Below are 115,343 nucleotides of genomic sequence, written 5' to 3' on the forward strand. Positions count from 1 at the left end.
TAACAGTATAAGTTAATATATCCCCTACGGTAGCGAACGCTCGGTCCACTGTTTTGGCTGAAATGACATTTGCATCGTTTACTTGAGTAAATGTAGTAGTTGAAGTAGTATTCTTACTTACAGGTGAAGCGTTTGGATCAACGATAAAGTTATAGGAGATGGAAGCGCTATTTGAAATAGGGTTTGGATTTGGAATGCTAGTTATTACTACTTGGAATGAAGCTGTAATTGTAGTATTAGCATTGATGCTACCAATATTGATGCTAGCTGGTGTAACGCCTGGCTGAGTAACACTGTTAACTATAACGCTGTTTGGGACAAAGGCGGTTCCATTCGCAATTGAATCAGATAGTAATACATTGTTCGCTGCAACATTCCCATCGTTAGTAAGAGCAAAGGTGTAAGTTAATACATCGCCAACTTCCGCAAACGTTTTATCTACAGATTTATTAGCACGGAGATTTGCTAGTCTAATTGTTGATGTAACAGAATTAGAATTTGCTGTTTTTGAAGTCGGTGGCAAACTTGGATTTACAGTATATAGATAAGAAGCGAAGGCGTTATTAATGATAGGATTTTGGGTCGTAATATTGATGACTGTTACTTGGAAAGAAAGGGTAACAGTAGCCCCACCAGGAATTGTGCCGATAGGTAAAGCAACAAGAGAATCTACATTCTGCAAAACTCCGTTTAGTGTTACAGTACCAAGAGTCAATATCGTTCCGTTTGGAAGTGGATCTGTTAGTTGAACGTTATTAGCGGTTGCATTTCCACTGTTTGTAATAAGGATTGTATAACTTATCGTTTCGCCAATTGTGGCAAATTGTTTGTTAGTTGATTTTGTTAATGTTAAATTCGCATTGTTAATTTGAGTGGAAACGAGATTAGAAGAAATGTTTTTTGTAACGGGAGATTGGCTAGGGTTGACGGTATATTGATAAGAAGCGCTTGATCCGTTAGATACGACATTTGACGCGGGTATTGTGTTTACTACTACTTGAAATGCAACAGTTTTTATTGTGCCGCTTGGGATGGATCCAATGTTCACACCGCTAGCGGGATTTGCGCCCACTTGTGTCGTGCCATCTATTGTTAAACTGTTTAGAACGAAAGTTGTTCCAGTAGGAATGACATCCGTAAAAATAACATTGTTCGCATTTGTATTACCTGTACCTGTAAAGGAAACGGTGTACGTTAGTGTATCACCAATATCTGCAAAATTTTTATCTACTGCTTTTGCCATTGTTACAGTAGCGTTATTCACTTGAGTAGATACGATATTGGTCGTATCAGTCCCGCTTACTGCCGGTTGATTTGGTACAGGAGTGTATTGATAAATTGTTGTACCACTATTTAATATTGGATTTGTTTGCGGAATAGAAGGAACGAATACTTGAAATGAAATAGTAGTAGTAGAATTTGCGGCAATGGATCCAATTGATATACCATTAGCGGGATTTGCGCCAGCTTGAGTAACTCCGTTCACAGTTACACTCCCTGGAATGAAAGTAGTCCCGCTAGGAATCGGGTCCGTATATATAACATTTGTTGCAGCGATATTTCCTATATTAGCTAAGGCAATACTGTAAGTTAATGTTTCACCAATATCGGTAAAAAGTTTGTTAACTGATTTTGTTCCATTAATATCTGCCAGGTTAATTTGTGTTCCAGCAGAGTTGCTTGTTGCAAGACCGTTAAAAGTTGTTCCTCCGGCAATTGGTGTATATTGAAATGTAATATTAGCAGTGTTAGAGATAGGATTTTGACTTGGAAGAGAAACGACAGTTGCTTGGAAAGTTACTGTACGAGAAGCACCATTATTAATTGTTCCAAGAGATATACCAGCAGCTGGGTTTGCATTTGTTTGTGGTACGTTATCTACCGTTACAGTGCCAGGTATAAAGGAAGTGCCGTTAGGAAGACTGTCCATAAAAATAACGTTATTGGCGGGAAGCAGCCCGGTATTAGGGATCGTAACGGTGTAAGTGAGAACATCTCCAATTGCCGCGACGCTTTTATTCACGCTTTTCGTTGCTTGTATATTTGGTGAGTTTATATTAATTTGTAACCCGACTGTATTTAACATATATGCATCTCCGTTAGTTGTTAAACGGATTGCAGCTGAGACTTGGGAATTTGTTAAATAAGGAGAAATATCAATAGAAGTAATGTCCCAGCCTTGTCTTCCTGCGGAGATGTTTGTACCTGTAGAAGCACTTTGATTTCGGGTTCCAAATGTCCCAGTTGTATCTAAGTTTCCAGCGGCATTATTAATTTGAGAACCGAAGAAATTATTTACAGCATTATTTGGCCCAGATAAAGCATTTAATGAACTGAAATTTGGTCCGAATAGAGCCTGATCCCCAATTAAATCAGCATCTCCTTCAGTAGAACTTAAAAATAATCTCCCGCTTACAGGCCCTCCTGAAGGTGTTAAAAATCCTGAAACAGCTACATCTGCACTACCAGTATCAGCAGAAACACGATTACCAGCTACATAAATGGTTAAGTTTCTTGCAGGTAATGTCCCGTTTTGATAAGCGACGATAAGCGTCCATCCAGAAGAATTGATAGCTCCGTTAGAAGCATCTAAAGGATCAACGAGTCCAGGGACAGAACCGGTTGTATAAGAGCCTGATCCTCCAGCTTGAACGAGGGAAGTTACATCTGCGGATCGTGTATAGAATCCAAATGTGACAGAACCAGAAACGAATGTTTGATTAGAAGCTGTAACTGCTGAAGGGGTAATTGAGTATGTTGACACAGGTGTTGTAAAAGAAACAGGGTTGCCTAATACACTCGTAATATTTTGATCACGAGATAAGTAGTTTCCGCCCCAAACGAGTTCTGCGTAAAGAATCGTACTACCAGCAGGGATATTTAAAATAGCAGTAGAACTATTTTGTGTATAGTTTAACGTTGTACCAGCAGGAAAAGTAGGTACTTGTAAAGCAGTATTCGTAGTTACGAATGCACCAATTGCCCCGATAGTACCAGCACGGTTTTGGTTACTAATTTTACTTAAACCTAGTGTGTTCCCTGTAATCGCAAGTGCCCCGTTAGTGGTGGTAGAAAATCTATTTGTAATGGGCATTTTTTCACCTCATTTGCATATAGTTTTGGTCAAAATACGATATGCATATAAACAATCAAAAGGAACATGTATAATTGAACTATAAATTCCTTCCTTAATCATTGGAAGGAATTTATAGTAACAAGGGGCTATTTTAAACCGGTTAATATTAACATTAAAGGAAATCCCAGGGACACAAGCGTTGATTTATAAAACTGCATTTGTTTCTCTACTTTGTTTATTTTGACTTTTGGATAGCACCACATGCCCATCAACTTAAGAATTTAGAATTACCCCAAAATGAAAAAATAAGATTTTTGTTGCTTGATAGCGGTGTGTCTGTAGCCCTAAAAGGGGTATTTAATTCTTAGAATATAATTATTACATTATCGCATATAGTAAAACATATATTTAATAATGAGGAACAGGACTAATACCTTAGCTAAATTTAAATGATTCGTACTATATCTATCAAGAAAAACTTATTCAAGATTAATTAAAATTCAATTATCTGAGCTTTTTTCAAATTAGCAAACCATTCACCTATTATATCGTTATGATGCTTAATAATTTGGGATGCCGATAATAATGTAGTGTCATATGTACTATGCCCATCTTCAACAAGAGTAACATTATACCCTAAGCTATATGCACGTCGACACGTCGCGTCTATACATATTTCAGACTGAACGCCTGTAATCACAATGTGTTCGATGTCCCTTTTATTCAATTCTTGTTGAAGACTTGTTTCATGAATTGCCCATTCGGGATTTCCACGCTCTAATAAAGAGCCTGTTTTCCCATTAAACTTCATGTAAAAAATAGGCGCTTGAACAGTACGAGCTTTATGGATTAACAATTGAATGTTTTTTAATAATTCAATTCCTTTATATAGCATTCTTTCTTCTTTAAATGAACCCACTTGTACATCTATAATAAGCAATGCTGCATAGCCTTTTATCATAAACGACCACCTCACATTTTGATTAAAATCATACAAGTAAAATATGTATAAAATAAGTATCCATTTTTAAAGTATCCAAAATGGATAGAGAATATAAATATGTGGAATCATGAATTTTTTTATCTTCAAGCTAGAAATGAATACATTAATAATGTTTGTATTGCTTAATGTAGCCTAGAGGTATTTGAATGTAGTGAAATTCGCACGTACAGTGTTAAGTGGGGCAAAAGATGGAGATAACTTCAAAGTCTTACCTATCGCAACGATGGGGATGAAGAATGACGATAAATAGAACCTGTTGTTTATAACAGGTTCTAATCAGAGTTATAGGCTCAATTACAGGAACTACAGATCTACTGGGGGGTAGTGTAATTCCTGGTTAAAATTAAGATATGTTAAAAAATTTTAAATATGATTAATCAAATGATAACTAAACAAAATCGTTATTTTAAAGTGACTCAAAAAAGAGCACACATATAAATGTGCTCTTAGAGAGGTAGGTTAAGTATCCTATTGGCCATTGTTCAAAGTTAATATATGTACGTTTAACTAAAAAGTGAAAAATAAAAAAAGGATAGTTAGAAAAAAGCTAACTGTTTCATTGCAACTTGAAAAAAAGAATGTGGGAGGTTCAAAAAAGAAACTATATATAATTATACAAGTAAAACAGAATTGTACAGCATGAAAAGGAGCACTACATAAGTGAGTGCTCATCGATAAGGAGGTAACTTTTTTAGCTAAACACCCTTCTTAAAAAATATGCTGGAAAAGCGGGAAATAAAACCAAAATATAGTAACTAATGATGTTATGAGTAAAAATTTATAGGGGGAGGTTTCATGTTGTTATTATTTAAATAATAAAACAGCTAGCTCAATGAACTAACTGCTTTATTGTCCAACAATAAAGATACCCACAATACGTTGTAACTTTAAGTTACAACTATAGTATAAACAGAATTAAAAATATTATGTAAAGTTAAAAATGAGCTAAATAAGGAAACTAAAAAGAGCACTAGGTACAAGTGCTCTTTAAAAGAAGACCCTATGAGTTAATAGCTACATATCCGTAATATATGCTTGCCCCTTTAAATGGTGACAAGCAAGTTAATATAAAAGATTACCCAGCAAAAAACTAACTGCTCAGTCCTAGAAGAAAAGGAAAAGGAAAAACAAAATTACAGAGGTCACTGTGAATTAAGCTGTATCAGGCCATCTATAGCATTAGACATAATGAATAGAAACAATAAGGTCATTAAAACTCACTTATAAAAACGTAAAGGAGGCACTGCTTAAATTGTAGTATCTCCTCTTAAAAAAGATTAAGTTCAGTTTTATTTCTGAAATCAAAACAGATAATAAAGGTGTTTATTTTCTTGTGGAACTAAAGCTACCATATAGTTGAATAAGATGAATTGATTTATTCAGTATTTGATTTTATCATTGTTTTTCCTTCCTTATACAATAACGGAGTAATTTCCCCTGCATATCCACTCAAACTAATTAAATGATGAATTCCTGTTTCTTTATCTACTATCGTTACTCGTGAACACATAATTTAGAATTTCATTCGGAAAAACTCAAAAAGGCAGTTAGCCCAGTCTAACTGCTCGATACAGAGGTAATAATCTAGATGCATAGATATTGTATGCCGAGTTATTGATTTTATTCAAGGAATAAAGAAATTGTATTTATTTGAAAAATATAGTTGAAGAATTTTATAGAGAAACTGCAGCAAATTCTATATTACAAGAGATACGAGGTGTAGCTCCAATAGAAGACAGAATGACATAAGTACGAAGCCTTACTAAACTTTCTGGACCAAAGTTTAGTAAGGCTTCAACTAATTTAACTGAATTTGAAACAAAACTAAATAGTAAAACCTAATTAAATGTGAAATCCAACTAAAATTTAATTTAATTCTACATAAGTAACAAAAGATATTCATGAAAATGGATACTTTCTCGTCTAAAAAGTATCCATTTTATGTCCTTGTACAAGTGTAGAAAGACAGAAAAGTCTAAACTAAAATTTCATAAATAATTGTTGATAAATAGCCGTTATCATAATTTTACATATAGCAATAGAATTTGTAAATAATGATCAAACCACATACACTGGTGGTTGAACGATGAACAGGCACCAGAATTTGCATACAATGTAGATATTCATAGAAAGCCTGGTTATGATCCGGTAGAGTTGTTTGTAAATCCAAAGACATTCCAAATACCACTAGAACCGGAGCGAATCAAAGGATCTCACGGTTTACCAGCAAAGGATAAAGGAGATTATGTGTCACTTGTAGTAACGGGGAAAGATTTTGAACTTCCAGATACATTAGAAGCGACCGAAGTCCATGACTTGTTGCTAAAGCTTGCGGGAAATGAGAAAGGGTGAAAAAATGAAATATCAGATGGGTGTGTTATTTGTCGGAGTGCTAGGTGCCGTTGCAACAACAACGATTTCTGGGCTTTTTGCAGTCAATCAAAATCTTGCTCCACTAAGGGGCGTTATTTCTACAGAGGGGTATCGCCACATCGCCATCAACCTAAGGTGGACAAAAGGGTATATGTGAATGTGTTTTTTGAAATTTCTACGACTACACTAAAGATGTGCATAACAAATAAACCTATTAACTAGGCATTTTAAAAAATATTATGCAGCCTTGAAACTTTTTGACAACATATAATCATACACAACACCTAAGATATCAAAGACGGTTTTCTTTTCGTACCGGTGAGATTTTCTTCCGTTTTTCTCTAAAAGGTAAAACAAACGCAGTAAAACTTTTAATAATTCATGGCTGCCCTTCTGTAGTCCCTCATAAAACAATAGATAATAATTCTTTATCATATAGATGGATTTGTATTCACTTAACTCTTTCTTTTTCTTATCCAAGAGTAACTGACGCATTTTAAACATCGTCGATGAACAGAGTAACATACTAATGAGTTGTCCATATAAATGGCATTCTAAGCGTTCTTTCTTGATTTCTTTACACTTGTCAATTTGAAAGAAAGATTTCCATGTTTTGAACAAAATTTCAATTTGCCAGCGTAATGAATACAAGTCATGGATATGTTCCGTTGGAACATTTTCTGCAGGAAGATTCGTAATATACACATTGATCCCACTCAACCGCTTACTTCGCTCTTTGTATGTAATACCTTTCTTCTTTTCTTTTTTGGCTTGTTCCTTCAACCTTTTCTCTGTTTGTTCCTTTGTTAATCGATGAATAATAACACGAGCTGGTAATTTTTGGTGCTGTCCAATGTATGCCTCTGAAACCTCTATTGTTTGACCAGGAGACAATTGATTCATGAGTTCTTCCATATCTAACTGAATATAGAGTGATCCTTTCTTTACAGTCCCATTTCGAAAATGCTCTGGCTTATCATTCTTACAATAGATTCGAGAATTTAATTTCAAACGTGAGATATAGTAAGCTCCTTTATCATGGATTTTCTGTAAGTCATGTAAGTCGAAATAGCCTAAATCTCTTATGTACAAGTCTTTTGGTCGAATAATTTGTAGGCTTGTTGAACCAAATATTTTATCATTTTCTCTTCCTTCCCCTACATAAACGTGCAGAAACTTTCCACTCAATAGGTCATACTCCAATTGAATTTTGACTCCTGCCGTATGGCTACTTCCACCTGAACCTTGATAATGTGAAGAAAATTTATCTGGAAGCTGAAATGTTGTAGAATCCAGAATCCGAATGTGCTTAAAGGTCGTGGTATATTGATGAATTATTTCTTTTGTTGAATGAATTCGTTGAGTTAGAAGATTAGCTAGAACTTGTTCTAGCAACTGTACTGCAGAAGCATTAAATCGTCGGTTAAGTCCTTCAGGGCTGATAAGAACACCTGTAGATACTTCAAGATAGCTGCATAATTGAGTGAGTGATGTACTTGCAACCTGTTGGCTAAGCCATACACATAAAGCAACTAATTCCTTTTCCTGATATTTACTCTTTCGCTGAACAAACCCTTTTTCTTTAGCTAGGTGTTCTAGAACACGAGGAGACATATGTCTTTGTAATTCTTCGGCAATCGGTTGAAGTTCGTCATGAATCGAAAACTCCATAAAATACGCCATCTTTTCCTATAATTCTACAGAAAGAATAACGTCTTTTTGGTTTTATGGATAGTGTAAAACCTTAGCCTGATAGTGATGGTGCCACTCTTTAATAGAATAATAAAATGATTAAAAAATAAATTCTCTCTGTTATTTAATATTTCACCCAAACTATTTTTGAGAAAACAAAGTCTAGAAAAGGGATAAAATACCTTTTTATGTTATATTTAGATAAAAAGGGGGAGAATACATGATTAAAGCAGTTATCTTCGACTTAGATGGAACTTTATTAGATAGGGATAGTTCTCTTAAACTCTTTATTAAAGAACAATATAAGAGGCATATCAATAAACTAAAACATATACCTGAAGAACAATATGTATCTCGATTTATTGAGTTAGATAATAAGGGATACGTTTGGAAGGACAAGGTATACCAACAATTACTCCAAGAGCATTCTATTTCCGATTTAACATGGGAGCAATTATTAGAGGATTACATAAACAACTTTCAACATCACTGTATTCCTTTTTCTAACATGGAGCATGTACTAAAAGAGTTGAAAGACAAAGGCATATTATTAGGCATGATTACAAATGGATTCACTGAATTTCAACTCCTAAATATCCAAGCCTTAGGAATTGAGAAATACATGGATACCATTTTAGTGTCTGAACAAGAGGGAATTAAAAAACCTCAAGCTGAAATCTTTATGAGAGCTTTAGAAAGATTAGGTGTTACCCCCGAAGAAAGCGTATACATAGGGGATCATCCAGAAAATGATGTAATAGGAGCTCGAAATGTGGGAATGAATGCAATATGGAAGAAAGATGCGTTTTGGGAAAATCCATTTACAGATGAATACATAATTGATGATTTAAAAGAATTACTGTTACTAATTGATACAATCAAAAAAAATAAGTACTTATCAATAAAATTGACTACTATAACCAAAAGGAGGAAGTTTTATGAGTTCAGTAGAAGAAAAGTTTCTATCTACAGTAATTTTTCAATTTGAGCACATAAAAAAACGTGCTGAGAAAGCTATAGATCAGTTAACAGAGCGAGATTTACATTGGCGTCCTAACAGTGAATCTAATAGTATTGCAATCATTATAAAACATCTGAGTGGAAATATGCATTCAAGGTGGACTAATTTCTTAACAACAGATGGCGAAAAAGAATATAGGGATCGTGATGGTGAATTTCTCGATACGGTCATTGAAAAAAAGAATTAATTGAAATTTGGGAAAATGGGCGGTTTCTTTTATTTAAAGCAATTAAAGAGTTACAAACAGAAGACTTAATAAAGACTATAACAATTAGAAATAATCCATTAACCGTCCTAGAAGCAATTCAAATTGAAATAGCGCATTGTAGCAATCATTTAGGTCAAATTTTATACATTGGTAAACAAATAAAAGGTTCAGGCTGGGAAATATTAAGTATTCCGAAAGAGAAATCTCAAACTTTTAGATAATATATTCAAAGTTCAAGTGACGTTAGCTAAATGGTGTAAAAATATTAGTTATTTATTTGTAATTTCGAATAGAGAATAAGAAAGCCTGAAAAATGAGTAAACTTTATTTCGAAACTACAGTAATAGTTATTATAGGGAAAAATGGACTGAAAAAGAATTATTGATTACTGTCTAAAGGAGTGAGTTGTATGAATGTAAAAATAGACGAAAAAACAATTACAACAGATCGGCTTTATTTGAGAAAAATAGGCTTAGAAGATATTGATGATATTTATAGTATCGTAAAAAAAGATATGGTCGGTACATGGCTTGCAGCATCTAGAGGAATGACAAAAGAAGAAACAAAAGTGTACGTCGAAAAGTTTATAGATCATTGGAATCAATATGGCTTTGGTGTATGGGCAGTATTAAATAAATGTACAGGGGAAATTATAGGACATTGCGGATTAAGATATGTAGATCAAAAAGAAGAGGAAGTTGAAATTATGTATCTTTTAGATCCTGAATTTTGGGGAAGGGGTTATGCAACAGAAGCTGCAAAAGCATCTATACAATATGCCACTAACTCGATGGAAATTAAAAAACTGATTGCGAGAATTAAAATTACAAATGATAAATCAAAAAAGGTATTGGAGACCTTAGAATTCCAATATACTTATGATAAAGACTATCAAGGTAAACAACTATCACATTATGAAATAAAATTGAAGTCATAAACACTTCTTAAGAACACAGGATTCACGTAAATGTAAGATAATTAATCAGCTCGCTTGTTTAACAACAGCGAGCCTTTTTACGTATGTAAACCTTGGTTAGTTAGTTTATGTTGGCTCCTGTTTTTGAATCTTTTATTATCAACGCTTATTATAGGATAACAAAATGTAGAAAAATAAAAATTTCGTTTAGGGGGTACTATAAAATATTAGCTTGATGGGTATGGGGTACCGCCAGCATTTCGGAAAAAAAACACGATAAGCAAAACGTAAAATAAGCTGCCCATATGGACAGCTTATTTACATAAATTTCGTTATTGGTAGTAAAACAACAACAAAAAAGATTAGCAAAGAGCTAAAAATTAAAATGACTGATTCGTTTAATGATATCTAAACCAAACAAACCATCCTTTTTCTTTACTTTTTGCTAAAAATATTTGACCTTGGGCTAGGTCAGCTCCAGGTGCTTTTGGGAAGTCTAAACGTACAAGCCATGATTTCTCAGCAATTTCTTTACCACAAAAGGTTTTTGCCATTCCAAAATAGTTTTTTTCTTCTTTATTACCAATAGTTTTAGGAAAAGGTTTTGCAGTTACAACATTCCATTTAGTATACATATCAGGAAAATCATCTATTCCAGTTCCATAAGTTTTGGGTATCAAAGTATTTAATGCTTCAATTACCTCTTTTCTATCTTTAATGGATGTTTTTTTTAATTCACTTAATACTGGGCATTTTTTGGGTTGTGCGTTAGCTTCAATTATCGGAAAAGAAAATAATAAAATCATTATTAAAAAGAATAACCGTTTTATATGAATCACCTCTCAACTATTATTCATCAGGGAGGATATTTTTATGATGATTTGATTGAATACTCCATACATATCAAGTCGACATAACGCATCATTATCGGTAGCAATAAAAAAGAGGAATCCTTACTCTCAGAAGGATTCCCCTTTTTTATTTTCTATAAAGCTATTCATCTTTTTATACATTCCTATTATGGCGCGATTTTAGGTTTCTCGTTTGTTACTGGATTAGCCGAAAAACTGTATAAAATCTTGTATACTCTTAGCGTGGTTTTTTTCCAAAATGCTGGCGGTACCCCTACAGAGAAAGAATTTGAGACATTACAGCTAACTCCACTCGATCAGATTGCTTTTGGTGGATGGGATATACAAAAGGATTCATTGATAGAAGTAGTAAAAAAATATGGTATCATTCAGGAATCTATTTTGAAGAAATTTGAAATGCAACTCAATGATGTTCCTATTTGGCAAGCACCACTGGCTAATGTAAATGATTTTGTTAAAGGGGTCTATAGTCTGACAGGAGAGCCTGAGAACTTAATGAGCGCAGTGAATCAAATTCAGGCAGACATTAAAGAATTTAGAAAAAAATATAATCTTGAAAGAATTGTTGTGGTAAATACGGCTTCAACAGAAGAAAAGACAAAAAGTCATTATTTATATCAGTCATTAAAAGCATTTGAGACTGGGTTAAGGGAAAATTCACCTGATATTCGACCAGGTATGCTGTATGCATATGCGGCAATGAAATCAAAATGTGCCTATGTAAATTTTACGCCGAGTGTGACGACTGAGATACCAGCATTACAGGAATTAGCAGAACTGCAGGCTGTTCCGACGGCAGGAAAAGATGGAAGAACAGGTCAGACTTTATATAAACACGTTTTAGGAAAAATGTTCAAACAACGTGGATTGAATATTGTCGGGTGGTATAGTACGAACATCTTAGGGAATCAAGATGGTGCAGTTTTGGAACACCCAACACATTCTTCAACAAAAATTGATTCGAAATCCATTGGGCTAGAACAAATATTAGGGTACAGTCATTTTGATCATAAAGTAAGAATTGATTACTTTCCTGTCCGAGGAGATAGGAAAGAAGCCTGGGATACCATTGACTTTGAAGGCTGGTTAGGAGAACGAATGACAATGAAAATTAATTGGTTAGGTATTGATTCGATTTTAGCTGCCCCTCTAATAATTGATCTGTCCCGTTTTATGGAGCATGCACTTAGAGAAGGGAAGGTAGGAATAATGGAACATCTTTCCCTTTTTTTTAAAGCTCCAATTGGAACAGATGAGTATGCCCTTGATAAGCAATACCAAACGTTATTAGATTATGTTAAACATTTCGAATAAAACGATTAATTCCTTTGGTTCCTTAAAGTTGAAAAGATATCGGAGGTTGAGATCTTTTTCTTGAAATCGAAAATAAAACAATAAGGTTTTTTAACTATTTAACAAATCCTATTTCTATAAGATTTACTAGAAGGAAATTATTTTATTAGATAAGAATATCTTAAGTTGAAAAATAAAAAACGTTATCTCTTTAAACATGATAGATTAACCAAGATAACGTTTTTTTATAATGGTAGTATTGTAAGTAAATATTTAGAATATGTATCCGAAAATATGTTGCAATCACTACTTATTGCTGTTACTTTCAACGAATTCAGAGAAATTATAAAGAAACTTTAGGATAAATTGCAATTCATTAACATTTTTTTGATGCAGTAGAGAAGTAATAATACTAAGAGATTCCTCTCTTTGAGGATTATCGATTAAATTAACATTACTAAAATTTAACACTTCATCAGGTGAAACCTCTAGGCCAACAGCAATTTTTTGCAGAGTAAGCATGGAAATATTCCTTTCTCCACGTTCAACACCACCAATGTAAGCTTGTTGCAGATTGATTTGTTCAGCCAATTCTTCTTGTGTCAATCCTCTTTTTTTTCGTAAAAAGCGGATGTTTTCTCCAACCAATTTTAAGAAATCAGACAAGTGTATCACCTCTCTATCAGATTAGAGAAGTGTACAAATGAATGTAAGAACACTATAGTGCTTAAAAAACGAAAAATATAACTTATAAGTATTTTTGTATATTTAATAGATTAGTCTATATGAGAAATAAAACTAATAATAAATGGTACTATGGTCTATTATTTTTAGTTAATAAGAGAATCTAATTGTATTCAATAGTGAATTTTACTAAAAATGGCTTATAAAATTATTAAATTACCGTATCAAGCCGTACTATACCAAACGCCACCGAACCGAACGCAGCCGGGATGTACCATACCAAGCCTAACCTAATTAAAACGACCTATCTCTTCAGCAATAGGGAGGTCATCTCCTATTGAACAGCTTTAACTGTTTCGACAAAATCATAATTTTCATTGAATATTCTTGTAATATAAAATTTTTAGTGGTTTTATTTGAATTTTTATTAGAATAAATTAATTTAATTTATATCCGTATCAAATCGTACCATATATCTAGTTTGGCATAATAAAATAAACTATGTTAATTAAACTATATTTAAATTCCTAAATTATTACTATTTCATTAGGGAATATAAAAGTATTCTGTTTATCTTTTCAATAGTGATTCTTCTTCCCAAACATATTGACGCCAATCTGCTGTTATAACTCCATCTTTTAAAGCTTTTGCAATCATACCGCGATGAAGGCGATCTGAACGTAGAACGTGACAACGTCTGCAAAGTGTACGTAAATTTTGAAGTCTATTGTCCCCATGCAGCCCACTAATTATATGGTCTATATGACATTCGCTTAATAAAACTGTCTTTTTGCAACGTATACATTGTTTATTATCTCTCTTCCATATAATTGGTCTTATGTTTTTCCTCCAAGTTTCATAAGGTGTTCTTTTTTTAGGCATGTGCTTTTTCCTGAATGATGTTAAAGTCAGTGACATGGAATCGACCAAATCCAACTTTTCTTGCGTCTCCTAAACCAGCATACGCACCAGCATCTTGGCAAATAGCTTTCATTTGTTCTCGGCTAATTAAGGTTCCCTCCCATATTATACTGAACTCTGTTTTCCAACCGGATGAAATAGCCAGACGATAACGTATATTTTTAACTCCTCTTCTTGAAACAGGGCGTACATCAATATACACATCTCTTTTATCATCCCTTGTTATTTCGCTAATAGGTGGAAGAAACCTGTTAATTAATATTTTATTATTTAATACTTGGAGAGTTGAAGATACGTCTGGTTCTAAAGTTCCTCTTCCTTTGGATATAAATTTTCCTCCTGCGCGTAAACAAGAGAAAATATAAATGGGATCCAAATAAAGTTGTCCTTGTGGTGTTGCTTGAAAAGTTTTTTTCCATTCTTGTGGATTATTTCCTGGAACTCCCCACTTTTCTTGTTTGGTTATGGGAATAGCCTCTTCGGTAAAGCGATTAAACAAGAGTGGTCTAGTTCCTGAAATTTTCACATTAGCACAAATTATTGACATTTAATTTACCTCCTAAAATAAAACCTATAAGTATTTATTGTCAAAATTTAATACTTTTAAACATAGGAGTTAATTTTATGGTTAAAAATATTAATAGTAAGAAAACAAATCTATTACTTAAATGCTCAAAAGAGCATTTTGTAAACTATTTTTATACATACTGAAAATACCCTACTATCTAATAAAGTGAAATTTTTGTTAAAAATAATGAGCTCTCAAAACTACTAAATTGTAAATATAAATACACTACAAAATACCTATAAGGGAGCGTATTTTTTATGGGAATTAAAGTTTTTAGGGGGGCTGAAAGATGTGGCAAAATGAACAAGGATATTTCAATGGTTATCCTAATTATCAACGTAATTGTTCCAATCCAGCTTGTTTAAATCCCTATTGTCGGTGTGGAGAAAGTTGTAGGTGTGATCATAATCATCAATGTCATGGAGGAGGAAATCTTGTTTATACCCAACAGAAAGTTAATTTAAGTAATTCTATGCGCTCAGTTTGGGAACAACATGTCTATTGGACTAGGATGACGATCATCAGCATAGCTTTTGGTTTACCAGATATAGACGTTGTTACCGCTCGTCTACTTCGCAATGCTGTAGATATGGGGGATTTATTAAAACCTTATTATGGAAGTGAAATAGCAACAATGTACAACAACTTAATAAGGGATCACCTAGTAATTGCTGCGGAGCTTGTTAAAGCTGCAAAAGCTGGTAATCAAGAGGCTGCAACGGCTGCTGAGAGAAAATGGTATGTAAATGGAGCAGAAGTTTCCCAATTTCTAAATAGAATAAATCCTTTTATTTCAAGAGAAGAATTTCAAAAAATGTTTTTCGAACATCTAGCACTCACTAAATTGGAGGCAGTACTTATGCTCCAAGGTGATTTTAAATCTAGTATTACTGTATTTGATAAAATTGAAGTAGAAGCTTTACAAATGGCGGACACAATAACGATTGCAATTGTAAAGCAATTCTCACAAATGTTTTACAGATATATTTAATAGGAGAGACAGGACCCCTAAGTAACACAAGATATTGCCCAAAATACCAAGAGAGAGGGGGAAATGTAATTGAGACATGAAATGAACCATATAAACACTATGGGTATATCGTGGCCCTTTGCTGTTGCTATCTTATTTATTTGTGTGCTTCTCATTTGTCATATTATTTATACACTTTGGAAGCAACGAAATCGTCTGTACAAATTCAATGAACAATCTAGTATAATCGTTCATTCACTTCCCATGACCTTAGGGATGATTTCTACAATGACAGTTTGTATAGTTTTTGGATCTATTATGAGCCACAACCTAAGTACGGTCTATGTTTTAGGACTTCTGATGGGTGTTTTTATTAGTGGTATTATCAGTTTTCCATTTCAAGATATGATCCTCATATTAAATGGCATTGTTGCAGGAGCTATGGGAGGATTAATGGGTATAATGATTGGTACCATGATACCTCAAACTGGATTATATATCATTATAATATTATTAATGATATTGTTTACAGTCACTTGGTTTACCATAAATCGGCGAATTCGTAGTCAATCTATAGAGTAGAGTATGTTCTCTTGTTTTGAATTATTTTCTTGTTAATCGCAGCATGGACTGTGAAACGCTCTAACAGAGACGATCAGTTTTATACAATGATATTAGAGATAAGAGTCCAATACATATTATTAAAATTAAGATGGTTCAAGTGAGAGAAAGGCAGGTGAAATATTGCTTGTCTTTTTTTCTGGCATTTAAAAGGATATAGAAGGGGTGCTTAACATACAAAATTTACTTTTTATTTTGGGATACAAGTTTCTCTTATATTAATGGTGATCTGGTTAGAGCTGATCATCATCAAGCTAGTATTTTGAAATATCCACAAAGCGACAATTTTATTATTTAACAGTTAAATGTGAGAATTTAGCTCGATTTTTTCGTTTTGGGTCATTTTCTTTTCTTAGCTTGATTGTGATGTGGAACTATCAATTTTATAAAGAACTGTCCAACTCAAACAGGAAGATTTTGTAACAAAAATAAAGTACATTACTTAATTTTAACCATGTTTCATTCACGGAAGTGTCCAATTCAATACCTTAGAGAAACTCAATGTTTTACTAGGTTTGCTCAGGTGGACATATTGTAAGGTAGTATAAGTTGCGGGTTATTAGTTCAGGTATTATTGGTTTTTCAATGGGGCTTATTCAAAAAAGAGTTGGCTTTAGTGTGAAAAACGGGTCGTTTAACAAGGGGGATATTTCTTATTTAGCAATTACTGGGCTAGTTGGTATTGTCATCGCTATTATATTTGCTGGGGCATTCGATATTATTGTGATGGGAGAACCATTTGACAAAATTGTTATCCAAGTATTAGGAGCAACAATTTCCGATGTCATCGTTTTCTTAGTACTTGGATTGCCACTTACAATTGGTTTGACGAAATCCAATAAGAAACATACACATTTAAAAATTGAAAAGTAGGGATGTTAACATGCAACCAATTATTTCGTTTGAACAATTCACCTTTCAATATGGGCATGCTGCGCAGCCTACTTTAAGTGATATTACCTTTCATATATACCCTGGGGAAAAAGTGCTAATTGCTGGACGAAGTGGTTCAGGAAAGTCGACATTAGCTCATTGTATAAATGGGCTAATCCCATTTTCTTACGAAGGGAATAGCACAGGTAACGTTTTAATTGCCGGTAAAGACCCAAGGGAAGGAAGTATTTTTGAACAAAGTAAACAGGTAGGAACAATTTTGCAAGATCAAGATGCTCAATTTATTGGTCTGACAGTAGAAGAAGATGTAGCTTTTTATTTAGAAAATGAATGTGTAAAGCAAGATAACATGAAAAAGATTGTTTCGGATTCATTAAGAAAGGTGAAGATGCATACGTTTCATAAACAAAGTCCACATGAATTATCAGGAGGTCAAAAGCAAACAGTTTCTCTTGCTGGTTTATTAACAACAAATGCGGATATATTATTGTTCGATGAACCATTAGCGAACTTAGATTCACTAAGCGCCATACATACGATAGAACTTATGAAAGATATACATGAGCAGTATAATAAAACGATTGTTATTATCGAACATAGGATAGAAGAAATTTTCAAACTGGATTTAGACAAAGTTATATTAATTGATGAAGGTAAAGTCATTGCGATGGGAACACCAAAAGAAATCTTAGCGTCAAATATATTACCACGTATTGGCTTAAGAGAGCCTATTTACATCGAAGCATTAAAGAGATTACATTTTGATAGTAATAATGACGTAATATATCCAATGGAAAACCTTCAAAAAGAAAAGGTAAGCAACGTTATAAAAGAGTGGATGGAGAAACAAGTCATATTAAAAAGGAATGCTAAAAACAAGGAATTACTTAAAGTGGAGAATTTATCATTTTCATACCCTAATAAACAAAAAGTATTAGAAAATGTAAACCTTTTAATATATGAAGGAGAAATTGTGGCACTGTTAGGACATAATGGAGCAGGGAAATCAACATTAGCTCATAGTCTTATAGGTATAAACAAAATGAAAAATGGGAAAATTTCGTTAAAAGGTGAAGATATTAGTTCTTGGTCTATTCGTAAACGTGGGGAAATCATATCTTACGTGATGCAAAATCCAAATCATATGATTACACAGCCTACTGTTTTTGAAGAAGTTTCATTTACATTAACATTACATAATTTTTCTAAGGAAGAAATTAAGAATAAAGTAGAAGGGATTTTAAAAATTTGTGGCTTATATCCATTTCGTAATTGGCCAATTCAAGCACTAAGCTATGGGCAAAAAAAGAGACTAACAATCGCATCTGTATTAACAACAAATCCTAAGCTTATCATATTAGATGAACCGACAGCGGGACAAGATTATTATCATTATAAACAATTTATGTCGTTTATTAAAAACCTAGCTAAAAAGGGAATTTCATTTGTTGTTATCACTCACGATATGAATCTCGCGCTAGAATATACAGACCGTGCAGTAGTTCTACATGAAGGGAAAATTATTGCGGATAATACAGTGTTTGATGTATTAGGCAATCAAGAAACGTTACAAAGAGCCAACTTAAGAGAGAGTTCTTTAACCAAGCTTATTAAATTTAGTGGGATTGCATGTCCAGAAAAATTTATGGAGCTTTATTTAGACAGTACTAGGAGGGAGGAAGGTGCATAGTACATATTTTCATCGTATGGATGGGGTAGTGAAATTGTTTTTATTTATTTTTTGTATGACGCTTACTTTTTTGTTTTTTGATTTTCGGGTGTTGCTAATATTATTTATTATTGGGTGTATCGGACTCAGCATTGCTAAAATTCCATTTCGTAAAATTTTAATTGTTTTTAGTGTCATATTTACATTTAGTTTATTAAACTCTGTCATGATTTTATTTATTACACCAACTCATGGATCTGAATTAACTGAATCATATACCGCGTTTTTACATGTTGGATATGCAACGATTACATATGAAACATTATTTTATGCAGCTACACTTTCATTAAAGTATTTTACGTTATTACCATTTACACTTCTTTTTATTTACACGACAGATCCAAGCGAATTTGTAAGTAGCTTAAGTAAACTTGGTATTCATTATAAGATTACATATGCAATAAATATTGCACTACGTTATATTCCTGACATCCAGTCTGAGTATAAAATTATTAAACACGCGCAAGAAGCGAGAGGAGTGGCTTTTGAAAAAGGAGAAGCAAGTTTATGGGTTCGTATGAAGAACCGTGTTTTAATTTTCTGGCCACTAATCATTCATTCTCTAGAAAGAATAGATACGGTTTCAAATGCAATGGATTTAAGAGGATTTGGAAAGAAGGATAAACGTACATGGTTTTATACAAGTAAGGCGAAACGTGAAGATTTTATCGCTTTATTTGCCGGTATTTTCATATTTATTGTTGCGGTATATTTAAAATTAAACGTATTTCAAAACTTTTGGTATCCATTTTAAAGCACTCTTTAAACGAGTGCTTTTACTTATTTTTATGTAGACATGCTCAAAAAAGGGATATATACATAATGTATAATACGAACCAGTTAAAATGATCAACTACCTATTAGTTTTCAAACCAAAAGGAGGAGAAAATATGAGTTACGGTGGTTCTTGTGGTTTTGGTGGAGGTTTCGCTTTACTAGTTGTGTTATTCATTCTATTAATAATTGTAGGATGCAGCTGCTGGGGCGGAGGATACTAATTTTTAATTAGTCTTCACAAATGTAAACTAAAAAAACATTGAAGATACTTATGTATCGAAACAAATAAAAAAGGAGCAACTATGCTCCTTTTTTATTTGTTTAAATGCGTATTCTCACTATATTTCGGGAACGTAATCGTTAAAGTCGTTCCTTTACTAACGATACTTCGGATTTTTAAACTTCCATGCATCGTCTCAATAATCTTAACAGCAACCATCGTACCTAAACCAGTTCCTTTTGTTTTTGTACTAAAATACGGTTCACCGAATCGATGTATTTGCTCCTGTGACATTCCAACTCCGCTATCTTCAATTCGTATTTCAACTTTACTATTATTGATAGATGAGGAAATATTTAAGGTACCACCATTAGACATTGCTTCAATACTGTTTTTTATTAAGTTTAAAAAACATTGTTGAAAGTGCTGTTTATTACCAACAATGGTTGCCTCAGAAAAATCCTGTGTAATATGTATCGTATTCATATTACACAATGGCAATATCATATTAATAACTCGATTTAACTCTTGCTTTACTGAAATTTGATCTAATTTTTCTGGAGCAGGTTTGGCAAACGTTAAGTAATCATCGATAATTTCTTGGGCACGATTTAACTCTTCAAGTATATGTTTAATATATTCGTCTCTTGATTCAGGAGTTAAATTTGGTGTTTTTAAAAGCTGTGTAAATCCTTTTACAACCGTTAAAGGATTCCTTACTTCGTGCGATATACTTGCAGCGAGTTGGCTAACAATCTCCATTTTTTCCATTTTAATTAATTTTGAGCGCATTAATACAGCATCTTTTATAACTTCATTTATATAAACAATAAATAACATTAAAGTAGTCGGTAATACCATGAAATAAATAATATACAAATTATTCACTTCAAAATCTGATAAAGTTAATACAATTACAGTTGTAAATATTGCTAGGAAAAAGGTTAAAAACATGGAAAAAGCTACTTTAAGCTTTCTATTATATGTATTAAATTTTGAAGATGCGAGTGCTGTAACGATGAACATTATTCCGTAAACAACGACTGTCAGCATATTAAAGCCATAAAATATAAATCTTGTAATTAATAAAATTGTAAACAATATGATACCGACAGGGAATCCACCATAAAGCGTACCTATTATGACCGGAATTTGTCTTAAATCATGAATACAACTTTCATCCATATAGATAGGGTATCGCATACATAAAATAAGCGGGATACTAGAACAAAGGGTAATCAGTAATATTTTGTATTTTTTCAAATAATGCCTGCTATCATATATGAAATAAAAAACAAATATACTACATAAAATGTATAGAAGATTATTTAATACGTTTTGATTAATATAAACAAAGTCCATAATATTTGCCTCGTTATTCTGAATTTCCTTTTCATATGTATTATACATGATAATAGTATAAACTCTATATTTCTTTTAATAATTTAGGGTTATATCCTTTCCGCATTAGCCGCTTTTAACCACGCTTCATAGAATTCTATAACTGATGCATACCGTTCTGCTCGATTGGCATTTACAGCACGATACGCTACCTCATATAATTCCTTACTTGCTTCCCATTTTATAAAAGAACGATCTTTTTCACCGCCTAAAAGTGAGAAAGCCATTGCTCCCATATTAAATACATTTGTTCTTTCATCAATTGTTGCGTTTAGTTCAAATTCCTCTGGTGACATAAAACGGGAGGAACCCCATAGCCGGCCCATTCTATTTATGTAAGGTTTCTTACTGTATAAATCTATATCACAAATTTTTGTCTCGTTTGTATTAAAATTATATAAAATACTACCGTCATAAAAATCTATTGCTACATAGTTTTTCTTTTCTACATAACTATGGAAAGAAAAAATGGAATGTAAGGAATGAATTCGTTCTATAGCAGATAAATGTCTAAATTTATAAAATGGTGAGTTTGGATTTTTATATTTTTCAGGAGGTGGGAAACTCCAATGCGAATGAAGACATTCACCATCAAACCAATCGAAAATTAATACATATCCAGATTGGACTGGGAAATGATCAATTAGTCTTATGAGCGATTCATGCTTTAAATCTTCATAGATAGTAACTGAATTTTTTAGCCTTTTAATAGCGTGACCCGTTGTTCCTTCAAATGCAATTGTTTGTGCTCCTGCGTATTTGATAAATTTCTTATGCCCATCTTTTTCTACACCAAAACTTATATTACCTGAGTCTTGCTGGTCAAAAACTGCAAATACGGTCCCTAATTTAATAAGCCAATCAAAATTATGATATTCTTTTAATTGGAATGTTACGTTATTTAACTGAATTTCCACGGAATTATCTTTCATAGATTACCTCACATTTAATATAATTAAGTTGTATATTCCACTATTCGACATATTTTATGGAAATCCTATGCTAATAATATAAAATTTTATAAATATAATGATAAACACTTATAAAGAGGTGAATACAATGGATCAACAAATTGTTATTAAAGCATATCAAAAAGACTGGGTTGAAGAGTATATAAAAGAAAAAGAGAAATTCTGTTCCTTGTTAGGACAAGAAATAATTGCTGTTGAACATATAGGAAGCACAGCAGTAGAAGGATTAGGAGCTAAACCTCTTATTGATATGATGATTGGCGTAACAGACTTACAAATTACTGAAAACTGGATTGAAGTTATATCGGAAATTGGATATGAGTATGTTCCAAAAGATACAACCAATTGGCGTTTTTTTAGAAAGGGAAAATGGAGAGCGGGTACTCATCATTTGCATATTTATATTTATAATAGTGATGAGTGGAGAAACAATATTTTATTTCGTGACTTTCTAATAAGCCATGAATGGGCACGTAAAGAATATAGAGAATTAAAAGAGAGGCTTGCTATTACATATGCTTTTGATCGTGTTTCATATACAAAGGCAAAAGCGCCATTTATTCGAAAAATATTAGAATTGGCTAGAATTCAATAAATTTATAGATTCTTATCTAACTAGTTTTGAAACCTCTTCCTATACTTTTTATAGGGAGAGGATTTTTTGTTTTTTCATGACAAAATATATAATTTCTAATTATTGGAGGCAAACTATTTTATTTATTTTGATATTTCTAGTACATTGGAAATATTAAGGGGGTATTAAGCAATGAAAGCTATTGTACATCAATATGAAAAAGGATTAGAGGGGTTAGAATATAAATTTTCACCTGAGATAAGTCCTAATGCAGGTAAAGTAAAAATAAAGTTAAAAGCTGCAGGGTTAAATCATAGGGATTTATTTATTATAAACAATAGAAAAGAAATGGATCTACCATTAGTAATAGGGTCAGATGGCTCAGGAATTGTTACAGAAATAGGAGAAGGAGTTTCAAATATTACACTACATACAGAAGTTATTATTAATCCTAGTATTGGATGGGAACATGCTACTGAAGTACCGGAGTTACCGGAAGTGCTAGGTGGACCGAAAGATGGAACGTTTGCTGAATATGTAATTGTACCGGCTGAAAATGTAGTAGAAAAGCCGGCATATCTTACTTGGGAAGAATCAGGTGTTTTATCTTTATCCGCATTAACAGCATATAGAGCACTTTTTACAAAGGGTAGATTGAAGTGCGGTGAACATGTTTTAATTCCGGGAATAGGAGGTGGTGTAGCTACATTTGCCATGTTATTCGCGAAAGCAATCGGCGCAAAAGTGAGTGTTACTTCAAGGGTAGAGAATAAAAGGGAACTTGCTGAAAAATATGGTGCAGATATTTCTTTTAATAGTACCGGAAATTGGGAAGAGAGCTTACAAGGTGAAAAAGTTGATTTAATAATAGATAGTATAGGCCCGGCAACTTTTTTGAAATATTTTGATGTCTTAAAACCAAACGGAAGAATCGTGAATTTTGGTGCAAGCTCAGGCGATAAAATTGAATTACCATTACGCGCGCTATTTTACAATCAAATTGATATTATGGGAACATCCATGGGTAGCCGTGAGGAATTTAATGAGATGATAAAGTTTATAGAAAAACATCAAATTAAACCAATTATTGATAAAGTTTACTCGTTAGAAAAAGCAATTCGAGCACTAAGCCGTATGGAACATGGAGAACAATTCGGAAATATTGTACTTCAAATGAATTAAAAAATATGATTTTGCAATTAGTATATTTAAATGAACATGTTATGTATTTCAAACATGAAAAAAATACGAACCGCTTTATTATAAAGGCTTATTGGCTTTATACATAAATAGCGTATAAAATTTGTTTTATAATTGTCATATGAGTAATAGTAAAATGAGAATTAGATGAAAAAAGTGTAAGTCCATTTTCATAATGGTGTTGTATACTGTGTAAATCAAGAACACTTGTATGTAAGGAGAGAGTTTAATGAATTACACAGTATTTCAGTGGTTTAATAATTTTGCTGATTCATCCAAACTATTAGATACGTTAATGATTGCTATTACAAATAGCGCTGCATACGTAGCCGTTCTATTTATGTTTATCTTATGGTTTAATAATGGAAAGAAAGAAAAGGCAATTAGAAAACAATATACAGTTTTATATACGACGCTTTCGGTTATTATTGCATTATTAGTAAATGTTCTTATACACGCGGTATATTACCATCCGCGTCCGTTCGTATCACATGATGTACACCAATTAGTACCACATGCAGCAGATTCATCATTCGTTAGTGATCATTCTGTACTTGTATTTTCAATCGCCTTCGTATTTATTCTTAGAGGAGAAAAACTGAAATATATCGCGCTATTATGGGCAGTACTAGTCGGTATATCACGTATGTACGTAGGTGTTCATTATCCTTTAGATATACTTGGCGCAGCATTCTTAACACTTATTACGAGTGCTTTAGTAATGCAAAGTACACGTATGTTTGAACCAATAGCGAAACTTGTATTCAAAATGTATGCATTAGTAGCGAGACGAATTCCTTTCTTAGCGAAATATAACCATATCGCATAATTTTCCTATAAAAAGTTCCCCTTTGGACATCCAGAGGGGAATTTTTTTATAGGAAATACGAAAAGAGTTTAGAGTGCTCTGTAATCAAGTTGTACTAATTAATATTCTGAAATTTCACGCACCGTATTTTAAATATATAAAATAATAACACAAAATAACAACAGTTAGTTTTGCATTGTTTTAAAGGAATTAAAAAGAAAACTTCGAAACATATAGTATCGTAAACAAAAACTACAAATTTTAAAACGGATCTTCGTACGAATCCATTCCAAAAGAGAGGAGATAAGTATGCAAAAACTCCAAACGAATAAAGGCGCTCGATATATGATGATTGCTTTTATTGTTTTGTTTCTTATTATGATTTTGCGTATATTCTATATTCAGGCAGTAGGAGTCGTGCATAATGTGAATGTAAAGGATCTCGCGAATGAACAACATAATAAAAAAGGTGTTTTAGAAGCGAATCGTGGCACTATCTATGATCAAACCGGAAAGGTGTTAGTACAAGATTCTACAACGTATCGAGTTGTTGTGAATTTAAAAGGAAAAGATAAAGTGAAAAATAAAGATGAAACCGCACAACAATTAGCCGATGCGCTTGAAATTGATAAAGAAGAAGTATTAAAAAACTTTCATGAAGGGCGTACGCAAGTTGAAATTGGGAAAATTGGTCGGAACTTATCTAGGGAAAAGAAGGAAAAAATTAATGATTTAAAAATACCAGGTGTATCTTTTATGTCGGAAAAAGCAAGAGTGTATCCGAATGAAGACTTTGCATCCTATATACTTGGTTTTGCTAGACCAGATGATAAAGGGAATACGGAAGGAAAGTTTGGGCTTGAAAAGAGTTTGGATAAATATTTGCGCTCTACAAACGGGAATATAGAATATGTGGGTACACGAAGAGGGATTCCGCTTACAAATGATATAGGTAAAGTAGAACCTGCTAAAAATGGAAATAACGTATATTTAACACTTGATAAACAAATTAATAGCTTTTTAGAAGAAGCGATGAACAAAGCACAAGAGCATTATGATCCGTCTATGTTAATTGGAATTATTGCTGATCCAAAAACAGGAAAGGTTTTAGCGATGTCTAGTAAACCTAGTTACAATCCTAATGTAGGTGATATCGAATATTTTTTAAATGATCCGATTGCAAATGCATATGAACCAGGTTCAACAATGAAAGTTTTTACGTTAGCAGCTGCCATTAATGAAGGTGTATATAACGGCAAAGAATATTTTCAATCTGGAAAATATTCCGTTGGTTCATCTGATATAAAAGATCATAATGGTGGATTTGGATGGGGATCAATTACATTTGATGAAGGTTTTGAAAGGTCATCAAACGTAGCTTTTTCTATTTTAGAAGATCAGTTACTGAAACCAAATAAATTTAAGCAATATATGAATAAATTTGGATTCAATCAAAAAACAGGAATAGATTTACCTGGAGAAAGTAAAAATACTTTATTATTAAATACGCAAATTCAACAGGTTACAACTTCTTTTGGTCAAGGTTCTACAGTAACTCCAATTCAATTAATCCAAGCGGCTACTGCTATAGCAAATGACGGGAAAATGATGCAACCATATATCGTTGATAAAGTTGTAAATCCAACAAACAAGGAAGTTATTATGGAAAATCAACCGAAAGAAATTGGGAATCCGATAAAAAAAGAAACAGCGGACAAAGTTAGAAGCTTAATGGAGCGTGTTATAACATCTTCAAAAGGAACTGGTACAATGTATAAAGTGGATGGTTATCCAATTGGAGGTAAGACAGGAACAGCACAAATACCGAATCCTGAAAACGGCCGATATATGGAAGGGAAAGAGAATTACATTTTCTCCTTTTTAGGAATGGCTCCAATTGATGATCCGGAGTTAATCGTATACTTAGCTATTAAGCAGCCAAAGTTAAAAGGAGATGAGTATGGAGCTCAGCCTCTTGCTGAAATATTTAAACCTGTTATAAAAAACAGCCTTGAATATTTAAAGGTGAAACCGTATACAGAAAAACAAATAGCTGATGCAACGAAACAATCTCAATTAAAAGTACAAAATTATGTAAATCAATCGATGGGTACAGTAGAGAAAAGTGTAGAAAAAGAGAAGCTACAGCCAGTAATTTTAGGAGAAGGAAAAATAATAAAACAATATCCACAGTCTGGCGAGGTAATGAGTGAAGGTGATCGTATATTTTTATTAGGGAATAACGCACAAATGCCAAATGTAAAAGGTTGGTCTATGCGTGATATTATGTATTTCTCCAAGCTTTTGAAATTAGATTTGAAAACTTCGGGTACGGGTTATGTAACGAGCCAAAGTATTGAAAAAGGACAAGATTTACGAGAAGGAGATACACTAGAACTAGAATTAGAACCGCCGTTACAACCGTTAGCTGAGGCAAATACGAATTAATTCGGGCATTTGGAAGGAGCTATATGCAAATAGCTCTTTCTTTAGAGTTGCGAGTAATTTCACGCACCGTATTTTTTAGAAAAAATAATAAATAAAAGAACTAACAGTGACATGTTGTTAAATATCTGATTATTGTTTATTTACAGTTAAATGTATATGTGATAATATGGAAAAAATAAATGCAGTGAAGAGAAGAGTAAATAAAATGAATTTTTCACAGAGAGCTCCATGTAGCTGAAAAGGAGTAAAAATTCTTTATTGAACCAAGCCTCTGAGCAGCTCATCGGAACCTATTATTAGGGGATGGTGTGACGGGAGCTCCCGTTATAGAGCTATGGTATAAGCATGAATTAGAATGCAGTACCTGATAAGGTTAGTATGGTGACATATTAACAAACTAGGGTGGCACCGCGATGATAAATCTCGTCCCTAAGATTAAAAGTCTTGGGGGTGGGATTTTTTTATTGTTGTAAAACAATTTTGAAAGCGGGGGCCAAAAATGAAAAATTTACTTAAAGATTGGAAATATCCTTTATTACTATTGTCCGGAGTTGGTATTGCGAATTTAGGGGCATGGATTTACTTAATAGCACTGAATGTACTTGTCTATAATATGGGTGGCTCAGCCTTAGCTGTTGCTACTTTATATGTAATAAAACCATTAGCCACTTTATTTACAAACGCTTGGTCTGGGAGTATGATTGATCGTTTAAATAAACGGAAATTAATGATTCACCTCGATATATATCGTGCGTTATTTATCGCTATTTTACCTTTACTTCCGTCACTTTGGATTGTTTATGTATTCGTATTCTTTATAAGTATGGCCAGTGCAATTTATGAGCCAACTGCTATGACATATATGACGAAATTAATTCCAGTAGAGCAAAGACAACGTTTCAACTCATTACGCAGTTTAATAGGATCTGGTGCATTTTTAATTGGTCCAGCGATAGCAGGGGTTTTATTAATTGCGAGTACACCAGAGTTTGCTATATATATGAATGCTATAGCATTTCTCTTATCAGGATTCATTACATTACTTTTACCGAATCTTGATAAGAAAGAAGATTTGGATACAACTAGTAATACATTATCACTTACAGTATTAAAAAAAGATTGGAACACTGTTATAAATTTTAGTAGAAAACATGTGTATGTCGTATGTGTGTATTTCTTATTTCAAAGTATGTTCGTATTAGCAACTGCTACTGATTCACTTGAACTATCGTTTGCGAAAGATGTATTACTACTAACAGATAGTGAATATGGTTTTCTAGTTAGTATAGCTGGTGCAGGATTTATTTTAGGTGCCATAACAAATACAATTTTGTCAAAAAAATTAGCACCTTCATTTCTAATTGGAATAGGATCATTATTCATCGCGATTGGTTATTTAATTTATGCTTTTTCAAATGTATTTTTAATAGCTGCTATTGGATTCTTTATTTTATCTTTCTCTATGGCATATGCAAATACAGGATTTTATACATTTTACCAAAATAATGTTCCCGTTCATATAATGGGACGGATCGGGAGTATATATGGACTTGTTATTGCGTTAGTAACAATCTTTATTACAATACTATCTGGTGTTGCGACTCAGTTCATTTCTATACAACTTGTAGTTATTGTAGGGTCATTAATAATGTTATTTATTACTATCGTCTTGTGTGTGTTTACTTTATTCCCATCACAATCTAAGTTGTATTCTACTGAGTCAATAAAGTGAAATTTTAATCAGGGGAGCATCCCCCACTGATTATCAGCCCTCACCAATCGGGCTTTTACGGGCAGCAGTGTCCCCACTTAACTTCTTTGCTTTCGCTGAATTTTGGGATGGGGGTCCTACTGCCCACAAATAGCGGAGTACATTCGAAATGAACTTTGTGTTCTCATTAACAATTTATCGTATTTAATAAAAGGGTTCTTTCCCCTTTATATGGAAAAATTAATAAGGGTAAAGAACAATACCGAAAGACAAGGGTGGTTGTCGTGATAAAAACAAAAGATGAAATTAATAGAATTGTAAAAGAAATACAAAAGAAAATAGATTTCTCTGGAGTAGTTTTAGTAAAAAAAGAAAAAGACTTAATCTATGAAAAAGCAATGGGTTACGCAAACAAAAGTGAATGTATAAACAATACGATACAAACAAGATTTGGCATTGCCTCAGGATGTAAAATCTTCACTGCAATTGGCATCTGTCAACTTGTTGAAAAAGGTGTTATTTCTTTTCATACAAAATTAAAGGATTGTCTAGAGATAAAACTTCCAAACTTCGATGAAGATATTACAATACATCAACTACTAACGCATAGCTCTGGTATACCAGATTATTTTGATGAAAGTATTATAGATAACTTCGAGGATCTTTGGAAACAAACACCTATGTATCTATTAAAGAGCTTAAAAGACTTTTTACCATTATTTCAAAACAATAATATGATGTTTGCACCTGGGAGTAAGTTTCACTACAACAACGCAGGTTTTATCATACTTGGATTAATAATAGAAGAACAGACGGGACTTAAATTTACGGAGTATATAGAAACAAACATTTTTAATTCGATTGGCATGAATGATTCTGGCTATTTTTCATTAGATAAATTACCAAGACATACAGCTCTAGGATATATAAAGGACGAAACCAACCAAAATTGGAGAACAAACGCTTACTCTATACCAATAAAAGGAGGGGCTGATGGAGGTGCATATGTTACTGCACCAGACATGTTGAAATTTTGGGCGGCACTATTTAATAATGAAATTTTAGGAAAGGAATATACAAAGTTACTTTTAACTCCCCACATTTATGTAAATGATAAACAGTCTTACGGATATGGAATATGGATTGAAACACGAGAAAACAAGGTATTCAAATATCATGTAATGGGATATGATCCAGGCGTCAGTTTTCGCTCGGCCATATATCCAGAATTAGGAATCACTTTAGTTATTCCATCGAATAAAGAGGCAGGACCTGAAAAATTAATGACAGAAATAGAAAGAGCTTTTTAATTATATGGATATAAAAGAAGAGATACGAAAATAATTTAAACGGGTTTATGATTGTTTCTGTTCTGAAAAATATTTTAGTTAACGAGGAACCCTTTATTTATTAAATAAGGGGTTTTTGTAATTCTGCACAATTACATATGTTTATATGGATTTTTAAATTAAAAAATATTACTATATAATTGTAAATTTAAATTATTACTTCATGTGAAAGGATGTGTTAACAATTTGTATATGATCAACGGTAGTTTGTTTATTATTTTAGGGGTTATTTGTTATTTAATTGTACGTGGAATATTAATTGGTACCAAAAATAAAAAACATGTGATTTGGTGGAAAGAAATAGTAAGTTTTTTATTCGTGGTTTACATTTGTATGGTTGTTGCAGTAACTTTATTCCCTTTACCAATCGGTTTTCCTTCTAATGTTGAAAATCTGAATCGCTCGGTCAATATAATACCATTTGCATCAATTATTAAAGACATCAATCAAATTGGTAGTGCTTATGATGGAGATGCCCTATTTATGATTGGGCTAATTGTAAGAAATGTAGGCGGGAATATTTTATTATTAATGCCTTTAGGATTTTTAGCACCTATCCTATGGGATAAATATAAGAAATTCAAAAATACAATTTTATTAGGATTTTCTATATCAGCTAGTATTGAATTGCTACAATTAATTGAGTCTTTATTTAGTGGAGTGGGACGTATTACTGATATTGATGATGTGATTTGTAATGTTCTAGGTTCTATTTTTGGATATTGTATTTATAATATCTTTTTAAAAGCCATTAATAAATTTAACATTCGAGTGTTGGGTAAAACTAATTCTAAAGGTGTGGAATTAGTTGATAAATAGGAGTTTAAACGAGTTATTAAAGGCGTACGAGTAAAAAGTACGTCTTTTTTATTTTTATAAATAATGCTTAAGGCTGATGAGAAATCACATTTTCCATCTTACACTTGAAAGTAGCTATCGTATTTCAAGTATGGAGTGAAAAGAGGAGAATATAATCTTTAAAGATAAGCAAGTTTATAGGAGGATTCTAAATGGATATTTTACTTGTTGTTCTTATTATTGTTTTGATGCAAAGTAAAGAACGAAAAGTGAAAATAAACCGTATTTGGCTCATTCCGGCTTTGTTGTGCTTTGTAACAATCCAGTCCATTATTCATATGGGACAAATAACATCCCTTGTTTAACATTGCTAAGAACGGTAATACTAATTAACATTGAACTTTTACAACAAGGGATGATAATATGATATACATTTACACAGATTTTGGTGGAACACATACTACCTCACTAGCTGCAGCGTATCATTTAAATAAACTACCAACGGATCGTAAGTTAACGAAAGAAGAAATTTTGAATGTAGATTACTTTAATAAATTGAAAACAGAAGATATGGGAAAAATTATTTTTCATGGAATCGATGAACATGGTCATCCTGTATATACGATTGGATGCGGCGCATCAAAAGTTGTTGTACCTGCGATGAAGCATTTAGGAGAAATCTTGCAAAAACATTATCAAAGCCATGAAAAGATTATATTTTCTAATACATCACCAACAGTGCCTTTACCGATGACTTTCGGTGGGCTGTTTTCTAGAAGGTTCCATATTGATTTTATTGGCGTACCGTTACTCGTATGGGGAGCAAAAATTTGCTGTGATAATATACAAAGGCTTGTTAGTTATACAAAAGAAGCTGGACGATTAACGAATGATTATGTAGTAATTTTAGATAATGAAACTTTTAAATAGTATATGATAAGAAGAAAATCGAGCAAATTCCTTGATTTTCTTTTTTATTTGTGAAATAGACAAGAAATAGTCACAATTAATATGCATCTACTATAGCCAAAACAATAAAGTCCTGTTACTATTACAGGGATATTCTCTTTTCGTAACATAAATATATAGAAAAGTCAGAAAAGAGGAATTGAATTAAGGGAGGAACAACATGAAGCGTGTTGCTTGGATTACTGATAGTACAACTGCGAGTTTTAAAACAGAAGGAGATAACTTTGTTATCCCAATTGAAGTTATTATTGATGGTGTGTCGTACAAAGATTGTGAAGAAGGTGTGCGTGAGCGCGTTTATAATGCTTTGAATGAAGGTAAAACTGTCACTACATCACAGCCTAACATAGGGGAAATGGTAGATTTATTTTCGAAATGCAAAGAAGAATATGAAGAAGGATTTGCAGTTGCTATTAGCGGAAAAGTAAGTGGAACCTATCAAAATATGAAGCTAGCTGCAGAAATGGCAGGTTTTCCATTAACGGTATTAGACAGTGAAACAACAAGTTATCCAATGGATGAACTAATTAGAAAAGCGAAATCGTTATACAATGATGGTATGACTTTACAAGATATACACAAAACATTAGTAGATGAAAAAAGAAGACCTTTCCACGTATTCCCGAAAAGTTTAAAAGGCCTTTATGCAAGTGGTCGTGTAAAGGGCATTCAATTTTTACTTGGAAGTTTATTAAGTGTTAACTTAATATTAGAAGTAAAAGGTGGAGAGCTTTTACTTGAAAAGAAAGTTCGTAAAATCCAAAAATGTCGAGAATATATTAAAAATGAACTTGAAAAAGAATTACCAAAAGTACTTCACATGTTCCATGCTAATGATAAAGATGGAGCCGAGGAATGGATTGCAGATATTAGACAAGCATTCCCTGAAATGGATTTCAAATTATATCCATTACCAATTTCATTTGCGGTTCATGCAGGTGAAGGTACAATAGCAATTAGTTATTAAAGTAAAACCCGTGAATTATTCACGGGTTTTTTATTTAATTAAAATGAAATGTGATCTCGACATATCTCCATCGAGGTTAGAAATCGATGGTCGAGCTACCTTCTCATAGATAACTGTGGAATGCCTTTTTTATGACTTATCCAATTATTTCTTACAAGATTTAAGGAGGATTGAGTTGAAAATGAATTGATTAAAGTGTAAAATTACACTAAATAACACATTAGTTACTTTTTGAGGGGGAGGTAAAGTGAATAAGGAGCATGCAATTGAACTTATTTCAACGAAAATAAAGTTAATACGCACTGAAAAAAGATATACACAAGATAAAATGGCTGAAGTTCTCGGCATATCAAAAAAAACGCTTGTTCAAATTGAGAAAGGGAGAACGAATGCAGGTTGGACCAACACTGTTGCTATTTGTGCATTGTTTAGAGATAGTGAAGTTTTACAGAATACTCTTGGGGATGATCCATTAGTAGTAATCGAAACAATGGCCCACAATAGCACTAACAACTTCAAAGAAAAAACATTGGGAGGAAAAGTCTGGTGGAAACAGATTCAAGAAAAAGGGAATTTTCGCTTACAACAAAATCTAATTAGTCAGCATTATCGTATTCTAGACAGACAGGATTATCGTTGGTTTAATTCGTTTGATTTAGAAGAAACGCTAAATCAACTTAATAAATTAGCAACGAATTCAGAACATCAAATAACCAGAACTACAATGAGCGAAAATAAATAGGAGGAAATTACATATGATCATCTTGCATTTTCTTTGGATTTACTTTATGCCAATTTACTGGTTATGTGGATTTATAGGTGGAATCTATTTAATTATTGCAGGTATCAAATATCTTAAATTACTTGTAAGTGTAATGGGATTACTTTGTCTTACCCTTGTCGTGTTACCTATTGTTTGTTGGGGGACAGGGATTAATGCGGAATTTCTTCTTACACCCGTTTCCAACTTTTCACTATTCTCTTTAAGTGGGTTAATAACAGGATTTATTGGATTTTGGTCAAAAATTAAAGGCATAAGAAATATGGGAGTTACTATTTTTACTTGTGGAGTAATAGGTGCCCTATTCTATTATTTAATGTCTATACCCGATTCATACTATTACGTAGTAGGTAACATATCAATAGCTAGCTATAATTTCTACATTCTCTGACTTTAAATGATAAAGGAGATGTTATCACAGTTGTTCCTGCAAAGAAAAAATGAATAGTTGTAGTAAAAACATTCTAGAATACAGAAGCTTAGGAATATTGGATATAAAATATGATAAATACGAGGCGTAAGCCAGTTTACAATTTTTATGTCAACACTACAAACTTGACATGTATGTATTTCGTTTTGCACTGTAAATCATTCATATTGAGTAATAGAATTGTAGAAATATATAATAGAATATTCGCACTAATATTTATAAAACTACAATCTATTTACATATAAGGTTATTAGGATTATATTGAAAATGAAAGAGAAAACAATAGATGGAAGGGGATGTTTTTTATGTTTAAAAAAGCAGCACTAGGGATTTCATCGTTAGCAATCACAGCGTTCGTCGGATTAGGAATGGCAACAGAAGCTTTAGCTGGACCAGCAGCACCACTTACTTCACTAAACGTCGTACAAGTAGAGTCTGAGCTAGGCGGGGTAGAAACAATTAATCAGAACAGCTTCAGTACATCGCGTAACCACGGGGGAAAATACTTATATATTACAACGAAAGAAATGGGCTATGGCCAAAACCCATTTGCTAAAATGAATGGTTCTAATGTAAAAAGTATTGATTCCACTATAATTGGCGGAAGACCAATCGTTGGCTGGTATTATAAATGGGATGCGTCTGGACACCAACAAGGAACTTTTGAGTACCAAAAGACATCTATAAATGCCCCATTTAATACAATGCGTACATCAATTTATATCCAATAATTTTGAAAGCGTTCGCACATGTAGAATAGTAAAAAAGGTACTTCTAGGAGTACCTTTTTTTGATTTGAATCACGTTCATCTATATTTATAATCCTGATTTCACAGCAAGAATACTTACCATAAAACAAAATCCTTAAACGTCTATAAAATTAATATGAACGCGTAGTACAAGTCCGCTACAGTTAAAGTACGTAACTTTACATATTTCAACTCAATGAAAAAGGAAGAAACTGCAGTACTTACGCCGCAGTTTTAAATTCATCCATGAACTCACAGTTTTTAGATATATAGACATAAACGTAATACCTGCGCCTCTTTTTTAAATTCAAGATTAAAAAAGAGGAGCTAAACTTATATAAGCTTAGCTTAATGGGGATGTGGCGGAACTTTAAAATTAATTACATCTTTTTCATAGCATAAATAATTTTGTATAGGGAGATGAAAGGATTTTTTAAAGTAATAAAGAAGTATGTATAAACAAATATATAAATGGTAGTGATTAGGATGAAAATCAGTAAGTTTGCAGAAGTAAATAATGTAAGTGTAGATACGATTAGACATTATATGGATCTCGGACTCGTTATTCCTGAGAAAAAAGGAAGTCACTATTTTTTTGACGAGTATTGTCAAAAGGATATAGAACTTATATTAGAGTACAAATGGATAGGGTTTAGCTTGAATGAAATTAAAGAACTGTTTCTTTATAAAAATTTAGGGAAATCCTTAGACTATGAAAAGGATATTTTTTATCAATCTTTATTTAAAGTAAAATATGAAAAGATTGAGCAAGAGATAAAAACCTTAAAGGAACGAAAAGATAAATTAAAGAAAACGTTAAATAATTTATCTATAGAAACTGAAATTTCGAGTTCAATTTTAGGGGTAGATTTAAAAGTACTTCATTTATTTAAATGTGTTAAGTGTAACGGGAATTTAATTCTTGAAGATGGCATTATTAATAAAAATCAAATTGTTGAGGGGAAATTAATTTGTAATTGTGGTGAAGAATACGCGATTACTTCCGGAGTTTTAACAGCTGGAAAATTATTTGAGGTGTATAAGAGGAAATCACTTGAAGATTCTATTTCAGATTATATCCATGAAACGGATACTGCTTTTTTGGAAAATGTTCAAAGAGGAGGAGAATGGGCGAAAAAGAAACTAATGCAATTAGATTTAAATGAAAAAATACTACTTGATTTAGGGTCTGGTATTGGGTTCTTTTTACGAAATATTTATGAAGAACTACCGGAAGAGTGTTTATATATTGCTGTTGATCGAGATTTGAATAAACTTTTACTTTTAAAAGATGTAATTGAGAGAAGAAATGTGAAAAGAAATATTGTATTTATTTGTGCCGACTTTCTAAACATACCTATTCAGAGTAGTTCTATTGATATTGTAATCGATCAATCAGGTACAAGTAATTATAGTTTTGAACATGAGGAGTTCTTATTGCGCGAATTAAATTCCCTTTTTAAACACAATTGTTATTTATTAAGTTCATTTATTTTATTTAATAAATTTAGCATAAATAGCCAAATTGTACCTAGACTCCGAGGGAATTTTACATCTGCAAAAGTAACGAAAGAAATCCAAAATTTACAGTTTCAATCGATTGATGAAAGCACTTCAAATTATTTAAAAAGAGGCGGAAAGTACGAAGATTTCTTTGTTCAAGGAGAAGAAATTTATACATATTCATTTTTCGGAAAAAGATGGGGTTAACTCCATCTTTTATTTATTTTCCCTTAAAACTTTTCAAATCGTACATATTGCTATTGGGCTGACCCAAGAACTTACAATGTACGTAATACAAAGTTATGCAGGGGGGAAAATGATGGGAAGTTTACGATTACATATAGAAAATAAAAATAGAAACCAAGAACTAAGAAATATTTGTTTATATTCAATTGCAAAAACAGTATCACTATTTGGTAGCTCTATTTATAGTTTCGCATTAGGATTGTATGTATTACAAATAACCGGATCTGCTTTAAATTTCGCGATTACGCTTATTTTAGGAACGATTCCAATGATTGTTATGAATCCATTTGCCGGTGTCATTGCTGATAAGGTTGATAAAAAGAAACTCGTCGTTTGCATGGATGTATTAAGCGGGTGCTTATTAATAACTGTTTATATATTGAGCAACTATTATGGATTAAACTTATTAATTATTTATACTACTACCTTTCTTATGACCGTATTTACAACGTTTTTTGGAATAGGATTAGAGGCCGTAAAACCGAATATGGTTACTAAAGAACGGTTAATGAGTATTAATTCTATAAGTAAAATTATCGATTCTATATCTTTAATTTTAGGGCCTATGTTAGGGGGCATTGTTTTTGCAGTCTTTGATATGAAAACTTTTATAATTATTAACGGTATTTCATTTATCCTTTCGGCTATATCCATATTGTTTATAAACTTTAAATTGTGCGAGCAAAACATAAATAAGGAATGTTCAATTAGAGAAATTAATTTTATTGAAGATATAAAGGAGGGATACTCTTACTTATTGGAGCGGAAAAGCTTAAAAAATACTTTTAGTATTTTAATTTCCCTTAATTTCTTTTTAGGCTTTGCTGTAACCGTTCCGTTGCCATACATTATTAACACAGTTCTCAATCTTAATTCTAAGCAATTTGGTATGATTCAAGGGACTTTTCCGATAGGTATGATAGTTGGTGCAATATTAGTGAAAAAGATAACTGATTGTTATTCTTATTCTTATCTATTGAAAAAAATAAGTTTTATGTTGGCAATTTTTATGATAGTTTCAGGGATACCTGTTTTATTTAAATCTATTGTAGTAAATAATTTGGTATATGTTACTACGTATTGCATGATTATGTTCTTTTTAGGATTTATGATAGCACAAATTGATATTCCTTTAATGTATTTCATGCAAAATGAGATTCCTGAAGAATATAGAGGAAGAGTTCTTAGTATTGGATTAAGCTTAGGTAAAATAATGCAACCAATAGCACTTGCAATATCAGGACTATTATTAAATTTCATTCCAGCCTACACGCTTCCCATTGCAGGGGGGATTGTATTTTTTACTTTGAATAAAATTTTAGCAAATAAGTTTAATTTAGAAATTCATTCAAAAGATTATAGTGTTTAACGTAACTTAAAAAGCGCAGGATCAGCATCCTGCGCTTTTCTATCGTAATTCAGCAGTTTTTCTAATGACAATCTTATCAATATCATCTTCTTCATCACCAATAAATAATCCGCGTTCTTTTAAATATGCTTCAAAATATAAATCTGCTTCAGCGCGTTCGTCATATGGCTTTACAGAGAGAACGAAACCTAATTTGTTTTGTTCTTCTAAGTGAGAAGTGGAGATGTAAGCCGGTACATTATGGCGTAAAAAGAGTTCTTTAACCGGAATAATCATATCTTTCATTAATTTCGTTAGCATACCCATTTCAAACTCGAAATTAAAGCGATCTATACTAGATAAATCAGCGAATACTACACCGATAAAACCTGTATTAAATACTTCTTGATATTCTACATCTTCGTCATGGCCGCCATAAAAATTCTTTTCGATTAAATAATTTACAAAATAAGCAACGCCATCACTTTGTTCAAATGGTTTCGTTGAAAGAACAAAACCAATTTTCTTTTGTTTATGTAAATACACACATGACATGTATGCTGAAATGTTATGTTCTTTAAATAAAGCACTTGTTGCTCCAGAGAGACCATCTAGTACGTGATGAACAATTTGAAGTTTTTTACGAGCGAAATAATAGGATTTCTTTTGTAACTCCAATGTATCAATAAAGACAGAGCCGATAAAGCCTGTATTTGAAATAATAGGTGCTTGCTTTTTTCTTCCTCTGCGCTTTAATGGAGCCATTGTTAAAATCATCCCTTCATGTACGTTTAAAATAAAAAGAACATTTGTTCGTATATTTATATTTTACTATTAAAACGCTATAAAGTAAAGGGTTTTTGATGAAAATATAACAAAAAAGACACCTTATAAAAGGTGCCTTAAACGCTGTAAGGGATAGGGTTTACCCTAACTATTTATATTATGATACAGAAACAATCTCTTCTGTATCTTCTACATCTAAATGACAGTCCATAGTACGAACATCTTGATCTTCATGACTTCCGAAATAAATAGTAATTTTCATATGTATCGCTCCTTTATTCTAGGAATACCTAAAATAATTACTAGTAATGTTAATATTTATTATATACCACTTTTTTCATTCCGACAACGTTATATCATTTTTAATTATTTTAAACTATAGAGCACAATTTAAAGAGGTACTTTTTATAGAAAATGGTAAATTTCTAATATGTTATATTTAATATAGAAAAATTCGAGTGTTACTTTTTATGAAAAGGAGAACTATTGATGAATTATAAACAACTACTACTAGAAAACTTTGCATTTAAAACTTCATATGTTGCGCAATTTGTGCCCGGAATGAGTATAAAAAAAACGAAAGATTATATTGCTGTTGATTGTGGATTACCTGCCGATACATTTAATATCATCACTCTACTAAACAATAATTTAACGGAAGGGATCGAGAAATTATATAAAGAGGTAGAATACTATAATCAAAAGAAATTTCCAATGAGTGTTTGGTTATGGGATGAGGAGCAAGAGCGGGATATAAAAAGTGAGTTAATTAAAATCGGTTTAAAAGAAGTGGAACAGAATATTGCGATGGTAGCAGACTTAAAAACAATTTCCCCAACAATACACATGCCAGTAAGTTTTACTATTCAACAAGCATCTTCACCTGGACAAATAAATAAATTTGGAGAAACGTTAGCTAATCTATTCGGCACATCAGAAGAAGGTATACATGTACAAGCATTCTATAATCAAATTTCTAATCTTGATATATGTAACAGTGAGAATATGAAATTATTTTTAGGGTTATATGAAGGTGAAGTCGTAACTGTTGGTTCATTGATATGTTCAAAAGATAGTATTGGTATTTATGACATAGCAACTAAAGAAGGAATGAGAGGACGAGGGTTTGGATCTACTATGTTCAATTTCCTGCTGCAAGAAGCACATAAATTTAAAAATACGTATTGTGTATTACAAGCTTCAACCGATGGAATCAATATTTATAAAAAATCGGGATTTCAAGCTATCGGCAAAATGACTGTATTGGAAAATCGACATTTAATTGAGTAAATCATTCAAGTTAAATTGTCTTTATATAGGAGCCTATAAATCGTTATGAAAAAGATATATCTCGTTACAATAATTTGTGCCTTTATAATAATAAGTATCTTTGTTTTTCAGAAAATTAATGAACATAAGTATACTAAAGCTATGAATCAATCAAATCATATAAAAAATATCGCACATAGAGGTGCTTCTGCGTTCGCGCCTGAACATACAATAGCAGCATATCGATTAGGCCAAAAAATGAATGGAGATTATATAGAAATTGATCTCCAAATGACAAAAGATGGACATTTAGTGGCTATGCATGACGAAACCTTAAACCGTACAACAAATGGTACAGGGCTAGTGAAAGAGCATACATTAGAAGAAGTAAAGCAACTAAATGCAGGTTCTTTTTTTAATGAAAAATATCCGAACTTAGCAAAGAAAGAATTTGAAAATGTTAAAGTCCCAACATTAACAGAAATTATTAAAACGTTTGGGCATAATGCGAACTATTATATCGAAACAAAATCACCTAATGAATATCCAGGAATGGAAGAAAAATTATTAGAAATTATTAATCATTATGAAATACAGGATAAAGTTATTATTCAATCGTTTAGTGAAGAAAGTCTACAAAAGATTCATGGCTTAAATAGTAATATATCCTTAGTACAATTATTACCTTATAAAAAAGCAGTTCAATTAACAGAATTAGAGATAGAAAAGTATAAAACGTACTGCATAGGTCTTGGTATGAATTACAAATATATTGATTCAGATTACGTAAAGAAAATAAAGAAAAGCGGATTAGAAGTTCATCCATTTACAGTAGATAATGAAAAAGATATGAAAAAGTTACTTTCATGGGGAGTCGATGGGATGTTTACTAATTATCCGGATCGTTTACATTCAATATTATTGGATTTGAAAAGTCATGAATAAGAAGTGTTATTCATAAAGGAAAAATTTACAAAACCTGCATATTAGGATTATCAATGCAAGAAGGCATGTAGCATATAAAAAGAAAATACCAAAAACCGCAACTTGAAGACTTAGGTTGTGGTTTTTTTATTGCTTCGATTTCAACTTACAAAGTTTGAAGCTAGAAGTGAAAACCTTTTTAGCTGAATTGGCTTCCTATGTATTTGTACTTCGTATCGTTCTAGGTATATGTACAACCCGTGAGACGAGTTTTGCATAGGATAATAGAAAAGGAGATGTTGCATATTGAAATACCACAATAGAAATGTAAGTAATCTGAATAAATTAGCGGATAATACGAAAGCTGCAGCTTTTAAGTGGTATCAGTACTGTATCGACAATGGAATTGAAGTATTAATTTATGAAACAATCCGTACAGTCGAGCAACAACGTGAATATGTTCGTAAAGGAGCATCACAAACGATGCGCTCATATCACTTAGTAGGACAGGCATTAGATTTTGTTCCAATTCAGTCGAATGGTACAGAAGATTGGAATGGCTATAATAAAGAACCGTGGGCTTCAGCAATTCGTTATGCTAAACAAATTGGTTTCGAATGGGGCGGTGACTGGAAAGGATTTGTGGATAGCCCGCATTTGCAATATAACTACAAAGGGTATGGAACGGATACTTTTGGAAAAGGTGCTCAAAACGTAGTGACTCCTCCCACGTCGAATGATAATGTAGGGGTTGCTTATATTAACGGTAGTAATGTAAATTTACGAAAAGGACCTGGTACTGGATATGGCGTTATTCGTCAATTAGGGAAAGGTGAGTCCTACAAAGTATTTGGACAAACAAATGGTTGGTTAAATCTAGGTGGCGATCAGTGGGTTTATAACGATCCATCATACATCCGTTATACGGGAGGAAATGTACCAGCAACTTCACAATCATCAAACGATGGTGTAGGTGTAGTTACTATAATCGCTGATGTATTGCGTGTTCGTACCGGCCCAGGAACAAATTACGGCATTGTGAAAAACGTGTACCAAGGTGAAAAATATCAATCGTTTGGATATAAAGATGGTTGGTATAATGTTGGTGGAAATCAATGGGTTTCTGGTGAATATGTTACGTTTGTAAAGTAAAAATAAGAGCCGTCCTGTTGGGCGGCATTTTATTTTTAATATTCATAGGACGAGCATTCATAATATCATTTGTGATACATAGAGTATAATTTTTCATTCTAATAATCAGAAAGTAATCAAAATGTAATTAATTTCAACTACGCTTTTTATATTTTTTTGATACACTGGCTACGAGGGGGATACCAATTAAGGTCGGTAAAAACCAAAACCATATTGGCGGAAGTAAATTTATAATGGGAATATGGATGCCGATATTTACTAAAAGTGCGGTGACTGCACCTATATAAGAACCTAACATACCTCTAATGTGGTGATGGAGCCAATTTTTCCAACGTTTTTTTCGTGCAAGGTATCCATAAATCGCAAATGAATAAGAGAAGATTGCTACATAAAATAAATATGCGATTTTATCCCAGTTGATAATGGATAATATTATTGCCGTAAGGGTAATGACAACATAGGATGCATGATATATTTCGCCCCATTCGGTATGTTTTCCTTTCTTCTTTTGGGCAACCATCGCTACAATACCAGTGATTAAGCATATTGTTCCAAATAGGATGTGTATGGTTAAAAGAATGTTAAAAATGCTCATAATAATTCCTCCTTTTTTATTTTTATAGTATTGCAGTATAGGAGAAAAGTTGAAAAATATAGTTAGTTCGGCTTAATATATTGAAATAAAGGTACTCCTAGAACAAAACCCAATGATTTAAATATTTAGTGAGATGATTATTATGTTAAATGAAGGAGAGACTTCTATGTTTACATCTATTACATATTTACAATCTGGCAATGAGAAACAACAAAAAATATATGATGTTTTGAATAGCCTAAACATAATGGAGGATTTAGCTTTATATAATCCCGTTCTTTGCGGGACAATCCCTATAAGAATTGATACTCCTCAATCTGACTTAGATATTGTAATGGAAGTATATAATTTTGATGTTTTTGAGCAGGAAATGAGATCTTTATATGGTTCTTATGGAGGGTTCAACATAAAAAAGAAAAAAATTAAAGGTACTGAATCGATAAAGGTGAATTTTGAATTCGAAGGTTTTGAATTTGAATTATTTGCTCAACCGAAGCCAGTGCGTAATCAAAATGCATATAGACACATGATAGTGGAACACATGTTATTAATGCAGCATCCCCATATAAGGGAAGAAGTTATTCGCTTAAAGGAACAAGGTTTAAAAACAGAACCTGCTTTTGCTCAAGTATTAAATATTGACGGAGATCCTTATGAAGAGCTTATTTTATTAGGGCAGGAAATGAAATTGTGGTAAATAAGATACATAAAAAAATCCTCCAAAAACAAAAGAGGATTTTTTTTATGCCGTTAACTTCCGAATTAATTCACTGAGCAATTTAATTCCGTTAGTCATTTGTTCTGGAGTAGCATATCCATATGATAAACGAATGTACTGATCTGATTCTTCTTCATAAATACGTCCCGGATTTAAAAGAATTCCTTTTGATAGTGCCTCTGAAAATAGTTTTTTCATCGGAATGTTATGTATAACCTTTAGCCATATAAAAAATCCACCACTAGGAATATCCCATGATGCAATATCTGCACAATATTTATTTAAAGCTCGTATCATTATTTGTCTTCGTTCTTTCAGGTTCATTCTTACGTTTGCTACATGTGCTTCATAAAAACCTTCATTTATCCATTCAGCAGCTACTCTTTGAGATAAAGAGCTGGATCCATAGTCTGTTTGCATTTTTATATCTGACAATCTATCAATAACAGGTTCTGGTCCGATTATCCATCCAATTCTCAGTCCTGGGCTAAGTGTTTTAGAGAGACTACCAATATATAATACATGTCCATGTTTATCCATCGACTTTAAAGGAGCTGGAGGTGATTCATCAAGCCATAACTCTCGGTATATATCATCCTCGATGATAGGCAATTGCTCTTTTTCACATATTTTTAATATTTCTTTTCTTCGCTCTTTGGACATCAATATCCCCGTTGGATTTTGAAAACAAGGGATTGAATATAAAATATTATTCTTTTGACTATATTTAATTCGTTTTAATAAGTCGTTAGGTAAAATACCGTGATGATCCATTGATATACCGGATAAATTTATATTTGCTGATTGAAAAATATGAAGTGAATATAAGTAAGAAGGTTGTTCAAGTAAAACAGTTGATTTTCTATGTAAAAGACCAATCGATATTAATTGTAATGCTTGGAGTGCACCAGAGACTATTAATATAGAATCCGGTGATGCATGTATTCCAAATGATCTTACATATTTGCTTATTGCTTCACGTAACGGATAAATACCTTTTTGTTCTTCGTATCCGAAATAATCTAATTCCTCACTGACGTTTTTTATTATAGATTGCATAGTTTCGAGCGGGAAAAGATGAGGTGCAAGTTCACCTTTACTAAGATGGATAAGCGTTTTATTTGCTTCTGCTTCATTTATTTCTCGCACCATTAACTTACTTGGTTTATGAATACCGGCTTTTACATATTCACTCCAATCGGGCGAAGGATTAGTTGCTAATAATGACCATGTATTATTTGTTACAATTGTTCCTGCTCCGATTTGTCCTTGAATTAAACCATCTGCTATAAGTTCATCTAGCGCAGTAATTACAGTACTTCGATTTACATGAAATAATTTTGCTAACTGCCGCTGACTAGGGATTTTACTTCCAATTGGCCATTCTCCGTTTTCAATTTTTTCTTTCATATAGTCTATTATCTGCTGATATTTGGGCACTTTTTTATCGGTCGTCATATAAAAAACTCCTTCGTTTATTTAAAAGATTCAAAGTGGTTGGTTTTTCCGATAAATAACTGGTTGAAGACATTGTATCAACTATTAAATATGATGAAAAGAAATAATTGGTAATTTAAAAATGGTTGGTTTTTTAGGGAAGGAGAGAAAATATGCATAATAAAAAATGGGATTTACGCATTATATGTGCTCACGCTTTTACAATTCTTATATGGGGAACTGCTTTTCCAGCAATTCGTATGGGGCTTGAATCTTATACGCCTGAACACCTTACTTTACTACGCTTATTAATCGCCTCATTTATACTTTTGTTATTTTCATTTATATACAAACTACGACTACCGGATTTAAAGGATATCCCAGCAATTTTTATATTTGGTGCTCTAGGATTTACTATTTATCACATCGCATTAAACTACGGCGAAAAAACAGTAAATGCTGGATCTGCAAGTTTAATCATTTCAGTCACTCCAATAGTGACGGCAATTCTTGCTTCTGTTTTTTTGAATGAAAAAATGAAATTAAATGGTTGGCTTGGTGGTGTAATTAGTTTTGCAGGAATTGCCTTAATTTCATTTAGCCAGGGCGATGCTATTCAATTGAATAGCGGGGGATTATTTATATTATTAGCGGCGATTTCAGAAAGTCTATTTTTCGTTTTCCAAACATCTTACTTAAAAAAATACGGCTTCTTACCATTTACCATATATACAATTTTGTCTAGTACTGTATGTATGCTTATTTTCTTACCCGGAGTTTATCAAGAAATACTAGCAGCTCCACTTGAAGTTAACTTGAGCGTTATATATTTAGGTGTCTTTCCAACAGTACTCCCGTATATTGCATTGGCCTATATTATATCTCGTGCTGGTGCTTCTGAAGCAACAAGTTCTCTATATTTAACGCCAATAACTGCGTGTTTCATTGCTTGGATATGGTTAGGAGAAGTGCCAACTTTGGTTTCGATAATTGGCGGAGGAATTACTATACTTGGAATTGTGATTGCTCATATACCGGTATTAAGAAAAGAAAAACATAGGAATTTAGCAAATAATCAATCCGTATAATGTAATTCAATAATAATTTTATGATACTTTTTTATATAGTTTCTTTCTTATGTTGATAAATATAATATTTTGTATTTCAGTTAAATATTGTATGTTACATTTTATGTAGTAAGCATTTTAAAAGGAGCTGACAACATAATGAATGGAAAAAGAAATATTTTTACATGTATTTCTATTGTAGGAATCGGACTAGCTAGTTTTTCTAATTCTAGTTTCGCAGCAAGTGTAACGGACAATTCAATACAAAATTCTATTCCCGTAGTTAATCAACAAGTAGCTGCTGCAAAGGAAATGAAACCATTTCCCCAGCAAGTTAATTATGCAGGTGTTATAAAACCGAATCATGTTACACAGGAAAGTTTAAATGCTTCTGTAAGAAGTTACTACGATAATTGGAAAAAGAAATATTTGAAAAATGATTTATCTTCTTTACCTGGTGGTTATTACGTAAAAGGAGAGATTACAGGTGATGCGGATGGGTTTAAGCCACTTGGAACTTCAGAAGGTCAAGGGTATGGGATGATAATTACAGTATTAATGGCTGGTTATGATTCGAATGCTCAAAAAATATATGACGGATTATTTAAAACAGCAAGAACTTTTAAAAGCTCTCAAAATCCTAATTTAATGGGATGGGTTGTCGCAGATAGTAAAAAAGCACAAGGTCATTTTGATTCTGCTACTGATGGAGATTTAGATATTGCGTATTCTCTTCTTCTTGCTCATAAGCAGTGGGGATCTAATGGAACAGTTAATTATTTGAAAGAAGCACAAGACATGATTACAAAAGGTATTAAAGCTAGTAATGTTACAAATAATAACCGACTAAATTTAGGAGATTGGGATTCTAAAAGTTCACTTGATACGAGACCATCTGATTGGATGATGTCACACCTTAGAGCATTTTATGAATTTACAGGTGATAAAACTTGGCTTACTGTTATTAATAATTTGTACGATGTTTATACGCAATTTAGTAATAAGTACTCTCCAAATACAGGACTTATTTCAGATTTCGTTGTAAAAAACCCACCACAACCCGCACCTAAAGACTTCTTAGATGAGTCAGAATATACAAATGCATATTATTATAATGCTAGTCGAGTACCTTTAAGAATTGTAATGGACTATGCGATGTACGGCGAGAAGCGAAGTAAAGTCATTTCTGATAAAGTCTCTTCATGGATTCAAAATAAAACGAATGGAAATCCTTCTAAAATTGTGGATGGTTATCAATTAAATGGATCCAATATTGGTAGTTATCCAACTGCTGTATTTGTTTCACCGTTTATTGCTGCAAGTATAACGAGTAGCAATAATCAAAAGTGGGTAAATAGTGGTTGGGATTGGATGAAGAATAAGAGAGAAAGTTATTTTAGTGATAGTTATAATTTATTAACTATGTTATTTATTACAGGAAATTGGTGGAAGCCTGTACCTGATGATAAAAAAACACAAAATCTAATAAATGATGCAATTTATGAAGGATACGATAATTAATTAAATTTGAGAATGGTTACTGAAGAAAGGAATTAGCATTCGCTAGTTCCTTTTTAATGTTTTGTAAAACATTATCCATTCTAAAATTCGCATAGATATACTTGCTTTTTTCATATACATAGTTATTGATGACTCTATGTTTTTATGAAGGGAGAGTATTTCTTGGAAAAAGTATTATTTTTCGGAGATCCAGGTATTGATGACTCATTTGCCATTATGTATGGTTTACTGCATCCCGAAATTGAAATTGTCGGTATTGTAACCGGATACGGAAATGTTGAGCATATACATGCTGCACATAATGCAGCGTATATTTTACAGTTAGCAAATAGACAAAACATTCCTGTCATTAGTGGTGCAACAAAACCACTGACAGAAGAAATCACTACGTACTATCCTGAAATTCACGGAGCAGAAGGATTAGGGCCCATCCATGTTCCAGAAAATATATTATCTATTCCAATATATAATTTCGGCAGTATTGCTGCGATTCTTATAAAGTACGGAAAAGATTTAACGATTGTTGATGTAGGAAGATCTACCTCGTTAGCAATTGCTTTTAATTTATGGAATGATTTAATGCTAAATGTAAAAGGAATCTATTTCATGGGTGGTGTTTTTTTAGAAGTAGGAAACGTTACGCCATTAGCAGAGGCAAACGTGTATGGAGATCCGATAGCAAGTAAAATTGTTTTCCATCAAGCAAAGAATTTATTCATATTCCCTTTAAATGTAACAAACAAAGCTGTGTTAACACCAAATGTATTTAACTATATTCAAGCTAATGCAAAGAATCCATTTCATATGATAATGAAACCAATGTATGACTACTATCTATCCGCATACCAAAAACTTAATCCATCTATGGAAGGACCTTTGCTACATGATGTGGTTGCAATAAGCGGATTAGTAAATCCAAGTTTTTTTGAATTTGTGCATCGTACAGTAAATGTAGATACATACGGAGATACGAAAGGACAAACATTTGCTGATTTTCGCCCTAACTCTAAATCTGAAGGAGCCCGTATAGCTTTAGAAATAGATGCAGAAAAATTCATTCAAGATTTTATAAAAATTATGTTATAAGTTGCTGTCGAAAAAGGGAATTATTTCAATGCGTTGAATATAAAAATACATCCTCTAGATAAAGGAGCTTACAATATTGAATGTCCAGTTAAAGGTTGTTACGAGAGACAATTGGGAAGATGCATTAAAGTTACAAGTTAAAGAAGATCAAAGAAAATTTGTCCCCGCTGTAGCAGTTTCACTTGCTAAAGTATATATAAAACCAGATGGTGACAATGTAGAGTACATACCATTCGCTATATACGATGGTGACCTTATGGTTGGTTTTGTTATGCATGCTGTTGTAATAGAGACATCGGATATGTATTGGATTAACGGATTTATTATTGATCAATCGCAACAAGGTAATGGTTATGGAAAAGCAGCATTACAAGAAAGTATTGATATAATAAAAAATACTTTTAAATCGTGTAAAGAAATAAGATTAACCGTACATAAAGATAATCTCTCTGCAAAGAAATTATATGAACGATATGGTTTCATATCATTAGGACAGGAGTATGATGGTGAGCAAGTATACCGTTTATTTGTTTAACTATTAAGAAGTAAAGGTGTGAAATGAAATATGCAATTTACTGAAGTGAAAATTGAAGTGTTCATTCCTGAAGAATATATTGAAACATTAAGGGATGAATTAAATAAAATTGGAGCATGTAAAACGGGCGAATATGACCATTGTCTTTCCTATAGTTCAGTGAAAGGATATTGGAGACCTTTAGAAGAGGCATCTCCTTTTAATGGAGAAATTGGTCAAATATGCGAAGGACAAGAATGTAAAGTTGAAATAAAGTGTAAACGAGAACTTGTAAAAGATGCTCTTGAAGTTATTAATGATATTCATCCGTATGAAACACCTATGATTTATATTATACCAATACTAAATGACTATTTTGAGAAACTATACATTAAATAACTAGGAGGAATATCAATTGAAAAGTAAATTTCATCATATTGTACGAGCAGTCATGATAAAAGATAAAAAATTATTAGTTGCTGAATATATCGGCCATCATTATTTTTTACCTGGTGGCCATGTTGAAATTGGAGAATCAGCAGAGAATGCATTAAAAAGAGAGTTAAGAGAAGAACTTGGAGTAAACTGTAGTATACAACAATTTTTAGGCGTCATAGAAAATCAATGGCAAGATAAAGAAGTGCTTCATCATGAAATTAACCACATTTTTGAAGTAGAGTCACAAGATTTACATACGGACTTAACACCGAAATCTAGCGAGTCTCATTTAGCATTTCACTGGATAGATTATAATAAAGAAGCCTTAAATCATTATGAAATCATGCCAATGCCTTTAGTGAAGGAATTACTAGAAAGAAAGTTAAGTGATGAACTACTAAATTGTTGGATTAGTAATTTTTAAATCACTTTATTTATAGTAAATACGTCCATCGAATGAATATAAAGAAAATAGGCTGAAAAACAAGGTACATCACCTAGTGTAAGTTCATATTTTGTTGATGTACGCATTTAGTCTATAGTCTTGTTTCTACTTTGTTTAAAAGAATTTATTAATTTTAATATTTGGACGGAATTTACATTTATAAATGGAGGGTTTCATAATGAATCAGTTTCAACAAGAACTACAATCATTAAACCTTAATGATTATCAAACTGGCAATGTTGTGTATTGGGATCAACAACAAAGTCAATATCCATACTATTACATTCAAGACGATGCACGTCGTTGCGGCGGATGTGGCGGTTGTGGTGGACGTTGCGGTGGATGTGGCGGTAGATGTGGTGGTTGTGCAGGTCGTTGCGGCGGATGCATAGGATGCGCAGGATGTTTCAGTTGCTTTAATTGCTGGAACTGGTGGATTATTTAAGTATAGAAAATTCAAGTTATTTTATATGAAAGAAAGGTGTAAAAACTATTTTGCACTTTTCTTTCATGCTGTAATTTTGATGTGTATTAAGGGGGATTTATTTGTATACATATGATAAGTTGATTTCTTGGGTAGAGGATATAAAAGAAAAAAATCATAGTTCTGCTACAGCACTTTGTATTATAAAAGATAATAAAATCGTACTAGAGCATTATAGTGGTTATCACTCAAATACATCTACAACCAAGAGAGTAACAGCATCTTCACAATTTAACGTTGCTTCTGCTAGAAAAAGTTATTTAGGATTAATGATAGCGTATGCGCTTTATGAGGGGAAAATAAACTCTATTGATGATGAAGCGATAAAATATTTTAAAGACTTTGATCCTGCATTGCTTAGTAAAACGACGATAAGACATTTAGTAACACATTCGCACGGATTAGAAGAAACGAATGACAGGACAATTTTTCGTGAATTTGCACCGGGGCAATCATGGGCGTATAGAGATATTAATGTAAGAATGATGACACGTCTTATTTATCAGCTATATAACAAAAGTTTTCCTGAATTGTTAAAGGAGCGTGTGTTTAAGCCTGCTAATTTTCAAGAAACAGGTTGGAGAGTTCAGCGAGATGAAAATTTAGTTGACGTTGTTAATAATCCAAATGAAGACGCAATTAGTGAAATTGGTACGGTAGATGACGGTACTGAAAAAAATTTGTTTGTCTCAGCTAGAGAATTTGCGCAGTGGGGCAATCTTCATTTAAATCAAGGTGGGATAGATGGTAAACAAATTGTTCCAAAAGAAGTTATAAAAATCGCTACGAGTTTGCAGAGTCCAACATATATAAACAAAGAGCTACCACAAAATGGATTGTTTTGGTTCATCCAAAATGAGCCTGCGCAATTAAGCGAACTTGGTGAACGTGTTCCAAAAGGGTCATATCAAATATTAGGGATTACTGGATCGACCATTTTAGTAATACCTGAATATAATGTAGTTGTTGCAAAAATGTATAACAAAAGATATAACTACGGTGGTGATAATTACTTATATTATTTACGTGAATTTAGTAATTTAGTCGCAGATACATTTAGTAACGGTAATAGGGCATAATTACTCCTATAACGAAAAGGGGTGATTGAAAGTGAAAGATAAAGTGAACAAAAATAAAAAGCAAAATATAAAAGATGTAAATACAGAGCAAAATGCAATTTATAGCGATCCTAAAGATGCAGCTAATATGCAAACTGTACCGCAGCCGAAAGATTTTGATGAAATCGAATATTAATTTTTCATCCGACTATATGATGAATGAAAAATACGTCTTAAGTCTCATAACATTTAAGAAATTATTTGATAACATATATACATAAGCATTTGAAAATGTCTTATCTTAACAAAGCTTTCTTTAGAAATATCTGATATAACCTGCAAAAGGCACTTCTTTATGAAGTGTCTTTTTGTGTATATGAACTTAATTACCATTTTCCGTACAGTATCTTGCAATTTATGATGGATATACTAACTGTGAAAATTCATGTCAAGATAAAAGAAGGGGACAGTTAGTATGAAACAAACTTCTATAAATTCGTTACTAATTGTTCTAGGTACAATCATTGTTCAAATTGGCCTTGGAACAATTTATACATGGAGTTTATTTAATCAACCCCTTGTAAGTAAGTTTGGATGGAATCTTAATTCAGTAGCGATAACTTTCTCCATAACAAGTTTTTCTTTATCATTCTCAACTTTATTTGCAGCAAAGTTACAGAAAAAATTAGGACTTCGGAAACTTATTGCTACTGCAGGAATTGTTTTAGGACTCGGCTTAATACTTAGTTCACAAGTTTCTTCCTTACCACTATTATATTTATTAGCTGGTGTCGTTGTTGGTTATGCGGATGGAACAGCTTATATTACATCACTATCTAATTTAATTAAATGGTTTCCAAATCGGAAAGGGCTTATTTCAGGTATATCTGTATCAGCGTATGGAATGGGCAGCTTAATCTTTAGATATATAAACGGAAATCTTATCGATAACCTTGGTGTATCACAAGCATTCTTATATTGGGGTATTATCGTGTTACTTTTAGTGTTAATCGGATCGTTCTTCTTACGTGAGGCAATTGTAAGTAATGCTGTAACTGAAACATTACACAATGACTATACTCCGCGTGAAATGATGCGAACGAAACAAGTATATCTGCTATTTTTTATGTTATTCACCTCGTGTATGGGTGGTTTGTATTTAATCAGTATGGTAAAAGATATCGGCGTACAACTTGTTGGACTTAGCGCAGCAACCGCTGCAAACGCCGTTGCTATGATTGCAATCTTTAATACAGTAGGTAGAATCATTCTTGGGACGTTATCAGATAAAATCGGGCGAATGAAAATTGTCTCTGCAACGTTTATTATTATAGGTTTGTCAGTCTTTACTTTAAGTTTTATTCCGCTAAATTACGGGATCTATTTTGCTTGTGTAGCAAGTGTCGCCTTTTGCTTCGGCGGTAATATAACTATATTCCCAGCTATTGTCGGAGATTTCTTTGGATTAAAAAACCATAGTACAAATTACGGGATTGTCTACCAAGGTTTCGGATTTGGTGCGCTTGCAGGATCATTCATTGGAGCGATACTTGGAGGATTTCAACCAACTTTCATTATAATTGGTGTTTTAAGTGTTATTTCCTTCATTATTTCAATATTAATCCGTCCACCAACTGCAGAGAAGACAAAGGAACTAAAACATCTACATCGGAAAGTGGCGTAATACTAAAAAGAGTCCTAATATAGGGCTCTTTTTAGTACAAAACATTTTTTGTGTAGAGAGAATAGAGTTATTTAATTTAAAATGAAATGAGTAGCAGATACTTAGAATATTCATATTGTTTTATAAAGGAACTAACATGTTGCTAAAAACATTTAGAAAATTACAGTTAACAAACTTTGTGATGGAACGTGCACTTCATTCATAGACCATTATTTTCTTATCAGTTTACAATGAAAGTAGTTGGCTTTTATTGATTACAACCATAATTTCTTCTGTTGTGGCATTCGCTACAACAAATATTGATGACATTTTTATACTACTTGTTTTATTTTCACAAGTAAGAACAGAAGTAATTAGGAAAGAAGGAAGAGCTGTCCGCGAAAAAGCTACGAGAAAAAAACTTTATATTGTTATTGGACAATATTTAGGATTTAGTATGATTATTTTTCTAAGTATCATTGGGTCTTTAAGCTCTTTTTTCATTCCTGTTTCGTGGATTGGATTATTAGGATTCGTGCCAATTTATATGGGGGTTAAAGGACTATTGTCACTTCGTTCTTATAAAAGTAATGAAGTTATCGATAACGTTACTGTTTCATTATTTAAAGTAGCTTCAATTACATTAGCTAATGGAGCTGACAATATTTCGATTTATATACCAATGTTTGCTAGTCAAACTCTTGAAACCAATATCGTTACATTAGTTATCTTTTTTTCCATGATAGCGATATGGTGTTTTATTAGCTACAAATTGATAAAAGCTCCTATACTAGCTAAAGTACTTGAGGAAAACTGTCATATTATTGTTCCAATTGTTCTAATTGGTTTAGGAATGTTCATTCTTTTTCGTAGTGGTACAATTGGACTATTCTCCTAAGGTGTTGAAATAACGGAAGTTTTCATAAAAAAGAATTGAACAATTTTAATATTTTTTGAGCAATTATATTCATTGAAATTAACTAGATTCTACACAACGTATATAAGTCTTATTACAGATGAAATGTAGTAGGGCTTTTTTTATTTTAGTGAAATGAAACAATTGTATTAGTGATCTACGACTATTATTTAGACAGGACATTAGCATTATGAAGTTGAATAGCTATCGTAAAAGGAGCGTGATAATTAAAATGAAAATAGTAAAACAATGGGTCCAAGAAGATAGTGATTACATAAGAGAAAAAGTAATTGAATATAACCAAAAACATATTTCAGATGAAGAGAAAAAGCCTTCAGAAAAAATTAGTTTTATAGTGAGAAATGAAAAGGGGAAAATTGTAGGTGGAATAACTGCAATTACATTTTGGCACCACGTACATGTTGATTTCCTGTGGGTTTCTGAAGAATATAGACACGAAGGTTATGGAACCAAGTTAATAAAACTTATTGAAGAATTTGCAATTGAAAAAGAGTGCAGGTTAATCAATTTAGATACTTTTAGTTTCCAAGCTCCTGATTTTTATAAGAAGCATGGATATAAAGTAATCGGAGTAAGTGAAGATTATCCGAAAGGACATAATCATTATTATTTAGAAAAACGGCTAAAAAGTATATAGAATTTGTTAACATTAGTATTTGGAATACAAATGCAATAAGGGCGAGGTTATTATTAATTTCAGTATTAATTGGATCAATTTTTATTCTAAAACTGCAAGAACGTACTTTGGATACTCTTCCTAAGGTACGTTCTTTTTTTATATCAGTAGCCTATTCTTATTAACTCCACCAATAGTGGTAAAGGCAAGACTTAACTAACTTATATATATTAAAAGGAGTTAATGGTAGAATGAATAGAAGACAGAAAATTCCTTTTATTAAAAATAGAGGAGGTACATATGAAAAAAGTTAATGTTACATACGCGATTTTGTACGATAAAACTAATGAAAAGATTTTAATGGTAAAAAACAAAGGGGAAAATGGTTCTTATTATACATTACCAGGTGGCGCAGTTAAATTAGGAGAAACATTGGAAGAAGCAGTAATTCGAGAAGTAAAAGAAGAAACAGGGTTACATATAAACGTAAAAGGGATTTGTTCTATCAGCGAAGCCTTTTTCGAGGAAAGAGATCATCATGCAATTTTCTTTAATTTTCTAGGTGAAATAATTGGCGGAGAGACATATATATCAAGGCCAAAAGAAATTGAAGAGATTACTTGGATGGAATTACATATAGCAGCTCCATATTTACGCATACCAGAACATTTACTAGATTTATTACAAAAGAAAGAAACAGTACCTTATTTTTTTAACGGAACAATCGTTCATCAATCTTCATAAAAATATTATCTCATGTAAGGCGGGGAAAACATGGAGTTTATCGTTAATCACAAACAATTCACTCAAGCACTTTCAGAAGTCAACAAAGCAATATCAACAAAATTTTTAATTCCTATATTATCTGGTATAAAAATAACTGCAGATCAATCTGGAATTACTTTAATTGCAAGTAACTCGAATATTTTTATTGAAAAATTCATTCCTGTTTTAATTGAAGACGAAAAGATTGCAACTATTTTAAAGGCAGGAACTATTGTTGTACCTGCAAAGTATTTCATTGAAATAATAAAGAAAATGCCAAGTGATATAGCAATAAAAAGTAAGAATGAGCAAATTATTAAGATACAATCAGAAGAAATCACATTAAGTTTAAATGGATTTCCTGCAGATGAGTTTCCGAATGTACCACTTATAGACAATCATGCAGAAATCAAAGTAGAGACAGAGCAATTGATTGAAGTATTTAAACAAACAGTTTTTGCGGTAGCAAAAAATGAATCTAGACCTGTTCTTACTGGGGTGCATATAGAGTTATCTAATAATAAGTTAATTTGTGCTGCAACTGACTCACATAGACTAGCGATACGTGAAACGCTACTTTCCTCAGATGTAAAAGCAAATTGTATTGTACCAAGCGCAACCATTAATGAACTTCTAAAATTAATGAACAGCAATTCGGAATTCGTATATATCTACTTTTCGGAGAGTCATATTATATTTACGTTTGGAACAACTACATTATATTCAAGACTAATTGAAGGGAAATATCCTAATATTTCTAACCTTATTCCAAATGATTTTAAAACGATTATTAACGTAGATAGAAAAAAGATATTACAAGGTGTAGACCGATCAAGTTTATTAGCAAGTGAATGGGCCAATAACAATGTTAACTTAGAAATCATAAACGAATCCACAATTAAAATTTCTTCAAACGCTTCTCAAATTGGGAAAATATCCGAAACGCAACAAATAGATGCGATTCAAGGTGAAAAACAATTAAATATATCTTTCGATGGGCGTTTTATGGTTGATGCTTTACGAGCAATAAAAGAAGAAACGATTACTTTAAGCTTTGGCGGTTCTATGAGACCGATATTGATTGAAGCAGGAGAACAATCTGCAGCAGTACATCTTATATCACCAGTAAGAGCGTATTAGGGATAGAGGAAGGAATTACATTATGTACAAGCAGACTATTGATTTATGAAATCATAAATCAATACATTATAAGAATGATGTATTAGTAAAGCAAACAGTTTACTAAATCCTACATAATATAATTCAATCATAGACAAAGCAGCAATGGTAATCTGAAATACAAAGCAAAATAATAATAACCTCAATATAAAAGCCATAGATTAATCGATATGGGGTGAGTATGATGAAGAAAATAATTGTTTTACTCATTGGTATAGTTTTAATTACTTTTGCTTTTTATCAATACAACAAAAAAGACTATGCAGCTAAAAGTACTAACTTGTATGTAGAAAACTTTAAAGGGGAAAATGATTCAATAAAAATACAATCTGCTATTAATAAAGCAGAATCTAGTAAAATTAAAACGGTATTACTTGATGATAAGAAGTATAAAATTACGTCACCAATCATTGTTAAAAAAGGTGTGAAATTATTATTTGGTTATGGATCCCAATTTGTAGTTGAGGGAAACTTTAGAGTTCTAGAACTGGAGAACAACGCATCCATTGAAGGAGCGTATATAGCTATTGACGATCCTAAATTTAACTCTGAAGTTATTTATTTAGACGGTAAAAATAAATATTATAACACTTGGAACAAAACACAAATAAAAGATATAAATATTATCAATTGGACGGAAACGAATAAAGGTACCGGAATTTCTTTATACTCTGCTGGAAAAGAAAATGAAATTTCGTTTGTTAACTTCGAAAACATTAAAATTGTAGGAATGGAAACCGGACTAAAATTAGTAGCAAAAAAAACGAGCACCGGACAAGCTTGGATAAATGCCAATCGTTTTATGAACTTTTCTTTAGAAGACTGTGTGAATATGATTTATATGGATAGTCAAGTAACTACGCCAAATGAAATTAGTGGGAATCAATTTACAAATCTTCAAATACAGCCTTCAAATAAAACAAAAAGCATTATAAAAGTAAGTGGTCAGTATAATGAATTTCATGGGATGGTGTGGGATTTAAATAAAATAAAACATGAAAACGAACTCATTGAACTAACTGATAAAAGTATGAATACAGTGATTGAAATGTCCAGTGTACCAGCAAATAGAGTTTTAGATAGTGGGAAATCCAATATTGTGAAATAAGTTTAAATACAGAAAAAAGAGCGAATTCTTTATAAGAGGATTCGCTCTTTTTATATTTTAAAATTAAATTTCCTTCCACCAAGCGGATGAAGGATAATTTGTAGATTTTAACGTAATAGATTCACCAATTTGAGGCGTTGTAATTTTAACTCCTAAACGGTTAGCTTCTTTCGTAATACGTTCTATCGGGTCACTCCATTCGTGTAATGCTAACGTAAAGGCACCCCAATGAATCGGAAGAAGTAATTCTCCTTTAACATCAATATGAGCTTGTACCGTTTCTTCAGGCAACATATGAATAGCAGACCACCTCGGATCATATTGCCCGCATTCCATTAATGTAAGATCGAATGGACCGTATTTATCACCAATTTCCTTAAAGTGAGGGGCATAACCGCTATCACCACTAAAGAAAATTTTAGTCTCTTGACCAAGAATAAGCCATGAACACCATAATGAACGATCTCTATCTGTCATACCACGTCCCGAGAAATGCCTTGCAGGCGCACATACTAACTTAATATTATCAAACGTAATTTCGTCCCACCAATTATGTTCACTAATTTTACTAGGCGAAACACCCCATTTAATAAGATATTGTGCAACTCCAGTTGGAACATAAAAGTGCTTTGCGCGATCTTTTAACTGCATAATACTTTTGTAATTCAAATGATCATAGTGATTATGAGAAATGATAATCGCATCAATTTCTTGAAGGTCATCACGTTCTAAAGAAAAAGTACCACTATAGCGTTTACTATTAAACAAAGGAAATGGGGAAGAGGCATCTCCAAACATAGGGTCTAATAATAGTTTTTTACCTTCTATTTTCAAAAGAGAAGCAGAATGGCCAAACCATGTAACACTCTCTAACGATTCATTATCTTTATTTGATAAAACGATAGGCAAATCCTTTATAGGACGCAGCTTTGATTTTATTTTAAAGTAATCCGTCATTAAACTTATAATATCTTTCGGTTTAAAACTCATATCAGTATGAATTTGATTTGTATATTTCTTATTCATTCGTTCTCCTTTTTACGATTAACAATTTACGTATGTTGTTATTGTAGCTATTTGTAGTTTAAACTATATTATTTTACCTTTCATCTAAATTGCCTTGTATTTCATAAATTCGTCAAATTCATTATTTGTATCTATAAAGTACAAATTGCACAGTGGCAGCTAAAACAAATATTAAGTACATGTAAATTGTTTTTATTTAGTAAATTCCTTCTTATACGCAACAAAGAACATACGTTTCGTTGTATGTTATAGAAGAAAATATGTCTCTAATAAAAGAAAGGAAGGAGAGGATGTAAGTGCACATAGAGCGAAAAAAGAAATCAAAATGTAAACTATCAAAATCTGAAATCATGCATTTGTATACTGAAGGGAAGAGCACCTCAGAAATCGCCATGCTTGCTAATGTGTCTGCAAGGTATATTCGTATGGTTTTATCAGACAATAACGTACCAAGACGCGCTATAGGGAGTTGGAAGAGAAAGTATGACATAACAGAAGATTATTTTAAAACGTGGTCAAACAATATGGCTTATATTTTAGGGTTTATAGCAGCAGATGGTGTTATACAGAAAGAAAATCAATGTGTCAGTATATCTCAAAAAGAAAGTTATATTTTAGAAGATATAAAAAAAGAACTAAAAACAAACCAGCCACTTTATCAAAACAAAAAAACAGGCGTATATATGCTAAACATTAATAGTAAAGTAATAAAAGACGATCTAATGAATATTCACGGAATCATGCCATGTAAATCTTTTAACATTGAATTTCCTTTAGTACCAGAAGAATATTTACATCATTTTGTTCGTGGATATTTTGATGGGGATGGTTACGTCAAGTATGAAACTTATACAGTTAATTTCGTAGGTGGATCATATAACTTTATGAATTCTTTACATCAAATTCTTCAAAATCGCAATTTACGAGCCGATTTACTAAATCAAAACAAACATTATCGTGTTATTTTATCTGGAAGAAAATCAATACAACTATTTTCAAATTGGATTTATAAAGACAAAGATATTTATTTGCATAGAAAATATGAAGTGTTCCAGAAAGAAAGTCTGAGTTTAGACCAATTACAAGATCGAAAATTAAAACAAACTAAAACTGCCGTTAAACAAAGAAAACAAAATTTCCTTAAAGAATATATGAAAAATAAATGTAATGCTATAACTTGTTCAAATTTAGAAATAAGCGAATCGGCTTTCAAACGTTGGCTAAAAAATGATAATCAATTTAAAAGAGATTATGAAAAGATTAATTTAACAATGTCCACTAGCGATAACTAAATATAAAATCCTAAAAAACCTTAGAATAGGTATGAAGATAGCTATTCTAAGGTTTTTTATTTTTAAATCATAAAGGATTCTTAATTTTATTGATTGAATATAGTAAATACATAGATTTTACAATTGTCTTGATAAAAAAGGAGAGAGACACCTTGCAAAAGAAATTTATCAATCCAGAAACGATGCCACCAACTTCTGGATATTCACATGTAGTGGAAGTTAGTAACGCTAAACGAACAATTTACATATCTGGACAAGTAGCGATTAACACTGATGGTCAAATAGTTGGCATTGGTGATTTAGCTACACAAACGCGACAAGTTTTCGAAAATATTAAAAGTGCATTAGAAACTTCGGAATTAAGATTTAATGATGTAGTAAAATTAACATTTTTCCTAACAGATATTTCTCAAATGGCCACTGTTAGAGATATACGAGATCAATACATTGATACTAAAAATCCACCAGCAAGTTCAGCTGTAGAAGTTAGAAAGTTAATTAACGATAACTTTTTAATTGAAATCGAAGCAATTGCTGTAGCAAACTAATTTTAAAAACTTATTATGAATCATATCAATGCAATTCGTTTAATGTGTTCAGTTAAAACGAATTGCATTTTTTATTGTCTTAAATATAATTTATATCTGGAGACATTTTCATCAACAACTCATAAAACAAATAACTAAACAATCCATCACACAGAATGATTAAAAAGAACGAGGGGAGGCTAATCACAAAAAATAACTTACTTATAATAAGTTTATTATTTAAAGTTAGTTAACATAATATATATTATAGGCAGTTATAGAAACAAAGCAATACCAGGTATCAAAACCCAAGTAAACTATACTTAATGAGACAAAACGGAGATTTTTGGTGAGATTTACATTAAATCTTATCTAAACAAATTTCTTCAGTTTTTATCGTTTTTATTTGTTATAAATTCATCACAGCAAATCTTAATCAATAATCGCTTAAGATTTAACGAATTAAAAACATTTTTGATTGGCAAGAAATTTTTATACAGAAAAATTATTTCTATACAAAATATAAATTAATAATTTTATTTTATTTTATTTTATGTTTTACTTAATGAATTAATTGCTATTTGCACATGTTTTACAACTTTACATTATTTGTTGTTATTTCTGTGATTTAGGCTTGACTTTCATTACACTCATTGTTTTTTATTCTAGTTAACATAACGCTTATTTTTAACATAAAAAAATCCTCCTCACCTTCAGGAAGATTTTTTGTTTGCTATTATTTTATTTATATCTTCTAGTAACAATCCCAATTGTAAATGACATTGGAAAAATCTAGATTTAACAAATCTTCCTTACGTATAAAGAAATTAGCAACCCCAGAATCGCCCCACATAATATTTAATGAATCGTCTGTATCGATTTGCATCAATAATATGTCATGTTGCTGGTATTTTTCTTCCCATTCCCTTGGATCTGTCTGTGTGAAAAATGGATAACCACCAATTTTATGTCCTTGATCCTTACATAAATCATCATACAGTTCGCCTAATTCTGTATTATTTTCTTCATCAACAATTTCTTCCCAATCAATGTTATCATTAAAAATCATTTCAAATCGATAATCTCTTGGTGTTACTGGTTGATATGCCAACTCAAACTTTAGTTTTGCTGCTTTGGGTATGATAAAATTCTCTAAATCTAAAGTGTTTAAATAACTAAAATCAGTAATCATCTTAGTTAAATCCGCTGTGATTGTAGAATGATAAACAATTCGAAAGTCTTTTTGGCTTGTGGGATGATCAAAATCTGCTCCAAAAAGATCTTCTTCAGCACTTATGAAAAACTGTAACATTCCATGTTGAGGCATATGTTCAATGTTTGGTATTTCTTCAAGGTTTAACTGCGCAAGTAGCATCATAGGTTGTCCGTTTGAGTCTTTAGGATGCTCTTGATCTATAGGTAAATACGGATATCCACCAAACTTACTTTCAAAAAGCGTTGTCTCTGCTAATGTTCCAGACACTTTAACATACGGTTTCACACTTTCTTCTAAAATACTACGATACTGTTCTAGTTCTTTCGGAATTTGAAGTTGATACGTATTCTTCACTATATTTGCCTCCTTTTAGTAATGAATTGAAAATGCCTAACTTAATTATATAGTAAGCGATAACTTAATTGAAAATCGTTAAAAATCCATTTTCACCCTCATTTTTTGCGCGCTTGGTGGACAAAGTAGATTATGTTCTAATACCTTTTTATTAATAGTTCGAATTAAATCCGCTGCTTCTGCAGTATTTGTATTTTCTTTTAGCTTTTCTTTTAAATCATCAATTTCTTTTGAAAGCTCAATCCACCTAGGTAAAACGTGATTATTTGCTAAAGTTCTATAAAGTTGCTTTTCAGGATTGTACGAAAGATCTTTATCAAGATTAAGAGGTTTCCCTTTACCAGGTAAATGATCAAAAGCTCCTTTCTGTTCTGCTTGTTTAACGATAGAACTAATATGATCCTCATACGTATAGGACCAAACTTTCTCATCTTTTACTAAAATCTCTTGCTTTTTTAGTTTTTTATCTAGTTCTTCTTGATTCATAGATTCTCTCTCCTTTTTATTTTTTAGTGTTGTTTTTGTAAGTTCTAATACCCTTAATCCATCGAATAGCTTTTCTCGCCACCAAACGCTATCGTGTCCGCCTTGAAACTCTTCATAAATGGTTTGGTATTTCTTTTCTTCTAAGGCTTTATATAGCCGTTTATTAGCCGTTAAAAGAGGTTCGTTTTCAAGTTCACCTACTGCTATATAAGAATGTAGATGAGTCGTATTAGAATCTATTGATAAAATTTGATTTTCAATCCAAGGAATTGTATTTTCATAATCATCCTTTTTCCAATGTACGGATCCAGACATTGACAACACATTCCCGAAAATATGCGGATTTTGAAGTGCTGCATAAAAAGCTGCTAAGCCACCAAGACTGAAACCTGCAATTGTTGTATGTTTCGCTTTTTGATGCACACGATACTTAGCCTGAATCCACGGAAGTAATTCTTTCGTTAAAAATGTATTCATTTTATCGTTATAAGTTAGCTCTTCTAATCGATCGACAGGATCTATAGCAACAGCAATGCAAGATGGGATTTCTTTTTCGTAAATTAAATAATTAAGTGTTTTTTCAATTGAAAGGCTCTGAATGAATGAATTCCCATCAAATACAATGAGAAGTTCTTGAAGATGTGGAGTGTGAGAATAATCATGAGGCGTATAAATATGAATTTTACGTGTGTTATTTAAAATCGAACTATGAAAAGAATATGTTTCAATTCTCCCAGATGGATAATGATTTGAAGGGAAACGACTGCTATACTGCACTTCCATATCTATTTTTAACACAGACGCTTTATTGGCACCTTCTCCAAATACATTTTCATTGAATGGGTCTAGTCGGTACTGTTCACTACGCTTTATCCAATCATTTTTGAAAAAATCATTTACTGTAAAATAATAAGTTGAAATGAACCTTTTATTCGTCCTAAACGTAACATACCAAATATCTGTCTGTAACAATCGTTGTAATTGATTTACAGACAGATCCCAACCAGGAAAACTACCGACTACATAAACATTTTCAGTATTTTGATCACCTAACCATATATACGTTATAAGTTTATACTGATTATCTATAGGACATTGTTCTACTAGTGGTGTATGATTTGACTTGATTTCATCCAAAAAAGTATAAAGAGCTTTTTCATTTCCATTCTTTAAGTGATTTTTAAGCTTCTCTAACTTAGGACTGATTATTGTAGTCACCCCTCTTCCTCCTTTGTAGTATTCTATATGGAGTTTTTTCATTAGAATCCCTATATAAAAGTAGTCGTAAGTTATATGTTTAGAGAAGTTATTGATTAGAAAAATGATCAATTGCTTAAATAGAAAGTTCCAATGATTTTATTCTTCTTTCTAAAAGAGTTCTTTGAGGACTTCCGAGCTTTGACTTAACATAAATCTTTTCAATTGATGGAAGCAAACCAATCAGAACATTACGAGCTTCTGCTAAATCTTCCTGAGTATAATGATGAGTTTCTTGCTTCCAAACACTTTCTAACATAGCTAAGCCGATAATAGCTGCTTTGAGTCTTTTTTTCACTAAAGTAGTATTTGATCCTTTTTGAGTCATCTGTGATAAGGCATTTTCAAGTTTACTAATTGTTGACTGTAAAGATTTTATTGATTCTACTTTATCTATATTTGATACGTTTTTCATGTTAATGTTATCCCTTCTACGTTGCTAACTTGTTTTGTTTAATGTTTAATGAAATCCTTAAAAGCTTGATTTCACTCGAAATATTTTAACATAAATAACTAACTGTATTCGAGTTGGACAATAACTTAAAGTAAAACAGCTATTCCTCTCTCCTCCCCTGTAGCATTCTATTATATGTACTTCTTTCTTCTCATTAGAATTCCTATATAAACTAGTTGTTAATATTGAATGTTTTATAAACAAAAAAACGTACAAGTAATGTAACCTGTACGTTTTCGCTTTTATTCAGTAAGGTAATAAAGTAATAGCTTCCTGGTCTTCTCATAACTTATGAAATCTCTATACAAAATAGGATAATTCACAATTTCTGTTTCTAGAAAACGATATTGCGGAAACCACTCGAAAAACGATTTTCTTAACCACTTTATTTGTTGAAACGTAATGTTCTGTTCGTTTCCATTTAGTACAGAATTTAAAGTAGCTGCTGTATGCATCCAATAATGATTAAAATCAGCGTTTATACAGTCATCTTCGGTAAACTCACTTTTTAAGTTTAGCTGCATTTTTGCTGTAGCACGATAAGGAAACGGTTTATGCAGTGGACTATGCATTTTCTGCAATTCATTAAAAATAACACTTTTTCCTAACTTCAACTTTCCACCCCTTTATTTCTCTATCCAATTTAATAAGTTTTCATAATGATATTGAGCATCTGTATAGCCAAGATTATATAAATTAACGAGCTTTTCTTTACTTCTTTCTATTCCGCTTATTGGAAGCTGTACGCTAGGCTGAATAATATAAAAGTTGTCTTTTTGTTTTATTTGATTCATATAAGATATCGTCTCATTATAAAAACGATAATGGTCTACTAAATTCTCTGCGATTTTCGGATATTTTCTATATAAAATTTTAGCCAGGCCTGAAAATTTATTCCGCTGCTTCTCATATCCTTCTGGCTTTGTCATAATTACAACGTTCTTTTCATAACCATCAGTTTGAGCTTTTAAAACTGGTATAGGATCTATAATTCCTCCATCTAGTAATTTTCGATTATCATATTCTACAGCAGGTGCTATAAACGGTACAGAGCTTGAGGCGCGAATGATTTTTAAAATATCATTTCCGTGTTCTGCTTTATTATAATAAATGGCTTGTCCTGATTCGCAATCAGTCGTCCCTATAACAAACTGTTCATTACAGTTTAAGAAAGTTTGAAAATCAAATGGTACAATTTTATTAGGTACTTCATCAAATAAAAAATCCATTCCGAATAATTCACGTTTTCGAATTAAGTTTCGATAAGATATATACCTGTAATCTGATACTAGCTCTGTATTTACTTTCTTATTTCTACCTTTTTGACGTGACAAATAGGTTGCTCCCATACAGGCTCCAGCTGATACGCCGACTACATACGGAAAGAATAAGTTCTTTTCCATGAAATATTCGAGTACACCTGCAGTATATAAACCTTTCATTCCTCCACCCTCTAATACTAAACCAATATTCTTCATGCTATATCCCTCTGCTTCTTTTTTCTTAATTTCATATTAGCATAAGATTTTAAGATGAGGTTTTATAAACTAATTACAACAATAACCAGAAACTACTAAAGTAATGTCATAATATCTTTGTGAGTAACATGTTACAATATAAGTAATTCATTCCACATATATTAAAGGAGGAATTTAATATGGGTTTATTTAGCGGTATTTTAGGAAATGCATCAAATACGAGTTCTGAAAGTGTAGAACGTGATTTAGAGAAGATTATGCTAGACGATGAAAAAGTAGAGCATGCTTATAAATTAATTCGTGATCTAATCGTATTTACAAATCGTCGTCTTATTTTAGTAGATAAACAAGGAGTAACTGGCAAAAAAACAGAATACCATTCTATTCCTTATAAAAGTATTACACAATATAGCATCGAAACGGCTGGGCATTTTGATTTAGATGCAGAACTTAAAATTTGGGTGTCTAGTATGAAGGATCCAATTACGAAAGAATTTAAAGGTGACGATAGTATTTTAAGCATTCAAAAAGCGTTAGTAACCTTTACGACCAAGTAGTGACTTTTGTATTTTTATTCATTTTTAAAATTACTAACCCGAGTATTTTGGAAGAACATACATTGTTTTGTATATTTAATCTAAAATAACATAAAAAGGTAAAGCGTATTTTATATGCTTTACCTTTCTTTTTTGTAATAAATAAGTGTAGTTTTATCATTTAATTTCTTTATTACTTCTGTTCTTTTATACTCCATCTTTTCATACAAAAAACAATTTTTCTCTTCTTCTAAAATAGTAGCAAGTTCCCAGCTCGTTGCTTCAGGAAACATTTCCTCAATTAATGTAAGTACCTTTTGGGCAATTCCTTTTCCTTGATAACTCGGGTGAATAAACATTGGACTGATCCAAAATTTAGAGGGTGTTTCTTTTTGTGAAATGCATATCGCTCCAACAAGATTCATTGCCACTATTATTTTATAGAAGCCACCGTCTACATAATTTATTCTACAAATAGTTTTTTCGATAGTTTCATTTGCTGGATTTGTTTCATAGTCTTTATATTTATGTAATAAAGGGTTAAATGAGTCTATTTGCATTTGAAATAAATCTGTTGCATCACTTTCTGTCGCCTTCTCTAATGTAATCTCCATGTTACCAATTTAGTCGCTTTCTTAATGAAGTTATATGAGCTGTATGATGCCGTCCGTGCCATGCGTATAGTCCTATTGCAACAGCAAGTTTTGTTTCACCAGTTTCAGGATGGTTAAATGTCTTTTCTAAATCTTCAATTTCTAGAGAATATAAAAGGTTAACCCATCTTTTATGTAATGAATCTAGCATTACTAGTGAAACATCTACCGGTAATTTTGAATCGGGTAACTCTGCCCACTTCTCTTCTTTATACGGCTTAATAGTTGGATTCTTTTCTGTCAGTGCTAATTTAAAGCGTATGTAGCTATTCATATGGCTATCAACAACGTGATGAACAACTTGACGGACAGTCCACCCTCCAACGCGATATGGTGTATCTAACTGCTTCTGATCTAAATCTTTAATTGCCTTTGTTAGTTCATTAGGTAAATCTTCAATTTCTTGAATCCATGTATCAATCATTTCTTCAGTTATAGGACGTTTGTATGTAAATTGGCCAATTGGATAACGTAAATCATTCATGAATAAGTCCTCCTTATTATAAGCGCGAAGTATTTCTCCAAATATAGTGTACAAACTTCACATGTTCTCCATGTAATTCTACAGATGTTATATCTGATTCGTTTTGATAAGAAGAAAATCCGCTTTTTTCTAGTACAATTTGTGATGCGAGATTATTAGTCGTTGTTTTAGCATGAACTTCAGTAATTTCATTATTTTTCGCTACATCTAAAATTAATTTTACGGCTGCTGTTGCAACTCCTTTTTTAGTAAATTTTTCTCCGACCCGATACCCGAGCGAACTAATTCGAGTTTCCGTATCTATATCTACTAAATTAATTCGCCCTACAATTTCTTTTTCTTCATTACGAATTAAATAAAAATAAGAATCTCCATCTGCTTGTTCTATTAATAAATCGTCTAGTAGTTTTTGGAAATATTCAAATTCAAAATATTTTGAGCCACGATTTGGTACCATTGTTTCAAAAAAAGATTTATTCGTAAGTTCAAACGTAAATAAATCCTTAGCATCTTGTTTCTTTAGTTGCTCTATGTATATTTCCATCCCGTATTCTCCTTCTAGATTTACTAACTGTTATACATTCTTTTTTAATCAATTATATTCCTGCTATTACTTTCGATTAAGTAATACAGATAGTAGCACTTTCGGATGAAAAAGATGAAATGGACTACGAATTAAATTCATAACTCGTACTAACCGAATATAAACATCAGAATTACTTGCGGATAGTCGATATATTTGTTTCGTATACCATAGCTGAAATTTTTGTTTTGTAGTTAATTCTCTCTTTAGTTGCGGATGACGTGATATTTCCGTTGTTGTCATATCCCATGGGGTTTCTATTATAGTAGCTGCCTTTTTATAAAATTGTTGTGTAAATGTTTTATCAAGTTGTTTTCTACCTTGCAGAAGTAATTGCAACTGGTGAGCCTCCATAGCAGCAACTGATACGCCTTGGCCGAAAACGGGATCAAAACGACATTGCGCATCTCCAACAACTAATAAGCCTTCTGGTACATTATTCACTAAATCAAATCGCCGGCGTACTTGATAAGGAATTTTGTATGTCTTTATATCAGTAATTCCCTCAGCCTTGTTTAGGAAGTCTGTAACATTAGAAATTGATAGGTTTTCAGCAAAATCATAAAACTCATCATCTGTTTGTGGTGCTTTCTCGTTTGCGTATCCACTGAAAGTAACAAAATAACGATTATCTTCTATCGTTTGAATAAGAACGCCATAAGGGTTATCAGGGAAACTCGGAGACATTAACATATTACAACAGTCTAATTTCTCATTTTCTTTAAGTTTGAACATTTTCGTTGCGTAAAATAAATCAATACGAACTTTCTCTTCTTGTACTTCAATTTCGTATTCTCGTAACCACTCTATACTTTTTGAGCCAAATCCACTCGCATCAACTACAAGGTCTGCATGAACTTCTTCTTGTATGTCTGTCTCTAAATATTTAACTTTTACTCCACACACTTTGTTAAGCTTTGCATCTACCAATAACCCTTTAACCAATGTTTCATATTTAATAGTAATATTTGAAATTTGATGTATTCGTTTTTGAATATGCCATTCTAGCAAAGGACGACTTTGTTGAATCATATGTACTTCCCCTATGAATGGCTGTTTCCATAAACCAAATTGATGCCATTTTAAATCACGAGTAAAGTTATTTACGATACTACCTGCTTCTATTAATTCATTCGTAATAGTAGGAAACAATTCTTCAATTGCGTTTTCTCCACCTTTTAATAACACGTGAGGATGATTACTTTGTGGAACTCTTTTTCTCGAAGACTTTCCATCCCACCTTTCACCAGCTTCTATAATGATTACTTCTTTAAAAGAAGTTGATAATGCTTTTGCTGCAAACTTTCCTGCTATACTTCCACCAATAACGATAGCCTTATTAAACATATTTTCCCCCTTAATAAAAAGAGATCCTGCCTTGTATGAATGAAACAGGATCTTAAACTAATTAACTTCTTTATCATTATACTTAAAATACATCAGTAAATTGCAACATTAAAATTAAAATACCTAATCCCCATACGTAATACGCGAATACTTTTAAAGAGTGACGTTTTAAATATTGAATCATCCATGAAACGGCTATGTATCCAAAAAATGCTGCTGATAACGTTCCGACAATTAAAGATGTACTAGAAATAGATTCTGCTTTCCCTTGAAAAACGTCTACAAATTGCAAAATGATAGCTCCAACAATGGCTGGTGTCGATAGTAAAAAAGAAAAGTAAGCAGCAGTTTCACGGTCTAATTTTCTCCATAATGCAGCGACAATTGTCATTCCAGAACGGGAAATGGCTGGAAAAATAGCAGCAGCTTGAAATGAACCGATAATTAATGCGTCTTTATATGTTATGTCATCCATTTTTTTACGACCATTCTTTTGTTTATCTGCCATGTAGAGAAAGAATCCGGTCACTAAAAACTCCCAACCGATCGTGATTCCTGTTTTTGAAATATCTTCAAAGAAGTCTTTAAACAATAAACCAATAACAACTGCGGGTATTGTCCCAACGATAAGTAATAACATGAGCTTTGAAAATGGGTTTTTAATTAAATATATAAATTCTTTTTTGTAATAAATAAAAACCGCAAGTAAAGTCCCAATATGCAGCATCGTATCTAAAAATAAGCCAGCCTCATCTAATCGGAACAAATGCCTTCCTAAATAAAGATGTCCGGTACTACTGATTGGTAAAAATTCTGTTAAACCTTGAATTATACCTAGTATGAAAGCTTCTAACCAATTCATGATGGTCTCCTTTCTCTTTTGCTTGTACCAATATATGAGGGTTAAATTTTCGATATGAAAAAAACTATATTTCTCTATGAATTTACTTTTCATTTATGGATATATATGTAAAGAGGGTTAAGGAGGGTTATTATGTGGAAGTACACAAAATTCGGTAATGTATTACTTTGGGTGGGCCCTATCCTTGTATTTTTAGGACTATGTATGACAAATGTTATTTCAGATATTCCTTTCTTTGAGGGGAAACATAAAACGGTTGGTATTGTACTTATATTTATAGGTGTAATCTGTTTTGTTGCTGCTAATCATTTGAAAAAAGGAGAAAGATATGAAGAATAAATCTAAATAAAAAACAATCCTGGCATATTAGCTAGGATTGCTTTTTATTAATGTTGATTATTTGTAAAATACTTTATCAACGTTATATTTCGCTTTGTATTCATTAATGATATATGTTTCGTAAATTTCTCTTTCTGTTGGATCTTCTACGATACATGCATCAATGCGGTATACTTCATCACGGTGATTTTTAATTGGTGAAACATTATCTTCAAAATGCTTCTTAATACGTTGTCTAATTTTACGAGCTTTACCTACGAAAAGAAGTTCGTCATTAATATTGTAAAACATAAAAATGCCGCCTTTATCTCTAGGGAACAAGTGGAAATCGATAAATCCATTAATTGGAGTAATGATTGGCTCGTCTCCTTTAATAACTTGTTTACGTTCAGTAATTGAAACATCAGCTTCAGGAATATTAATTTTAATCAAGTTCATTCACGTCCTCTTTTATTATAAAGATAAATAATAGCATACATAAGTAAGAAAAGCTATGTTCAGAGGCATATTTCATTTTATAATTCAAATATTATAGGTGTATCATGTAAACTTTTCTTCCAAATCATATGATCGCTGGATTCTCCCCAGTAATCTTTCAATACATAGCTAGGTTTTCCAAACTTTTTCGTCCATATACTTTGCGCATTTTTATATCCACTATCTAAACAATATTCTGTTATCCCTCTGCTAAGTAATGTAAGAAACATTGTATGTAGTAATAAACTCCCTATTCCCTTTCTCTGATACTCCGGAAGTATGAATACAGTTCCTATTTCATACAAATTTTTAAGTACACCACCTGTACAACTATTAATCAATGTACTTGCTGGACCGATTTCGATTGTTCCAATGATTTTATCGTTACTTGTATCAATTGCTAATAAAAAGTAACGACCTTCTCCGTTACTATCAAAATCACTTTTCAAATACTGCTTTTTTGAGTTAATTTCATTTTCTATGTCATCCAATGATTGTGACAATCCTTCATTTTTGTATGTATTCGTAATAACGATACGGAAAAATAAATATAGTTCATCTACATCATTCAAATTCGGTCTTCTAACTGCAACGTTAGTCATGAATTCAATCTCCAATCCTCATTATGCCATTGTTAATACAACACTTTATATAATCTATTCATCATTATTCTGCAAAAACCTGCATAAATCCAACAGTATAGAAAGCTCATTATAGATATTGATAAAATAATTTTTATATCCATAGTTGTATGAACAGCAGGACCAAGTACCGGAAAACGGAAAACATCGAGAACAATCATAATACCAATAATTAGACAAGTTGCTGAAAAGGAAACAATCCAAATTCTCCTCTTTAATTTTAAAAAAGATACTCCTAAGGCTAGACCTAATAAGCCTGTAGTAAAAGGAAAGACAATTAGTTCACTTGGCTCAATAATAAATAATAGAAAAATAGTAAGAATATAAGAAAGTATTCCCTCACGAATAGAATAGAAAATAGCAAAAAAAATCGGTAATGTCGAAAATGGACTAATGAGCAAACCTATACCAGGAACTAAGTTCCCAGCTGCTTGAAACATGGTGGCTAATGTACTCATCAAAGCTGTAAGTACTAACTTATTCGCAAGGGACAATTTTCTTTTATGAACAAAGCTCGTATCATGTTCTATCATCAGTTGATACCAATAACGTACAAACCAATTCATCAATATCTCCCCCTAAAGATGCCGCATTCATTACTTTCTATATTATTCATACACTAGTGGTTTATGAGCTGCTTTCTACTTGTTATGAATTACTATATAATAAAAGACTTTTAGGGGGATAAATTGTGCGTTTTGAAACAATATAAATTCCTTGGATTATTAAACTACGAGTGTGTATCGTATCAGGGAATAATTTCAAAAATGGTACCTTTATTAAAATCAGTTACTTTCATAGAACCGTAAACTCCTAAATATAATTTAGTTTGATTCAAATTTGTTCCTAAACTCATATAATAAGCTGCTTGCGTACCAAAATCATAATTGGTTTCAATAGCATGAAAGTCAGCATGTTTACCGTCTGTACCTGCTCTAGTATAGGCTAAAACACCTTTAACTGGCGGTCGAGAATCTTCTTTCTTAGCAAGGTCAGTAAACACTACGCTACCTGTTAAATTTGGAATTGCATTTCCCATATATGGCTGAACTCCTGTAAGTGAAGTTCCTCCAAACTTATCTGTTCTAGAATCTTTATGAAAATAACTAAGTAGAGGCAGAATACGCTTGACTGAAGTTTGTATTGTTTCATCATAATAAACCATTGTTCTCTCATCCAAAGTCTGATTCTCAGAACAATGTCGTATAAAAGAAGTAGGTAAATCCCCTTCCCATCCTCGCCACCCAAAATTGATAACCCCATCTTGATTGGGAGTTAACCTCATAAAATGCATTTGAACAAGTTCTGTAACCGGTATAGGTTTATATTGAACAAATGAAAAAATAGACTCTACAATATCTTGTCCGACATTTCCGGCGTATTTGATATATTGATTATAAAACCTTTGAAATGAAATGCCGGTTATATTACGTACTCCTTTTGCAATTACTGTAAGTGTTTCTTGTATAGATAAAGGGAGTTCATTAAAGCGTGTAACTACAGGAGGGTTATTTATAAATGTATTTTTACTTACATCGATTTCAATTATTTTACCTGCTATTTCTAAATCATCTTGGCTTAAATTAAATGGATCATAACCTGATCCGCCATCTCCATTTGTAAAAACAAGTTTTCCAGTCTCAGGTGAAAAGTTTAAACTATTGACTCCGTTATGATTAAAAAATGGTCTTCTTACATTCAGTAATGTTCGTCGCTTTTGAGCTTGACCATTAGATTGTAAAGTCCATTCTTCTACTGTATCAATGTGATCATATTGCGTATTTCTATTAACCCACTTTAAATTTAACGTTTTAGGGTCACAAGGATTCGGTTTAAATTGCTCAGAAAATGCACCTGGTCCTTGAGTTCCAGCTACTGAATAATGAAGATAAAATAACCCATTTTGATAAAATTGTGGATGGAACGCAAGTCCAAGCAATCCGCGTTCATCATAACCGCTACTAGAAACACCTTCTTCAAATGTACCTAATTTAATAATTAGGTGACGAATATCTAAAAATATCTTTATAACTCCATTCCCTATGTAAAAAATCTCTCCTAATTGGGTTGCGATAAATAGTCTTTCGGTCGATTCGCCTGGAAGTATTGTTGTTTTCAATACGGTTGGTAAATTTATATTATGAACAATGGGTCGTAAACTAACTTTAACTTTTGTCAATTAACTGTACACCCCTTTTTCTTCTTTTTATAGAAGAATATGATTAGAGTAGTTTTGTTAGTATCAAATAAGTCGCATTCCTTTTTATTACAATTTTGTATATAATATAATTATAAATAATATGGGGGACGAACTATGATAATCGTACTACAAATCATCTTACCACTAATTTTCGCAGTCTATTTATTTACCCTCTATCATAACGGGACGTATGGATCAGCTTCATTCATTTTAGCAGTCATGATAGGAATTTTCGGTTTAGAGAATATTTTTCAATATGCTAGTCTAACAGATCATGCTATTTATCCATATTGGGGCAGTTTGAAGGCTGTTGTTATCGTTTTATCAGTCGTATTTCTATTTAAAAAAGGTGGTTTAACGGGAAAATATTGATTTGTAATGCGTTACATATTTTCTTGTTAAATTGCTTTTATTTTATAAAAGCAGAAATATTTATGTAAAAACACGAAGGGATGTGTTACATATGTCTATAAATATTATTTCAATAGTATCTATCATAATATGGATTTTGTTAATTACAGAACTTATAAAACCTTCAAAAGAACAGAATGGACGAAAAATAGTAACTTTAGTAACTGCTGGTTCCGTATCAACACTTATTTTAACGGTTTCATTTATTCAAAATATCCCGTTTTGGAATTGATAGTGATATAACTAACAAAAATATGTATAAATAAAAAGATTAGGATTCACTCCTAATCTTTTTATATTTTGAGGTAGCACCATATGCCCAGTAAGCTAAGATTTTAAGACACCCCCTTAACGAGAACTTTACATTTTCACAATTATTTATGAGAATTCGGCTCGTTTTTCCGTTTTGGGGAAGAATCAATTTCTTAAGTTGATGACGATGTGGATAGTATCCCAGGTATCACAAAATGATGTGAAAAATGACAAAACTGTAAGATAACGAACTATTTTGTAAGGGAAATCACTCGTTTCATTCGCCAATTTTTTCTATAGTAAGGATAAGAAGAAAACAAATAAGATGATATGAAAATGAGTGTTAATGAAGTAAAAGGTTTAACGAAATTTTATCAATCAAAAGGTGCGGTTGCGACAAATCTGATTTTTCTTTACAGGCTGTTCTTAATGAATTCATGAAATGGGATTGTACTTATATTGTAAGGAGTGGGACTATTGAAAACAGTACTATCGGTGCAACACCTAACGAAAGAAATCAAGGGCAAGTTGATTGTACAAGACATATCGTTCGATATGGTAGCGGGAGAAATTATTGGACTACTTGGTGCGAACGGAGCAGGCAAGACAACCACGATGAAGATGATAGTTGGTCTAAGCACAATAAGTGCCGGGGACGTGCAAATTGCAGGTTACAGTATTAAAAGTCAGTTTTCTAAAGCAATCCTCAATGTAGGGGCTGTGATTGAAGCACCTGCATTCTATCCTTATTTGAGTGGGTATGAAAATTTACGACAATATCAGCGTTTGCACAAAAATGCAAGTAAGGACTGGTTGCTGGAGGTAGCCAGTCTAACCGGCATAGAACATGCGCTTGATCAGCGAGTAGGCACGTATTCCATGGGAATGAAACAACGCTTGGGAATTGCACAAGCACTACTGCGAAAGCCAAAGTTGCTTGTGTTAGATGAGCCGATGAATGCACTTGATCCTGCTGGTGTCCGTGAAACCCGGAACTATTTAAATAGAATTGCGACAGATTTGGGCGTAGCAATTGTGATTTCCAGTCATCAACTGTCTGAGATTGAGCAGATGGCACGTCGAGTGGTTATTATGCAGAATGGCTGCTTAGTGACAGAGCAAAGGATTGATGATGGCTTAAATGATGGGAAATTCTGTATCACTCTTCACATTGATAATGTTGAGCTTACAAGCGAAGTTTTGGTTAACTTGTTTGGGGAAGATCATCATGCATTGGATTATATGCAGACAGAGAAATTATCTAACGGTGTGCATACTATAACAGTAGCTATTGATGAAGGGCAAGTTCCAATGTTGATTCGAGCATTGTGTGCTGCCGGGGTGGAAGTTCATCGGGTGTTGTCGACACATACGAGTTTAGAGGATAAGTTTTTAAAATGGACAACTGCGCGTGGTGAGGTGAGTTAAGTTGTTATGGAATGAATGTTTGAAGATAGTGAATAAAAGAATCTTTATTCTTTCACACATTGGTTTTATTGTGATGACGGTACTGTTATCTTGGGCATACACCAGTGATCTCAAGGCTGATGATACGGTGGCTCAAATAGTAAATGCTTTGCTTGGCCTATCGGGAATGCTTGTTATTCTACCTTGGGCGATTGTTTTGTCACCTCTTATTTGGACGGATGAGTATCAATATGGAACTTTGAAACAACTGTTCCTGCATACGTCCTCGCGCTCACGGTTGTATGTTGCAAAAATTGCTGCGATGATTTTGCTCATCATTACGGGTATTGTTAATATATGCATTGTTTCTTTGTTAGCGAATCTTCTGATGGCTCCCCAAAACATACAATGGGGCGACATGACGGATGTTATATATTCTATTGGAGCAATCGCATTGCAATGTTGCCTATATGCAAGTCTAGCATCCTTGATTGGCGTGTGGACGAGATCAGCTGCTATCGCAGTAGGCAGTAGCTTAGTGCTATACTTTTTACAAATGATATTTGGAGGTAGTCTCTTATCTACATCATGGACACACATTCTATTCATTCATCATGATGATTTAAGTGTCTATTGGAGCACGTCACAATATAAATCGGAATTAGTTGGCTTACTTATGTCGTTAGCGATAGATATCACCTATATTTTGTTTTTCTTTGCAATTGGATTATGGATGTTCGTCAAAGAGAGAGGAGCAGACTAAACATAACACGGAGCTAAAAATGAGCAAAATAGAATACAGTTATGTCGCTTATACCAATACTCGGGATAAGGATATGGAAGATAAAATAATGAATGTGAAACAATGATAAGTGATAAGTGATTACGCTAGTCTAGTTAACCAGCAGCAATCTAGTACTTTATTTTTTTGTCAAAGACTACCGCTGATTTTACATTAAAGTCAATAATTGAAAAGTTAGAGAAAAAGAATAAAGAGTTTGAAGAAGAAAATAAAGCCTACTGATTACTTCATGAAGTTATAAAATTAGTACCGTACATATTAGACATATCTGAAATATACAGTACTAATTTTACTATTGATTCACTTATCTAACTTAAAGATAAGTATGTGGTCCTTTTACAATTTGAATTTCTTTTTAAGCTTCTTATATTTTCTATACGAACGTCTAACAATGTTTAACATAAAATACGGTATTTTAACCGGGAAAGGTAATTTATATATGAAAGGAAAATAAAAGGTGAAATATGCCTTTTCTAGGTCTCTCCACTTACTATCTTCTTTTGTTTTTAAGAAATCAGATACATCGACTACATATCCCCTTCCTTTTTCCATCATCACATTTTTCCCGTGAACATCACAAGGAGTTAACCCTTGTTCCCTCGCATACTCTAAAGCCTCATTAATATCAAGTATTACTTGCTTAGGAATTTTAATACCCTTATGAATAGCATCGTATAAGGTAATTTCTTTTAAACGTTTCAATACTATGAAATTTTCTCCTTTATATATAAGCTTTGAATAAGAAGGATGATTTCCAATTCTTCGGTATACTTCTGACTCTTTTTCAATTCCTTCTCCTTCTCGCACGTAAATTTTCACTACCCAATCTTTGTACTCTCTGTGCATGAATACTGCGGCATAATTACCTGTTCCTAAACACTTCCAAAGTCTAGGAATATCTTTAACTACTACAGGCTCGAATTCATCCTCACTTCTGATACTTACCTCTTTTAATAATTCGTCATTTATCAATCCCACAAAACTATTTATACTCATCATTCCCACTCCGGTTTTGCTAAAAGGGGGCCCACCCACATTTTAACGAAAATATACACTAAGCGAATTTTAGCATAAAACGAGTCATCTTTCTTCTTAAAATAAAAAGCTAACTCGTTTTATTTAAACTGTTGAATACTTAATATTTATTCCGTTATTCATAGCCAAAAACCGTACGATATAAAAATATTTCTAATTATTTTCATTTTTTCAGAGTCAACTGTATAGGGCTTTTCTTAGTACAAGTTCTCTTCGTTCATTACCCATGCCAAATCTATAAAACATTGTTTAGAAGTGTAGCAAAGGTTTGTTAATGGTTCAATTCTTGTTCCACTACTATCTTTGTTAGCTAAAACTTTTATTGTTTTAATAGTCTTTTGTTTAATTCCCACAATGCTGTTTTGTTGCTATCCCATTTCAAAAACGTTACTGCTTCCTCAAAGCATAACCATTTATAATTGAAGTGTTCTTTAGATAATGATATGTTTTTTGTAGGGACTTTAACTCCAAAAGAAAATTCTTTTATTACATAAACCTCTTCTCCCCAAAGGAATCCTCCAACTACATCTTCTACTGATAGTGAAGACACAGAATCTAATTGTATATATGGACATTCTCTTGTAATACGAGCCTCTTCAAACGCTTCCCGTTTTGCTGATTCAATAGGAATCTCACCGTCTTCTCCGCCACCAGCTATTCCTTGCCAATAACCATAATCACTTCGGTTAAAAATGGCATATTGAATAGAATCGGCAGTTTTTATATAAGGAAATATCAATACTTGATATGGCGCTCTCATTACTTAACCTCCTCTCGAAAATACGTTTTAAATCAATATGAATAAAGAGCCGCCATCACAATTCTACATTATTAATGCAGGTTTATAATGTCGGCCCTCTATTTTTAAATAATTTTATTTTTCATAAACAGGCTTACTCTTAACAGAGGAAAAACTGATTATTTCTTGTCGAATTTGTTTAGCATGGTTTTTCCTAAATGTTAGCAGTACCCTATATTATTCAATTGCGCCAGCAACATCATAATCATTTAAATCTAATTCAATCGTTTGTCCGAGCGCTAGTTTAGCAAGTTCCGCTCCTAAATATGGACCAGCTGTTAAACCTGAAGCCCCTAATCCATTCGCAACGAGAATTCCTTCAAAGTTAGGTAGCGGTCCGATAACAGGTAAGAATCCTGGTGTAAATGGTCTGAATCCAACTCTCGTTTCAAGCATTGTAGCATTTTCTAAGCCAGGCGCAACTGTTAATGCCTTATGGAATACTTCATGTAAACCACCTGCTGTTACACGATGATCAAAACCAGTATCATTCTCATGTGTTGCACCAATTACGACATGCCCATTGTCAAACGTTAAAATATATTGATCGTTCGGTGGCATAACAACTGGCATATTTTCTGTGGCTGTATTCTCGATTTGCAAATGAACAATTTGTCCTTTTTGGAATGTAACTAAGAAATTAATTCCTAATGGTTTCAAGATTTCATTCGCCCATGCGCCTGCAGTTACAATAACCTTTTCTGCTAAAATTGTTTCATCGTTTACTGTAACTCCCGTAATATGATTTCCTTCATGGACTAATATAGCATCGCCTTTTATGAAAGTTGCACCATGTTTTTTCGCAGCACTTATTAATGCATTGCGTAATAATCTCCCATTTACTCGTGCAGCACCACTAATATGAACAGAACTATATTCGTCTGATAATGCTGGGAATAATTTTTTTGTTTCTTCAGCTGATAAGCGAGTGATTTCACCAATCTCCGGGGCATCTTCACGTCGTTTATAAGCTCGCTCTTCCATTTGATCTAACTTTTTCTCGTCAGTATGTAAACTAATTGCACCTACACGATTATATCCTGTGTCAGTTTCACCGTCTTCTTCTAATTGCTGAATTAACGAAGAATAGTAACGTGCACCGCCTTTAACAATTTTATACCATGCTTTATTACGACGCTGTGATAACCATGGACATACAATTCCTGCTCCTGCATCAGTTGCTTGCCCTAATTGTTGGCGATCCACAATAGTAACATTCGCACCTGTTTTAGCAAGATGATAAGCAGTAGACGCTCCTAAAATTCCAGATCCAACTACAATATACGATTTCATTTCAAACACCTTTTCTCTTTTGCTAATTATATAAATATAAGAACATTCCTTAGTATAATGGAAGGAATGCTTTTTTCAATGTACTCATCACAATTAATTGTTGCAGCATTGTGACTTCCTTAATCATTATTTTTTCTTCTTACGGAATAATTCAATTGTTTTATAGCCTTGTGAAAGGATTTCTATCATTTTCTCTAGACGTTTTTCACGAGTTTTTTCTTGTTTCACAGAAAAAAGATTACGTGCCCAATCTTTTTGGTATCCAGGCGTTAAACTTTGATAAAACTTAAGTTCATTCGGATGAGTAGCTAATAATGCTTCAACATCTTTAATTCGATCTGCATAATCGGCAACACATTGACTCATAGCAGATGTTTTTGTTGTTTTTTTCTTTTCACGTTTTAAACCAACAACAGTAAAGACTTCATCCATACTTACCATTCGTGCAAATTTAATATCGCTTTCTCCCACATAACCATCTTCTCCAACGTTTAATGCCGGAAACATCTCATCACGGTGAATAAACGTACTATAACGCGCATTACCTTTTTTCGGATATGCGAAGAATACGTAACCTTTTTCAATTAGTAATTCTTCATTACTAATAATAAAATTCGTTTGTTTCACCATTTCATCAAGCGTTTCTACAAATATAAAGATAGCATCGTGTCCTTTTGAGAATGCAGTTTCTTTACCTGTAAAAATGTCATAATCACTTGGTTCGTTAATAACGACCATATTTGTATACTTATTAAGTTTCAATTTATCAATAACTGACATAATAATCTTCCTTTACATTCAAAATTCATTGTACATACTTTTTCGTACTGTTCTAGTGTATTATATGTATTAAGAAAATCAAACTTTAAATCGTATTATTCTGCTGCAAAAGAACATAATTCTTTACTAGATGGGGTGGTTTTATGCCATATGTAATCCGAGATGAAGGGCTAGTTTTACAAGGGGATGATGGAAAAGAACCAATTTTTCATACATATGAAGAAGCTGAGGAAACATTAAAAACATTAACTATACCGCAGTTTCCGAAACATATTAGAAGAAAACCATTTACACCAAAAATAATAAAGATAGCCGCTTCTGAATAAGAACCGGCTATCTTTATTATTCATAACTTAATAGCAAATAAAGTATATAAAAACTCTTTATATTGATCTTCTGTAATTTCACGCTTAGTTTTTTCCCCATGAATAATTTCGGTTAAACTTGTATTCGTTAATGAAATATGGCCAGAGTTCGTCAACTTTACTGTAATTGGTCCTTTATTAAAAATAGACTTCTCATCTTCTATCACTCTTCTTTGAACATCATTTACTACTATCTCATCAATAATATGTTTATAAAAAGCATGACAAACTTTCCATTCTCCAGCAGCATCTATTCTTTCTAAAACATAATTTCCTTTATTCGTATCTTTTTGTCTCACCCGGTACGAACCATTTTTTGAAGAAACCGACTCGCCAGTAAAAGGTACAGGAACAAGAGGTACTAACGAAGCTATACCTATATCAATTAAATACTGTACATTATCATAAGTTAAAATAATTGTTATATGGCCATCCTCAAGTGCCCATGCATTTATATCGTTTTTATACACCGTACCTAATGCCAGTTGTACATCATAGCCACAGTCTCTTAAGAAATAGTAAAAAAGAGTATTTAATTCGTAGCAAAGTCCACCACGGGAACTAGTTAAAATTTTCTCTCGTAAGTTTTCCAGAGAGATTTGATTCGTATTTCGTGCTATAACATCTAAATTCTCAAATGGTATAGTATGCGCAAACGAAAAGAGTATGGTAGGTAATTCTTCAAACGTTACATCATTACGTTTTTTAAGATTTAATCTTGTGAAAAGCTGATCTTGTAAACTTGTCATATTTAGCACCCCTTAAAAATTTATAAGTTTAAATAATATATGCTGATTGTAAATTTTAAGGGGCACTGTAACAATGTACATTTCATTTAACTGTACCGGTACAAAAATTACGATTCACGAGGTAAATTAATAGAAGGCGTCATTACAAATGTCTTTTCTGTAATTGCTTCTTTTTGTGGCAAATCAAAAGCTACGAATATAAATTTAATAGTTTATCTATAGGCAAATTATTACTATCACTTAAATCAACAAAATATTGAAGTTGCCACGTTTGGCTCTTTTTAGCTTGATTACTAACAGTGGTATCCCAAACAGGATAAATCCTCATTGCCATTTTCCCTGTTTGACTTTGTGTTCTCAATATTTTTTCTTTAAGAAGAATCTCTTTAGGAAAAATAAATTGCCCTAGTTTATTATCAGCAATACAAGTGATTACTAATAAATCAGGAGCAGCTTCATAAGAGAAAGCTCTATTTCGCATATTTTCATCTTTCTCCCAAAAAGAAACAAATTGACCAATTTTATTAGGTGTAACTTTTGATTTTCTAAAACGAATGGTTTTGTTATTTAAGTGGAATAAACATCCGGCATATTCTGCGTTTTGCTTTTCTTCTTTTAGATTCGTAATCATTAAGTTGTTAGGTTTGTAAACTATATTATTTAAATTTTGGATTATAATATTAAAATTGTTCAAAAAAACTCCCCCTTTATTCATCTCTTAGTTTACCACAAACATCAGTTCTTCTATATCGTATATAATTATGAACTAAGTGAAATGGGGGAATTTAGCAGGATATAATTATTACTTTAATGTACTTAGTTTTTCAATTGCTTGTTGTTCAGTTGCTAAGTAAAAAATGTCATTTCCTTTATTACATTCATAAATAAAATCTTTTAAGCTTTTACTAGTATACATAGAGAAATCTCCAACAATAGCAATCTTTACCTTATAGTTTATAAACTTTTGAAGGATATCACCCGCAAGCCGTGTTTTTAGGTCAAAGAAATCTTCACTTATTAAAGATTTATGGATAATAATATGTTTCGCATCTACCTCATTTTGAACTGTTGCCATAGTATCTAATGCAGACTGAACATCCGATATTAATACCTTATCGTTTCTAATGACCGCAATATTGATTCCATCGATTACTACTTTCTTTATTTCCATAGTCCCACCTGTACAGAGATAATAAAGTTGTTTAATTTACAATAAAGTCATTTAAAAAATAATATAGTAGTTTAAAAATCCTTCTTCTACTAACGAGGCAGGTTAGTGGAAGAAATAGCAAGTGGGTTTAACTAGGAGAAGTGTCTTCTGTTTTTTAAATTAAGGATATCGATAAATTAAGATTTATTTACTTAACATTGTACTTATTTTCGGACCGAGGCATCTAATCGGTGAGTATATACAAACCAAGTAATGCTTGCTGTTAATAATGTTGACGAAATTAAAGCTGTAAGAACACTATATGTTTGCCAAATAAGTATCGTTGACCAATCGAAGGCAAAAAACATTATACACTGGGCAATAGTAGCGATTAGGAAAATAATTGTTACGATTGTTCTCTTTTTTGTCATTGGCTGCTGCTCATTCGTTTTCCCTTTTCTTAATCCTAAGAAAAATAACAGAACGGCTAATAGGCAAAGAATAATTGTGGTAGACGACAAAATGATGTCCAAAAGCTGTGTGCCACTTATCTCATATGACTGAGTTAGATTGCCGTTTAATATATTTTTAACTTGTAGTACCAGGTTTATATTGGTATTTGCGCCGTTGCTCAGTAAGCAGATGGCTGTTCTTTCATTTGGCAGTATGGCTACTTTGGTACTAAAATTTGGATTACCCCCAGTGTGTTCTATAAACGTTTGTTCGACGTTTACCGACCAACCTGCCGCATAATACATATCATTGACAGCCGAAACAGACATATCACCTCTATGTGATTTTTCGATGGCCCTGTGAAATATTTCGGGTATGTCCTGCACGATACCCATCTGTATGCCCATCCAACGCGCCATATCTTTTGTATTAGAAATGATATAGCCGGCAGGTTTATTCCCGGTATAATACGGAGCGTTAAATGGAGTTGTTATAAAAAAGGAAGAACGGTAACCCTGTGCTAACTGTCCAGTGGCTTGAGCATCTTCTTTATAAACATACGTCTGGTGAAGACCTAAGGGTAGAAATACTTGCTCCTTCATAAAGTCTTCATAGCTTTGTCGTGATACAATCTCAATAACCAAACCCAATACGTCATAATTAACGGTTCCATAGTTATATTGTTCACCAGGAGAGAACGCCAATTCTGCATCTACCAGCGTTTCCACAGTCTTTTGCAACATATCAGGCGTATTACCTTGTGGAATATTTTGAAGATGTCTAATATTTGTTAGGCCGCTGGTATGGTGAAGAAAGTTATTTAGTGTAAGGTTTTGCATATCAACAGGTTTACCTTGATACTTTAACGTAAACCAAGGTAAATATTTTTGGATAGGGTCAGTCATTGATAGCAGCCCTTGCTCTTCCAATAGCAAAATCCCCATACCAGTAAAAGCTTTACTCACCGAGGCCAACTCATAGAGTGTATTTTCACTTGCAGACAGTCCCTTTTCAAGATCTGCATACCCAGAAGAAAAGTAGAACACTTCACCATCAGCAAGTATTGAGAGTGACATTCCAGGCACACCTGACGTACGACAGGCATCATCTAGCAATGCTTGTATTGCCACAGATTTCGAATCTGACAACGCATAACTTTGTGTTGCGAATCCTGAGAATAATATAAATATCGTTAATACAAAAACAATAGTATTTTTCATACACTCTCCTTTCTGAAGAATTATAAGGGTATAAATAACTTATTTTTATAACTATAAACTAAATTCTGATTTATATTTCTATTTATCTATATAATATCAAATAATTGTGAAGAGTTACACTTAAACTAACGGGGGCGTTAGTTTAATAAGAAATTAACAACTTTATTATTCATTTTTTAAGCATTACATAAGCAGATGGATATAATTTGAAACAACTTTAAAGAGCCTTGCTGCATATAGAATGTAGTAAGGCTCTTATCTTTTTTAATCAAAATTCAATAACTTTATTATCACTATACACCACCCCTTTATAATTTACACAGTATGAGTAAAATTGTTTTACAAAACTTCGTATTAATCATAGATTAAATTAGCCACAGCTATTAAAATTGCCTCTATTTTTTGTTGTAAATATCTATTTTTTATTACTAATACGGTCAATGAAATTAATGATAGTTTCTCTTTTTTATATTTTTTAATATATATATGGGATTACTTTTACTTGTTATAAAAATATTGTGGAGTAACATAACTTAACAAACTATCCAAAGTGTTAATCTCGGCATATGGTTGTATTTTGGTAGTATTCTTGATTTTCTGAGGGTTAAACCACACACCTTTTATATTTGCATTTTGAGGACCAGCAATATCCTTTTCTAAGTCATCCCCGACAAATAAAGTATTTTCCGGTTGTAAATTTAACTTATTTAATGCTAGTTCGAATATACGTTTATCAGGTTTACTAAATCCCACTTCTTCAGAAATAATGATTGTTTCAAAATACTTATTTAAATTCGTGTTAAATATTTTAGCTTTTTGCCTCTGAGTTGAGCCATTTGTTATAATTCCAACTTTACAGTGCTTCTTTATTTGATTTAAGAAATGAATAGTATTTTGGTCTATTGAAAAACATCTAGGGAAATTATTATTCCAAAAATCTTGGATGTAATTGCGTGGCAATCTATACCTTGGCGTGAATTCATCAAACAATGATTCTAAAACTGTCGTTTTATTACTTATGCCATATTCTCTTTTATCGTATTCTTTGAATTTCTGTAACATGTTGCTTTTAGCCGCACCATCTACATTTTCATAACACTTTTCTAAAACAATTAAAAATAATGCCTCTACTGCTTTATCCCTATCAAGTAATGTATCATCTAAATCAAACAGCATCGCTTTATAACCCATCAAATCATTTCACAACCTTTCTATATTTCCTAGTAATCATCAAAAGTAATCAAAAAAACAATTCATATCAAAGAACTCGTAATAGAACGATATTCTAAGAGTTAAATCAAAAATCCTTCTTCTGTTTGTTAATTGATGTGAAAGTACACGATTTCAACTAAGGTAGTAGGTGAATTTTTTAATTGTAATTTCTAATTTTCAGATTAATTCGAAGGTATTTTGTGATAAGCTGTACTTAAAGATTAAATATAAAGGATGATTCATATGCAAATAAGACCAAAGGTAAGTGAATATAACTCCTATTATGCAACGTATACCAACTTGGTATCAGACGGAAATATCATATATATTCTAGAACAACAAATGAAGGAAACAAATCTTTTATTAAAGGGAATTTCTGATAGTGAGGGACTTTTTCGATACGCTCCTACTAAATGGAGTATAAAAGAAGTAATCGGCCATATTGCAGATACAGAACGTATTATGGCATATCGCTTGTTATCTATTGCTCGAGGCGAGACAGCGGAACTTCCAGGCTATAACGATGATATGTATGTTCTTAAAGCTGCTTTTGATAAGCAATCTATGCAAGATCTTCTTGAGAATTTAATAGTTGTTCGCCAATCTACCCTGTATTTACTTAGAAGCTTAGATAAAGAAGCTTGGTCACAAAGAGGAAATGCGAATAATTCTGAAGTTACAGTTCGTGCATTAGCATACATCATTGCTGGTCATGAGCTTCATCATCTTCAAATTATAAAAGAACGTTACCTTGGTTCTGATGTATATCCAGCAACTTAATGTTTGAAGAAAAAGAGTCCTATTTATGTAGGGCTCTTTTTCAGAATTTATAACGGATTAGCGCTTAGAACCATGGCAATTAAATGTCTTTATTTATAAAATTCACCACATAATATATATGTTATCCCCTCTTATTCTGTACATAATTTTATTTAGGCTGATATACTATAAACACAATAGTTCTGGAAAGGTGATGATATTATGTATGAACAACAAAATAATAGAGATAGAGATCAAAAAATGATGTTTTCTATGCAAGGAGTTCCCACAAATAAAATTAATATGCATCAATTACCTAAATGGATTAGAGTTTTTGGCTATTGTGCGTTTGGTTGGATGATAGTATTTAGTTTAATTATGATTGTAGGTTTAATTCTGCAATAACTATACAGAGTAGGTAAACGGGACGATATTTAGGTCATACATCTAGGTAATGTCCCGTTTTTTATGTGTGATTATCCCATGATATAAGTAACCGATTATAATAAAAAGAACCTGTAGAATATCTTACAAGTTCTTTTTCAAATATTATTAAAACGGGAACAACAAACTATTTTAACATTCAGTACAGGGAGACCATTTTGATTATGGCTTGATTTTATGATAAATCAAATTTCACCTGTTCAAGAAAATCTAGAAAACAAATTCAAAAACGCAGTCGTTGTTGAATATTGGTAAGAAGTTAGTCAATTTAAGGAACTTATAGAAAAAAGAGAGGTTAAGATTGATTTAATGTATGTAACATAAAAAATATATTTATTATATAATTTCCACACAATAAGTATAGAGAACCTATTTGTGAATATCTATATGGGAATTTAAGTTGTTCCTCATAGAAATTACATCTTTTAATACGAAAAGAAGCAAGTTAACATTCTTTTATATGGATAAGAATATTAACTTGCTTCTTAAATTTTAGTATAAATTATTTATTGTAAGCTTTACAATATAATATGCAAATTTATCACCTGTTTTTATAATTCAAGCACCTACTATTAGGAAAAGAGAATATTTCCTAATTAATTTAAAACATAAATTTTGTCTATGTTTTAAACAATATGTACTTTGGAGGAGGTTAATTTGATTTTTTCAAAACTCATTGATCGGTACGCCTTATATGATTTACACAAAAAAAGAAGTGTAGCGTTTCAGTTTACTTCCCTTTCTAACACTTCATTAAATATAAAGGACATAGAATCTTTTTATAAAGTAAAACCATCACATATTCATTTTGACATTAAGCATTCAAAGCAGGAAAATGAATACATGCTTGGACAATTCAACTATAAAAGCTCGGTTCAATCCGGTGATTCACGCAACGACTCTGTAACTGGGGAATTATTCTTACATGAAAATGAAAATGCACCTCATATTATCTTTGTTCACGGTTGGAGAATGGATTCTAACGAACGTGTGAAAAACATATTCCACGATCATATGACCAGCCTGAAGTGGAATATGTATTATTTCACTCTACCCTATCATTTTGAAAGAAAACCCGATCAATCCTTATTCAGTGGAGAGTATATGGTAAGTGCAAATATTGAACGAACAGTACAAGCAACTAAACAAGCGGTAGCTGATTTACGAGCTTTGATTAAATGGATTAAAACAAATAAAAATGGGCCCCTGATTCTAATAGGAATTAGTTTAGGCGGATTTATTACTAACTTAATCTCTCTTGTTGAAGAAGAAATTGATGTGTTAGCATCCATTTTCTATGCAAATCGACTTTCTTATTCTATTTGGAATACAATTCCGGGTAAATTTATTAGAGAAGACTTGGAACATCATGGTGTTACGTATGATGATTTAATAGATTATTGGAAAATCACTGAACCGAGTCAAGCATTGCCAAAAGTAAAAAAAGAAAATATTTTATTAATTTCAGGTAAGCATGATCTATATGTGTATTCTGAGGATACAGACTACTTGTGGGAATCTTTGGAAAGACCTACACGATATATTTATACATGTGGGCATGCTGGGATAGTTCTTAAACGTAAAAAAATTGCAGCTGATACTATTAATTTTATTCAAAATCGATTGAACTCCCCGCACTTATCTAATGTCGTGCCTTAAATCGCGAGATTACTAAGCACATAATCTTATACTTGTAATGTTTCATTTTAACCAATTACATATATAAATCATTGTCATGCTAATCCATACACAATAAAAAAATGAAAGATCCCCTAATGAAACATTAAAAAGGGAAGAACCTTAATGAGTTCTTCTCTTTTTGTTTGTTCTTTATTGAATTGTAATTTAATTACAGTATGTGAAATTATGCTATATTAATTTTAAAAGCGAAGTAAAGGTTGTTTTTACTACGCTTTTTCATTTGCAATCCTTATTAACTTTGCTCAATTCAGTATTTATTTCTACACTCTTCGCTTTTATTTAATCGTTTTTTCTGATTTTAAAACAATGGAACTTAATGCAGGAACTTTAATTTTATTGTCATGGACAACATAAAGTGGTTTACTTCCCGCCTGCTTGCCATCTACTAGTACTTTCCAAGGCCCTTTCGATGGAAGTGTTATTTCAACAGCTTCTCTATTTGCATTGTGAGCCACTGTAAAGTATTCATGTTTATTCCCCTCTATTATATAAGCTACAGTATTTTTTGGAGCATCAATAAATGATACGTGTATTTTTATTTGCTCTGCAGATGTCATTCGAAAAGCTGAGTACTTTTTGCGTAATTCTATTAAACCCTTCATATAATCTACTTCATTATTAAACGTTGCACGGCGCAGCCAATCCATCTGGTTAATTGAGTCTGGAGATTTGTAACTATTATGATCACCGTATTTCGTCCGCATAAACTCTTGCCCTGCATGTAAAAATGGAATACCTTGTGATGTTAATAAAATCGAAGAAGACAATTTGTGCATTTGTTTTCGCACTTCTTCGTTATCACCTGAATTAGTCAACTCAAGTTTATCCCATAATGTATGATTGTCATGCGCTTCCACATAAGTTAGTACCTGTTCCGGATCTTGATAAGTAGACGAATTTGTATCGTAGTCAATACCTGCTGTAATGCCTTTTTTAATACGATCTTCCATGTTTTGCTTTCCATTTACAAATCCATTTTCTTTCTCCTCAAATACACTACCTTTCAATCCATCACGTATATCATCGTTGAAATGTGCAATCCCTTTCATTTTCTCTGCATTTTTTTGATTTGCTTTCAACTCAGCTGCAAGAGGTGTATTTAAATCCCAGCCTTCTCCATGCAGTATAATAGAAGGGTCAATTTGATTCACAGCTTTACGTATTTCATTCATCGTTTCATAATCATGAATACCCATTAAATCAAAACGGAATCCATCTAAATTGTATTCTTTTGCCCAATATGTGACGGACTCTACCATAAACTTCCTCATCATTTTTCTTTCTGAAGCAGTATCATTTCCTACACCGGTTCCATTTGCAAATGTTCCATCTTCATTGTAACGATAATAATAACCTGGAACTAACTTATGGAAATTAGATTCAGCAGCGTTATACATATGGTTATATACTACATCCATCACCACTCGAAGATTATTATCATGTAGTGTTTGAACCATTTGCTTTAATTCAGTTATTCGCACAGTCGGCTCATAAGGATTTGTAGAATAGGAGCCTTCTGGAACGTTGAAATTTTTAGGATCATATCCCCAGTTATATTGCGGTTCATTTAAAGTCTCTTCATTTACAGAAGCATAATCAAATATCGGTAAAAACTGAACGTGAGTAACACCGAGATCCTTTATATGATCAAGTCCTGTTTTTACACCTTCTGGCCCTTTTGTTCCTTTTTCTGTTACACCTAAATACTTCCCTTTCTGTTTAATACCACTTTCAGGTTGAATGGAAAGATCGCGTACATGTAACTCATAAATAATAGCATCTTCCGGATTTTTAAATTTTGGCTTTTTGTTTGCTTTCCATTTTTTCGGATTTGTTTCTTCTAAATTAACGACTGCACCTTTATCCCCATTTACAGAAGCAGCACGCACATATGGATCAACCGCTTCAGTCCACTTATCACCAATTTTGACCTTATACGTATAAAAGAGCCCTTTTTGGTTCCCCTTTAGTTCTGATGTCCAAGTTCCCTTTTCACCTTGTTGCATGTTTATTTCAGCACCTATTTTATCGCTCCATTTTTTATATGTAACTAACTTCGCTTCGCTTGCAGTAGGAGCCCATAAACGGAACTTTGTATGTTGCGGAGTATATGTATTTCCTAAATCGTTACCACCATAATAAAATAAATTATCAAATTCTTCGCTATGAATGACTTTACCAATTTCAGTATTCGTATCAGCTAAGTTTTCTATTTTAACTTTGTATGTTTGTTTTAAATCAATTTTCTGTTCCGTAATTATTTTGACCTTATTAGTAATATCGCCACTGTTTATATCATAAGGAGTAATATTCTTAATTTTAATGCCTTCAATTTCAATTTTCTTTTCCTTAATATGAAACGGGACATTAGTCGTTACAGTAATTTCATGGAAACTATCAATAGTTGCTTTTTGAATTGAGAGATCCGATGAAGGCTTAGAGTTATATACTTTTTCATCACCCGAAAGGATCCATACTTCAGCACGACCGTCCTTTATATTTTCAATCCAACGATCCCCACCATCTTTTTCCCATTCATTTGTTCGAACTATAAATCCTACACGATTATAGTCACCGTCTATTTTTATCTTAGCGTATTTTCCAAATTCATCTTCACCAGTAAATTGATAAGATGTACCATTTGCATTTTCTCCCCATAACCAAAGATTCCAGTCTTTTGTATTTCCAAGCTTTTCTTTGTAATGAATGATAATTTCAGTTGTTTTCGAATTTGAAACTGCCTTCACACTCTGAAAGGAGAAAACAGATGATAACATAACGATTAAAGTAATTAATAAAACTGTTTTGTTAATTAATCTTTTTGTAATTTGCATCACATACACCCTTTCTTCAAATATTACTAACGATTTATTATGCTTACACTGAATAACACTGTTTAAATTAATCTAGAAATCTCTTTTACTTCACCTCCATATCGGCTATTTTCACGTATGTATTTCAATGACCTTTTAATACGAAAACGTTTGCATTAGTACTTAAAAAAATAGATTTGTTTATGCCTTCATATATTTGTAAATACTAAAAGATCAGAGAAAACATTTTAAAGCAATCGTTTGTTATCGCTTTCATTTTATAGACTTTCTATCAAGAGGTCAATATATTATTAATTTTCTGTTTTTATATATTTTAAATCTTATTTATTTGTCACAACTTCTTACAGATAAAGTGCCTCATTATTGCTTAGTCAGTTTATTTTCAACGATACATTGCCACGTAAAAAACAGCTAATATCCTTAAAATGACATTAGCTGTTTTTCATAATGTATTAATATATGAATGATAACTATATTTCTAAATTACTTAATTTTTGCTGCATCAAATGCTTTTTGAACTGCTTGAACTTCAGCTGTATTCGCACCATATTTATTAGTTGCCACTCGAATACATGCTGATCTCAATTCTTTGAAATTAGAAGTCATGTTTAACTCATCTGTATTTGCATAATAGAAAATATCAAACATTTTATCTTCACCAATTCCTTTAACAGTTACTCCGTTATGAGTTCCGCCTTTTGCAATCAGATACGCAACTTTATTAATAATACTTGAATTAAAATGAACACCGCCTTGATCCCATCCATTAAAATCGTTAAATTCACTGTAATCATCTGGATAAGGCACTCCAAGTGAAGATGGAACAGAAGCTGGGTTTTCCATATCACGGAAAACAGATCCCGTTTGTTCTCCCATTGTCCAGTTAAAGTTTCCATTATTTACGTATTTCTCAATAGATGTTCCCATAATATCAGATAGCGCCTCATTAATCGCACCGGATTCCCCGTAATATTCAAGATTAGATTCGCTAGAAGTAACAGCATGTGTAAATTCATGTCCAGCTACGTCATATGCTTTAACAATAGGATCGCCATATACAAGCATACTTCCATTATTAGCACTTAATGCATTCTGCCAATTTTTCGGATCATTCGTCTCTTCAGAATCCCAAGCGTGTACAACTGAAACTACCTTTTGTCCCTTATTATCAAAGCTATTACGCTTGTATTTATCTTTATAAAAATCAAATACTTTTGTTGCTAAGTAATGAGCACTTACTGCTTTTGAATCGTTAAATGTTGCCGAAGTACTTGTCGCTAATGTACCAGGATAATAGCTTTCTTCTTTAGTAATATCTCTGTAATTCACATCATATGTTTCAATGCCTTGCCCTCTTGTATAATCAGCAAGAGCATATTTGCCATTACTTTGTTTAGAGATACCAAATGAACGATTAATACCTAAATCATCTTTTCCTGTTCCGGTTAATGATGTAAGACTGCTTTGTTTACTTTTCTTTAAAGCTCCAACTAGTTTGTCACTGGCCTTTAAGTTAGATTCTTGTACCATATTTTTTAACATATCACCATTTTGTGCATTTACTAAATAAGTACCAGAAACATAGTTTGGTGTTGCAGCTTCAAATTTAACTTGGTATGCATTTTTAGCTTGTCCATTATTTTCATCAACAAAAATAACCTCTTTAACTTCTGGCTCAGAAATAAACTTGATATCGTTCCCGTATTTCGTATAAATATATTGTTTTGCTTCATCTTTTGATAGATTAATAGGTTTTTTCAATTCTTCTTGTTTTAAATTTTGCGCGCTATCACCTGAAACACTTTTAATAACACCCTTATTATCTACGTGTGCAGTTAATTGATGTCCATATACTTCTTTTCCTTCGTATGTTTGCTGCATACGCACAAGTGTAGTTCCATCATACGAACCACGTTTTTGAAGGACTTTATAATCTACTCCTGCTTCTCCATTGACTTGTTTTTGGGACAGAGCTTGTTCTGTTTTCTCCTTAAGTGCATCCTTTACTACATTTTCTGGTGCCTTTTGTGACGGCTGTGTAAGTTCACCCGAACGGAACGATTCCTCCTGAATTTGAACTTGTAGTTGATCTGTTTCCTCTGCATGACCTACCCCATATGGTGCCACAGCTGTTAAAGCTAATCCTGTTGTTAATGCTACCTTAGTTAATGTCTTTTTGTTTTTCATTATTTCACCTCGTATAATTTTTGAAATAGAAAGCTTGTACAAAGTATACTGTCTATTAATGTCTAAAAAAAGAGAAAATACACAATTTATGTAATGTTATGCAAAATTACATAAATTGTGGTCAATATTATAAATAATGAACGGAACACATATGTACATTAATTTGAATAAAAGAGAGTCCTTATAGGTGCTCACCCAATTGGTTAGTTATTAATTATCTATATTCATTGTAATAAAAGTATACTTACCTCTAAATAACAACATAAAAACCCACTCTTTACTATTGTAAGAGTGGGTTTAATGTTATTAAAATAACAATTACTATAAGAAATTTTATAATTTATATTTTTTTAGTAATCCTACTAAGTTTTTTGTAAAATTCACCTTTTGTCTTTACATGATTAAACTGATTTGGATTAATATTTGCTTTTTGTGAGAGTAATATAATCTCTTCTTTTGAAATTGAGTCTTTCGTATTTATAGATGCTATATTTGTGTATTTTCCGTCTTCTGTTTTTGGAATTTCTAAAATCCCTTTATTCACAAGATCAACTACCGCCTTATGCTCTGAAGAATGTAAATCTACACCAGTAATTTTCCAATTATGCATAACTTTTGGTGTGTATACACCGTTCTTTACCTCTTTTAAATATGTAATAGCAAGGTTACGAATGGTTCCGCCTGTTTCTCCAAATGCATTCTCTTGTTTAGATGACCAAATTTGTTCAAACTTACGCCCCTCTAAAGCTCCACCTTTTGCCTGAAGAGCCTCCATTCTATATGCATTCATTCCCAACGTCATAACATCGCTCATTTTGATTGGTTTGTTTGTACGAATAGAGCGTAAATTTGTAATTCTGCTTCCATATGGTTTTGTTAAGTCAATTTCGTATTTTACGCCTCCAAAGAAATCGTTCGTACTGTATTTAGATGCACGGCGGGTTTTATCAAAGCTAACGGTTACATCTCCGGCACGAGATGAGTTAAAATATCCTGCTGCCCATTCCATATAGTCTTTTAAATCTTTTCCAGAAATCTTATATACTGTAATTTCTCCCAAGGCATATTGGTAATTGTACGCAATATCTTTTTTCTTAATAGGGCCTGTATCTAAACGGGCATAATCATTATCAATTTGATGGGCTACTACATCTGCTTTACTGTAGTAGAGCATAACTTCATGAAAGAAATCTGATAAAGGTGTTTCTTGAATCTGAACACTTGGAATACCCTTTATTTCATTTTCAGGAACAAGATTTCTACCCTTTAATTGAGCGACTACAACATTTGCATCTCCTCTCGCATATTCGTGAAAAGGTGTTAATGTTTCTTCAAGTGTAGGATCGGATAATATCGTTGTCCCATCAGCATTTTTTACAGGTATAGCGGTAGCAGTTTTATTTTTTAAAGCCAACTTCCCATCTTGCTTTGTAAAAGTAAGGTCAATACGTGAAATATGTGTTCCATATTTATCTGGTTCTGTAATAATTACGCCATTTACAACTTCTTTTTTTACAAGTTTATGCATATGAGCCGCAAAAATAGCACTTAGTTCCGGACAAGCATTTGCAATATCTTGAACACCAGTACCAGGGATACCATTCTCATTTTCTAATCCCATATGCATAACTCCTACCATTACATCTACTTTACCTTCTAATTCCTTAATTGCCTTTTTCGTCTCTTCTACCGGATTTTTCACCACTAAACCATTTAAGTGATCTGTCCCTTTTTCAAAATCACTAATCATTGGTGTATTCATACCAATAATCCCAACTTTAATTCCACCTTTTTCTACAATTGTATATGCAGGAAGAAAGCGCTCTTCATTTTCCTTGTAAATATTTCCTGCTAACGTTTTTCCCTTATATTGCTCACTAACTTTTTTCAATGTATCTAATCCAAAGTTGAATTCATGATTTCCAAATGCCCAGGCATCATATCCCATTGTATTCATCGCTACCATCATTGGCGATTGTGGCTTATCGTTGAATAATTCTACTGAGTTTCCTTGAATTGTATCCCCGGCATCTACTAATATGGTATTTGGATTTTCTTGACGGACCTTCTTTATAACCGTATAAAGCTGCGTCAAACTTCCACTCATATTTGCTCCATCAAGCGCATAATCCCAAGGCATAAATCTACCATGAATATCTGCAGTACCTAACAATGTGATATTAACTTCAGATTCCTCAGCCTTAGAGATAGATGGTTTGACTATTACTGCCGTTCCAAGCAGTAATAGAATTACAAAGTAACATACATAGTTCTTCCATTTCATTTTTTGCATAATAATAATATTTCTCCCCTTTTTGTACTTTCATAAAGTTGCTTGAACTTTAAAAATGTAACTTATTATTCAGGAAACTTCAACTACAAAAGATAATTTTGAAGGTGGTTCTGTTGCAAAAATAAAGAGAATAAATTGCATACATCCTCTAACAGAATTGTATTTTATCATTTCCTGACAGAATACCCCTTCCTTAAGAGTGTGAAGTGTACTTTCAAAAAAATAACCCCGCTCTTCATTTAAGACGGGGTTACACTTATACAGAAAATCGGATAGTTTCATATTTTCTTAAGCTTATTGGTCACTTTCAACTAATTTCATTCTATTTTTGTTTTCTTCTGAATCAATATGAATCAACCGTTTCCCCTGTTTATAATACGTATCAATAAATAGGGAATAATTTTTACTTTTCAATTTCACAAAGCAATTTTATCTCTTTTATTTGTGAAATATGACGCTGTTCATGTAAATAGATCAATTCTATCCACTGATCAAGGGATAATTCTCCAAGAGCTGGATGCATCACTGATTTTTTCGCTAATATAGACTCATCTTCTATTGTACTCAGGAAACGCATCAATTCTTTTCTTGATTCGTTTAGCATATTGAGCATTTGCTCCACTTCAAATGGTTCTATACTTGGTTCAATCATTTCTGGAGCTATAAACTTTTTCGTTCTATCTAATAAAATAGTGTGAATTTCTTTACGCTCATTTTGGGTACTATCTAACTTTTTTAACCCTGAGGAAATAACTGTTATCACTCTCTCATCTAATAAAACTAAATGATGACAAACTTGTGCAATACTCCATTTATCCTTATCTGGTTTCCTATTAAATTGAGCATCACTCAACAAAGTAATTTCCTCAAATAATTGATCTCTCGTTTCATAAAACTTGTCATTTACAAATGTATCCATGTGGATTCTCCTTTCATTGCAACCTACATACTTAAATTTCTACGCTAGAGATATTATCTTCAAAAAAAGTTTTTCTTTCACTACTATTCCAATTTTATTTTAAAGCCACAAATGAACTTATTTGTTTTTTTATATCTTTTTAATTGGCACAAATAAATCAACCTTTAACTTTCCGTCTAGATCTTCAGCAACATTATTTAAGCAAAACTCTAAATTATCTCTATCATAATCTGCATCATACTCACTATTTGGTAGCCACTCTACATACATGTATTGATACGCTTCACTTAATTTATGAGGTTCATCATAGAACTGGTATAGACCATATGTACCTCCATCTAATTTTTTAAATTGCACATCATGATACTTTTCTTTATCGAAGTTTTCAGGAATCGTAACACATGCATCATGCCGGCACTTATGACTTGCAACAAGTTCAGGATTATCCAATGATATTCCGATAAATGATTGCTCTGGTGGATACAGTTTATTTTCAATTGACCAATTCAGTAACTTTCCCCAATGATCTTGCGGTTCAAAGTAGCTACCAGTTCGTCTTATATACGCTACTTCTAATGGTGGTAATTTTTTTATAACAACTTTCATTTATATCTTCTCCCCTATAAATATGTACACTGTTTAATTAGCTTTCTTTAACATTTATTCCTTCTTAAATAAAAAGAATTCTCTAATCATATAAAGTGAAACTTTAATCAGCGATGGTTTTGTTCATCCCCACTGATTATTAGTTGAACCAATCGGGCTACCAGTTAATGCGGGATAAACTTTAATTGATAACATGTATAACAATCTTGAATAATAATGTCCTATCAATTTATCATTAAATAAATGTAAAAAATGACCCTATTTATTCATTTTTAATGCGTATGTATGTACATTTGTTAATTTATTCGATATATTATGGGTATTGAATGATTACGTGAAGTGTATAGGTCGCTTATATAACACCTTATATTTTTATATCCGTGAAAACTACAAAGTGTATGAAAATCCATTTGTCAAATGAATTTAGTGCGGAAGGAGGTTTGTGGTTACTTCATAGGGTATAATAATCAGTTTTTTACTGATAAAAATATAGGAGGCGACATAATGTTTCGTACGATTTCAAATTTCATGAGAGTAGCTGAGATAAGAAGGAAAATCCTTTTTACACTAGCGATGTTAATCGTTTTTCGAATTGGCACGTTTATTCCAGTTCCTCATACTAACGCAGAGGTATTAAAAGTACAAGATCAAGCTAACGTTCTAGGTATGTTAAACGTATTTGGTGGAGGAGCATTGCAACACTTCTCAATCTTTGCTGTAGGTATTACACCATATATTACAGCTTCCATCATAGTACAGTTACTACAAATGGATGTTATACCTAAATTTTCGGAATGGGCAAAGCAAGGAGAAATGGGCCGTAAGAAATCAGCTCAATTCACTCGATACTTTACAATCATTCTCGCATTCATACAGGCCATCGGAATGTCTTATGGCTTTAATAATATAGCAGGTGGACAATTAATAACAGATCAAAGCTGGACTACATACTTATTTATTGCGACAGTTTTAACTGCAGGTACTGCATTTTTACTTTGGTTAGGCGAACAAATTACCGCTAACGGAGTTGGTAATGGTATTTCGATGATTATCTTCGCAGGTCTCGTTGCCGCGATTCCAAATGTTGCAAATCAAATTTATTTACAACAATTCCAAAATGCTGGCGATCAGCTATTTATGCACATAATAAAAATTGTTTTAATTGGACTCGTAATTTTAGCGATAGTTGTTGGTGTTATTTACATTCAACAAGCTGTACGTAAAATACCGATCCAATATGCAAAAGCTGTTTCAGGAAACAATCAATATCAAGGAGCAAAAAACACTCATTTACCGCTTAAAGTAAATAGTGCTGGTGTTATACCAGTTATCTTTGCTTCTGCATTTTTAATGACGCCGCGTACAATTGCGCAGCTCTTCCCTGATTCAAGCGTATCAAAATGGTTAGTTGCAAATCTTGATTTCGCACATCCAATTGGAATGACACTTTATGTCGGTCTTATCGTTGCTTTCACATACTTCTACGCATTTATTCAAGTAAATCCTGAACAAATGGCTGAGAATTTGAAAAAGCAAAATGGATATGTTCCTGGTATTCGTCCTGGTAAAGCAACTGAACAATATGTAACTAAAATTCTATACCGTTTAACATTTATCGGTGCAATTTTCTTAGGTGCTATTTCTATATTACCGCTCGTATTCACGAAAATTGCTACGTTACCACCTTCTGCTCAAATTGGTGGTACAAGCTTACTTATCATTGTCGGTGTAGCACTAGAAACTATGAAGACGTTAGAAAGCCAGCTTGTAAAACGTCATTATAAAGGCTTTATTAAAAAAGTGAATTAATTATCAAAAACACAGTTGGTTATTTTTCCAACTGTGTTTTTGATTTTATCAGTCCTGTAATATACAGGGCTGTTGCTTTATTAAACTACATCTCCTTCTCTAATAACCGCCCTTTTTTGAAATAAGTCCGTAGCGTTGAACGATTGGCCAAAAATACACCAATCAATATAAGACAAGCCCCCATTCCCATTGTAGGATTTAAAGGCTCTCCTAAAATGATATATCCCACAATTATTGCAATTAATGGTGATACATATAACCACGTCGATGGAAATACTGGATTTGTTTTTGATAAGAGCCAGTAATATAATCCGTGTCCACCAATCGATCCGATAAATATGAGATATAAAATAGGCCATTGCACACTCCATGAAGTTAATACGGTTACATTTGGTTGTTCTACAATAATAGATGCGATGAGTAGTAAAATCCCTCCATAAAACATTTGAATACCGTTAATAAGAAATGGTGATACATTTGATAAATCTGACAGTATTTCTTTCGAACGAATAGAGCCTATTCCGTAAAATAGCTCCCCTATAACTAAAACAATACAAGCAATACTCCATATGAAACTTACTTGTTGATGCATTCCTGGTAAAGAAACAAATATAACACCTATTAGTGCAATAACTAAAGCAACGAGTTGTTCCTTTTGTAATTTCTCCCTATTCCTCTTTGCTTGTATTAATAAAATCATCATTGGTCCCGTAGCAGAAAGAACAGCAGCTAATCCCGAAGAAATATATTGTTCTGACCAATATAAACTTGCGAATGTCATAAATGTTAAACAAAATCCAGCATACATAATACGTTTTGAAAATATATGTGGCATAATTTCTTTTCGCTTTAATTTAAAAAGAATCATAAGGATTATACCCGCTAAAAAGAAACGAATTCCTGCTGAAAACAACGGTGGCGCTCCTGCTTCAATTCCAATTTTAATCGTTAAAAATGTTGTCCCGAAAATAATACATACTAAAATGTAATTAAAAATGACCATTTTACTTCCTCCTTTTTACTCTTAAAATGAGTATAGAGGCTATGGTGTATAACAGTGTATCGGTACATATAACAGTTACTTCAAGTTGTAGTTGATTCCCTATATATTTTTCGCTTTAATTAAATTAAAAAGAAAAATAGGTGAACCTATGAAGATTGTATTGCGTAAAGAATCAAACATACCGTATTACAAGCAAATATATATGCAAATTGTTGAAAGAGTACAAAGTGGTATGCTTTCACATGGTGAATCCCTTCCTTCTTTACGTTGTATGGCCACAGATTTACAAATCAATGTATTAACTGTTCGTAAAGCTTATAAACAGTTAGAAACGAAAGGGTATATACGCATCGAACAAGGAAAAGGTGCTTACATATATAAACGTGTAAAGAAAGATTTCAAACCGATACCGTATAAATGGCAACAATCAAGATCTATTAATGTTATGCGTTCTCAATATGCAATGAATAAACACCGTAAATATTATGATTTTTCACAAGCAATTCTGTATCCCCGTCTGTTACCAAATCCATTTTTGGCAGACGAAATGCATAAATTGCTGGATAAAAATCCGATGTTGTTAGCAACTTATGGGCCAGTTCAAGGCGATTATGAATTGCGAGTTGAAATAGCAAATTACTTAAATGAACACCAGAAATTAGTGACGGACCCATCTCAATTATTAATTACAAGCGGAGCACAACAAGGAATTGATTTAATTGCTCAAACATTATTAAAACCTGGAGATACTGTATTAGTAGAAAGTCCGTGTTACAGTGCCGCGCTTGATGTTTTCATCAATAAAGGTGTTCAAATCATTCCTGTTTTTCTTGATAATCATGGAGTTCGCTCCGACTTAATTGATGATATTTGTCAAAGTAAAAATCCCGTTTTATTGTATACGAATCCGACCTTCCAAAACCCGACAGGTACAGTAATGAGTAAAGAACGAAGAATGGAACTTATAGAACTAGCGGGGCTATATCAATTTTTTATCATTGAAGATGATTCTTTCGGAGAAATATATTTTGAAGATGCTATAATCCCGCCCCCAATCAAAAGTTTTGATAAGGATGGCCACGTAATATATATAAAAGGATTTAGTAAAACGTTAGCACCAGGACTGCGTATCGCGGCGCTTATTGCCGATGGTCCTATTTTTGAATGGCTATATGCAGTAAAAGGTTCAATGGATATCGGTAGTCCTTTATTAACACAAAAGGCACTTCTACCGTTTTTACGTGCAAAACGTATGAAAAACCATTTAGAAAAATTACGTACAGCTTTACAAATGAGACGTGATTTAACAATTGATATATTATCGCCATTAAAAGAACTACACTTTGAAATACCAAATGGAGGTTTTAATTTATGGGTGACACTACCTGATTCGATAGATCCCTTTACCTTATTACAAAAAGCAAATGAAGTAGATGTCTCTTTTTTACCAGGAACAGCTTGTCTATTAAACTACGAAACAAATGATAACCAATTAAGAATTAGCTATTCAATGTTAAACGAGAAAGATATGGAAATTGGATTAGAGAAATTACATGATACAATACGAAAAAGTATTTGTTAGAAGCAATATCACATTAGCCAACAATAAATAATGCCCGCAAATGAAAATGTATAGTATGGGATATTATCTATTGTTGAGCTTTTTCGTTATTCTTAACAACCGATTTTAAAACTTGTCTTTCTTTTAATTCTTCAACACTGCCATATCGATCAATAACGATTGCTTTCATTTCCTCTCCTCCTTGCTGTTTATTTTAATAACATACAATTATTTCTCAAAATTTTTTGCCTTGAATTACCATATACTTATTTTTGGGGGTAATTATGCAAAAAGCATTATAAAGTGAAACTTTAATCATTCCTCACCAATCGGGCTCTTACTGCCCGGCAAATAGCGGGATGAATTTCAAAAAGAATCTTACACACATCTTAGAATTATTCAAAACTGTATTATTAATTAAATTCAAAAGAAATGGGGCTAACTTTATGAGTGAAAAGATATTTAAAATAAACGGTATTGATATATGTACAGAAAGCTTCGGTAACTCTAATGATCCCGCTATTTTATTAATTATGGGAGCTACTTGTTCAATGATATATTGGGATGAAGAATTTTGTGAACAGTTGGCGAACACAGGGAAATTTGTTATTCGCTTTGATAATCGCGATGTTGGACGCTCTGTTACATATGAACCTGGCACTTCAAATTATTCAGTAACAGATATGGCTGAAGATGCAATCGGAGTATTAGACGCTTATCATATTGATAAAGCCCATCTTTTTGGTATGTCATTAGGTGGTATGATTGCTCAAATTGCCGCTGTAAAACATCCCGAAAGAATTTTGACGCTAACTTTACTAGCGACTAGTGTAATAGGATCTGATAATAATACTCGCGATTTACCCCCAATGGATGAAAGGATTTTAAAACATCATGTAAAGAGCGCAAGTATAGATTGGACAAATAAAAATGATGTGGCAGAATATTTAGTTTCAGGATCTCGTCTATTATGTGGATCAGAACGAATATTTGATGAAAATAGAGTTTATACACAAGTAAAACAAGAAATAGAACGCGCAAACAATTTATTAAGTATGTTTAATCACGCTTTACTTCAAGGTGATGATGCATATGAAGGTGTACTTCACTCCATACAAGCACCAACATTGGTTATTCACGGAACAGACGATACAGCACTCCCATTTGAACATGGCCTCGCACTAATTGATGAAATTCCAAACTCAGTACTATTAACTCTTAAAGGGGCAGGCCATGAAAACCATCCAGATGACTGGGAAAGCATAATTAACGCTGTTTCTAAACATACATCTAAAATTTAGATAAATAACTAATGGAAGGGGGCACAAATTGTGCCCCCTTCTAGTTACAAACAAAAACCCATCACTGTATTCGTATGTATAGTGATGGGGACTTTTTATATTTTTCTATGTTTAAAAAAATGGACAATCTAATTGATCAACAGATTCCCATAATTTTTTTTTTGCATTTTCGGTGGATGTATTTGTGTCTAGTGTCATGTTTTTAAAAGGGTTTACTTCGACTTTTAATAAGGATGAAGGCTCCACATATAATGAGAAAACATGGCTGCTTGGTAAAGCTTTTGAAACGTCAATATCTCCAACTTGTTTAAATAGTTGCTGCGCAGCAAAAAAGAAGAAATTAGTTGGATTTGATTGTTTATTCAGCCACGCAAGCATTTCAGGTGATACCGATTTATGAATATTGATTTTTACTCGATCACCACGTTTATATCGCCTAGATCGCATACTTCCACCAACTAACTTATCGTTAAGTTTGTAAATCCTAACTCTTTTTGCTTATGCTCTCTATATTTTGGCGAACAAGTATAAACTAATAATCCTCGTGCATTTGTAAATAACGGATTATCTACAAAGATTACATTTTTGAGTCGTCCTTTTTGCTTTAAAATCATTTTTAAACTATTTTTAATAATTACTGCACCCCCGCCATAAATAAACACGTATGGATCGTCTTTCATATCATCAATTTTATTTATAATATCTGTTGCAACACGTGCTGCTAAACCTAATAGCGCTGGCTGTGATTCCTCAACTAATAAGGTATTTCTCGGATGCTTATCATTTAAATAAATTTGATTGAATTCTGTAATACTATCAATCGTTTTAGTTGGATACTTCCGGTTCCATCTCGTAATGATTTGTAGTAACGTCTCTTTTACACCATAAGATAAACCTTTACTTAGTTGCGGACGGAAATTCACCCCTAATGAAACGACTTCTTCTGTCGTCCCTGCACCAATATCAAAAGAGAGTAGAGTTTTATCTACAAAATCAATTTCAGAAACTTGATTTTGCTCACATTCTATTTTATGTTTCACAACATTTCCTTCTTCATCGTATACAATGCCCCACGTACCAGAAGCGCCCTCAGGCAGGCATTTACAATACTCAATTGAAACATTAATTGTCACATCGCGTCCGTTCGGATAATGGAAAATAACCTTATGATTTCCCATATAACGTTTTGCATTTTCAGCAGCTATTTCTTGTGTAATAAGCTGCATAGGAAGAGCGACAGATAAATCATAACGAATATTAATATGGCTAGAAGTTGGACTTTGACGCATAGCGCTTACCGCCAAACCTGATAGTATTGTAATAACCATTAACTCATCCGTTGACTTATTCGATTTCTTCTCTACCTCAGTACCTTTTAATTGATCTTGAATAACTTTTTCTCCAACGATATATCGTACATTATTTAGCATTAACGATGGCGAACTTATAGTCACATCAATGTGGTTTTCTAATTCAGATAATGAAACATCTACCTCATCTAAGAGTCCTGTAGGCTCACCTATATATAAAGAATAAATACTCGGAATAAAAATAGGGTCTTGCCCTTTCACCATTAACTTCAAACCGTTGTTTCCTGCATCTGCACCAGCTTTTAAAAGTATAGACATAACTACCCCCTAAATTAATCTGACATCCCTTCCAAATATATGCGAGCCCATTCTTTTACATTCAAATGTATTGTAATTTTTTATTTATCATAAAAACAAAATATTGCATACTTACATATTGTATGTAAAAAATATTTGACATGACAATTTTCCAATTTTATACTTATATTTGTAAAGAGTTTTTTACAATCGAGGGGGCAATTATTTATTGAATACTAAAAAAACTATTTTTATAATCATTGTTTTAGCATTAATTGCAATACTAGTACATGGCACATATAAATACATAACTGAAGGTTCTATTTTAGGTGGTACGATTTTTGCTATTTCGTTAATACTTAGTAATTTAATTAATCACATTACTTGGGGAGATCCCCACGGTGTGCCAGAAGAAAGTCAAGATGAGATGGGACAACAAATTACATATAAAAGCTTTAAAATTGCGTATTTTGTGCTTGTAGTTGTAATGTTCCTTTTATTAATCTTCTCCGAAGGATTTTCTATGGGGGCTAATTTAGATGGAGTAAAAAACCTCCCCCTGTTCATCGCAATTTGCTCTTCATTCTTTATTTATCCTATTGTCGAACTCATAGTTGCAAAACAATATAAGTAAAAAGATGAGGTTTTCTACATGTAGAAAACCTCATCTTTTTATATTTACATAATCTCTACAATTGCTTTTAATTTATTCACAGTCCGCCAATTCCTAACTGTAGCTGGTGTATGTAACTTCTGAAACTGGTTCATTAATTTAGAATTTCGAATGCTATTTTTGAAAAATAAATAAACGACCTTCTCATCTATATAGCAATCTTCAAGTTCACTTTTAAATGTAAGCAATTGACTACTCTCTTCTTCAGAAAGTACATTAGCTAAAAAAGCAATATGAACACTTTCTCCTTCTAACAATGAATGAACTTCATATGGACATTGTTTAATAATATTTATAAATTCATCATGTGTTCTTAGCATGACTGGAACATCGAAATCAAATTCTTTTTTTATTTCAGATTGTATTTGGTCCTTTAGAAAGTTTATACCTTCCTCAGATTCGAACACAATATTACCACTTTGTATATATGTTTTCACTTGTTTTAACCCTATTGATTCAAACACTCGTTTTAAATCAGCCATTTTGATTACTTTATGGCCACCGACATTGATTCCTCTTAGTAATGCAATATAAAATGTCATATTATCCCCCCCACAGTAAAATGAACTTATCAATTGAATTGGTTTTCCCACTCATATTTCTCGGATATTTGTTTTAATTCTTCTAACATATCATGAATAGATAATACCTCAAATAAAATAATAGATTCACTTGAAAAATGGTGATGATAATGATTTGGTTTATAATCTTTTAAATCATTTTTATAACTCCAAAATTGCTTGTCTAATTCAGCAATAAGTTTGAAATGTTCCTCATCAATTTCATTACAACGGTTTCTCAATATAGCAATTATAGAATGAATTGTTCGTTGTAATATTTCTCTTTCACTTTGTGACCAGTCACAAGTCTCAATTGATACCCGAGCTAAATTATCTATATGGTAAATGATTTGCTGTAATATATGAAGTTGCTTCTGCATCGTTAAAAAGCTTCTCATTTCCTTCTTTGTATGTTGATGATATTTCCAATCTTTCTGCTCATATTGAACAAATTGTATCGCCTTATGCAATAATAAAGTCAATTTAGATAAATCCTGAGCAGTCTCCTTTTTCACACCTTTTCCTGCAACTAATGCAGTAATCCATTCTTCCATAATATTTGCTGTTTTAGCAAATAGATCCTCTGTACATCCAAAATCATTTTCGTGTAGTGGGGTGGAAAAATGAAAAAATTCACTAAAGTAGATACTATAATACCAGTAGATGTAGTAGCTAAACGAATTAAAAATGCAGTAAAATAATGATTTGCCGTAATTGGAATCATTGCTACGGCAGTTAAAGTTGCAACTAAAGTTCCCGCATGTAACCTTAGTTTTTGACATGTAACGATCGTAAACATTGCAGCTAATGCATAAGAAATTGCTTGGTGGCCTAGGAAAAATGTGAAAGTCATGGCATATGCCGATCCAATTGTTGAGGCCGGAAAGCGAATAAGTCCTTTTTTTATTGAGTCTGTTGCAGTTGGTTCAATTGTAACAATTGCTGTTATTACAGCAAAAATAGTTGGGATGTTAAAAAAATCACAAACTAACACTGTAAGAAAAACTGCAATTCCAGTTTTAATCACTCTTCCTCCAACGATATTCCATTTTCTATCTTGATTCATTTTTTATATCCTTCATTCCTGTTTCATTTTATATACATATATTATATATTGTTAAAATAAAAAAACCTACTACTTGAATATTCAAGAGTAAGTTTTCTATCTCATTATTTCATTATAGGTAAATGCATTATTATTTGTTGGCCAATTGGTCCCATTCTTCTAAAACCTTTATCTTGGAAACCAACTTTTGCATATAAATTTTGTGCAGGAATATTTCTTTCATTCACAGCAAGTACAACTTCATTTTTTATTGGAAAATAACGTTTTACAAACTCTTCTAATAATAACAATGACTTTTTAGCGAATCCTTTTCTTTGTCTATTGTGATTAATAGAAAATGACGTTAAAAGTAAAGCATCCTCATTATCTGTGAACTCCTTTACTCTATCTCCCGTTTCCAATGCGAAAAGACCCACCGGTACCCCATTGTGATCTAAAATAACAATCACATTTTTTGTATAATCACTTTTTGCTTTCTCCAGTAATGCGCTTGGATCTGATGTAAACTGAACTTGTTCACTTGGTAAAGTAAATGTTTGTATAACTTCTTTATATTTCTCCTTATACGGAGCTAATTGAATTTCCCCTGTGTGTATGTTCATGCTAAACTCTCCCATTTTTCAGCTTATTAACTTATACCTTGCTGTGCTTTTGAATGCACTCTTCCATCTAAAAAGGTAATTTCAACAAATGAATTTGGATCGTTCCCTTTCCAAGCAAAAATTTGTTTAATTTGTGTAGAATGCTCTACCCCTTCTTCTATAAGTAAATCTCCTTCAAAACCAATTAAATCTTTCACTTCTGTATAAGTCATTCCTTCATTTATACTCGAGAAATGATTTATATTGATAGACTCTTTCTGTTGCCTTTCCATCACAGTAGAAGAAGTTGCTGTTTGGTTTTTCACTTCTTTTCTCTGTTCACACGCTGTCATACTGAAACCTAAGCATAAACTAAACAATATACATGCGCTTTTTTTCATCATAACAGTTGTCCCTCCCATGATAATTAAACCATATATTCCCTTAAAAATAAACTGAATATTTAATATTATATTTAAAAACCTCGTACAATTAAGTACGAGGCTAATTTCATTTATTCAAATGATTATTTGATTGATCATCCTGTTCTTTTCTTAACTCTTGTTCTTCATCTTTTGGTAATTGTTTATCATTATCTTTAATTGGATTCGTTTCTCTATTTTCTATCATATCATTTGGAACTTGTGGCATTACTCGGCCCACAATAGCGGCTAATTCATCTAGTATACCTTCACCTGTTTTTCCTTTTTTAATTTGCTTTCCGATTTGTTTGAGGCGTTCATACGTATCAACATCTGCTACAACGACTGCATTAGCACCGTCAGGGTCATTTTTTAAACTTTCTGCAACAGAGTATTTAATTGATTCAACTCGAGTTCGATCAAGTTTTGCTTTTACATCAATACCTACAATAGCATATTTTCCAACAACGACCGCTGTTGCATCATTCACACCTGGCACACTTGCTGCTAAAGATGCTAAATGATCTGCTGCTTTTTCATTTGGCTTATTTGATTTATTCGTATAATTAACATTTTTCATTGAAACATTTTTTTGTTCCGGCTTTTCGTTTGGATTGTCTTTTTTTCCAATACTGCATCCAGTTATAACGAAGCAAAGCATCAATATATATATTAGAGTTTTCATTATTTTCACCACTTCACTATTAAGGTTTAATCATAAATTTTTTCAACAGCTTGCATTTTCTTTACCTTTTCCTCGGCCCCGCTATTAGCATTAATGAATATTTGGTACGTATCTTTTCCTAAAGTGCCTACAAATTCATAGCAAAGCACTTCATTATGCAAATCATTGACTACTAAAGCTTTACGTTCTTCCATGACTTTTACATCCGGATTGATTTTCTTTCTTGCTTCTGCTGCAGTTAGCTTTGCCGATGGAACTGTTCGCTTTTGATGTGACGCTAAGTATTCTTTTGCGGAGAACCCAACGATAGAACCATCATCTAAAGCAATTTTCATTTGGATTGCTTCTGGATAAATTCGTACTCCATTTTCATTTACTACATACGTAAATACACCAACATTATCATATTGAGAGCTATCATAAAGCTCCATATTATTAAACTTATGGTCCTTTAAAAATTTCAAACCTTTACTACCTGCATCGTTTAAACTAACTTTCTGTTCTTTAATTTCGCGGTTATTCATAACCCAAATTGGATATCCGCCTTTTCCGGTAATATCCATATAGAACTCATTGTTCGTTGCTTCATCTTTAATTTTCACACTATAGAAGGATTCTTTCGCACCTTTTCCGCTTTTCTCAACATCTACTTTTTCATTTCCTTTTAAATTCAAAAACGATTTGGCAATTTTCGCCGCTTCATCTCTAGAAATTGTCTTTCCTTCCGCTTCAAATCCACCTTTTTTATTTTTTTGCGCACTTGTAAAGGTCGGTCCGAAGTTTGTAGAAGAATATGATGTTACGTTTTTCTCTACAGTTTTCAATCCATCAATAATTGTGTTATCTGCTGGATCGCGATTTGATGCAAGTGCCATTTCTACATCCATCCAGCGTAAATTATTTTTCAAAACAAGATGTTGTACTTTTCTTAGTTCATCTTGTATATTTCCTGCATTTGAATATAAAGTTTGTAGCGTTTTATATTCTTGCTCATTTAACGGCTCTTTTTCTAAATCACGAATGGCTGCACGGTAACTGAAATCACCGATATTCGCTAAAAATTCTTCCGTTTTATTAAATGGCATTAATGTTAAAGGTAGTTGTCCTACATCTGAGCGAGCTTCAGATGTTAAACGCCATACATCCGCTAATGCAGGTGATAAAGATGATCGTGAATTCATCGCAAGTGTTGTGCCAATTTTATCGTGTAATAAATCGACTTCGTATGCTAAATCATGGAATGCACGTTGATAGCTATTTTCCGCTCGAATTAAAACCGCATTTTTCTCTTGGTGCTCTTTATAGCCCCAATAGCCTGTTCCTACTACACCGACTGTTAATAATACAATGATAATACCTCGTAACATTGTCCCACCTCCGCTCTATTTACAGAAAATATGTTTACCGATTTTTTTAATTTGTGGACGAGTCCAAATCCATTTACTAGTCGCAGTATCTGGATTGAAATAATATAAAGCATTTCCTGTTGGATCCCATCCGTTAATCGCATCTAAAACTGCTTTTTTTGCTGTTTCATTTGGTGTTAAATATATTTGTCCATCGGCTACCGCTGTAAATGCTCTAGGTTCAAAGATTACACCTGAAACAGTATTTGGGAATGACGCACTTGTAACACGGTTCAAAATAACAGCAGCTACTGCAACTTGTCCTAAATATGGTTCACCGCGTGATTCTCCGTATACTGCGTTTGCCATAAGCTGAATATCATTTTGAGAATAACCATTCGGAACATTTGTCCCTTTATTTTGAGGTGGTTTATTCTCTTGTGCAGTGCCACCACTATTTCCTTTATTCGTTGTCGTCCCTTTATTAGCAGTTGACTTGTCATACTTCGTTGCTTTCACGAGCATTTGCTTCGTTTTAGCTCCAGCTAAACCATCAACGGGTAATCCAAATTTCTCTTGAAAATTCCGAAGTGCCCAATATGTACCCCATCCGAAAACACCATCTACTTTTCCCGTATAAAATCCGTTATATTTTAAACGAGATTGCAGTTCAATGACATCTTCGCCCGATGCTCCTCTTTGAATGACTTGATTAGAAAATGCTTCTACATTCTTTAGTTGTATACTACTGACCATTAAAGACAGTCCTATGAACGCAAGTAAAACCGCTATTTTAAAAATAGCTTTTTGGCGCATAATTTTCCCTCCTTAATTATGTAAATGATTTCTTGGTTATGTTTTGTAAAAGCCTCGCTTTTATGTAAAGAAGACAAAAAAATCCAAACTAATATCGTAGAAAGAAAATGTAAACAATATAAAAAAAGGATAAAAGGAGTTCATCATGAAGAATTTGTTAAAGCGTGTCGCACTCGTCCTTCTGTTCCTAACAACATGTTCAAATGTATATACAGGCTCATCAATTGTTCATGCGCAGCCGCCGTATGCAAAATGGGGTAAGCTTGCTGTAGAGAAAACGAAAGAAAAGTACCCAAAAGCAGAGATTATTGATTACCTTCATATAGGTAGAAAACCAAAAACCGTTCAAATAACAGTTGAAAAATTCAAATTGTGGCTACGTGAAGACGGAAAAGAATATGGTGTTTTTGTTGATGTGGAATTTGAAACGAAGACGGAGAAATTTATTAAAATGTCGTTTCAGAAGACGAGTAGATAAAATGAAAGAAACCCGGCTATTTAGATTCATAACAGCCGGGTTTCTTTCATTTCTAAAATTCTTTTCTAAAATATCGATTCCCTAAAAATCTTACCAATATACAAATAGTTCCAATTACAACTGCTATCCCTATACTGTATAAAAGTACTCTACCATATCCACCTATTCTCGGATCTAAAAATGGATAAGGATACCAATTCACGATTGGACCACGAATTAAGCTATATACAACGTAAAAAAACGGGAATAAGAGCCAACTTGAAGCTTGTTTCCAAGTGATTTTCTTATTTGGTGGATTTAATATCCAATCTAAAAGCATAGCAATTGGCATGATATAATGTAACACCGTATTTACCCATGGTATTGCCGTTTGAAGTGATTCTTCTAACCCTCTTAATAATAAAAAATAAATGAGTCCAGTCGTAAGTATGTATACCGTTGCTGCACCACGAAGTATACTAAACTGTTCTGATCGACCAAATGTAGCTGTTCCGATACTACTTAAAAGGAGAATACATGCAACTAAAATGTTACTTTCGATCGTGAAGAAACTAAAAAAGTTAACTGGATTGAACGGTTTCACTTGTGCCCGTATTATAAATTGCGTAATGATTGCACTAAATGCTAGAAGGCTTAAACATAGTCTAAATAAAGATAAAATTTTTTCATCCTTCATACATTCCCTCCTTTTCTTATATATAATTAGAATTTCCCTGTACATGCTCAATAAATAATTTTAACGGAACGAGCCCACGTTTTGGCATATGACTACTTATAATAGATACTACTTCTAATTGAGGAATGATAACGATGTATTGTCCGCCGTATCCCATAGCGAAATATATACAATACGGTATGTGAAATCTTTCGTTATGTAATACCCACCAGTGATATCCATATGCGCCGACATGTTCATATGTTTCAAATTGCGCCCTACTTGACTCTTTTAACCATTTCGCTGATACAATTTCTTTTTCATTCCAATATCCATTTTGCAAACATAATTTTCCTAATTTTAATAAATCGGTAGATTTCATTTTCATACCGAAGCCACCTACATATATACCCTGCGGATCTTGTTGCCACTCGTATTCGTTAATTTTCAATGGATCAAATAAATATTTCTTTGCAAACCGCTCTGTCGACATTCCAGTAGCTTCTTGAATAATATAGCTCAGTAAATGAGAAGAACCTGAATTATAATTCATTTTTGTAGCAGGTTCTTCAATTATTGGCTTTTCTAATATGTACTGTACCCAGTTCTCTGATTCTACAAAGTCATTTGGGAATACTACTCCATTCCCAAACTCTTTCCAGTCCTCACCAGTAGTCATTGTTAATAAGTGATATAGCGTTAAATCATGTTTTTCCCCAGGTACATTTTCAATCCACTCTGTAATTGATGTATGTATATCATTTATATAGCCCTTATCAATTGCAATACCAATTAATAAAGATACGATACTTTTTGTAATCGAATTTATTTTATATAAGTTATTTGCACATTCGGGTGTTTTATAATACTCCGTTGTTAATTCCCCTTTTTGATAAACAAGAAATGTATTCACTTTTTTCTTTTCGAATTTATTTTCTAGTTGCTTGAAATCCAAAAACTTTACCTCCATTTAAATAGTTACTCCATTTATTATATCTTGTTCCTTCATTTTAAACATAATTGTGTTCAAATAAAAATAAACCTGTCAGCCATAATGAACTGACAGGTTTATTTTTATAATTTCGTACGAACATTCCAAAGCTCTGGGAAGAATTGTTGATCAAGTACTCGCTTTAAATAAGAAACACCGGAGGATCCACCTGTACCCATTTTATGTCCAATAATTCTTTCTACTGTTTTCATATGACGGAAACGCCATTGTTGTAGCCAGTCTTCAATATCAATCAATTTTTCAGCAAGCTGATATAAATTCCAATATTTTTTCACATCCGCATACACTTCAAGCCATGCTGCTTCTACTGTTGCATCTTCTTCATAAGGCTGCGTAATATCACGGTTTAATACATCTTTATGAATAGGGAATCCTTCTTTTACTAATGCTTGAATCGCGACATCATATAGACTTGGTGCATGTAGCGCTTTATGAAGTCGTGCATGTAATTCTGGATCCTTTTCATAAATTTTTAATGCGTGTGGCGTTTTATAGCCAAGTGCATACTCAATCATACGATATTGATACGATTGAAAACCTGAAGCTTGACCGAGTGAATCACGAAACTCAATATATTCTGATGGTGTTAATGTCGCAAGAATATCCCAAGATTGAATAATTTGAGACTGAATTTTTGATACACGTGCTAACATTTTAAAAGCTGGTTGTAATTTATCTTGTTTAATAGATTCAATCGCCGCATTTAGCTCATGTAAAATGAGCTTCATCCAAAGCTCACTTGCTTGGTGAATAACGATAAATAACATTTCATCATGATGGTCCGATAATTTTTTTTGAGAAGATAGTAAACTATCTAATTGTAAATACTCCCCATACGTCATATTCTCTTTAAAATCCGTATGAATCCCTTTTTCCATAATTACTTTTTCATTTTCTTTCATATTAGCCAAACGCCCCTTTTATATGATTCTACTTATATTGGTCTAATAACGGCTCGAACTGGACTTCCATCTGCATCAGTTAATGCAAGTGGTAATGCAATAAGTTCATAATCACCGTCTGCTACATGATCTAGTACGACATTTTCTAAAATATGAATTCCATGTTTAAATAATTGATGATGCGCTGCTAATTCTTTATCATCTAGCGGATCAACTGATGGTACATCTACTCCGATTAAACGAATACCTTTCTCTGAAAGAAACGACGCTATGTCTGCACGTAAATGAGGGATCACCTCTGGAAATTCTTCAGCTTTTCCATGTGAAGATGTACGTAATAATAATCGTTCTACACCTTCTAAATGAAAGCTTTCTAATTCCTTTTTCCCGATGCTTTCAAGATTAGAAACGTCAATAATCCGTGCTGGGCCAACATAAACTTGAACATCTAAATCCAATACTTTCTTTCCATCATTATCAAAATGAAATGGTGCATCAATATGAGTGCCTGTATGAATACTCATCGTTAACTTTCCGACATTTACTGAGCCACTTTCTTCTTTTGACCATGAAACTTCATACGAGAACGGTGTGTCTCCTGGCCACGTTGCAATATTATTATTTAGCGGTTGTGAAATATCAATCCACTCTGATGTTTTCATATTTATGCCACAACCTCTCGCTTATTTTCAAACTGCTTATACTCTTCATTTTTCATAATTTTCTTTAATATTTGTACAGATTTCCACACTTCTTCGTATGTGTTATATAAAGCGACCGGCGCAAGTCTCACCCCATTTGGCGCTCTAAAATCTGGAATTACTCCATTTGCTTTTAGTGCTTTACATATACGTGCTGCTTCTGCATGCTCTAAATAAATGTGCCCGCCTCGTTTTTCATCCTCTAATGGATTTCCAATTGTAAATTCGAAATCTTTTAATTCATGTCCAATTAAATTCAGCATGTATCTCGTAATATGTAAAGATTTCTCACGTAAACGTTCAATACCAGCATCTTTGAAAATTTCAAGTGAACCAATTAATGGTGCTGTACTTAATACGTGCGGTGTACCAATTTGATAAGCACCTGCATGATCAGCAGCTGTTAATGTATGCTCCATATCAAACTGT

General features: G+C 32.5%; 117 protein-coding genes, 4 pseudogenes and 1 other annotated feature (1 of these 122 running past the window's edge). Of the genes and pseudogenes, 64 read left to right on the forward strand and 57 right to left on the reverse strand.

The window, feature by feature from the left end; translation table 11 throughout:
• The 3 genes from BLT20_RS10145 to BLT20_RS31010 form a co-directional block, all read right to left on the reverse strand.
• On the reverse strand, positions 1-3,094 hold a 3,094-nt coding region (locus tag BLT20_RS10145; protein WP_141770356.1), incomplete at its 3' end, for a beta strand repeat-containing protein.
• Positions 3,095-3,569: 475 nt separating this feature from the next.
• Positions 3,570-4,037 (reverse strand): isochorismatase family protein, encoded by a 468-nt coding sequence (locus BLT20_RS10155; protein WP_000589749.1) that lies wholly within the window; start codon positions 4,035-4,037, stop codon positions 3,570-3,572.
• A gap of 1,417 nt (positions 4,038-5,454) precedes the next feature.
• Entirely contained in the window at positions 5,455-5,589 is a 135-nt protein-coding gene (locus tag BLT20_RS31010) for a DUF6440 family protein (RefSeq protein ID WP_002025869.1), read from the reverse strand.
• A 164-nt stretch (positions 5,590-5,753) separates the two neighbouring features.
• Between BLT20_RS31010 and BLT20_RS31015 the strand changes: the two are divergent.
• From BLT20_RS31015 to BLT20_RS30540, 3 genes and pseudogenes are all read left to right on the forward strand, one after another.
• Positions 5,754-5,921: pseudogene (locus BLT20_RS31015) on the forward strand (ribonuclease); the annotation flags it as partial.
• A gap of 237 nt (positions 5,922-6,158) precedes the next feature.
• On the forward strand, positions 6,159-6,431 hold the full coding sequence (locus tag BLT20_RS10165) for a hypothetical protein (protein WP_000997500.1): 273 nt from the start codon (positions 6,159-6,161) through the stop codon (positions 6,429-6,431).
• A 4-nt stretch (positions 6,432-6,435) separates the two neighbouring features.
• Positions 6,436-6,609 carry a hypothetical protein gene (locus tag BLT20_RS30540; protein ID WP_000877140.1) on the forward strand — a complete coding sequence of 58 codons (174 nt, stop codon included), beginning with the start codon at positions 6,436-6,438 and terminating at the stop codon, positions 6,607-6,609.
• Between the two features lie 80 nt (positions 6,610-6,689).
• Here the strand turns inward: BLT20_RS30540 and BLT20_RS10170 are convergent, their stop codons facing one another.
• Positions 6,690-8,123: an IS4 family transposase gene (locus BLT20_RS10170; protein WP_000395870.1), complete on the reverse strand. Its 1,434-nt coding sequence runs from the start codon at positions 8,121-8,123 to the stop codon at positions 6,690-6,692.
• A 241-nt stretch (positions 8,124-8,364) separates the two neighbouring features.
• Between BLT20_RS10170 and BLT20_RS10175 the strand changes: the two genes are divergently transcribed.
• The 3 genes and pseudogenes from BLT20_RS10175 to BLT20_RS10185 all read left to right on the forward strand — a co-directional run bounded on the left by BLT20_RS10175 (position 8,365) and on the right by BLT20_RS10185 (position 10,310).
• A complete protein-coding gene (locus tag BLT20_RS10175) occupies positions 8,365-9,132 on the forward strand; it encodes an HAD family hydrolase (protein WP_000588496.1) in 768 nt (255 codons plus the stop codon).
• Positions 9,083-9,594 (forward strand): annotated as a pseudogene (locus tag BLT20_RS10180) (DUF1572 family protein). The gene BLT20_RS10175 and the pseudogene BLT20_RS10180 overlap by 50 nt, the downstream one beginning before the upstream one ends.
• 188 nt (positions 9,595-9,782) lie before the next feature.
• Positions 9,783-10,310: a GNAT family N-acetyltransferase gene (locus tag BLT20_RS10185; RefSeq protein WP_001101141.1), complete on the forward strand. Its 528-nt coding sequence runs from the start codon at positions 9,783-9,785 to the stop codon at positions 10,308-10,310.
• Positions 10,311-10,687: 377 nt separating this feature from the next.
• On the opposite strand, the gene BLT20_RS10190 is transcribed toward BLT20_RS10185, so the two are convergent.
• On the reverse strand, positions 10,688-11,095 hold the full coding sequence (locus BLT20_RS10190; protein ID WP_000601800.1) for a hypothetical protein: 408 nt from the start codon (positions 11,093-11,095) through the stop codon (positions 10,688-10,690).
• A 288-nt stretch (positions 11,096-11,383) separates the two neighbouring features.
• Between BLT20_RS10190 and BLT20_RS10195 the strand changes: the two genes are divergently transcribed.
• Entirely contained in the window at positions 11,384-12,475 is a 1,092-nt protein-coding gene (locus BLT20_RS10195; RefSeq protein ID WP_000231158.1) for an inositol-3-phosphate synthase, read from the forward strand.
• A gap of 285 nt (positions 12,476-12,760) precedes the next feature.
• Here the strand turns inward: BLT20_RS10195 and BLT20_RS10200 are convergent, their stop codons facing one another.
• From BLT20_RS10200 to BLT20_RS10210, 3 genes are all read right to left on the reverse strand, one after another.
• Complete coding sequence (locus BLT20_RS10200) at positions 12,761-13,120, reverse strand: helix-turn-helix domain-containing protein (RefSeq protein WP_001279278.1); 360 nt, start codon at positions 13,118-13,120, stop codon at positions 12,761-12,763.
• Positions 13,121-13,708: 588 nt separating this feature from the next.
• Complete coding sequence (locus BLT20_RS10205) at positions 13,709-14,020, reverse strand: HNH endonuclease (RefSeq protein ID WP_001124982.1); 312 nt, start codon at positions 14,018-14,020, stop codon at positions 13,709-13,711.
• A complete protein-coding gene (locus tag BLT20_RS10210; protein WP_000022212.1) occupies positions 14,013-14,606 on the reverse strand; it encodes a hypothetical protein in 594 nt (197 codons plus the stop codon). The genes BLT20_RS10205 and BLT20_RS10210 overlap by 8 nt, the downstream gene beginning before the upstream one ends.
• 310 nt (positions 14,607-14,916) lie before the next feature.
• Between BLT20_RS10210 and BLT20_RS10215 the strand changes: the two genes are divergently transcribed.
• From BLT20_RS10215 to BLT20_RS10240, 6 genes and pseudogenes are all read left to right on the forward strand, one after another.
• Entirely contained in the window at positions 14,917-15,618 is a 702-nt protein-coding gene (locus BLT20_RS10215) for a hypothetical protein (protein ID WP_000267784.1), read from the forward strand.
• A 69-nt stretch (positions 15,619-15,687) separates the two neighbouring features.
• The gene (locus tag BLT20_RS10220) at positions 15,688-16,179 is read left to right on the forward strand and encodes a hypothetical protein (RefSeq protein ID WP_029438503.1); all 492 of its coding nucleotides are present in this window, start codon (positions 15,688-15,690) and stop codon (positions 16,177-16,179) included.
• A gap of 594 nt (positions 16,180-16,773) precedes the next feature.
• Positions 16,774-17,091: pseudogene (locus BLT20_RS10225) on the forward strand (ECF transporter S component); the annotation flags it as partial.
• 10 nt (positions 17,092-17,101) lie between these two features.
• Positions 17,102-18,802 (forward strand): ABC transporter ATP-binding protein, encoded by a 1,701-nt coding sequence (locus BLT20_RS10230; protein ID WP_001182514.1) that lies wholly within the window; start codon positions 17,102-17,104, stop codon positions 18,800-18,802.
• Positions 18,795-19,595: an energy-coupling factor transporter transmembrane component T family protein gene (locus tag BLT20_RS10235; RefSeq protein WP_000556372.1), complete on the forward strand. Its 801-nt coding sequence runs from the start codon at positions 18,795-18,797 to the stop codon at positions 19,593-19,595. The genes BLT20_RS10230 and BLT20_RS10235 overlap by 8 nt, the downstream gene beginning before the upstream one ends.
• A gap of 136 nt (positions 19,596-19,731) precedes the next feature.
• Complete coding sequence (locus BLT20_RS10240) at positions 19,732-19,839, forward strand: YjcZ family sporulation protein (protein WP_000120182.1); 108 nt, start codon at positions 19,732-19,734, stop codon at positions 19,837-19,839.
• Between the two features lie 92 nt (positions 19,840-19,931).
• Here BLT20_RS10240 and BLT20_RS10245 read toward each other — a convergent pair whose 3' ends face one another.
• Entirely contained in the window at positions 19,932-21,200 is a 1,269-nt protein-coding gene (locus BLT20_RS10245) for a sensor histidine kinase (protein WP_033684452.1), read from the reverse strand.
• An 89-nt stretch (positions 21,201-21,289) separates the two neighbouring features.
• Positions 21,290-22,171 carry a protein kinase domain-containing protein gene (locus tag BLT20_RS10250; RefSeq protein WP_000654533.1) on the reverse strand — a complete coding sequence of 294 codons (882 nt, stop codon included), beginning with the start codon at positions 22,169-22,171 and terminating at the stop codon, positions 21,290-21,292.
• A gap of 127 nt (positions 22,172-22,298) precedes the next feature.
• Between BLT20_RS10250 and BLT20_RS10255 the strand changes: the two genes are divergently transcribed.
• From BLT20_RS10255 to BLT20_RS10320, 15 genes are all read left to right on the forward strand, one after another.
• Complete coding sequence (locus BLT20_RS10255) at positions 22,299-22,805, forward strand: GrpB family protein (RefSeq protein ID WP_000372678.1); 507 nt, start codon at positions 22,299-22,301, stop codon at positions 22,803-22,805.
• A gap of 171 nt (positions 22,806-22,976) precedes the next feature.
• Positions 22,977-23,966: a zinc-binding dehydrogenase gene (locus BLT20_RS10260; protein ID WP_000644516.1), complete on the forward strand. Its 990-nt coding sequence runs from the start codon at positions 22,977-22,979 to the stop codon at positions 23,964-23,966.
• Positions 23,967-24,213: 247 nt separating this feature from the next.
• Positions 24,214-24,813, forward strand: coding sequence for an undecaprenyl-diphosphatase (locus BLT20_RS10265; RefSeq protein ID WP_001110124.1), 600 nt, complete (start codon positions 24,214-24,216; stop codon positions 24,811-24,813).
• 288 nt (positions 24,814-25,101) lie between these two features.
• A complete protein-coding gene (locus BLT20_RS10270; protein ID WP_001170948.1) occupies positions 25,102-27,240 on the forward strand; it encodes a penicillin-binding protein in 2,139 nt (712 codons plus the stop codon).
• A 175-nt stretch (positions 27,241-27,415) separates the two neighbouring features.
• Positions 27,416-27,674 (forward strand) — a binding site (T-box leader).
• A 65-nt stretch (positions 27,675-27,739) separates the two neighbouring features.
• A complete protein-coding gene (locus tag BLT20_RS10275) occupies positions 27,740-28,972 on the forward strand; it encodes an MFS transporter (RefSeq protein WP_000793343.1) in 1,233 nt (410 codons plus the stop codon).
• A 263-nt stretch (positions 28,973-29,235) separates the two neighbouring features.
• Positions 29,236-30,261, forward strand: a complete 1,026-nt coding sequence (locus BLT20_RS10280) for a serine hydrolase domain-containing protein (RefSeq protein ID WP_000598059.1) — start codon at positions 29,236-29,238, stop codon at positions 30,259-30,261.
• A gap of 225 nt (positions 30,262-30,486) precedes the next feature.
• Positions 30,487-31,119, forward strand: a complete 633-nt coding sequence (locus BLT20_RS10285) for a VanZ family protein (protein WP_000281843.1) — start codon at positions 30,487-30,489, stop codon at positions 31,117-31,119.
• 191 nt (positions 31,120-31,310) lie between these two features.
• Positions 31,311-31,463 (forward strand): hypothetical protein, encoded by a 153-nt coding sequence (locus tag BLT20_RS30545; RefSeq protein WP_000353713.1) that lies wholly within the window; start codon positions 31,311-31,313, stop codon positions 31,461-31,463.
• Positions 31,464-31,521: 58 nt separating this feature from the next.
• Positions 31,522-32,028, forward strand: coding sequence for a DUF3189 family protein (locus BLT20_RS10290; protein ID WP_000639421.1), 507 nt, complete (start codon positions 31,522-31,524; stop codon positions 32,026-32,028).
• A gap of 199 nt (positions 32,029-32,227) precedes the next feature.
• Positions 32,228-33,034 carry a DegV family protein gene (locus tag BLT20_RS10295; RefSeq protein ID WP_000831929.1) on the forward strand — a complete coding sequence of 269 codons (807 nt, stop codon included), beginning with the start codon at positions 32,228-32,230 and terminating at the stop codon, positions 33,032-33,034.
• Between the two features lie 247 nt (positions 33,035-33,281).
• A complete protein-coding gene (locus BLT20_RS10300) occupies positions 33,282-33,776 on the forward strand; it encodes a helix-turn-helix transcriptional regulator (protein ID WP_001031007.1) in 495 nt (164 codons plus the stop codon).
• Between the two features lie 13 nt (positions 33,777-33,789).
• Positions 33,790-34,206: a hypothetical protein gene (locus tag BLT20_RS10305; RefSeq protein WP_000584712.1), complete on the forward strand. Its 417-nt coding sequence runs from the start codon at positions 33,790-33,792 to the stop codon at positions 34,204-34,206.
• A 344-nt stretch (positions 34,207-34,550) separates the two neighbouring features.
• Positions 34,551-34,976: a DUF4879 domain-containing protein gene (locus BLT20_RS10310; RefSeq protein WP_000472909.1), complete on the forward strand. Its 426-nt coding sequence runs from the start codon at positions 34,551-34,553 to the stop codon at positions 34,974-34,976.
• Between the two features lie 504 nt (positions 34,977-35,480).
• Positions 35,481-36,704, forward strand: coding sequence for a MerR family transcriptional regulator (locus tag BLT20_RS10315; RefSeq protein WP_000703282.1), 1,224 nt, complete (start codon positions 35,481-35,483; stop codon positions 36,702-36,704).
• Between the two features lie 112 nt (positions 36,705-36,816).
• Positions 36,817-38,112, forward strand: coding sequence for an MFS transporter (locus BLT20_RS10320; RefSeq protein WP_000535186.1), 1,296 nt, complete (start codon positions 36,817-36,819; stop codon positions 38,110-38,112).
• 39 nt (positions 38,113-38,151) lie between these two features.
• On the opposite strand, the gene BLT20_RS10325 is transcribed toward BLT20_RS10320, so the two are convergent.
• Entirely contained in the window at positions 38,152-38,856 is a 705-nt protein-coding gene (locus BLT20_RS10325) for a hypothetical protein (RefSeq protein WP_000035355.1), read from the reverse strand.
• Between the two features lie 510 nt (positions 38,857-39,366).
• Here BLT20_RS10325 and BLT20_RS10335 point away from each other — a divergent pair.
• From BLT20_RS10335 to BLT20_RS10345, 3 genes are all read left to right on the forward strand, one after another.
• Positions 39,367-40,167 (forward strand): GNAT family N-acetyltransferase, encoded by an 801-nt coding sequence (locus BLT20_RS10335; RefSeq protein ID WP_001107093.1) that lies wholly within the window; start codon positions 39,367-39,369, stop codon positions 40,165-40,167.
• Positions 40,168-40,212: 45 nt separating this feature from the next.
• Complete coding sequence (locus BLT20_RS10340; protein ID WP_000725647.1) at positions 40,213-41,091, forward strand: glycerophosphodiester phosphodiesterase; 879 nt, start codon at positions 40,213-40,215, stop codon at positions 41,089-41,091.
• Between the two features lie 285 nt (positions 41,092-41,376).
• Entirely contained in the window at positions 41,377-42,222 is an 846-nt protein-coding gene (locus tag BLT20_RS10345; RefSeq protein WP_000873738.1) for an SH3 domain-containing protein, read from the forward strand.
• 133 nt (positions 42,223-42,355) lie between these two features.
• On the opposite strand, the gene BLT20_RS10350 is transcribed toward BLT20_RS10345, so the two are convergent.
• Positions 42,356-42,817, reverse strand: coding sequence for a DUF2306 domain-containing protein (locus tag BLT20_RS10350; RefSeq protein WP_000021743.1), 462 nt, complete (start codon positions 42,815-42,817; stop codon positions 42,356-42,358).
• Positions 42,818-42,983: 166 nt separating this feature from the next.
• On the opposite strand from BLT20_RS10350, the gene BLT20_RS10355 reads away from it, so the two are divergent.
• Positions 42,984-43,514 (forward strand): DUF4269 domain-containing protein, encoded by a 531-nt coding sequence (locus BLT20_RS10355; RefSeq protein ID WP_000495197.1) that lies wholly within the window; start codon positions 42,984-42,986, stop codon positions 43,512-43,514.
• A 45-nt stretch (positions 43,515-43,559) separates the two neighbouring features.
• Here the strand turns inward: BLT20_RS10355 and BLT20_RS10360 are convergent, their stop codons facing one another.
• Complete coding sequence (locus tag BLT20_RS10360; RefSeq protein ID WP_000205594.1) at positions 43,560-44,993, reverse strand: efflux pump transcription regulator NorG; 1,434 nt, start codon at positions 44,991-44,993, stop codon at positions 43,560-43,562.
• Positions 44,994-45,145: 152 nt separating this feature from the next.
• On the opposite strand from BLT20_RS10360, the gene BLT20_RS10365 reads away from it, so the two are divergent.
• The 15 genes from BLT20_RS10365 to BLT20_RS10435 all read left to right on the forward strand — a co-directional run bounded on the left by BLT20_RS10365 (position 45,146) and on the right by BLT20_RS10435 (position 57,853).
• Positions 45,146-46,060 (forward strand): DMT family transporter, encoded by a 915-nt coding sequence (locus tag BLT20_RS10365; RefSeq protein WP_000551623.1) that lies wholly within the window; start codon positions 45,146-45,148, stop codon positions 46,058-46,060.
• Between the two features lie 138 nt (positions 46,061-46,198).
• The gene (locus BLT20_RS10370; RefSeq protein WP_001013617.1) at positions 46,199-47,560 is read left to right on the forward strand and encodes a family 8 glycosyl hydrolase; all 1,362 of its coding nucleotides are present in this window, start codon (positions 46,199-46,201) and stop codon (positions 47,558-47,560) included.
• A gap of 162 nt (positions 47,561-47,722) precedes the next feature.
• Positions 47,723-48,646 (forward strand): nucleoside hydrolase, encoded by a 924-nt coding sequence (locus BLT20_RS10375; protein WP_000416797.1) that lies wholly within the window; start codon positions 47,723-47,725, stop codon positions 48,644-48,646.
• Between the two features lie 76 nt (positions 48,647-48,722).
• Positions 48,723-49,181 (forward strand): GNAT family N-acetyltransferase, encoded by a 459-nt coding sequence (locus tag BLT20_RS10380; RefSeq protein WP_001102671.1) that lies wholly within the window; start codon positions 48,723-48,725, stop codon positions 49,179-49,181.
• A 30-nt stretch (positions 49,182-49,211) separates the two neighbouring features.
• Positions 49,212-49,559, forward strand: a complete 348-nt coding sequence (cutA, locus tag BLT20_RS10385) for a divalent cation tolerance protein CutA (RefSeq protein WP_001160791.1) — start codon at positions 49,212-49,214, stop codon at positions 49,557-49,559.
• 16 nt (positions 49,560-49,575) lie between these two features.
• Positions 49,576-50,022, forward strand: a complete 447-nt coding sequence (locus BLT20_RS10390) for an NUDIX domain-containing protein (protein ID WP_000836839.1) — start codon at positions 49,576-49,578, stop codon at positions 50,020-50,022.
• A 199-nt stretch (positions 50,023-50,221) separates the two neighbouring features.
• Positions 50,222-50,488, forward strand: a complete 267-nt coding sequence (locus tag BLT20_RS10395) for a heterocycloanthracin/sonorensin family bacteriocin (RefSeq protein WP_001071389.1) — start codon at positions 50,222-50,224, stop codon at positions 50,486-50,488.
• Between the two features lie 101 nt (positions 50,489-50,589).
• A complete protein-coding gene (locus BLT20_RS10400) occupies positions 50,590-51,606 on the forward strand; it encodes a serine hydrolase domain-containing protein (protein ID WP_000288895.1) in 1,017 nt (338 codons plus the stop codon).
• Positions 51,607-51,637: 31 nt separating this feature from the next.
• A complete protein-coding gene (locus BLT20_RS30550) occupies positions 51,638-51,781 on the forward strand; it encodes a hypothetical protein (protein ID WP_000653680.1) in 144 nt (47 codons plus the stop codon).
• Between the two features lie 279 nt (positions 51,782-52,060).
• The gene (locus BLT20_RS10410; protein ID WP_000815165.1) at positions 52,061-53,269 is read left to right on the forward strand and encodes an L-lactate MFS transporter; all 1,209 of its coding nucleotides are present in this window, start codon (positions 52,061-52,063) and stop codon (positions 53,267-53,269) included.
• A 250-nt stretch (positions 53,270-53,519) separates the two neighbouring features.
• The gene (locus BLT20_RS10415) at positions 53,520-54,146 is read left to right on the forward strand and encodes a cadmium resistance transporter (RefSeq protein ID WP_000633409.1); all 627 of its coding nucleotides are present in this window, start codon (positions 53,520-53,522) and stop codon (positions 54,144-54,146) included.
• Between the two features lie 250 nt (positions 54,147-54,396).
• Complete coding sequence (locus tag BLT20_RS10420) at positions 54,397-54,822, forward strand: GNAT family N-acetyltransferase (protein ID WP_000706722.1); 426 nt, start codon at positions 54,397-54,399, stop codon at positions 54,820-54,822.
• 279 nt (positions 54,823-55,101) lie between these two features.
• The gene (locus BLT20_RS10425; RefSeq protein ID WP_000757601.1) at positions 55,102-55,545 is read left to right on the forward strand and encodes an NUDIX hydrolase; all 444 of its coding nucleotides are present in this window, start codon (positions 55,102-55,104) and stop codon (positions 55,543-55,545) included.
• Positions 55,546-55,575: 30 nt separating this feature from the next.
• Positions 55,576-56,706, forward strand: coding sequence for a DNA polymerase III subunit beta (dnaN, locus tag BLT20_RS10430; RefSeq protein ID WP_000394467.1), 1,131 nt, complete (start codon positions 55,576-55,578; stop codon positions 56,704-56,706).
• Between the two features lie 223 nt (positions 56,707-56,929).
• The gene (locus tag BLT20_RS10435) at positions 56,930-57,853 is read left to right on the forward strand and encodes a hypothetical protein (RefSeq protein ID WP_000721082.1); all 924 of its coding nucleotides are present in this window, start codon (positions 56,930-56,932) and stop codon (positions 57,851-57,853) included.
• A 63-nt stretch (positions 57,854-57,916) separates the two neighbouring features.
• Here BLT20_RS10435 and BLT20_RS10440 read toward each other — a convergent pair whose 3' ends face one another.
• Entirely contained in the window at positions 57,917-58,879 is a 963-nt protein-coding gene (locus BLT20_RS10440) for an MBL fold metallo-hydrolase (protein WP_001037060.1), read from the reverse strand.
• Between the two features lie 296 nt (positions 58,880-59,175).
• On the opposite strand from BLT20_RS10440, the gene BLT20_RS10445 reads away from it, so the two are divergent.
• Positions 59,176-60,171, forward strand: a complete 996-nt coding sequence (locus tag BLT20_RS10445) for an LAGLIDADG family homing endonuclease (RefSeq protein ID WP_000546828.1) — start codon at positions 59,176-59,178, stop codon at positions 60,169-60,171.
• Positions 60,172-60,323: 152 nt separating this feature from the next.
• Complete coding sequence (locus tag BLT20_RS10450) at positions 60,324-60,719, forward strand: RidA family protein (protein WP_001169716.1); 396 nt, start codon at positions 60,324-60,326, stop codon at positions 60,717-60,719.
• A 733-nt stretch (positions 60,720-61,452) separates the two neighbouring features.
• Here the strand turns inward: BLT20_RS10450 and BLT20_RS10455 are convergent.
• From BLT20_RS10455 to BLT20_RS10480, 5 genes are all read right to left on the reverse strand, one after another.
• Complete coding sequence (locus tag BLT20_RS10455) at positions 61,453-62,268, reverse strand: YwqG family protein (protein WP_000799801.1); 816 nt, start codon at positions 62,266-62,268, stop codon at positions 61,453-61,455.
• 78 nt (positions 62,269-62,346) lie between these two features.
• Positions 62,347-63,972: a DnaJ family domain-containing protein gene (locus tag BLT20_RS10460; RefSeq protein ID WP_000207482.1), complete on the reverse strand. Its 1,626-nt coding sequence runs from the start codon at positions 63,970-63,972 to the stop codon at positions 62,347-62,349.
• Between the two features lie 115 nt (positions 63,973-64,087).
• Positions 64,088-64,426 carry a hypothetical protein gene (locus BLT20_RS10465; RefSeq protein ID WP_073339177.1) on the reverse strand — a complete coding sequence of 113 codons (339 nt, stop codon included), beginning with the start codon at positions 64,424-64,426 and terminating at the stop codon, positions 64,088-64,090.
• Between the two features lie 281 nt (positions 64,427-64,707).
• Positions 64,708-65,079 carry a YxiJ-like family protein gene (locus tag BLT20_RS10475; RefSeq protein ID WP_000765973.1) on the reverse strand — a complete coding sequence of 124 codons (372 nt, stop codon included), beginning with the start codon at positions 65,077-65,079 and terminating at the stop codon, positions 64,708-64,710.
• Positions 65,080-65,091: 12 nt separating this feature from the next.
• Positions 65,092-65,943, reverse strand: coding sequence for a patatin-like phospholipase family protein (locus tag BLT20_RS10480; protein ID WP_000789280.1), 852 nt, complete (start codon positions 65,941-65,943; stop codon positions 65,092-65,094).
• 179 nt (positions 65,944-66,122) lie between these two features.
• Between BLT20_RS10480 and BLT20_RS10485 the strand changes: the two genes are divergently transcribed.
• On the forward strand, positions 66,123-66,500 hold the full coding sequence (locus BLT20_RS10485) for a PH domain-containing protein (protein WP_000522477.1): 378 nt from the start codon (positions 66,123-66,125) through the stop codon (positions 66,498-66,500).
• 119 nt (positions 66,501-66,619) lie between these two features.
• Here BLT20_RS10485 and BLT20_RS10490 read toward each other — a convergent pair whose 3' ends face one another.
• The 5 genes from BLT20_RS10490 to BLT20_RS10510 form a co-directional block, all read right to left on the reverse strand.
• Entirely contained in the window at positions 66,620-67,093 is a 474-nt protein-coding gene (locus tag BLT20_RS10490; RefSeq protein WP_000406648.1) for a GNAT family N-acetyltransferase, read from the reverse strand.
• A 1-nt stretch (position 67,094) separates the two neighbouring features.
• A complete protein-coding gene (locus tag BLT20_RS10495; protein ID WP_000999070.1) occupies positions 67,095-67,616 on the reverse strand; it encodes a YfiT family bacillithiol transferase in 522 nt (173 codons plus the stop codon).
• Between the two features lie 16 nt (positions 67,617-67,632).
• Complete coding sequence (locus BLT20_RS10500) at positions 67,633-68,160, reverse strand: GNAT family N-acetyltransferase (protein WP_000409241.1); 528 nt, start codon at positions 68,158-68,160, stop codon at positions 67,633-67,635.
• A 66-nt stretch (positions 68,161-68,226) separates the two neighbouring features.
• A complete protein-coding gene (locus tag BLT20_RS10505; protein ID WP_000482023.1) occupies positions 68,227-69,546 on the reverse strand; it encodes an FAD-dependent oxidoreductase in 1,320 nt (439 codons plus the stop codon).
• Between the two features lie 82 nt (positions 69,547-69,628).
• On the reverse strand, positions 69,629-70,408 hold the full coding sequence (locus BLT20_RS10510) for an undecaprenyl-diphosphate phosphatase (protein WP_001104298.1): 780 nt from the start codon (positions 70,406-70,408) through the stop codon (positions 69,629-69,631).
• 132 nt (positions 70,409-70,540) lie between these two features.
• On the opposite strand from BLT20_RS10510, the gene BLT20_RS10515 reads away from it, so the two are divergent.
• Positions 70,541-70,747, forward strand: coding sequence for a hypothetical protein (locus tag BLT20_RS10515; protein ID WP_000266125.1), 207 nt, complete (start codon positions 70,541-70,543; stop codon positions 70,745-70,747).
• 57 nt (positions 70,748-70,804) lie between these two features.
• Here BLT20_RS10515 and BLT20_RS10520 read toward each other — a convergent pair whose 3' ends face one another.
• The 4 genes from BLT20_RS10520 to BLT20_RS10535 all read right to left on the reverse strand — a co-directional run bounded on the left by BLT20_RS10520 (position 70,805) and on the right by BLT20_RS10535 (position 74,044).
• A complete protein-coding gene (locus BLT20_RS10520) occupies positions 70,805-71,185 on the reverse strand; it encodes a nucleotide excision repair endonuclease (RefSeq protein WP_001048941.1) in 381 nt (126 codons plus the stop codon).
• A gap of 77 nt (positions 71,186-71,262) precedes the next feature.
• Positions 71,263-71,826 carry a GNAT family N-acetyltransferase gene (locus BLT20_RS10525; RefSeq protein WP_000185966.1) on the reverse strand — a complete coding sequence of 188 codons (564 nt, stop codon included), beginning with the start codon at positions 71,824-71,826 and terminating at the stop codon, positions 71,263-71,265.
• 32 nt (positions 71,827-71,858) lie between these two features.
• Positions 71,859-72,431 (reverse strand): YybS family protein, encoded by a 573-nt coding sequence (locus BLT20_RS10530; RefSeq protein ID WP_001103998.1) that lies wholly within the window; start codon positions 72,429-72,431, stop codon positions 71,859-71,861.
• A 182-nt stretch (positions 72,432-72,613) separates the two neighbouring features.
• Entirely contained in the window at positions 72,614-74,044 is a 1,431-nt protein-coding gene (locus BLT20_RS10535) for a PQQ-dependent sugar dehydrogenase (RefSeq protein WP_000169993.1), read from the reverse strand.
• Between the two features lie 135 nt (positions 74,045-74,179).
• Here BLT20_RS10535 and BLT20_RS10540 point away from each other — a divergent pair, with 135 nt between their 5' ends.
• From BLT20_RS10540 to BLT20_RS10555, 4 genes are all read left to right on the forward strand, one after another.
• Positions 74,180-74,437 (forward strand): hypothetical protein, encoded by a 258-nt coding sequence (locus BLT20_RS10540; RefSeq protein WP_000587696.1) that lies wholly within the window; start codon positions 74,180-74,182, stop codon positions 74,435-74,437.
• A 91-nt stretch (positions 74,438-74,528) separates the two neighbouring features.
• Complete coding sequence (locus BLT20_RS10545) at positions 74,529-74,708, forward strand: hypothetical protein (protein WP_000026315.1); 180 nt, start codon at positions 74,529-74,531, stop codon at positions 74,706-74,708.
• Positions 74,709-75,205: 497 nt separating this feature from the next.
• Positions 75,206-76,156: an ABC transporter ATP-binding protein gene (locus BLT20_RS10550; protein WP_000859759.1), complete on the forward strand. Its 951-nt coding sequence runs from the start codon at positions 75,206-75,208 to the stop codon at positions 76,154-76,156.
• Between the two features lies 1 nt (position 76,157).
• Positions 76,158-76,898, forward strand: a complete 741-nt coding sequence (locus BLT20_RS10555) for an ABC transporter permease (protein ID WP_000964516.1) — start codon at positions 76,158-76,160, stop codon at positions 76,896-76,898.
• 375 nt (positions 76,899-77,273) lie between these two features.
• Here the strand turns inward: BLT20_RS10555 and BLT20_RS10560 are convergent, their stop codons facing one another.
• From BLT20_RS10560 to BLT20_RS10575, 4 genes are all read right to left on the reverse strand, one after another.
• Complete coding sequence (locus BLT20_RS10560; protein ID WP_000026538.1) at positions 77,274-77,933, reverse strand: protein kinase family protein; 660 nt, start codon at positions 77,931-77,933, stop codon at positions 77,274-77,276.
• A 358-nt stretch (positions 77,934-78,291) separates the two neighbouring features.
• The gene (locus tag BLT20_RS10565) at positions 78,292-78,732 is read right to left on the reverse strand and encodes an NUDIX hydrolase (RefSeq protein ID WP_001202590.1); all 441 of its coding nucleotides are present in this window, start codon (positions 78,730-78,732) and stop codon (positions 78,292-78,294) included.
• A gap of 216 nt (positions 78,733-78,948) precedes the next feature.
• The gene (locus tag BLT20_RS10570) at positions 78,949-80,064 is read right to left on the reverse strand and encodes an NAD(P)/FAD-dependent oxidoreductase (RefSeq protein WP_000844395.1); all 1,116 of its coding nucleotides are present in this window, start codon (positions 80,062-80,064) and stop codon (positions 78,949-78,951) included.
• Positions 80,065-80,190: 126 nt separating this feature from the next.
• Positions 80,191-80,844, reverse strand: a complete 654-nt coding sequence (locus BLT20_RS10575) for a YdeI/OmpD-associated family protein (protein WP_000110849.1) — start codon at positions 80,842-80,844, stop codon at positions 80,191-80,193.
• A 143-nt stretch (positions 80,845-80,987) separates the two neighbouring features.
• Between BLT20_RS10575 and BLT20_RS10580 the strand changes: the two genes are divergently transcribed.
• Positions 80,988-81,170, forward strand: a complete 183-nt coding sequence (locus BLT20_RS10580; RefSeq protein ID WP_001147158.1) for a hypothetical protein — start codon at positions 80,988-80,990, stop codon at positions 81,168-81,170.
• Between the two features lie 20 nt (positions 81,171-81,190).
• Here the strand turns inward: BLT20_RS10580 and BLT20_RS10585 are convergent, their stop codons facing one another.
• From BLT20_RS10585 to BLT20_RS10605, 5 genes are all read right to left on the reverse strand, one after another.
• Complete coding sequence (locus BLT20_RS10585) at positions 81,191-81,958, reverse strand: arylamine N-acetyltransferase family protein (RefSeq protein WP_000202745.1); 768 nt, start codon at positions 81,956-81,958, stop codon at positions 81,191-81,193.
• A 190-nt stretch (positions 81,959-82,148) separates the two neighbouring features.
• A complete protein-coding gene (locus BLT20_RS10590; protein WP_001058786.1) occupies positions 82,149-82,652 on the reverse strand; it encodes a MepB family protein in 504 nt (167 codons plus the stop codon).
• A 108-nt stretch (positions 82,653-82,760) separates the two neighbouring features.
• Positions 82,761-83,129, reverse strand: coding sequence for a DUF4180 domain-containing protein (locus BLT20_RS10595; RefSeq protein WP_000403456.1), 369 nt, complete (start codon positions 83,127-83,129; stop codon positions 82,761-82,763).
• Between the two features lie 203 nt (positions 83,130-83,332).
• Positions 83,333-84,781, reverse strand: a complete 1,449-nt coding sequence (locus BLT20_RS10600; protein ID WP_000799129.1) for a serine hydrolase domain-containing protein — start codon at positions 84,779-84,781, stop codon at positions 83,333-83,335.
• Positions 84,782-85,279: 498 nt separating this feature from the next.
• Positions 85,280-85,972, reverse strand: a complete 693-nt coding sequence (locus BLT20_RS10605; RefSeq protein WP_000540712.1) for an HAD family hydrolase — start codon at positions 85,970-85,972, stop codon at positions 85,280-85,282.
• Positions 85,973-86,236: 264 nt separating this feature from the next.
• Here BLT20_RS10605 and BLT20_RS10610 point away from each other — a divergent pair, with 264 nt between their 5' ends.
• From BLT20_RS10610 to BLT20_RS10620, 3 genes are all read left to right on the forward strand, one after another.
• Entirely contained in the window at positions 86,237-86,773 is a 537-nt protein-coding gene (locus BLT20_RS10610) for a DinB family protein (protein ID WP_001167131.1), read from the forward strand.
• A 201-nt stretch (positions 86,774-86,974) separates the two neighbouring features.
• Positions 86,975-87,157, forward strand: coding sequence for a hypothetical protein (locus BLT20_RS10615; protein WP_000273235.1), 183 nt, complete (start codon positions 86,975-86,977; stop codon positions 87,155-87,157).
• Between the two features lie 696 nt (positions 87,158-87,853).
• Positions 87,854-88,855: an alpha/beta hydrolase gene (locus tag BLT20_RS10620; RefSeq protein WP_000577695.1), complete on the forward strand. Its 1,002-nt coding sequence runs from the start codon at positions 87,854-87,856 to the stop codon at positions 88,853-88,855.
• A gap of 317 nt (positions 88,856-89,172) precedes the next feature.
• On the opposite strand, the gene pulA is transcribed toward BLT20_RS10620, so the two are convergent.
• The 5 genes from pulA to BLT20_RS10645 form a co-directional block, all read right to left on the reverse strand.
• On the reverse strand, positions 89,173-91,731 hold the full coding sequence (gene pulA, locus BLT20_RS10625) for a type I pullulanase (RefSeq protein ID WP_073339180.1): 2,559 nt from the start codon (positions 91,729-91,731) through the stop codon (positions 89,173-89,175).
• 483 nt (positions 91,732-92,214) lie between these two features.
• On the reverse strand, positions 92,215-93,918 hold the full coding sequence (locus BLT20_RS10630; protein WP_073339182.1) for a M4 family metallopeptidase: 1,704 nt from the start codon (positions 93,916-93,918) through the stop codon (positions 92,215-92,217).
• Positions 93,919-94,258: 340 nt separating this feature from the next.
• A complete protein-coding gene (locus BLT20_RS10635) occupies positions 94,259-96,211 on the reverse strand; it encodes a bifunctional metallophosphatase/5'-nucleotidase (RefSeq protein ID WP_073339184.1) in 1,953 nt (650 codons plus the stop codon).
• Positions 96,212-96,614: 403 nt separating this feature from the next.
• Positions 96,615-97,130, reverse strand: coding sequence for a DinB family protein (locus BLT20_RS10640; RefSeq protein WP_000379366.1), 516 nt, complete (start codon positions 97,128-97,130; stop codon positions 96,615-96,617).
• 129 nt (positions 97,131-97,259) lie between these two features.
• Positions 97,260-97,736, reverse strand: a complete 477-nt coding sequence (locus BLT20_RS10645; RefSeq protein ID WP_000869612.1) for an AraC family transcriptional regulator — start codon at positions 97,734-97,736, stop codon at positions 97,260-97,262.
• A 504-nt stretch (positions 97,737-98,240) separates the two neighbouring features.
• Here BLT20_RS10645 and secY point away from each other — a divergent pair.
• Positions 98,241-99,545 carry a preprotein translocase subunit SecY gene (gene secY, locus BLT20_RS10650; RefSeq protein ID WP_000490135.1) on the forward strand — a complete coding sequence of 435 codons (1,305 nt, stop codon included), beginning with the start codon at positions 98,241-98,243 and terminating at the stop codon, positions 99,543-99,545.
• Positions 99,546-99,630: 85 nt separating this feature from the next.
• Here the strand turns inward: secY and BLT20_RS10655 are convergent, their stop codons facing one another.
• Entirely contained in the window at positions 99,631-100,548 is a 918-nt protein-coding gene (locus tag BLT20_RS10655; protein WP_000234340.1) for a DMT family transporter, read from the reverse strand.
• Positions 100,549-100,696: 148 nt separating this feature from the next.
• Between BLT20_RS10655 and BLT20_RS10660 the strand changes: the two genes are divergently transcribed.
• Positions 100,697-102,130, forward strand: a complete 1,434-nt coding sequence (locus BLT20_RS10660) for a MocR-like pyridoxine biosynthesis transcription factor PdxR (RefSeq protein WP_000706777.1) — start codon at positions 100,697-100,699, stop codon at positions 102,128-102,130.
• A gap of 425 nt (positions 102,131-102,555) precedes the next feature.
• Entirely contained in the window at positions 102,556-103,410 is an 855-nt protein-coding gene (locus BLT20_RS10665) for a BCA family alpha/beta fold macrolide esterase (RefSeq protein ID WP_001290783.1), read from the forward strand.
• A 111-nt stretch (positions 103,411-103,521) separates the two neighbouring features.
• Here the strand turns inward: BLT20_RS10665 and BLT20_RS10670 are convergent, their stop codons facing one another.
• Together BLT20_RS10670 and BLT20_RS10675 are read right to left on the reverse strand one after the other, a co-directional pair.
• The gene (locus BLT20_RS10670) at positions 103,522-103,857 is read right to left on the reverse strand and encodes a hypothetical protein (RefSeq protein ID WP_001257760.1); all 336 of its coding nucleotides are present in this window, start codon (positions 103,855-103,857) and stop codon (positions 103,522-103,524) included.
• 11 nt (positions 103,858-103,868) lie between these two features.
• Entirely contained in the window at positions 103,869-105,038 is a 1,170-nt protein-coding gene (locus BLT20_RS10675; protein WP_000025622.1) for a ParM/StbA family protein, read from the reverse strand.
• 208 nt (positions 105,039-105,246) lie between these two features.
• On the opposite strand from BLT20_RS10675, the gene BLT20_RS10680 reads away from it, so the two are divergent.
• Entirely contained in the window at positions 105,247-105,651 is a 405-nt protein-coding gene (locus BLT20_RS10680; RefSeq protein WP_001093139.1) for a hypothetical protein, read from the forward strand.
• A 44-nt stretch (positions 105,652-105,695) separates the two neighbouring features.
• Here BLT20_RS10680 and BLT20_RS10685 read toward each other — a convergent pair whose 3' ends face one another.
• The 7 genes and pseudogenes from BLT20_RS10685 to sleB all read right to left on the reverse strand — a co-directional run bounded on the left by BLT20_RS10685 (position 105,696) and on the right by sleB (position 111,166).
• A complete protein-coding gene (locus BLT20_RS10685; RefSeq protein WP_000145144.1) occupies positions 105,696-106,232 on the reverse strand; it encodes a DUF1697 domain-containing protein in 537 nt (178 codons plus the stop codon).
• A gap of 29 nt (positions 106,233-106,261) precedes the next feature.
• A pseudogene (locus BLT20_RS10690) lies at positions 106,262-107,316 on the reverse strand (aromatic acid exporter family protein).
• A 104-nt stretch (positions 107,317-107,420) separates the two neighbouring features.
• Positions 107,421-107,933 (reverse strand): GNAT family N-acetyltransferase, encoded by a 513-nt coding sequence (locus tag BLT20_RS10695; RefSeq protein ID WP_002025890.1) that lies wholly within the window; start codon positions 107,931-107,933, stop codon positions 107,421-107,423.
• 11 nt (positions 107,934-107,944) lie between these two features.
• Positions 107,945-108,301, reverse strand: coding sequence for a hypothetical protein (locus BLT20_RS10700; protein WP_000976446.1), 357 nt, complete (start codon positions 108,299-108,301; stop codon positions 107,945-107,947).
• 106 nt (positions 108,302-108,407) lie between these two features.
• The gene (locus BLT20_RS10705) at positions 108,408-109,004 is read right to left on the reverse strand and encodes a YhcN/YlaJ family sporulation lipoprotein (RefSeq protein WP_000854053.1); all 597 of its coding nucleotides are present in this window, start codon (positions 109,002-109,004) and stop codon (positions 108,408-108,410) included.
• Positions 109,005-109,030: 26 nt separating this feature from the next.
• The gene (gene ypeB, locus BLT20_RS10710; RefSeq protein WP_000943734.1) at positions 109,031-110,371 is read right to left on the reverse strand and encodes a germination protein YpeB; all 1,341 of its coding nucleotides are present in this window, start codon (positions 110,369-110,371) and stop codon (positions 109,031-109,033) included.
• 15 nt (positions 110,372-110,386) lie between these two features.
• The gene (sleB, locus tag BLT20_RS10715; protein ID WP_001249053.1) at positions 110,387-111,166 is read right to left on the reverse strand and encodes a spore cortex-lytic enzyme; all 780 of its coding nucleotides are present in this window, start codon (positions 111,164-111,166) and stop codon (positions 110,387-110,389) included.
• A 145-nt stretch (positions 111,167-111,311) separates the two neighbouring features.
• Here sleB and BLT20_RS10720 point away from each other — a divergent pair, with 145 nt between their 5' ends.
• Positions 111,312-111,644: a YqzG/YhdC family protein gene (locus BLT20_RS10720; protein ID WP_000793371.1), complete on the forward strand. Its 333-nt coding sequence runs from the start codon at positions 111,312-111,314 to the stop codon at positions 111,642-111,644.
• Positions 111,645-111,696: 52 nt separating this feature from the next.
• Here BLT20_RS10720 and BLT20_RS10725 read toward each other — a convergent pair whose 3' ends face one another.
• From BLT20_RS10725 to kynU, 5 genes are all read right to left on the reverse strand, one after another.
• Entirely contained in the window at positions 111,697-112,320 is a 624-nt protein-coding gene (locus BLT20_RS10725; protein ID WP_000650957.1) for a Pr6Pr family membrane protein, read from the reverse strand.
• Between the two features lie 16 nt (positions 112,321-112,336).
• Positions 112,337-113,254 (reverse strand): serine hydrolase domain-containing protein, encoded by a 918-nt coding sequence (locus tag BLT20_RS10730; RefSeq protein WP_000346251.1) that lies wholly within the window; start codon positions 113,252-113,254, stop codon positions 112,337-112,339.
• 119 nt (positions 113,255-113,373) lie between these two features.
• Positions 113,374-114,213, reverse strand: coding sequence for a tryptophan 2,3-dioxygenase (gene kynA / locus BLT20_RS10735; protein WP_061660927.1), 840 nt, complete (start codon positions 114,211-114,213; stop codon positions 113,374-113,376).
• Positions 114,214-114,245: 32 nt separating this feature from the next.
• Positions 114,246-114,875, reverse strand: a complete 630-nt coding sequence (gene kynB / locus BLT20_RS10740; protein WP_000858074.1) for an arylformamidase — start codon at positions 114,873-114,875, stop codon at positions 114,246-114,248.
• 2 nt (positions 114,876-114,877) lie between these two features.
• Positions 114,878-115,343 carry the final stretch of a kynureninase gene (kynU, locus tag BLT20_RS10745; protein WP_000276272.1) on the reverse strand. The gene runs 821 nt beyond the window's last position, so 466 of the gene's 1,287 nt are visible here — the last part of the coding sequence; its start codon lies beyond the right edge, outside the window; its stop codon occupies positions 114,878-114,880.

Source organism: Bacillus sp. cl96 (assembly GCF_900100505.1).
Taxonomy (GTDB): domain Bacteria; phylum Bacillota; class Bacilli; order Bacillales; family Bacillaceae_G; genus Bacillus_A; species Bacillus_A cereus.

What these genes read in the sequence shown, in the direction of transcription:
- BLT20_RS10245 (WP_033684452.1), bottom strand. Translation starts at nt 21,200, where the DNA reads ATGGACTTTGTTTATATTAATCAAAACGTATTAAATAATCTTCTATAC.
- BLT20_RS10440 (WP_001037060.1), bottom strand. Translation starts at nt 58,879, where the DNA reads ATGAATAAGAAATATACAAATCAAATTCATACTGATATGAGTTTTAAA.
- BLT20_RS10290 (WP_000639421.1), top strand. Translation starts at nt 31,522, where the DNA reads ATGATATACATTTACACAGATTTTGGTGGAACACATACTACCTCACTA.
- BLT20_RS10725 (WP_000650957.1), bottom strand. Translation starts at nt 112,320, where the DNA reads ATGAAGGATGAAAAAATTTTATCTTTATTTAGACTATGTTTAAGCCTT.
- BLT20_RS10595 (WP_000403456.1), bottom strand. Translation starts at nt 83,129, where the DNA reads ATGGAAATAAAGAAAGTAGTAATCGATGGAATCAATATTGCGGTCATT.
- BLT20_RS10175 (WP_000588496.1), top strand. Translation starts at nt 8,365, where the DNA reads ATGATTAAAGCAGTTATCTTCGACTTAGATGGAACTTTATTAGATAGG.
- BLT20_RS10720 (WP_000793371.1), top strand. Translation starts at nt 111,312, where the DNA reads ATGAAGAATTTGTTAAAGCGTGTCGCACTCGTCCTTCTGTTCCTAACA.
- BLT20_RS10230 (WP_001182514.1), top strand. Translation starts at nt 17,102, where the DNA reads ATGCAACCAATTATTTCGTTTGAACAATTCACCTTTCAATATGGGCAT.
- BLT20_RS10575 (WP_000110849.1), bottom strand. Translation starts at nt 80,844, where the DNA reads ATGTCAGTTATTGATAAATTGAAACTTAATAAGTATACAAATATGGTC.
- BLT20_RS30545 (WP_000353713.1), top strand. Translation starts at nt 31,311, where the DNA reads ATGGATATTTTACTTGTTGTTCTTATTATTGTTTTGATGCAAAGTAAA.
- BLT20_RS10585 (WP_000202745.1), bottom strand. Translation starts at nt 81,958, where the DNA reads ATGACAAGTTTACAAGATCAGCTTTTCACAAGATTAAATCTTAAAAAA.
- BLT20_RS10310 (WP_000472909.1), top strand. Translation starts at nt 34,551, where the DNA reads ATGTTTAAAAAAGCAGCACTAGGGATTTCATCGTTAGCAATCACAGCG.
- BLT20_RS10305 (WP_000584712.1), top strand. Translation starts at nt 33,790, where the DNA reads ATGATCATCTTGCATTTTCTTTGGATTTACTTTATGCCAATTTACTGG.
- kynA (WP_061660927.1), bottom strand. Translation starts at nt 114,213, where the DNA reads ATGAAAGAAAATGAAAAAGTAATTATGGAAAAAGGGATTCATACGGAT.
- BLT20_RS10315 (WP_000703282.1), top strand. Translation starts at nt 35,481, where the DNA reads ATGAAAATCAGTAAGTTTGCAGAAGTAAATAATGTAAGTGTAGATACG.
- BLT20_RS10250 (WP_000654533.1), bottom strand. Translation starts at nt 22,171, where the DNA reads ATGAAAGATAATTCCGTGGAAATTCAGTTAAATAACGTAACATTCCAA.
- BLT20_RS10665 (WP_001290783.1), top strand. Translation starts at nt 102,556, where the DNA reads ATGAGTGAAAAGATATTTAAAATAAACGGTATTGATATATGTACAGAA.
- BLT20_RS10560 (WP_000026538.1), bottom strand. Translation starts at nt 77,933, where the DNA reads ATGAGTATAAATAGTTTTGTGGGATTGATAAATGACGAATTATTAAAA.
- sleB (WP_001249053.1), bottom strand. Translation starts at nt 111,166, where the DNA reads ATGCGCCAAAAAGCTATTTTTAAAATAGCGGTTTTACTTGCGTTCATA.
- BLT20_RS10655 (WP_000234340.1), bottom strand. Translation starts at nt 100,548, where the DNA reads ATGGTCATTTTTAATTACATTTTAGTATGTATTATTTTCGGGACAACA.
- BLT20_RS10530 (WP_001103998.1), bottom strand. Translation starts at nt 72,431, where the DNA reads ATGAATTGGTTTGTACGTTATTGGTATCAACTGATGATAGAACATGAT.
- cutA (WP_001160791.1), top strand. Translation starts at nt 49,212, where the DNA reads ATGCAATTTACTGAAGTGAAAATTGAAGTGTTCATTCCTGAAGAATAT.
- BLT20_RS10360 (WP_000205594.1), bottom strand. Translation starts at nt 44,993, where the DNA reads ATGACGACCGATAAAAAAGTGCCCAAATATCAGCAGATAATAGACTAT.
- BLT20_RS10265 (WP_001110124.1), top strand. Translation starts at nt 24,214, where the DNA reads ATGAATTACACAGTATTTCAGTGGTTTAATAATTTTGCTGATTCATCC.
- BLT20_RS10260 (WP_000644516.1), top strand. Translation starts at nt 22,977, where the DNA reads ATGAAAGCTATTGTACATCAATATGAAAAAGGATTAGAGGGGTTAGAA.
- BLT20_RS10275 (WP_000793343.1), top strand. Translation starts at nt 27,740, where the DNA reads ATGAAAAATTTACTTAAAGATTGGAAATATCCTTTATTACTATTGTCC.
- BLT20_RS10465 (WP_073339177.1), bottom strand. Translation starts at nt 64,426, where the DNA reads ATGAAAAACGTATCAAATATAGATAAAGTAGAATCAATAAAATCTTTA.
- BLT20_RS10705 (WP_000854053.1), bottom strand. Translation starts at nt 109,004, where the DNA reads ATGAAAACTCTAATATATATATTGATGCTTTGCTTCGTTATAACTGGA.
- BLT20_RS10240 (WP_000120182.1), top strand. Translation starts at nt 19,732, where the DNA reads ATGAGTTACGGTGGTTCTTGTGGTTTTGGTGGAGGTTTCGCTTTACTA.
- BLT20_RS10670 (WP_001257760.1), bottom strand. Translation starts at nt 103,857, where the DNA reads ATGCGATCTAGGCGATATAAACGTGGTGATCGAGTAAAAATCAATATT.
- BLT20_RS10545 (WP_000026315.1), top strand. Translation starts at nt 74,529, where the DNA reads ATGTCTATAAATATTATTTCAATAGTATCTATCATAATATGGATTTTG.
- BLT20_RS30540 (WP_000877140.1), top strand. Translation starts at nt 6,436, where the DNA reads ATGAAATATCAGATGGGTGTGTTATTTGTCGGAGTGCTAGGTGCCGTT.
- BLT20_RS10635 (WP_073339184.1), bottom strand. Translation starts at nt 96,211, where the DNA reads ATGCAAAAAATGAAATGGAAGAACTATGTATGTTACTTTGTAATTCTA.
- BLT20_RS10695 (WP_002025890.1), bottom strand. Translation starts at nt 107,933, where the DNA reads ATGGGAGAGTTTAGCATGAACATACACACAGGGGAAATTCAATTAGCT.
- BLT20_RS31010 (WP_002025869.1), bottom strand. Translation starts at nt 5,589, where the DNA reads ATGTGTTCACGAGTAACGATAGTAGATAAAGAAACAGGAATTCATCAT.
- BLT20_RS10170 (WP_000395870.1), bottom strand. Translation starts at nt 8,123, where the DNA reads ATGGAGTTTTCGATTCATGACGAACTTCAACCGATTGCCGAAGAATTA.
- BLT20_RS10205 (WP_001124982.1), bottom strand. Translation starts at nt 14,020, where the DNA reads ATGCCTAAAAAAAGAACACCTTATGAAACTTGGAGGAAAAACATAAGA.
- BLT20_RS10570 (WP_000844395.1), bottom strand. Translation starts at nt 80,064, where the DNA reads ATGAAATCGTATATTGTAGTTGGATCTGGAATTTTAGGAGCGTCTACT.
- BLT20_RS10295 (WP_000831929.1), top strand. Translation starts at nt 32,228, where the DNA reads ATGAAGCGTGTTGCTTGGATTACTGATAGTACAACTGCGAGTTTTAAA.
- BLT20_RS10610 (WP_001167131.1), top strand. Translation starts at nt 86,237, where the DNA reads ATGCAAATAAGACCAAAGGTAAGTGAATATAACTCCTATTATGCAACG.
- BLT20_RS10640 (WP_000379366.1), bottom strand. Translation starts at nt 97,130, where the DNA reads ATGGATACATTTGTAAATGACAAGTTTTATGAAACGAGAGATCAATTA.
- BLT20_RS10485 (WP_000522477.1), top strand. Translation starts at nt 66,123, where the DNA reads ATGGGTTTATTTAGCGGTATTTTAGGAAATGCATCAAATACGAGTTCT.
- BLT20_RS10675 (WP_000025622.1), bottom strand. Translation starts at nt 105,038, where the DNA reads ATGTCTATACTTTTAAAAGCTGGTGCAGATGCAGGAAACAACGGTTTG.
- BLT20_RS10480 (WP_000789280.1), bottom strand. Translation starts at nt 65,943, where the DNA reads ATGAAGAATATTGGTTTAGTATTAGAGGGTGGAGGAATGAAAGGTTTA.
- BLT20_RS10350 (WP_000021743.1), bottom strand. Translation starts at nt 42,817, where the DNA reads ATGAGCATTTTTAACATTCTTTTAACCATACACATCCTATTTGGAACA.
- BLT20_RS10565 (WP_001202590.1), bottom strand. Translation starts at nt 78,732, where the DNA reads ATGAGAGCGCCATATCAAGTATTGATATTTCCTTATATAAAAACTGCC.
- BLT20_RS10270 (WP_001170948.1), top strand. Translation starts at nt 25,102, where the DNA reads ATGCAAAAACTCCAAACGAATAAAGGCGCTCGATATATGATGATTGCT.
- BLT20_RS10495 (WP_000999070.1), bottom strand. Translation starts at nt 67,616, where the DNA reads ATGAATGATTTACGTTATCCAATTGGCCAATTTACATACAAACGTCCT.
- BLT20_RS10490 (WP_000406648.1), bottom strand. Translation starts at nt 67,093, where the DNA reads ATGGAGATTACATTAGAGAAGGCGACAGAAAGTGATGCAACAGATTTA.
- BLT20_RS10580 (WP_001147158.1), top strand. Translation starts at nt 80,988, where the DNA reads ATGCCATATGTAATCCGAGATGAAGGGCTAGTTTTACAAGGGGATGAT.
- BLT20_RS10615 (WP_000273235.1), top strand. Translation starts at nt 86,975, where the DNA reads ATGTATGAACAACAAAATAATAGAGATAGAGATCAAAAAATGATGTTT.
- BLT20_RS10325 (WP_000035355.1), bottom strand. Translation starts at nt 38,856, where the DNA reads ATGGCTCCATTAAAGCGCAGAGGAAGAAAAAAGCAAGCACCTATTATT.
- BLT20_RS10370 (WP_001013617.1), top strand. Translation starts at nt 46,199, where the DNA reads ATGAATGGAAAAAGAAATATTTTTACATGTATTTCTATTGTAGGAATC.
- ypeB (WP_000943734.1), bottom strand. Translation starts at nt 110,371, where the DNA reads ATGTTACGAGGTATTATCATTGTATTATTAACAGTCGGTGTAGTAGGA.
- kynB (WP_000858074.1), bottom strand. Translation starts at nt 114,875, where the DNA reads ATGAAAACATCAGAGTGGATTGATATTTCACAACCGCTAAATAATAAT.
- BLT20_RS10425 (WP_000757601.1), top strand. Translation starts at nt 55,102, where the DNA reads ATGAAAAAAGTTAATGTTACATACGCGATTTTGTACGATAAAACTAAT.
- BLT20_RS10255 (WP_000372678.1), top strand. Translation starts at nt 22,299, where the DNA reads ATGGATCAACAAATTGTTATTAAAGCATATCAAAAAGACTGGGTTGAA.
- BLT20_RS10185 (WP_001101141.1), top strand. Translation starts at nt 9,783, where the DNA reads ATGAATGTAAAAATAGACGAAAAAACAATTACAACAGATCGGCTTTAT.
- BLT20_RS10605 (WP_000540712.1), bottom strand. Translation starts at nt 85,972, where the DNA reads ATGGGTTATAAAGCGATGCTGTTTGATTTAGATGATACATTACTTGAT.
- BLT20_RS10395 (WP_001071389.1), top strand. Translation starts at nt 50,222, where the DNA reads ATGAATCAGTTTCAACAAGAACTACAATCATTAAACCTTAATGATTAT.
- BLT20_RS10365 (WP_000551623.1), top strand. Translation starts at nt 45,146, where the DNA reads ATGCATAATAAAAAATGGGATTTACGCATTATATGTGCTCACGCTTTT.
- BLT20_RS10600 (WP_000799129.1), bottom strand. Translation starts at nt 84,781, where the DNA reads ATGAAAAATACTATTGTTTTTGTATTAACGATATTTATATTATTCTCA.
- BLT20_RS10700 (WP_000976446.1), bottom strand. Translation starts at nt 108,301, where the DNA reads ATGATGAAAAAAAGCGCATGTATATTGTTTAGTTTATGCTTAGGTTTC.
- BLT20_RS10540 (WP_000587696.1), top strand. Translation starts at nt 74,180, where the DNA reads ATGATAATCGTACTACAAATCATCTTACCACTAATTTTCGCAGTCTAT.
- BLT20_RS10335 (WP_001107093.1), top strand. Translation starts at nt 39,367, where the DNA reads ATGAATTATAAACAACTACTACTAGAAAACTTTGCATTTAAAACTTCA.
- BLT20_RS10410 (WP_000815165.1), top strand. Translation starts at nt 52,061, where the DNA reads ATGAAACAAACTTCTATAAATTCGTTACTAATTGTTCTAGGTACAATC.
- BLT20_RS10355 (WP_000495197.1), top strand. Translation starts at nt 42,984, where the DNA reads ATGTTTACATCTATTACATATTTACAATCTGGCAATGAGAAACAACAA.
- BLT20_RS10210 (WP_000022212.1), bottom strand. Translation starts at nt 14,606, where the DNA reads ATGTCAATAATTTGTGCTAATGTGAAAATTTCAGGAACTAGACCACTC.
- BLT20_RS10320 (WP_000535186.1), top strand. Translation starts at nt 36,817, where the DNA reads ATGGGAAGTTTACGATTACATATAGAAAATAAAAATAGAAACCAAGAA.
- BLT20_RS10505 (WP_000482023.1), bottom strand. Translation starts at nt 69,546, where the DNA reads ATGTTTAATAAGGCTATCGTTATTGGTGGAAGTATAGCAGGAAAGTTT.
- BLT20_RS10525 (WP_000185966.1), bottom strand. Translation starts at nt 71,826, where the DNA reads ATGACTAACGTTGCAGTTAGAAGACCGAATTTGAATGATGTAGATGAA.
- BLT20_RS10510 (WP_001104298.1), bottom strand. Translation starts at nt 70,408, where the DNA reads ATGAATTGGTTAGAAGCTTTCATACTAGGTATAATTCAAGGTTTAACA.
- BLT20_RS10155 (WP_000589749.1), bottom strand. Translation starts at nt 4,037, where the DNA reads ATGATAAAAGGCTATGCAGCATTGCTTATTATAGATGTACAAGTGGGT.
- BLT20_RS10515 (WP_000266125.1), top strand. Translation starts at nt 70,541, where the DNA reads ATGTGGAAGTACACAAAATTCGGTAATGTATTACTTTGGGTGGGCCCT.
- BLT20_RS10520 (WP_001048941.1), bottom strand. Translation starts at nt 71,185, where the DNA reads ATGAACTTGATTAAAATTAATATTCCTGAAGCTGATGTTTCAATTACT.
- BLT20_RS10630 (WP_073339182.1), bottom strand. Translation starts at nt 93,918, where the DNA reads ATGAAAAACAAAAAGACATTAACTAAGGTAGCATTAACAACAGGATTA.
- BLT20_RS10645 (WP_000869612.1), bottom strand. Translation starts at nt 97,736, where the DNA reads ATGAAAGTTGTTATAAAAAAATTACCACCATTAGAAGTAGCGTATATA.
- BLT20_RS10420 (WP_000706722.1), top strand. Translation starts at nt 54,397, where the DNA reads ATGAAAATAGTAAAACAATGGGTCCAAGAAGATAGTGATTACATAAGA.
- BLT20_RS10340 (WP_000725647.1), top strand. Translation starts at nt 40,213, where the DNA reads ATGAAAAAGATATATCTCGTTACAATAATTTGTGCCTTTATAATAATA.
- BLT20_RS10500 (WP_000409241.1), bottom strand. Translation starts at nt 68,160, where the DNA reads ATGGAAATATACATAGAGCAACTAAAGAAACAAGATGCTAAGGATTTA.
- pulA (WP_073339180.1), bottom strand. Translation starts at nt 91,731, where the DNA reads ATGCAAATTACAAAAAGATTAATTAACAAAACAGTTTTATTAATTACT.
- BLT20_RS10660 (WP_000706777.1), top strand. Translation starts at nt 100,697, where the DNA reads ATGAAGATTGTATTGCGTAAAGAATCAAACATACCGTATTACAAGCAA.
- dnaN (WP_000394467.1), top strand. Translation starts at nt 55,576, where the DNA reads ATGGAGTTTATCGTTAATCACAAACAATTCACTCAAGCACTTTCAGAA.
- BLT20_RS10215 (WP_000267784.1), top strand. Translation starts at nt 14,917, where the DNA reads ATGTGGCAAAATGAACAAGGATATTTCAATGGTTATCCTAATTATCAA.
- BLT20_RS10190 (WP_000601800.1), bottom strand. Translation starts at nt 11,095, where the DNA reads ATGATTTTATTATTTTCTTTTCCGATAATTGAAGCTAACGCACAACCC.
- BLT20_RS10435 (WP_000721082.1), top strand. Translation starts at nt 56,930, where the DNA reads ATGAAGAAAATAATTGTTTTACTCATTGGTATAGTTTTAATTACTTTT.
- BLT20_RS10685 (WP_000145144.1), bottom strand. Translation starts at nt 106,232, where the DNA reads ATGACATTTTATATTGCATTACTAAGAGGAATCAATGTCGGTGGCCAT.
- secY (WP_000490135.1), top strand. Translation starts at nt 98,241, where the DNA reads ATGTTTCGTACGATTTCAAATTTCATGAGAGTAGCTGAGATAAGAAGG.